This is a genomic window from Stenotrophomonas sp. PI_27 (assembly GCF_027854495.1).
GTDB lineage: Bacteria > Pseudomonadota > Gammaproteobacteria > Xanthomonadales > Xanthomonadaceae > Stenotrophomonas > Stenotrophomonas pavanii.
This window is the reverse complement of the sequence record NZ_JAJNOF010000011.1, coordinates 1-115343: the sequence shown is the minus strand read 5'-3', so window position 1 is coordinate 115343 and position 115343 is coordinate 1. Positions and strand designations below refer to the sequence as shown.

The 115343-nt window shown below is 67.0% G+C and carries 91 protein-coding genes (1 of these 91 running past the window's edge); 37 read left to right on the top strand and 54 right to left on the bottom strand.

Annotated elements, in window-relative coordinates:
• The 5 genes from wecB to LRM18_RS14875 form a co-directional block, all read right to left on the bottom strand.
• A protein-coding gene (gene wecB / locus LRM18_RS14895) for a UDP-N-acetylglucosamine 2-epimerase (non-hydrolyzing) (protein WP_064237632.1) crosses the window boundary here: on the bottom strand, nt 1-679 show its 5' portion. It extends 506 nt beyond the left edge of the window; 679 of the gene's 1185 nt are visible here — the first part of the coding sequence; it begins with the start codon at nt 677-679; its stop codon lies off the left edge, out of view.
• Between the two features lie 266 nt (nt 680-945).
• Nucleotides 946-1980 (bottom strand): fimbrial protein, encoded by a 1035-nt coding sequence (locus tag LRM18_RS14890; protein ID WP_057493413.1) that lies wholly within the window; start codon nt 1978-1980, stop codon nt 946-948.
• Nucleotides 1971-4535: a fimbria/pilus outer membrane usher protein gene (locus LRM18_RS14885; RefSeq protein WP_053462136.1), complete on the bottom strand. Its 2565-nt coding sequence runs from the start codon at nt 4533-4535 to the stop codon at nt 1971-1973. Before LRM18_RS14885 ends, LRM18_RS14890 begins: the two co-directional genes overlap by 10 nt.
• Before the next feature lie 92 nt (nt 4536-4627).
• Entirely contained in the window at nt 4628-5356 is a 729-nt protein-coding gene (locus LRM18_RS14880; protein WP_049468303.1) for a molecular chaperone, read from the bottom strand.
• Nucleotides 5357-5441: 85 nt separating this feature from the next.
• Nucleotides 5442-5981: a fimbrial protein gene (locus LRM18_RS14875; protein WP_005415238.1), complete on the bottom strand. Its 540-nt coding sequence runs from the start codon at nt 5979-5981 to the stop codon at nt 5442-5444.
• Nucleotides 5982-6440: 459 nt separating this feature from the next.
• Between LRM18_RS14875 and LRM18_RS14870 the strand changes: the two genes are divergently transcribed.
• On the top strand, nt 6441-6806 hold the full coding sequence (locus LRM18_RS14870; protein ID WP_049468305.1) for a hypothetical protein: 366 nt from the start codon (nt 6441-6443) through the stop codon (nt 6804-6806).
• A gap of 22 nt (nt 6807-6828) precedes the next feature.
• Here the strand turns inward: LRM18_RS14870 and pncB are convergent, their stop codons facing one another.
• The 17 genes from pncB to purL all read right to left on the bottom strand — a co-directional run bounded on the left by pncB (nt 6829) and on the right by purL (nt 34590).
• Nucleotides 6829-8010, bottom strand: coding sequence for a nicotinate phosphoribosyltransferase (gene pncB / locus LRM18_RS14865; protein WP_053462135.1), 1182 nt, complete (start codon nt 8008-8010; stop codon nt 6829-6831).
• 106 nt (nt 8011-8116) lie between these two features.
• A complete protein-coding gene (locus LRM18_RS14860; protein WP_270954904.1) occupies nt 8117-8956 on the bottom strand; it encodes a glycosyltransferase family 2 protein in 840 nt (279 codons plus the stop codon).
• Nucleotides 8957-8967: 11 nt separating this feature from the next.
• Nucleotides 8968-9804 carry a glycosyltransferase gene (locus LRM18_RS14855; protein ID WP_270954903.1) on the bottom strand — a complete coding sequence of 279 codons (837 nt, stop codon included), beginning with the start codon at nt 9802-9804 and terminating at the stop codon, nt 8968-8970.
• Between the two features lie 84 nt (nt 9805-9888).
• Nucleotides 9889-12093 carry a type II secretion system secretin GspD gene (gene gspD / locus LRM18_RS14850; protein ID WP_164688270.1) on the bottom strand — a complete coding sequence of 735 codons (2205 nt, stop codon included), beginning with the start codon at nt 12091-12093 and terminating at the stop codon, nt 9889-9891.
• A 9-nt stretch (nt 12094-12102) separates the two neighbouring features.
• A complete protein-coding gene (locus tag LRM18_RS14845; protein WP_057493409.1) occupies nt 12103-12900 on the bottom strand; it encodes a hypothetical protein in 798 nt (265 codons plus the stop codon).
• On the bottom strand, nt 12890-13597 hold the full coding sequence (gspM, locus tag LRM18_RS14840) for a type II secretion system protein GspM (protein ID WP_270954922.1): 708 nt from the start codon (nt 13595-13597) through the stop codon (nt 12890-12892). The genes LRM18_RS14845 and gspM overlap by 11 nt, the downstream gene beginning before the upstream one ends.
• Nucleotides 13578-14723, bottom strand: coding sequence for a PilN domain-containing protein (locus LRM18_RS14835; RefSeq protein ID WP_049464292.1), 1146 nt, complete (start codon nt 14721-14723; stop codon nt 13578-13580). Before LRM18_RS14835 ends, gspM begins: the two co-directional genes overlap by 20 nt.
• The gene (locus LRM18_RS14830) at nt 14720-15583 is read right to left on the bottom strand and encodes a general secretion pathway protein GspK (protein ID WP_064237626.1); all 864 of its coding nucleotides are present in this window, start codon (nt 15581-15583) and stop codon (nt 14720-14722) included. The genes LRM18_RS14835 and LRM18_RS14830 overlap by 4 nt, the downstream gene beginning before the upstream one ends.
• Nucleotides 15580-16212, bottom strand: coding sequence for a type II secretion system protein J (locus LRM18_RS14825; RefSeq protein ID WP_270954902.1), 633 nt, complete (start codon nt 16210-16212; stop codon nt 15580-15582). The genes LRM18_RS14830 and LRM18_RS14825 overlap by 4 nt, the downstream gene beginning before the upstream one ends.
• A complete protein-coding gene (locus tag LRM18_RS14820; RefSeq protein ID WP_270954901.1) occupies nt 16209-16628 on the bottom strand; it encodes a prepilin-type N-terminal cleavage/methylation domain-containing protein in 420 nt (139 codons plus the stop codon). Before LRM18_RS14820 ends, LRM18_RS14825 begins: the two co-directional genes overlap by 4 nt.
• The gene (locus LRM18_RS14815; protein WP_049464284.1) at nt 16625-17119 is read right to left on the bottom strand and encodes a GspH/FimT family pseudopilin; all 495 of its coding nucleotides are present in this window, start codon (nt 17117-17119) and stop codon (nt 16625-16627) included. Before LRM18_RS14815 ends, LRM18_RS14820 begins: the two co-directional genes overlap by 4 nt.
• 6 nt (nt 17120-17125) lie before the next feature.
• Nucleotides 17126-17569: a type II secretion system major pseudopilin GspG gene (gene gspG / locus LRM18_RS14810; protein WP_049464282.1), complete on the bottom strand. Its 444-nt coding sequence runs from the start codon at nt 17567-17569 to the stop codon at nt 17126-17128.
• A gap of 49 nt (nt 17570-17618) precedes the next feature.
• Complete coding sequence (locus tag LRM18_RS14805; protein ID WP_032956504.1) at nt 17619-18839, bottom strand: type II secretion system F family protein; 1221 nt, start codon at nt 18837-18839, stop codon at nt 17619-17621.
• A gap of 24 nt (nt 18840-18863) precedes the next feature.
• On the bottom strand, nt 18864-20585 hold the full coding sequence (gene gspE / locus LRM18_RS14800) for a type II secretion system ATPase GspE (RefSeq protein ID WP_049464280.1): 1722 nt from the start codon (nt 20583-20585) through the stop codon (nt 18864-18866).
• Nucleotides 20586-20721: 136 nt separating this feature from the next.
• A complete protein-coding gene (locus tag LRM18_RS14795; RefSeq protein WP_270954900.1) occupies nt 20722-22575 on the bottom strand; it encodes a S8 family peptidase in 1854 nt (617 codons plus the stop codon).
• Between the two features lie 157 nt (nt 22576-22732).
• Complete coding sequence (locus LRM18_RS14790; protein ID WP_270954899.1) at nt 22733-30265, bottom strand: ESPR-type extended signal peptide-containing protein; 7533 nt, start codon at nt 30263-30265, stop codon at nt 22733-22735.
• 440 nt (nt 30266-30705) lie between these two features.
• A complete protein-coding gene (gene purL / locus LRM18_RS14785; protein ID WP_270954898.1) occupies nt 30706-34590 on the bottom strand; it encodes a phosphoribosylformylglycinamidine synthase in 3885 nt (1294 codons plus the stop codon).
• A gap of 827 nt (nt 34591-35417) precedes the next feature.
• Between purL and LRM18_RS14780 the strand changes: the two genes are divergently transcribed.
• Nucleotides 35418-37517, top strand: coding sequence for a glycosyl hydrolase family 18 protein (locus LRM18_RS14780; RefSeq protein WP_270954897.1), 2100 nt, complete (start codon nt 35418-35420; stop codon nt 37515-37517).
• Between the two features lie 55 nt (nt 37518-37572).
• On the opposite strand, the gene LRM18_RS14775 is transcribed toward LRM18_RS14780, so the two are convergent.
• Both LRM18_RS14775 and xerD read right to left on the bottom strand, forming a co-directional pair.
• Nucleotides 37573-38355: a thioredoxin fold domain-containing protein gene (locus tag LRM18_RS14775; protein ID WP_057494134.1), complete on the bottom strand. Its 783-nt coding sequence runs from the start codon at nt 38353-38355 to the stop codon at nt 37573-37575.
• A 100-nt stretch (nt 38356-38455) separates the two neighbouring features.
• Nucleotides 38456-39433 carry a site-specific tyrosine recombinase XerD gene (xerD, locus tag LRM18_RS14770; protein ID WP_049465125.1) on the bottom strand — a complete coding sequence of 326 codons (978 nt, stop codon included), beginning with the start codon at nt 39431-39433 and terminating at the stop codon, nt 38456-38458.
• A 56-nt stretch (nt 39434-39489) separates the two neighbouring features.
• Between xerD and LRM18_RS14765 the strand changes: the two genes are divergently transcribed.
• Entirely contained in the window at nt 39490-39981 is a 492-nt protein-coding gene (locus LRM18_RS14765) for an RDD family protein (protein WP_064237617.1), read from the top strand.
• Between the two features lie 54 nt (nt 39982-40035).
• Here the strand turns inward: LRM18_RS14765 and lptG are convergent, their stop codons facing one another.
• The gene (gene lptG / locus LRM18_RS14760; protein WP_074725545.1) at nt 40036-41142 is read right to left on the bottom strand and encodes an LPS export ABC transporter permease LptG; all 1107 of its coding nucleotides are present in this window, start codon (nt 41140-41142) and stop codon (nt 40036-40038) included.
• Nucleotides 41139-42221, bottom strand: a complete 1083-nt coding sequence (lptF, locus tag LRM18_RS14755; protein WP_049465119.1) for an LPS export ABC transporter permease LptF — start codon at nt 42219-42221, stop codon at nt 41139-41141. Before lptF ends, lptG begins: the two co-directional genes overlap by 4 nt.
• Nucleotides 42222-42325: 104 nt before the next feature.
• Between lptF and LRM18_RS14750 the strand changes: the two genes are divergently transcribed.
• The 4 genes from LRM18_RS14750 to LRM18_RS14735 all read left to right on the top strand — a co-directional run bounded on the left by LRM18_RS14750 (nt 42326) and on the right by LRM18_RS14735 (nt 48159).
• Nucleotides 42326-43804, top strand: coding sequence for a leucyl aminopeptidase (locus LRM18_RS14750; protein ID WP_099486242.1), 1479 nt, complete (start codon nt 42326-42328; stop codon nt 43802-43804).
• 82 nt (nt 43805-43886) lie between these two features.
• Nucleotides 43887-44312: a DNA polymerase III subunit chi gene (locus LRM18_RS14745; RefSeq protein ID WP_049418512.1), complete on the top strand. Its 426-nt coding sequence runs from the start codon at nt 43887-43889 to the stop codon at nt 44310-44312.
• A 72-nt stretch (nt 44313-44384) separates the two neighbouring features.
• Complete coding sequence (locus LRM18_RS14740) at nt 44385-47213, top strand: valine--tRNA ligase (protein WP_049465114.1); 2829 nt, start codon at nt 44385-44387, stop codon at nt 47211-47213.
• 124 nt (nt 47214-47337) lie between these two features.
• Nucleotides 47338-48159: an EamA family transporter gene (locus tag LRM18_RS14735; protein WP_053506479.1), complete on the top strand. Its 822-nt coding sequence runs from the start codon at nt 47338-47340 to the stop codon at nt 48157-48159.
• Between the two features lie 45 nt (nt 48160-48204).
• Here the strand turns inward: LRM18_RS14735 and rimI are convergent, their stop codons facing one another.
• From rimI to pssA, 3 genes are read right to left on the bottom strand one after another with little or no spacing between them, the layout of a single operon-like run.
• A complete protein-coding gene (gene rimI, locus LRM18_RS14730; RefSeq protein ID WP_053462112.1) occupies nt 48205-48702 on the bottom strand; it encodes a ribosomal protein S18-alanine N-acetyltransferase in 498 nt (165 codons plus the stop codon).
• Nucleotides 48699-49202 (bottom strand): hypothetical protein, encoded by a 504-nt coding sequence (locus LRM18_RS14725; protein WP_057494127.1) that lies wholly within the window; start codon nt 49200-49202, stop codon nt 48699-48701. Before LRM18_RS14725 ends, rimI begins: the two co-directional genes overlap by 4 nt.
• Nucleotides 49199-49975 carry a CDP-diacylglycerol--serine O-phosphatidyltransferase gene (pssA, locus tag LRM18_RS14720; protein WP_049465105.1) on the bottom strand — a complete coding sequence of 259 codons (777 nt, stop codon included), beginning with the start codon at nt 49973-49975 and terminating at the stop codon, nt 49199-49201. Before pssA ends, LRM18_RS14725 begins: the two co-directional genes overlap by 4 nt.
• 80 nt (nt 49976-50055) lie before the next feature.
• Here pssA and LRM18_RS14715 point away from each other — a divergent pair, with 80 nt between their 5' ends.
• From LRM18_RS14715 to LRM18_RS14705, 3 genes are all read left to right on the top strand, one after another.
• On the top strand, nt 50056-50430 hold the full coding sequence (locus LRM18_RS14715) for a DUF4124 domain-containing protein (RefSeq protein ID WP_064239604.1): 375 nt from the start codon (nt 50056-50058) through the stop codon (nt 50428-50430).
• A 515-nt stretch (nt 50431-50945) separates the two neighbouring features.
• A complete protein-coding gene (locus LRM18_RS14710; protein ID WP_057494126.1) occupies nt 50946-52649 on the top strand; it encodes a proline--tRNA ligase in 1704 nt (567 codons plus the stop codon).
• A gap of 222 nt (nt 52650-52871) precedes the next feature.
• Nucleotides 52872-53255 carry an H-NS histone family protein gene (locus LRM18_RS14705; RefSeq protein WP_010480700.1) on the top strand — a complete coding sequence of 128 codons (384 nt, stop codon included), beginning with the start codon at nt 52872-52874 and terminating at the stop codon, nt 53253-53255.
• Nucleotides 53256-53346: 91 nt separating this feature from the next.
• Here LRM18_RS14705 and LRM18_RS14700 read toward each other — a convergent pair whose 3' ends face one another.
• The gene (locus tag LRM18_RS14700; protein WP_046428410.1) at nt 53347-54606 is read right to left on the bottom strand and encodes a threonine/serine exporter family protein; all 1260 of its coding nucleotides are present in this window, start codon (nt 54604-54606) and stop codon (nt 53347-53349) included.
• A gap of 92 nt (nt 54607-54698) precedes the next feature.
• Here LRM18_RS14700 and LRM18_RS14695 point away from each other — a divergent pair, with 92 nt between their 5' ends.
• Genes LRM18_RS14695 through LRM18_RS14680 form a run of 4 tightly spaced genes read left to right on the top strand, consistent with a single transcriptional unit; the run spans nt 54699 to nt 58217 of the window.
• A complete protein-coding gene (locus tag LRM18_RS14695) occupies nt 54699-55820 on the top strand; it encodes an ABC transporter permease (protein ID WP_049465308.1) in 1122 nt (373 codons plus the stop codon).
• Nucleotide 55821: 1 nt separating this feature from the next.
• A complete protein-coding gene (locus tag LRM18_RS14690; protein WP_270954896.1) occupies nt 55822-56649 on the top strand; it encodes an ABC transporter ATP-binding protein in 828 nt (275 codons plus the stop codon).
• A gap of 3 nt (nt 56650-56652) precedes the next feature.
• Complete coding sequence (locus LRM18_RS14685) at nt 56653-57579, top strand: MlaD family protein (protein ID WP_049465312.1); 927 nt, start codon at nt 56653-56655, stop codon at nt 57577-57579.
• A complete protein-coding gene (locus tag LRM18_RS14680) occupies nt 57576-58217 on the top strand; it encodes an ABC-type transport auxiliary lipoprotein family protein (protein WP_270954895.1) in 642 nt (213 codons plus the stop codon). The genes LRM18_RS14685 and LRM18_RS14680 overlap by 4 nt, the downstream gene beginning before the upstream one ends.
• Nucleotides 58218-58274: 57 nt before the next feature.
• Here the strand turns inward: LRM18_RS14680 and LRM18_RS14675 are convergent, their stop codons facing one another.
• Nucleotides 58275-58862, bottom strand: a complete 588-nt coding sequence (locus LRM18_RS14675) for an alpha-ketoglutarate-dependent dioxygenase AlkB (RefSeq protein WP_270954921.1) — start codon at nt 58860-58862, stop codon at nt 58275-58277.
• A gap of 128 nt (nt 58863-58990) precedes the next feature.
• Between LRM18_RS14675 and LRM18_RS14670 the strand changes: the two genes are divergently transcribed.
• Nucleotides 58991-61039, top strand: coding sequence for a glycoside hydrolase family 99-like domain-containing protein (locus tag LRM18_RS14670; RefSeq protein WP_270954894.1), 2049 nt, complete (start codon nt 58991-58993; stop codon nt 61037-61039).
• 40 nt (nt 61040-61079) lie between these two features.
• Here the strand turns inward: LRM18_RS14670 and LRM18_RS14665 are convergent, their stop codons facing one another.
• Nucleotides 61080-61712 (bottom strand): CoA transferase subunit B, encoded by a 633-nt coding sequence (locus tag LRM18_RS14665; RefSeq protein WP_049465320.1) that lies wholly within the window; start codon nt 61710-61712, stop codon nt 61080-61082.
• Between the two features lies 1 nt (nt 61713).
• Entirely contained in the window at nt 61714-62448 is a 735-nt protein-coding gene (locus tag LRM18_RS14660) for a CoA transferase subunit A (protein ID WP_150827508.1), read from the bottom strand.
• A 140-nt stretch (nt 62449-62588) separates the two neighbouring features.
• Here LRM18_RS14660 and LRM18_RS14655 point away from each other — a divergent pair, with 140 nt between their 5' ends.
• Together LRM18_RS14655 and LRM18_RS14650 are read left to right on the top strand one after the other, a co-directional pair.
• On the top strand, nt 62589-63935 hold the full coding sequence (locus tag LRM18_RS14655) for a phosphomannomutase/phosphoglucomutase (RefSeq protein ID WP_065179128.1): 1347 nt from the start codon (nt 62589-62591) through the stop codon (nt 63933-63935).
• A gap of 11 nt (nt 63936-63946) precedes the next feature.
• Entirely contained in the window at nt 63947-65350 is a 1404-nt protein-coding gene (locus LRM18_RS14650; protein WP_065179127.1) for a mannose-1-phosphate guanylyltransferase/mannose-6-phosphate isomerase, read from the top strand.
• A gap of 103 nt (nt 65351-65453) precedes the next feature.
• On the opposite strand, the gene rfbD is transcribed toward LRM18_RS14650, so the two are convergent.
• The 4 genes from rfbD to rfbB are packed head-to-tail and all read right to left on the bottom strand — an operon-like array spanning nt 65454 to nt 68855.
• On the bottom strand, nt 65454-66347 hold the full coding sequence (rfbD, locus tag LRM18_RS14645) for a dTDP-4-dehydrorhamnose reductase (protein WP_270954893.1): 894 nt from the start codon (nt 66345-66347) through the stop codon (nt 65454-65456).
• Nucleotides 66344-66901 carry a dTDP-4-dehydrorhamnose 3,5-epimerase gene (rfbC, locus tag LRM18_RS14640; protein ID WP_004141806.1) on the bottom strand — a complete coding sequence of 186 codons (558 nt, stop codon included), beginning with the start codon at nt 66899-66901 and terminating at the stop codon, nt 66344-66346. The genes rfbD and rfbC overlap by 4 nt, the downstream gene beginning before the upstream one ends.
• Nucleotides 66898-67785: a glucose-1-phosphate thymidylyltransferase RfbA gene (gene rfbA, locus LRM18_RS14635; protein ID WP_074725536.1), complete on the bottom strand. Its 888-nt coding sequence runs from the start codon at nt 67783-67785 to the stop codon at nt 66898-66900. The genes rfbC and rfbA overlap by 4 nt, the downstream gene beginning before the upstream one ends.
• A 14-nt stretch (nt 67786-67799) precedes the next feature.
• The gene (gene rfbB, locus LRM18_RS14630) at nt 67800-68855 is read right to left on the bottom strand and encodes a dTDP-glucose 4,6-dehydratase (protein ID WP_074725535.1); all 1056 of its coding nucleotides are present in this window, start codon (nt 68853-68855) and stop codon (nt 67800-67802) included.
• 263 nt (nt 68856-69118) lie between these two features.
• Between rfbB and LRM18_RS14625 the strand changes: the two genes are divergently transcribed.
• The 4 genes from LRM18_RS14625 to LRM18_RS14610 all read left to right on the top strand — a co-directional run bounded on the left by LRM18_RS14625 (nt 69119) and on the right by LRM18_RS14610 (nt 73404).
• The gene (locus LRM18_RS14625; RefSeq protein WP_270954892.1) at nt 69119-69865 is read left to right on the top strand and encodes an electron transfer flavoprotein subunit beta/FixA family protein; all 747 of its coding nucleotides are present in this window, start codon (nt 69119-69121) and stop codon (nt 69863-69865) included.
• The gene (locus LRM18_RS14620; RefSeq protein WP_103281995.1) at nt 69865-70803 is read left to right on the top strand and encodes an electron transfer flavoprotein subunit alpha/FixB family protein; all 939 of its coding nucleotides are present in this window, start codon (nt 69865-69867) and stop codon (nt 70801-70803) included. Before LRM18_RS14625 ends, LRM18_RS14620 begins: the two co-directional genes overlap by 1 nt.
• A gap of 58 nt (nt 70804-70861) precedes the next feature.
• The gene (locus tag LRM18_RS14615; protein ID WP_074725533.1) at nt 70862-71251 is read left to right on the top strand and encodes a GtrA family protein; all 390 of its coding nucleotides are present in this window, start codon (nt 70862-70864) and stop codon (nt 71249-71251) included.
• Nucleotides 71252-71631: 380 nt separating this feature from the next.
• A complete protein-coding gene (locus LRM18_RS14610) occupies nt 71632-73404 on the top strand; it encodes an LTA synthase family protein (protein WP_258026984.1) in 1773 nt (590 codons plus the stop codon).
• Between the two features lie 41 nt (nt 73405-73445).
• On the opposite strand, the gene LRM18_RS14605 is transcribed toward LRM18_RS14610, so the two are convergent.
• Nucleotides 73446-74309: a phytanoyl-CoA dioxygenase family protein gene (locus LRM18_RS14605; protein ID WP_244152964.1), complete on the bottom strand. Its 864-nt coding sequence runs from the start codon at nt 74307-74309 to the stop codon at nt 73446-73448.
• 340 nt (nt 74310-74649) lie between these two features.
• On the opposite strand from LRM18_RS14605, the gene LRM18_RS14600 reads away from it, so the two are divergent.
• From LRM18_RS14600 to LRM18_RS14555, 10 genes are all read left to right on the top strand, one after another.
• Nucleotides 74650-75585: a lysylphosphatidylglycerol synthase transmembrane domain-containing protein gene (locus LRM18_RS14600; protein WP_270954891.1), complete on the top strand. Its 936-nt coding sequence runs from the start codon at nt 74650-74652 to the stop codon at nt 75583-75585.
• A 58-nt stretch (nt 75586-75643) separates the two neighbouring features.
• On the top strand, nt 75644-77041 hold the full coding sequence (locus tag LRM18_RS14595) for a UbiA family prenyltransferase (protein WP_074725639.1): 1398 nt from the start codon (nt 75644-75646) through the stop codon (nt 77039-77041).
• A complete protein-coding gene (locus LRM18_RS14590; RefSeq protein ID WP_270954890.1) occupies nt 77038-78351 on the top strand; it encodes an FAD-binding oxidoreductase in 1314 nt (437 codons plus the stop codon). Before LRM18_RS14595 ends, LRM18_RS14590 begins: the two co-directional genes overlap by 4 nt.
• Before the next feature lie 2 nt (nt 78352-78353).
• Nucleotides 78354-79085, top strand: coding sequence for an SDR family oxidoreductase (locus LRM18_RS14585; protein ID WP_197639815.1), 732 nt, complete (start codon nt 78354-78356; stop codon nt 79083-79085).
• A gap of 27 nt (nt 79086-79112) precedes the next feature.
• A complete protein-coding gene (locus tag LRM18_RS14580) occupies nt 79113-79784 on the top strand; it encodes a class I SAM-dependent methyltransferase (RefSeq protein WP_074725530.1) in 672 nt (223 codons plus the stop codon).
• 29 nt (nt 79785-79813) lie between these two features.
• Nucleotides 79814-80758: an NAD-dependent epimerase/dehydratase family protein gene (locus tag LRM18_RS14575; protein WP_197639825.1), complete on the top strand. Its 945-nt coding sequence runs from the start codon at nt 79814-79816 to the stop codon at nt 80756-80758.
• Between the two features lie 29 nt (nt 80759-80787).
• Nucleotides 80788-82080: an NAD(P)/FAD-dependent oxidoreductase gene (locus LRM18_RS14570; protein WP_270954889.1), complete on the top strand. Its 1293-nt coding sequence runs from the start codon at nt 80788-80790 to the stop codon at nt 82078-82080.
• Nucleotides 82081-82265: 185 nt separating this feature from the next.
• On the top strand, nt 82266-83981 hold the full coding sequence (locus LRM18_RS14565) for a hypothetical protein (protein WP_270954888.1): 1716 nt from the start codon (nt 82266-82268) through the stop codon (nt 83979-83981).
• A gap of 46 nt (nt 83982-84027) precedes the next feature.
• Nucleotides 84028-84423: a GtrA family protein gene (locus LRM18_RS14560; RefSeq protein ID WP_270954887.1), complete on the top strand. Its 396-nt coding sequence runs from the start codon at nt 84028-84030 to the stop codon at nt 84421-84423.
• A 77-nt stretch (nt 84424-84500) separates the two neighbouring features.
• Complete coding sequence (locus LRM18_RS14555; protein ID WP_270954886.1) at nt 84501-86156, top strand: hypothetical protein; 1656 nt, start codon at nt 84501-84503, stop codon at nt 86154-86156.
• A gap of 44 nt (nt 86157-86200) precedes the next feature.
• Here LRM18_RS14555 and LRM18_RS14550 read toward each other — a convergent pair whose 3' ends face one another.
• From LRM18_RS14550 to LRM18_RS14495, 12 genes are all read right to left on the bottom strand, one after another.
• On the bottom strand, nt 86201-87202 hold the full coding sequence (locus LRM18_RS14550) for a glycosyltransferase family 2 protein (RefSeq protein ID WP_270954885.1): 1002 nt from the start codon (nt 87200-87202) through the stop codon (nt 86201-86203).
• 34 nt (nt 87203-87236) lie between these two features.
• Nucleotides 87237-89534: a hypothetical protein gene (locus tag LRM18_RS14545; protein WP_270954884.1), complete on the bottom strand. Its 2298-nt coding sequence runs from the start codon at nt 89532-89534 to the stop codon at nt 87237-87239.
• Between the two features lie 22 nt (nt 89535-89556).
• Nucleotides 89557-90666: a hypothetical protein gene (locus LRM18_RS14540; protein WP_336297085.1), complete on the bottom strand. Its 1110-nt coding sequence runs from the start codon at nt 90664-90666 to the stop codon at nt 89557-89559.
• Nucleotides 90667-90806: 140 nt separating this feature from the next.
• Nucleotides 90807-92375, bottom strand: coding sequence for a glycosyltransferase family 2 protein (locus LRM18_RS14535; RefSeq protein WP_336297084.1), 1569 nt, complete (start codon nt 92373-92375; stop codon nt 90807-90809).
• Between the two features lie 319 nt (nt 92376-92694).
• Nucleotides 92695-94005, bottom strand: a complete 1311-nt coding sequence (locus LRM18_RS14530) for a methyltransferase domain-containing protein (RefSeq protein WP_270954883.1) — start codon at nt 94003-94005, stop codon at nt 92695-92697.
• On the bottom strand, nt 93986-95218 hold the full coding sequence (locus LRM18_RS14525; protein WP_074725522.1) for an ABC transporter ATP-binding protein: 1233 nt from the start codon (nt 95216-95218) through the stop codon (nt 93986-93988). The genes LRM18_RS14530 and LRM18_RS14525 overlap by 20 nt, the downstream gene beginning before the upstream one ends.
• Nucleotides 95215-95997, bottom strand: coding sequence for an ABC transporter permease (locus LRM18_RS14520; protein ID WP_074725521.1), 783 nt, complete (start codon nt 95995-95997; stop codon nt 95215-95217). The genes LRM18_RS14525 and LRM18_RS14520 overlap by 4 nt, the downstream gene beginning before the upstream one ends.
• 3 nt (nt 95998-96000) lie before the next feature.
• Nucleotides 96001-97185 (bottom strand): cystathionine gamma-synthase, encoded by a 1185-nt coding sequence (locus LRM18_RS14515; protein WP_270954882.1) that lies wholly within the window; start codon nt 97183-97185, stop codon nt 96001-96003.
• Between the two features lie 123 nt (nt 97186-97308).
• Nucleotides 97309-98679, bottom strand: a complete 1371-nt coding sequence (locus LRM18_RS14510; RefSeq protein ID WP_270954881.1) for a pyridoxal-phosphate dependent enzyme — start codon at nt 98677-98679, stop codon at nt 97309-97311.
• A gap of 301 nt (nt 98680-98980) precedes the next feature.
• The gene (locus tag LRM18_RS14505; protein ID WP_005407964.1) at nt 98981-99217 is read right to left on the bottom strand and encodes a YdcH family protein; all 237 of its coding nucleotides are present in this window, start codon (nt 99215-99217) and stop codon (nt 98981-98983) included.
• Nucleotides 99218-99541: 324 nt separating this feature from the next.
• Nucleotides 99542-100426: an OmpA family protein gene (locus tag LRM18_RS14500; protein ID WP_083348140.1), complete on the bottom strand. Its 885-nt coding sequence runs from the start codon at nt 100424-100426 to the stop codon at nt 99542-99544.
• Nucleotides 100423-100788, bottom strand: a complete 366-nt coding sequence (locus LRM18_RS14495; protein ID WP_019660954.1) for a DUF4398 domain-containing protein — start codon at nt 100786-100788, stop codon at nt 100423-100425. Before LRM18_RS14495 ends, LRM18_RS14500 begins: the two co-directional genes overlap by 4 nt.
• A 121-nt stretch (nt 100789-100909) precedes the next feature.
• Here LRM18_RS14495 and LRM18_RS14490 point away from each other — a divergent pair, with 121 nt between their 5' ends.
• The 3 genes from LRM18_RS14490 (at nt 100910) to LRM18_RS14480 (ending at nt 104892) form a co-directional block, all read left to right on the top strand.
• Nucleotides 100910-102037, top strand: a complete 1128-nt coding sequence (locus LRM18_RS14490; protein WP_049416904.1) for a PilT/PilU family type 4a pilus ATPase — start codon at nt 100910-100912, stop codon at nt 102035-102037.
• Nucleotides 102038-102167: 130 nt separating this feature from the next.
• The gene (locus tag LRM18_RS14485; RefSeq protein WP_270954880.1) at nt 102168-103451 is read left to right on the top strand and encodes a putative DNA modification/repair radical SAM protein; all 1284 of its coding nucleotides are present in this window, start codon (nt 102168-102170) and stop codon (nt 103449-103451) included.
• On the top strand, nt 103432-104892 hold the full coding sequence (locus LRM18_RS14480) for a UdgX family uracil-DNA binding protein (protein WP_154329987.1): 1461 nt from the start codon (nt 103432-103434) through the stop codon (nt 104890-104892). Before LRM18_RS14485 ends, LRM18_RS14480 begins: the two co-directional genes overlap by 20 nt.
• Nucleotides 104893-104936: 44 nt before the next feature.
• On the opposite strand, the gene maiA is transcribed toward LRM18_RS14480, so the two are convergent.
• Both maiA and LRM18_RS14470 read right to left on the bottom strand, forming a co-directional pair.
• The gene (gene maiA / locus LRM18_RS14475) at nt 104937-105605 is read right to left on the bottom strand and encodes a maleylacetoacetate isomerase (RefSeq protein WP_270954879.1); all 669 of its coding nucleotides are present in this window, start codon (nt 105603-105605) and stop codon (nt 104937-104939) included.
• A 14-nt stretch (nt 105606-105619) separates the two neighbouring features.
• Nucleotides 105620-106609 carry a fumarylacetoacetate hydrolase family protein gene (locus tag LRM18_RS14470; protein ID WP_270954878.1) on the bottom strand — a complete coding sequence of 330 codons (990 nt, stop codon included), beginning with the start codon at nt 106607-106609 and terminating at the stop codon, nt 105620-105622.
• Between the two features lie 654 nt (nt 106610-107263).
• Here LRM18_RS14470 and LRM18_RS14465 point away from each other — a divergent pair.
• Nucleotides 107264-108682 (top strand): DEAD/DEAH box helicase, encoded by a 1419-nt coding sequence (locus tag LRM18_RS14465; RefSeq protein ID WP_270954877.1) that lies wholly within the window; start codon nt 107264-107266, stop codon nt 108680-108682.
• Nucleotides 108683-108879: 197 nt separating this feature from the next.
• Here the strand turns inward: LRM18_RS14465 and LRM18_RS14460 are convergent, their stop codons facing one another.
• The gene (locus LRM18_RS14460) at nt 108880-111474 is read right to left on the bottom strand and encodes a M14 family zinc carboxypeptidase (protein ID WP_270954876.1); all 2595 of its coding nucleotides are present in this window, start codon (nt 111472-111474) and stop codon (nt 108880-108882) included.
• 73 nt (nt 111475-111547) lie between these two features.
• Nucleotides 111548-114187, bottom strand: coding sequence for a TonB-dependent receptor (locus tag LRM18_RS14455; RefSeq protein WP_057494088.1), 2640 nt, complete (start codon nt 114185-114187; stop codon nt 111548-111550).
• Between the two features lie 191 nt (nt 114188-114378).
• Between LRM18_RS14455 and queD the strand changes: the two genes are divergently transcribed.
• Nucleotides 114379-114741, top strand: coding sequence for a 6-carboxytetrahydropterin synthase QueD (queD, locus tag LRM18_RS14450; RefSeq protein WP_270954875.1), 363 nt, complete (start codon nt 114379-114381; stop codon nt 114739-114741).
• Nucleotides 114742-114858: 117 nt separating this feature from the next.
• Nucleotides 114859-115206: a phasin family protein gene (locus LRM18_RS14445; RefSeq protein ID WP_270954874.1), complete on the top strand. Its 348-nt coding sequence runs from the start codon at nt 114859-114861 to the stop codon at nt 115204-115206.
• Nucleotides 115207-115343: the final 137 nt, after the last annotated feature.

Genomic DNA, 115343 nt, shown 5'->3' with positions numbered 1-115343 from the left:
CACGGCAGATGTCCTCGAAGCCCTGGCCGAAGCTCTCGCGGCGATGGCCGGTGACCAGCAGCAGGCGGCGCCCGGGGTCGAGCATGTGGAAGGGTTCGTCGGCCCGGGCACGCAGTGCCGGATCAGCATCCAGGCGCTGCACGGTCTGCTGCAGGGCATCGATGACGGTGTTGCCGGTGACCAGGACCTGCCCACCCAGGTGTTCACGGGCCAGGTTGGCACGCGAGCCCGGGGTGGGCGCATACAGCTGCTGGGCGACCACATCGATCACCCGCCGGTTCATCTCCTCCGGCCAGGGCCGGTGGATGTCGCCGGTGCGCAGGCCGGCCTCGACATGGCCGATCGGGATGCGGTGGTGGAACGCGGCCAGGGCGGCGGTCATCGCCGTGGTGGTATCGCCGTGCACCAGCACGTAGTCGGGGCGGACCTGCGTGTAGAGCGCATCGAGCCGCTCGAGCAGCCGGGCGCACAGGCCATTGAGGGTCTGGTTGGGCACCATGACGTCGAGGTCATGGTCGGCGGTGATCTCGAACAGCGACATCACCTGGTCGAGCATCGCGCGGTGCTGGCCGGTGATGCAGACCACCGATTCGATGTCCGCGGCCTGGGCCAGGGCGCGCACCAGCGGCCCCATCTTGATTGCTTCCGGTCGGGTGCCGAACACCGACAGGACCTTCACCGGGGTGCTCCGGAAGGACGGTGCTGGAGAATGCCAGGAGCTGTAGCCACGTCTGGATCCTTTCGGCGTTACCGTCCAATGCCCGCAGGCAGGAGACGGTCACCTCATGAGGAAACTCCAAAATCGCGACGTACATCACATTCGATTGATGGTACGTGCGTCGTGGCACTGATCTTCATCGTTGGAAGATCAAGACGCAGTCAACGCCGCCCGTGAGCCGGGCGACGTTGCGGTGGAACGCAGCAAGGGCAGCCGCCGGGGCGGCCTTACTCGTACTGGATGGTGAACGTGGCCTGGCCGTTTGCGACACCAGCACCGACCGTGCCAGCCTGGGTCTGCACGTAGCGCGCGCGCAGCGGCAGCGCCATGACGCTGGTCCCCGGCGCCGTGGTGCCGACGTTGATGGTCTGGCCGAAGCGCACTTCGCGCTCGGTGGTGCCATCGCGCTGGACCATCTGGATGCCGATGCGGGTCGCGCTGTTGGCAGCCGCGCTGAGCTTCAGCACGCCCGGCATGTTCGAGCTGTCCTGGTCGGCATCGAGGCGGATGCCGATCTTGCTCTGGTAGGCGGCGACATTGCTGCCCTGGCAGTTCAGCCGGATCTCGAAATCGCGGTCGACGGCCCTGGAACCGACACCGGTGAAGGTGGTGTTGGGCACGCTGCCGAAGTCGACGGCGATGTTGCGGCTGCCGGCCTGCACTTCGCAGGTCGGGCTGACCACGGTGGTGCCCGAGCCCTTGAAGGTGGAGGTCAGCACCGGGCGACCGGCGCCATCACCGTCGAAGTAATACGTGGTGAAGCGACCGTTCGGTGCGATCACGCCCGAGCCGGTCTGTGCCGCTGTCTTGATCAGCTGGATGCGGAACGTGCCTCCCACCAGCGAGATGGTGCTGTTGCTGGCGAAGTTGATGGTGTGCGGATAGTAGGTCTGGATCGCGCCGGAGTCGCGGTACAGGCGGATGCCCACGCCCGCCACATCGGTTTCATAGACGTTCGAGAACCCGGCCACCGGACGCTTCTGCGCGGCATTGACGTACTCACCGATCGAACGCCCGCCGGACCAGTCGCAGCGCGCCACGCTGTTCTGCTGGTTGATCGGCTCGCTGATCTCCTTGATCACGCCGCCGACCGGCGTGCTGGGCAGGATCACGATCTGCCCCATGTCCATGGTTACGTCCTGGGCCACGAACCAGCTGTTCTGGATGCGGCACGATGCACTGGCCTGCTGCGCCAGCAGCACGCCCCCCATCACGGTCAAGGCGGCCAGCAGCGTGCGGCCACGGGAAGAGATCATCGGCATGCTGCCTCCAGCGGGATGAAGCCGGTCTTGGACGCATCGGCGCCCGCCGGAACCTGGTAATCGATGGTGCAGCGCTGCTCGGCACCGGCGCCCCACTCCACCAGCAGGCGGCCCTGGTTCTTTTCACTGCGCACGTACAGGCGACCGCCCTGGCTGACCATGCCCACCGGCTGGCCCTGCTCGTCCTTGACCTGCGCACCGAACGGCATGCTGCGGCCATCCGGGTTGCGTACCTGGATCAGCAGCGCGTTGCCCTTGCGGGTATCGAAGCGCAGGTAGCTGATGGCGCCGGCAAACGGTGCGATCGACTGGCTGGTGCTTTCCAGTTCGACGTCGTGGGCCATGCCCTGCGGGTCGAGGGTGACGGTGTTGAGGCGGTACGGCGACACGTACGGCACCACCGCATAGCCGCGGCCATCGACGCGCAGGCCCGGGGCATTGCTGACGATCGCATCGCGCGCGCCCGGTGCTTCGACCAGCACCATGGTGTCGCCCCGCTGCGGGGTGAAGGTGAAGCCACCCGGATGCACGACCACGCTGCCGTTGGCACCGACCGACGCCTGGCGGAAATCACGCGAGTGGCTGTAGGTGGCGTTCAACGCGGAGTAGCGGCTGCGGTACTCGGCATTGCCGACCGCGGTGGTGCCACCCTCGCGGGAATCGGACAGGGCCACGCCGTAGCTGAAGTTGTTGTCGACGCCGGCCGAACCGGTGATGCCGACGCGGCTGTTGTCGTAGCCACCACGATCGCGCATGCCCAGATCGGCGCTGAACGACACCGGGTGGGTACCCCGGCCCAGCGGCACGCTCATCGACAGCAGGTACTGGGTATCGGAACGGCCGAGCACGCCCTCTTCGGTGCGCAGCGCCGAGAAGCCGTAGTTCACCGAACGCCAGGCGTTGTTGTAGCCCACCTGGTACTGCTTGGAGGTGCCGGAACGGTCGTAGAAGTCACGCACCGAACCGGTCACGTACAGCGCACCACCACGGCGGCCGAGCGGCTGGTTCAGGGTGACCTGGAACTGGCTGCGCTGGCGGCCACGGGTGGTCGGATCGATGCCGCGCGCGTCCGAATCACGGCCATACAGGGCGTCCTGCAGGCTGTAGAAGCCTTCGGTCGAGTACCGGTAGGCGGCCAGGGTCAGGTTGGTGCCGGTCTCGCCGATCATGTTGCTGTAGCTCAGCCGCACGCTGGCGCCGGTGTGGCTGCCGTAGTGGTCGAACGAGGTACGCGCATGGGTGACGTCGGCAGCGAACGCGCCGACCCGGGTCGACAGGCCGACACCGTACAGCAGCGACAGGTAGCCATCGCTCAGCGCGCTGCCGCCGTACAGGGTCAGCTGGTTGCCGATGCCGCGCTGGTAGGTGCCCTGCACCAGCCACGGCTCGTCGGCCAGCAGCTTGTTGCGCACCTGGCCGGCGGTCAGCGAGTAGCGCGACACGCCCTCACGCAGCATCTGCGGCACCGAGCCGAACGGCACCTTGAATTCGCGGCGGCGGCCATCGGCCTCGATCACGCTCACTTCCAGGTCGCCGCCGTAGCCGGTCGGGTACAGGTCGTCGATGACGAAGCTGCCCGGCGAGACGGTGGAGGAGTAGATCAGCTGCTGGTTCTGGCGCACTTCGATGCGCGCATTGGTCTCGGCGATGCCGCGCACCACCGGCGCGTAGCCGCGCAGCGAATCGGGCAGCATGCGGTCGTCGCTGGCCAGGCTGGCACCGCGGTAGCCGATCGAGTCGAACAGCTCGCCCGTGGTGTAGGCCTCACCGATGGTGAGCATGCCGCGCACCTGCGGGATGCCGCGCTGTGCGTAGGTGGCGATGCTCTGCCAATGGCGGCCGTCACCCTCGGACCAGGTCAGGTTGGAATCGTGGCGGAACTGCCAGCCGCCCAGGTTCAGGCCGGCATTGAGGCCGAGATAGGCACTGCGGTTGCGCTGGCCACCTTCGACGCGGCTGTTGCTGTCGATGGCATTGAAGCTGTAGCCGACGAAGCCGGCATTGATGCCGCGGTCCCACAGCGCCGGGTTGACGTAGCCGCGCGCCTCACGGCGCAGGAACACCTGCGGAATGCTGAGGTCGTAGCGCAGGTTGCCGCTGTCATAGACACCGTAGGCGTTGGCCATGCGCTGCTGCACCGGCACGCAGCTGGTGGTGTCGGTCGGCAGCGTCGGGTCCTGCTGCAGCAGCACGGCCTCGCTGTCCACGCCCATTTCTTCCAGCATCGGCAGCGGCAGGCACGCGTCCACGCGCCCCTGTGCATCGGCCTTGAACTGAAGGTCGCGGCGGCCCTGCCAGGCGCCGTTGACGTAGACATCGACGCGGTAATTGCCGGCCACCATCGGGTTGCCGTTGCTGAAGGCGGCCAGGTCGACCTGCTTGGCCTGGCCGGACAGGAAGCTGGAATTGAACTGGGCCGATTCCGGTGCACGCGCAGTGGCCGCACCGCTCTGCGCCATCAGCGCCTGTTCGCCGAGATTGGCCGGTGCCGCCAACGCCCATCCTGGGCAGGCCGCGCCAACAACCAACAGGCAAAGCGCCTGATGGATCGACAATGTCAATCTGTTTCCGATCACACTGACATTCCTTCAATTCGCCGCACGGCGGCGGTGGCGGGATGCGCAGGCCCATGGCCGGCGCGGCGCGTTCAGCCCCCGGTGCTGTCGAGGCGGACGGTGTGCTCGACCCGGCCGCCGTAATCATTGATGGTGATGAAGCGCACCTGCTGCGTGCCCGCCGGTGCGGCGAACTCCAGGCTCTGCTTCGGCGCGACCATCGCGCCCTTGTCCTCGACCGCCTTTTCACTGCTGCCGGTCACGGCATGGACTTCGGCCAGGGTGACGTGGAAGGGGCTCGGGTTGTCCACCCGCAGGCGGTCGCCGGCGCGGGTCCAGCGCAGCGCTGCCGGTGCGTCGTTGGCGACGCCCTTCAGCCCCTGCGGACGGTAGAAAAGCTTCAGTCGCGAACGGAACGCGACCTGCAGGTAATTCTGGTCGCCGCTGTCGGCGTTGTCCGGCGACGGCGGTACGTCCAGCACGTTGAGCCAGAACACGGTCTCGCGATCGGTCGGCAGCTGCGCGCCGGAGAAGATCAGGCGCAGCGCCTGGCTGCGGCCCGGTTCGACGCGCGCGATCGGCGGCGTCAGCACGAACGGGGCATCACTGGTGTCGGCGGTCTGGTTGGCGTCGCCACTGTCGATCCAGGCCTGGACCAGTGCGGGCGAGTCGCCCACGTTGTCCACCTGCACGGTGACTTCGCGCGCCTGCGCCGGGTAGATCACCCGCGTGCCATTGACCACCACGCCGGCCAGTGCGTTCTGGCAGAAGGGCAGCGTGAACGCTGCCAGCAGCAGCGCCCGGGGAAAGAGTGCTTTCATCGGAAGTACTACGCTCGAGGGGTGTGGCCAGGGGCCGCGGAACACCGGCCGGCGCGAACGCCGGCCAGTGCGGGCACGACTGCGATCAGTTGTAGATGATCGTGTACTTGACGCTGCTGGTGACGTCGCCCGGGGTGGCGGCGGCAGTGGCGTAGTACTCAGCGTAGTAGTTCAGGTCGGCCGAGCCGTCGGTGCCGACGGTGACCCACTGCGAGTTGGTCTGGGCCAGGCCAGCGCCAGCAGCCTTGATCGGCAGGAACTGGTTGTTCGAGCCCAGCAGCTGCAGCTGCACGTTGGTGGCGGCGTTGGCCGACGCCTGGTTGACCAGACGGCCGCTGTTGAAGTCAACGGTCGAACCCGGCTCGAAGTAGGTGGCGACGTTGCCGGCGCTGCACTTGGTCAGGTTGATGGCGAACGGGGTACGGCCCGCAACGGCACCGGCGGTGGCCAGGGTGTTCTTGGACACGGTCGGCAGGGTCACGGCGAAGTCCTTGCCGCCCGGGGTCGAGATGGTGCAGGTCTTGTCGGTCACCTTGCCATTGAAGGTGATGGTGCCGTCGGCGGCGTTGGCGGCCAGCGGAGCGGCGGCCAGCATCAGAGCGGCAATGAGGTTGATCTTGTGCATTCGCTTTTACCTAACCCTACTGAAGAGATGAGAAGTAGAGGAGGAAGCAAGGAGCACTGCCGGGCTAACAAGACCCATCCTTGCGTCTCACCTGTGGCCGGACTCGGACGTACCTCTCCCTGAATCCGTGACGCAAGTATATGCGCAACTGTGATGAAAGTCTCACTATTTTTCTGAACGACGATTTATTGACGCTCCAAATGTGACGTGATAGGCGAAATCGCGTCCCTGGGCGCGCGGGAGAATTGACGCAGCCATGGGCGGGGCACAAGCGACCGTAAATGACGCAATGGCTGACGCGTTCGGCATGCGCGAAAACAGGCTTTTTTCAGGCGGAAATCGCTTTGTTTGATGCGCATCACTCTTTCTTGGTGATGGCCCTAGCAGATTCGGAATCGTCCTATTAAAGGCTGATCGAACCTGTCGCTAACTAGGACACACCGAACCAGAGAACGTGTCATGAGGAACTCCATTCTGCTGTGCGTGGCCCTGATGTCCGTCAGTGCGCTGGCCCAGGCCAGCAGTGGCAGCATCCGTTTCAGCGGCCGCATCGCCGAGCCGGGCTGCACGACGAACCTGTCCCAGGGTGAGCTGAGCCTGGCCGCGTGCCCGCCATCGGCCAAGGGCTCGACGGTGGCCGTGACGGCGCTGGCCGATGGCCAGGCCGCGACGCTGCGCGATGGCAAGCGCCAGGGCCAGAAGCTGTCGGTGTCGGCCAGCGCGATGCGCGCCGGCGATATCGCCTTCTCCGAACGTTACAGCGTGCAGGCCGCCAAGCAGCAGCCGCTGCAGGGCGCCTACCTGGTGGTGGTCGACTACCTGTAAGCGCCGTTGAGGGCCGGCGGCGTTACGCCGGCTGAGGCAGCTCGAAGACCTGGCGCAGGTAGGCCAGGTAACCCGGGTCGTCGCACATGCTCTTGCCCGGCGAATCGCTGAGCTTGGCCACCGGCTGGCCATTGCAGCGGACCATCTTGATGACGATGTTGAGCGGCGTCGGCCCCAGATCATTGGTCAGGTGCGTGCCGACGCCGAACGCGACCTGGCAGCGCCCGCGGAAGTAATCGTACAGGCGCATCACCTTGGCAATGTCCAGCCCGTCGCTGAACACCAGCACCTTGCTGCGCGGATCAACCCGGCGCTGCTGGAAGTGCGCCAGCATGCGGTCGCCCCAGTCGAACGGATCGCCGGAGTCGTGGCGCACGCCGTCGAACAGCTTGCAGAAATACATGTCGAAATCGCGCAGGAACGCGTCCAGGCCCACCACGTCGGACAGCGCGATGCCGAGGTCGCCACGGTATTCGCGCGCCCACGATTCCAGCGCCGCCACCTGCGAATCCCGCAGGCGCGGGCCCAGTGCCTGGAATGCCTGCAGGTACTCGTGCGCCATGGTGCCGTGCGGGGTCATGCCGTACAGGCGGGCGAAGTGCACGTTGCTGGTGCCGACCAGCTGCGGGCCGAGGGCGTCGCGCAGCAGCGGCAGCAGGCGGGCATGCCAGTCACGCGAGTAGCGGCGGCGGCTGCCATAGTCGGCAATGCGGCACTGCTCGAAGCCGGGGGTATCGCGCAGCAGCGCGGCCTTGGCCTGCAGGCGGCGCTCACCTTCGGCGAAGTCGGCCGTGGTGGTGTTGCGGAACCACACTTCGTTGATGATCGCCAGCAGCGGCACTTCGAACAGGATGGTGTGCAGCCACGGGCCGGTGATGTCCAGCTCGATCTCGCCAGGCACGGCCGTCGACGCGCGCAGCTGGATGTACTTGCGGTCCAGATGGAACAGGCCGAGGAAATCGGCGAAGTCCGGCTTCACGAAGCGCAGGCCGCGCATGTAGTCCAGTTCCGCGTCGCTGAAACGCAGGCTGCACAGGTGGTCGATTTCTTCGTCGATCTGGTCGATGTAACGGGCCAGGTCGATGCCGGGGGTGCGGCACTTGAACCGGTACTGCACCTGGGCGCCGGGGTGCTGGTGGAGCACCGCCTGCATCATGGTGAACTTGTACAGATCGGTGTCGAGCAGGGACTGGATGATAGGCATGGGGCGGATTATGCGCCCGGCGGAGTGAACCGTGGGCGCGCCCGCCTTCCGTAGGGCCGAGCCACGCTCGGCTGGAGCGTTGCCTGAGCCGCGCGTGGGCCCGGTGCTACAGCGACCTGCGCAGCAGGCGCGGCACCAGCATCAGCGCGTGTGCCCAGATCGCGGCCCACACCGCAGCCCGCACCGGCAGCGAACGCTGCCCGGCTTCGAACTTCTGGAAATAGCGCCACAGCCCCCTGTGCTTGTGCCACTCCACGAAGAACGGCCGCGAGCGGCTGGAGACACCGCGCACATGGGTAACCTGCAGATCATTGGCGACGGCCACCACCGCACCGGCCTGGCGCGCGCGCCGGCACAGGTCCAGGTCCTCGGCATGCAGCCGGTAGCCCGCGTCCCAGCCGCCGATACGGTCGAACAGCGCGCGCGGCATCATCAACAGCGCGCCGGACAGTGCCGGCACCCGCTGCAGTGCCTGGTGCGGGTCGCGCGCCACCGCCAGCTTCGAGCCCTTGCCGGGCGAGCGCAGCATCATCAGGAAATCCGGATCGCGGCGACGCACCGCCTCGTCGGCATGACCCTGCTCGTCCACCTGTTCGACGCCCAGCAGGCAGTCACCCAGCGCTTCGGCCCGGCGGCGCAGCTCGGCCAGCGTGCCCGGCTCGACCATCAGGTCCGGGTTGATGAAGGCCAGCCACGGGCTGTGCGAGTCGGCCACGCCCTGGTTGTTGGCGGCGGCGAAGCCGGGATTGTCCGGGTTGCCGACGAAGCGTACGCGCGCATCGTGGCTGGCATGGCGCTGCACGATGTCCAGGGTGCCGTCCAGCGAACCATTGTCGATCACCCGGATCTCGGCCACCTCCTCTGCCTGGCGCAGCCGCGAGAGGCAGGCATCGATGGTGCTGCCACTCTGGTAGGTGACGACGATGGCGGCAATGGCTGCATTCAAACGGGGAACTCCTACGCGGACGGAACGAACAGGTCGCCCTGTTCCCGCGGCATTATCGCCTGCCGCATGCGCTGCTGCAGGTCGGCACGCAGCCCGTGCAGCGGATCATGCATCAGGAAGTCGGCCAGGCGCGGCACCCAGGCCGGCCAGCGCGCCGCCAGCGCTTCCAGATCACCGTCGCGGCTGACCGCCTCCCCTGCCCGGGTGACGAAGGCGGTCTCGCACAACACATTGCGCCACCCCAGGCCAGCCATGCGCAGGCTGAGATCGACCAGCGCGGCATTCCAGCCCGCATAGCTCTCCACGTCCAGGCCACCGGCACGACGGCGCGCGTTGCCGCGCACCAGCACCGCATGGGTGACTGCAGAAGGCAGTTCCGGATGCAGCGTCGGCAGCGCGGCGCAGGTCTGCGCGAGCACCGCGGGGTCATGGGGTTCGGGATTGATCTCGCCCAGCCGTGGCCAGGCCGCAGTCTCGCCGGCGTTGCACCAGGGCGTCGCGGTGGCAATGGAGGCATCGCGGGCGAAGGCGTCCTGCAGCTGCTGCAGCCATCCCGGCGCGGGCACGCTGTCCGGTGCGAGCACGGCCACGTCCAGGCCATCGCAGGCGCGCAGCATTTCGTCCAGATGGGCAACTTCGCCCAGTGGCCGCGCGCGCCGGGTGTATTCGGCCTGCAACGGCGTATGTGCCAACCAGTGTTCGACCACAGCCTGCGCACGCGGCCCGGTCTGCGCGTCATCGGCCAGCCAGACCGCGGTGCCCGGCGCCGTGCCGGCATCCAGCGCGGCCAAGCAGCGGTCGAGCGCGGCATCGTCCACGCACAGCGGCAACAACACGATCGCCCCCATCCCGCCTCCGTGGTTGTCGGTGGCCACAGCGTAGCACCGGGCGGGTATCGGCCGGGTTGCACCCGCCGCCCGGCCGTAACCTCCTTATTTCTTCGCGCGCGGCGCGTTCAGCGGCTCCATCGCACGGAAGCGCTTGCTGTACTCGTCGGTCAGGTTGCGCGACTCCTGGTTGTTGCGGACGATGGTCGGCGTCAGCAGCACGATCACCTCCGAACGACGGCTGGTGCGCGTCTTCTGCCCGAACAGCGCACCGACCACCGGAATCCTGCTCAGGCCCGGAATGCCGCTGCTGCCATCGGTGGCCGAGTCGGTGATCAGGCCCGCCAGCATGATGGTGTCGCCACTCTGCACCGCTGCTTCGGTGGACAGCTTCTTGGTCGAGATGCGCGGGTTGCAGTTGCGCTCGGTGGGGTTGCAGCTGTCGGGCACGTCCGAGGCGCTGCTGACTTCCTGCACGATGTCCAGGAACACGGTGCCGTCGCGGGTCACGCGCGGGCGCACCTTGAGGATCACACCGGTGTCGATGTACTGCACCGAGCTGTAGGTGCTGGTGCCCACGCCGGTGTTCACCGTGGTGGTGTTGATCGGCACCTTGTCGCCCACGTTGAGCGTGGCCTCGGCGTTGTTGCGCACGAACACCGACGGCGTCTGCAGCAGGCGCAGGTCGGTCACCTTGTCCAGCGCACTGACCACCGCGGCCGCGTTGTGGCCGGTGAAGGCCCAGCCGACGCCGTCGTTGCCGGTGACGCCGCCGGCGAAGGTGTTCCACGAGCCACCTGCAGCCGGCGGCAGGGTCAGGCCCGCCAGGGCTCCGGTGAGCGCGCGACCGGCCACGGCATTGTCGAAGAACCAGTTCACGCCGTACTTCAGGTCGCCGGTCAGCGCGACTTCGGCCACCTGCGCCTCGATGTGCACCTGCAGCGGCATCACGTCCAGCTTCTCGATCACCTCGCGGATCGAGCGCCAGGCCTGCGGGCTGGACCGCACCAGCAGGGTGTTGGTTTCTTCCACCGCCGATACGCCGACGCGGTCGCCTTCCACTTCCAGGCTGACGCTGACGTTGCCGGGCTGGCGCTGCGGCAGGTTCAGGCTGCCATTGCCGCTGCCGCCGCTGCCACTGGTACCGCCCAGCGTCGAGCCCAGGGTGCTGCTTGTGGTATCCATGCCACGATCGCCGTCACTGCCCAGCTGCGACGGGATCGCCCCCGGCGCGAGCGAGGCCGGGCTGGAACCGCCCCGGTTGCCACTGCTGGCAAAGGCCTCGCTGAGGCGCTCGGCCAGGTCGCGCGCCTTGATGTAACGCAGTTCGTAGGAGAACAGGCGGGCACTGCCGCCGGCGGTGTCGATGCGGTCCAGCCACTGCTGGATCTGGTCCAGGTAGCGCACCTGCGGGGTGATCACCAGCACGGCGTTGGCGTTCTCCAGCGGCAGGAAGCGGAACATGCCGGCGCTGGGCGTCTTGCTCTCCTCGCCGAACACTTTCTCCAGGTCGGCAGCGACCTGCTCGGCCTTGCCCGACTGGATCGGGAACACGCCCACCGACATGCCCGACAGCCAGTCGACATCGAAGATCTCGACGGTGCGCAGGTAATTTTCCAGCTCGGCGCGGGTACCGCCGAGGGTGATCACGTTGCGCCCGCTGTCGACGTTGACGATGGCGTTGGGGCGCGCATACGGCTCCAGCACCTTCTTCATCTCGGTGGCGGAAATGAACTGCAGCGGGACCACGCGGACCTCGAAGCCGCGCGCGCTGGCGGCCGGCGCGGTGCTCGGTGCCACCGTGCCGGCCAGGGCCTGGTCGGCGGCGACGATGTTGTAGCGCCCGCCGCTGTAGACCATGCGCGCGTTGTTCCAGCCCAGCACCATCTCCAGCAGGTTCAGCGCCTGCGCCGGCGAGACCGGCTTGGGCGTGGCCAGGGTGACCGTGCCCTGCACGCCCGGTGCGATCACGTAGTTCTGGCCCAGCATGTCGCCGAGGATGGCCTTGACCACCGCATGCAGCGATTCGCCTTCGAAGTTGAAGGTGGCCTCGCCGGTGCTGGCGCCATGCAGCGCCGGCGCCGGCGCGCGCGCGGCCTCACGGTTGATCATCGTGCCGGTGCCACGGCGGATCACCGCCTGCGGCGCGCCCTGGCTCTCGCGGGCGGCATCGGCGACGCCATCGGCCGCCTGGCCGGCGCCGGCGCTGGGCGACAGGTTGCCGTTGCGCTGCACGTGCGGCGCGGACACCGTACTGCAGCCGACCAGCAGCGCGAGGGCAAAGGACCAGGGAAGAAAACGCAGGTTCATGCATTCACTCTATCGGTTGGTGCCATCGCCCGGGGGCGGCGACGGTTGTTGCTGCTGTTGCTGCAGCTGGCGACGGCGGGCCTGGATGCGTTCGCGGATGGCCTGCATCTGCGCTTCGCTGGGCCCGTTGGTGTTGGCCGGTGGCGTGTTCGTGGGTGCGGCCGGCGCGGCGGCGGCAGCGGCGTTGCCGGTACCGCGCTGTGCACTGACCCCCGGTGCAGCGACCGGCGCTGCGGGGGGCTGCACCGGTGGCGGTGCCCCGCTGCCCGGCGCTGGCGGCACCGCGCCATTGGCACCCCGCAGCACGGTCGGCGGCTCTCCGCCCTGGCCGTTGAATACCGCCAGTTCAAGGACCTGGTTGCCACCGGGGCCGATCACGGTCGCCTGCCGCGGCTGCAGCGCCACCAGCTGCCAGCCGTCCACGGCGTCGCCGTTGAGGCGCAGCCGCAGCGAGCGGTTCTGCTCGGTGGTGAAGGTGGCCATGCCGAAGTCGCCGGTCAACAGCACGCCGGTCAGGCGCAGCGCGGCACTGGCCGCAGGTTCGCTGCCACCCAGCAGGTACGGGCGCGGCCTGCGGTCTTCGGCGAACAGCGGGCGCTCGCCGATCGCGCTGTAGCTGTCGGCGCTGGCCATGCGCTCGGCCGCCAGCGGCGGCAATGACGGCAGCGCAGGCGCGGCGTCGGCATCACCGCCGGCACCGGGCAGATGGCTGCCCAGCCCGAAGCCGGTGGCCAGCCAGACGGCGGCGGCCCAACCGGCCAATGCCAGCAGGAAGCCGGTGCGCAGGCTGATCTGTTCACGTTTCATCGGCCACCTCCTGCCCTTCGGACGGGGCGGCCGGCGGCGGCGCAGGGGTCGCCTCGGCCGATGAAGGCAGCACTGCGGGCGCTGCGGCAGGCGTTGTCGCCGCGCCGTCGGCGGCGGCGCCCGGTAGCAGGTAGCCGGCCAGCTCGAACGACACGTCCAGGCCCAGCCCCGATTCATTCGGCGATTGCTGGAAACGCTGCGCGATCAGGTTGAGGTTGTCGACGAACAGGCGTGGGCTGCCGGTTTCAAGGCTGTGCAGCACGGTGGCCAGTTCGGCTACGCCGCAGCGCAGCCGCACCTGCATCGCGACACGCACGAACTCGGCATCGCGGCGGTTGTCGGCCAGCGGCGTGCGGTTACTGATGGTGCAGCTGCGGTTGCCCGGGCTGGCCATCGCCACGGCATCCTGCAGGCGGGCACCCAGCGCGGCGGCAGCGGCTTCGGCCGTGGCTTCGCGCAGGAAGCCCGGCCGCTGCTGCAATGCCTCGCGGGTGGCACGCAGGCGCTGTTCGATCTGCGGCCGCTGCTGCAGCTGCGCCTGCACGCGCGCCTCGCGCTCGCGCAGCGCGGCGACATCGGCATCGATCGCACGCAGCGGCTGTGTGAACCATGGGTGCACCAGCAACAGATACGCCACGCCGAGCACGGCCAGCAGCAGTGCCAGCGCCAGCCAGCGGTCACGGCGTGCGCTTGGCATCGGCATCGGCCGCCTCCGGGCTCGGTGCCGCGGCCGGCAAGGGCTGCAGCTCGGCGGTCATGGTGAAGCGGTCACGGCCACTGGCGGCGCCATCGGCCTGCAGCACCCCGGTCAGGTTGACCTTGCGCCACTGCGGTGCATCCTGCAGCAGCTGCACCAGCTGCGATGCCTCGCGGCTCAGGCCGATCAGCTGCAGGTTGTTGTTCTCGATCGCCAGCTTTTCCAGATAGGTGCCTTCCGGCAGGCGCCGGGTCAGTTCATTCCAGATTTCCACGGTACCGGCGCGCTGGCTGCGCTGTTTCTCCAGGAACGCGGCACCATCGATCAGCGCCTGCAGCTGCGCGCGTTCGCTGGCCACGCCACGCGCACTGCGCGCGCTGCGCTCGACCTGCTCACGCAGCGCGTCGGCGGCAGCCCGGCGGTTGTCCAGCAGCTGCACTGCTGCCAGCACCAGCATCACCGCTGCCGCCACCGCCAGCAGCAGGTTCCAGCGCCGCATCGGGTCCGGACGCACCTGGCGCTGCGCGGGCGGCAGCAGGTTCACCTGCAGCACGTTGCCCTGCACATCGATGGCATCGACACCGGCCAGTGCGTCGGCCCACGGGCCCACCCCACTGCGCCATGCGTCCAGCTGCCGCAACGGCCATGCCACCAGTTCGACCTGCAACTGGCCTTCGCCGGCCGCGCCCAGTTCACGCACGTCATAGCTGACCTGGGACGCTTCGAACGGCGTCTGCCGGTCGATCTCGAAACCGACCACCGCGCGCAGGCGATCGGCCGCAGCGGCGGGCAGGCGCAGGGTACGCCGCAGGACGTCCGTCGCCGGCAGCAGCCACACCCGCGGCAGAGTACGCAGGCGGGGCTCCAGCACGCGGTCCAGGTCCGCCGGCGACAGCGGCCACGGCAGGCGCGCCACCGCTTCGCGGCGCTCACCGGCCTCGCGCCAGACCTGCAGCTCGCCCCCCTGCTGCTGCAACAGCAGGCGTGCCTGACCCCAGCCCAGCGCCCATTGCCAGCGCACCGGCACCCAGGCCAGCAGCGACTGACGCCACCAGCGCAGGAAACGGCCCGCGCCCGGGCCGATCCGGCCCTGCACCTGCCGCAGACTGTCCTGCCACGCCGTCATCTTGCTGTCATTCCCTGCTCCCAGCGAAGCACTGTGTAAGTCCGCCCGGGAACCCCGCCCGAGCCACTGCGTACCACTGCCTGCACCACCGACCTGCGTCCACTGCTGTCGATGGCACCGGACTCGATACTATAGGTGCCGCTGCTGCTGGCAAGCGTTGTCGTACCGCCAGCGGAATCTGCATCACGCTCCTGCTGTGCGCGCTGCGCCATCACACTGTCCGCATCCAGGCCCAGCGCGGTCAGCACCGGTGCGCTGGCGAACTGCGGATCCGGGCGTGCCTGGCGGCTGTACAGGGTCAGGTGCGGCAGCATCGCCCGGTACAGCGGGCCGCGCATGCCCAGTACCCGCTGCAGCTCGCCCAGGGTCTCGAAGCGCTTGTTGCGGGGACCGTAGGGCAATCCGGCTGCGGCGTAGTCCTGCGCTTCGGCGCCCCCTCCCGGCTGCAGCAGGCTGTCCTCGTCGCGCCAGTCGATGATCGCCCCGGCCAGCTGCCGGGCCTGTGCATCGTCTTCGCCCAGCGCCTTGAGGAAGGCGGTCAGCAGCGCCGCATCGGCCAGATTCAGGTTGATCTTGCCGTTCTCGTCCAGCACCTTGATCTCGATGCTGGCGTCGTCGAACTGCCAGCGGTAGGTACGGCCATCGGCACGCCAGGGCGCGCGTTGCGGATCGGCCGACAGCCGCAGCAGGGCATATTCAAGGCCGGCGCGCGCACGTTCCTGCCCGCGTGCATCGTCATCCAGCACGCGCTGCTGCAGGTGCTCGACCCGTGCGCTCAGCGCGAATGCACCGACCAGCGCCGTCATCAACGCGATCAGCCACAGCACCAGCACCAGTGCCGCCCCGCCCTGCCGGCTCATCGTGCGCCTCCACTGCCACCGGCACGCAGCGCCACCACCAGCGGCGGCCACGGCGCGCCGCGGTTCGGCTCGATCTGGATTTCCACCAGCATCGGCAGGCGGCGGGTGTCGTCCCAGCGCGGCAGCCAGTCGGTGACCTGCCCGGTGCTGGCATCGATGCCGCGGTAGCGCAGCTGCACCGACTTCAGGTTCTCCACCAGCACCTCCGGCGGGCGCGGCGGATTCTCGGCGATGCGCTCGCCTTGCTGCAGCAGCACCAGGTCCAGCAACAGGCGCTGTTGGCCACCGCGTCCGTCCACCTGCAGCGCGTGCAGGTAGGGTCCGCCACGGCCGAGGTAGCCCGGCAGGTCGGCGGCGAACAACATGCGCTGCTCTTCGCCCTGGAAGAAGACCGGTTCGCGGGTGGGGTCCGGGGCCTCCAGCGGGGTGCGCAGTGCACCCGCCAGCTGCCTGCGCAGCAACGACTCGACCGCGCGCATGCGTTCGCTCTCGGCGGCGATCTGCTCGCCGCGCTGGCTGACCGCCATCGCCGAGCGCACGCTGGCAAAGGCCAATGCCAGGCCGCCAGCCAGCAGCACCGTCGCCAGCATCACTTCGACCAGGGTGAAGCCCGCGGCGCGCTGCTTCATCGCGCGTTCTCCAGGTCGGGCGGCAACAGGCGCAGGCTGCGCCAGTGCAGTTGTTCGCGCTCGCTGTCGCCCCAGCGCACCTGCAGCTGCAGCTCGGCCAGCCATGGGGTCCCCGGTGACGTGGCCTGCACGACGTTGCCGGCGCGTGGTTCGACCCACGGCTGGACCTGCAGCTCCCAGTGATAGCGCCCCTGTTCCCAGTCACCCTGCTGGCTGCCCACCTGCAACGGCGAGTCGACGCCGGCCTGGGCCAGCAGTGACTGTGCATGCAGCACCGCGCGCGTGCGCAGTTCGGCGTCACGCACCTGTTTCGCGCCACCGGACAGGCTGCCCAACAGCAGGGTCAGCGCCAGGCCCAGCAGGGCGAAGGCGATGATCACTTCCAGCAGGGTGAAGCCACGCGCGCGCCGCTTCATGGCGCCCGCCAGGGCCCGGAGCGGACCTCGCCGGTGAGCCAGCCGACGTCGATGCGCCACTCGGCGCCGTCGCGCTGCAACCGGATGCGGCCACCGCTGGAGCCGCCATCGGGATGGAACTCGATCACGCCCTGCCCCGGTGCAGTGGCCAGCTGCGCGGCGCCTTCGAACTGCACCTGCAGTTGTGCCGGCACCTCGCCCTGGCGCTGGTTGGCTCCCTCCCAGCGCCGCCGCGCCGGCTCGATCACGAAGCGCTGCGGCTCACCACGGGAAATCGCCTGCGCGCGCACCATGCGCAGCTGGTTGGCGATGTCCTTCCCGGCGCCGCGCAGCTGCATGCCGGCGAACCCTCGTGACAGGCCGGCAGCGGTGATCAGGCCGATCGCCGCGATCAGCGCGATCACCAGCAGCATCTCCAGCAGCGACAGGCCCGCCGCGCGCCTGCCGGGCAGGCGCGGGTGCGGCACCCGGCGCGGCAGGAAAGGCGTCATGCGCGGTTACGGCTGATAGCGGATATCTGCGTCGACGCTGCTGCCACCGGCCTTGCCATCCTTGCCCAGGCTGACCAGCTCGTACGGCTGGCCTTCGCCGGGTGCGCGGTATTCCAGCGCGTGGCCCCACGGATCATTCAGGTCGGCCGGCTTGGCGTACGGGCCGAGCCAGCCGCCGACGCCGGCCGGCGCGGTCACCAGGTCATTGAGCGTGCCCGGCAGCTTGCCGGTGTCGATCTGGTAGTTGTCGATCTTGGAGGCGACGGTCTGCACCTGCGCCTTGGCGATGTTGGCCTTGCCACGGTCGGCACCGCCCAGCACGCGGCTGGCGACCAGGGTCAGCACCGCGCCGATCAGCACGATGACGATGATGATCTCCAGCAGGCTCATGCCCGACTGGTTGCGCGCGGCGGCGAAGGAAAGGCGGATCGGTCGGCGACTGGCAATCATGGACGGTCCTTTCAGTTGCGGAGTGTCAGGGTTGCGGAGCGTGCCATCGTCAACCGATGGCATTGGTCAGGTCGTACAGCGGCACCAGCACGGCCACGATCACCGCACCGACCACCGAGGCCAGCACCAGGGTGATCGCCGGCACCATCGCCGCCAGCATGCGGTCGATGCGCCGGGCGCTGTCCTGTTCGAAGGTATCGGCGGCTTTCAGCAGCATGGTATCGAGCGCGCCGGATTCCTCGCCGACCTGGATCATCTGCAGCGCCAGGCGCGGGAACCGCTTGCCGCGCGACAGCGCCAGCGACAGGCCGGCACCGTTCTTCACTTCATCGGCGGCGGTTTCGACGTCGGCGGCCAGCGCACGGTTGCCCAGCACGTTGCGCGCGATGCCCAGTGCCCCCAGCAGCGGCACGCCATTGCGCAGCAGTGTGCCCAGCGTGCGCGCCAGCCGGGCGGTTTCCAGCTCGCCGATGAGTCGGCCGATGCCACGCCGCTGCAGCAGCCAGCCATCCAGCGCCAGACGGAACGCCGGTTGCCGCGCCTTGCGCTCGAAGAACAGCACCAGCACGCCGGGCACCACCAGCAGCAGCACCCACCAATCACGCACGAACAGGCCCAGCTGCAGTACCGCGTTGGTGAACCACGGCAGCGCCACGTCCAGGCTTTCGTACATCTGCGCGAACTGCGGCACCACGTAGCCGAGCAGGAACAACAGCGCGCCACCGACCACCACCAGCAGGATCGCCGGATAGACCAGTGCGTTGATGACCTTGCCCTGCAGCGCACGGCTGCGCTCGAGGTAGTCGGCCAGGCGCTGCAGGGTTTCATGCAGGCTGCCACCGGCCTCGCCGGCACGCACCATGTTCACGTACAGGCGCGAGAACAGCCCATGCTGGCGTTCCAGCGCGGTGGACAGGGGCGCACCGCCGCGCACCACGTCGCGGATGTCGGTGATCGCGCGGCGTGACCGTTCGTCCTCGGGCAAGCCCAGCAGGATCGACAGCGCGCGATCCAGCGGCTGGCCGGCACCGAGCAGGGTCGCCAACTGCTGGGTGAACTGCAGCAATGCAGCACCCTGCAGCGGGCGCTGCTGCAGCAGGTTGCGCCAGCTGCTGCCGCCGATCGCGCCGGCGTCGGCCAGCTGCGTCTCCATCGGCAGGTGGCCCTGGTCCTGCAGGCGCGCGATCAGCTCGGCCTCGCTGGCCGCTTCCATCTGCCCGTCGAAGACCTCGCCATGCGGGTTGAGCGCCTTGTAGCGATAGTTCGGCATGTCAGCCCCGGCGTCCTGCGCGCATCAGCTTTCCTCGGTCACGCGCAGCACTTCCTCGATGGTGGTCTGCCCGCTCAGCGCCTTGGACAGGCCATCCTCGTACATCGTGCGCATGCCGGCCTCGCGGGCGATGCGTTCGATCTCGCCCATGCCATCGCGACGCATCACCGCACGCCGCAGCGCATCGTTCATCACCAGGAATTCCATGATGGTGGTACGCCCCAGATAGCCGGTCGGCGCCAGCGCAGACGGCTTGGGGCGGTACAGATGGATCGGCCCTTGCGGCTGCAGGCGGCGCAGTTCGAACCGTTCGATCTCCTCCGGCGAGGCTGCGTAGCGCTCGGCGTGGGTCGGCTCCAGCCGGCGTACCAGGCGCTGGGCCAGGATGCCGTTGATGGTGGAGGTGAGCAGGTAGTCTTCCACGCCCATGTCGAGCAGCCGGGTGATACCGCCGGCCGCATTGTTGGTGTGCAAGGTGGACAGCACCAGGTGGCCGGTCAGTGCCGACTGGATTGCAATGCGCGCGGTTTCCAGGTCACGCATTTCACCGATCATGATGATGTCCGGATCCTGGCGGACGATGCTGCGCAGCGCATTGGCGAAGTCCAGGCCGATCTGCGGCTTGGCCTGGATCTGGTTGATGCCCTCGATCTGGTACTCGACCGGGTCTTCGACCGTGATGATCTTGACGTCGGCGGTGTTGAGCTGGCTCAGCGCGGTGTACAGCGTGGTGGTCTTGCCCGAACCGGTCGGGCCGGTCACCAGCAGGATGCCATGCGGCTGTTCCAGCACTTTGCGGAACTGCGGCAGGAAGGCGTCGGTGAAACCCAGCCGATGGAAATCGAACACCACTGTCTCGCGGTCGAGCAGTCGCATCACCACGCTTTCGCCGTGCGCGGTCGGCACGGTGCTCACGCGCAGGTCCAGTTCCTTGCCCTGCACGCGCAGCATGATGCGGCCGTCCTGCGGCAGGCGCCGTTCGGCGATGTTGAGCCGGGCCATGATCTTGATGCGGCTGATCACCGCGGCAGTGAGGTTGGCCGGCGGGCTTTCGCCCTCCACCAGCACGCCATCGACGCGGTAGCGGACCTTCAGCCGGCTCTCGAACGGTTCGACATGGATGTCCGAGGCGCGCAGCTCCACCGCACGCTGGATCACCAGGTTGACCAGGCGGATCACCGGCGCTTCCGACGCAAGATCGCGCAGGTGCTCGATATCGTCGACGGCACCGCCCTCGCCATCGGCGGTTTCCACGATCGCCCCCATCGCGCTGCGCCCCTGGCCAAACCAGCGCTCGACCAGATCATCGATCTCCGCGCGCATGCCCAGCACCGGCGTCACCGGGATCCCCAGCGCCAGCTGCACGGCCTGCTGCGGATAGGCGTCATGGGCATCGGCCAGCCACAGCCGCACCCCGTGTTCATCCAGTTCCAGCGGGCACACGTGGAACTGCTTGAGGAAACGCAGCGACAGCGGCAGCCCCTCGGCCAGCGCCTGCGGCGGCGCTTCAGGCACCTGCTTGCCCTCCAGCAGCGGCAGGCCCAGCACTTCGGCGCTGGCCAGCGCCTGGTCGCGTTCAGACACCAGGCCCAGCCGCACCAGCAGGCCCAGCAGGCTGCCGCCGGCCTCGGCATGCAGCGGCCGCGCGCGCGCCAGGTCGCCTTCCTTGAGCCGGCCGCGTGCCAGCAGCGCATCGAGAATGCGGCCTTCGGCGTCGTCGGTAACGGGTGCAGCGAGCGCGTTCACATGACTCTCCTGTCAATCGGCCCGACTTTAGCAGTTAAGCCGTGATTTCCGCTGCCCCGCGGCCACCTTTCGTAAAAAGACGAAGCCCGTCACACAGGGTGACGGGCGTCGGCCGTTCAACTACGACAACGGGTGCTTACTGCGTGGCGAGAATGCTCACGCCGTTGTATGCCGCTTCGCCCACCACCTTGATGTAGTAGGTGCCCGCGACCGGCTTGTTCACCCGCACCGTTTCGGACGTGCCAGGGCGGGTCGACTTGGCGTCGTTGTCGCTGGCACTCGGTTCGCGTCCCTGGGCGATGTAGACCGAGACGTTGCCGGTACCGCCATAGGTGATCACGCTGAGCTGCTCGCCGGCGGCCGCCTCGAAGCTGTACAGGCGGCTGCTGCCGGCCGCACCGTTCAGGCCCCCCACGGCGGCCTTGTTGGTCAGCGGCGTCGCCACCGGCCCGCAGTTCTCGGTGCACGGCTCTTCCAGCGCCTTGGCCAGCGCCGCCTTGGCATCAACGATGCCGGTACCGATCGGGGTGGCAGCCGGGATGCTGACCGGGAAGGGACGCGCGGTCTCCTTCAGCAGCGTGCGCATCGCCGCCGGGGCCAGCGGATCCTTGCCCTTGGCGATCAGCGCGCTCTGCACCAGCGCAGCGACCGCTGCCACGTGCGGCGACGCCATCGACGTGCCGCCCATGCCCATGTAGCTGTAGCTGCCCGACTGCGGGGTCGTGGCCGCATCCGAACCGGACTGCCAGATGTAGCCGCCCGGGTTGCCGTCCACGCTGCCACCGCCGCCGGGGCCGGACAGGTCCACGCGCGTGCCGTAGTTGGAGTAGTAGGTGATGCCGCCGGTGATACGGGTGGCGCCGACGGTCACCACGCCATCGCAGCTGGCCGGACGGTACTTGGATGCGTTGTCGGTCTCGTTGCCGGCGGCCACCACCACGGTGGTGCCGCGCGAGATCGCGCCGTTGATCGCGTCCTGGTAGGTCCCGTCACAGCTGCCGCTGCCGCCGAGGCTCATGTTGATGATCTCGGCCGGGTTGGCATTGGCGGGCACGCCCGCCACGGTGCCGCCGGACGCCCAGGTGATGGCGTCGGCGATATCGGAGAGGTAGCCACCGCACTTGCCGAGCACGCGGACCGGCAGCACCTTGGCCTTGTGCGCGACGCCGGCCATGCCGACGCCGTTGTTGGTCTGCTCGGCCACGGTACCGGCCACATGGGTACCGTGCCAGGAACTGTCCTCGGCGACGGAGCCGGTGTAGCACTCGTTGTCGTTCTCGACCCAGTCGCCATAGTCCTGCGCGCCCGGCACGCGATCGTTGGTGGCACGACGCGACGTCTCGGCATCGCTGATGAAGTCGTAGCCTTCCAGCAGGTTGCCGACCAGGTCCGGGTGCTGCGGCAGGATGCCAGTGTCGAGCACGGCCACCACCACGCCCTCGCCCTGCGATACATCCCACGCGGACGGTGCGTTGATGCCACCGGTGGCGTTGTGCAGGTGCCACTGGTACTGCTGGTAGTACGGATCGTTCGGTGCCAGCGCCGGCTGCACGTCACCGGCACGCAGCTCGGTGCGGCGCAGCTTCACGTCGGCTTCGGCGTACTGCACGGCCGGGTCGGCCTTCAGTTCCTTCAGCACGCGCTGCAGTTCCGCAGGCGCCAGGCGCCCCTGCAGGCGGATCAGGTCGGCACCGACGCCGAGCCTGCGCACGACCTGCGGGCCAAGCGTGCTGGCGCGGGCGGTGCCACCGGACAGGCTGGCGCGGGTCAGCGCGGACTGCACGGTGGACAGCTTGGCCGAACGGTCGCCCGCCGCAGCGGTGCCGGCACGGTACTTGACGATGATGCGCTCGGCGCCCGGCTCGGCGGTGCTGGCCTGGCGCACCGGTTCACGGGTCGGCAACCCGGCGGCGTGGACGGCACCCACCGCGGTCATCGACAGCACGGCGGCGGCAAGCACATTGATGCGAAGGTTCTGCTTCTTGATCACGTCGAATTCCTCTTCTGGGTCATGGATCGAACCAACACTGCGGCCATCATTCCTTGACGACTCCCGGCCGGCCCAGCCGGGATTGCCGTGACCTCCCCCCAGGCCCTCGTTGCAGGTGATGCGCCGGCGTGGGTGGCCGCCGGCGCGATGGACGGGCTTACCAGCCGAAGCCGGCGCCCACGCCGACCGAGCTGTCATCGCTGCTGAAGGCGCCGCCGAAGGTGACCGTGGCGCGATCGCTGATCGCGCGCTGGTAACCCAGTGACAACGCCGATTCGCCGCCCTGGAAACCGATGCCGACGCCGACCCGGTTCTGGGTGCGGATGCCGGCGGCACTGGTGGCCATGTTGAGCATCGCCGCGCTCATCGCGCCCTGGCGGTCGATGCGGCGGTCCATGTGGCGCAGGCGTCCATCGATTTCGCCCTTGAACACATCGAAGCTGTCGGCGACGGCCTGCACGCGACTGTCGGTGTAGCTGTTCGCCGTGGCCACGCCACGATCCAGCTGGCCCTTGTTGACGGCGTCGGTGGCGGTGGTGCCGGCGGCGACGTTGGTGACCTGGCGTTCGTTGCCTTCGCTGCCGACCGAGACGGTGTTGGCACGGTCGGCGACCGAGCCCTGGCCCAGCGCCACGGCATTTGCGGCCGTGGCGTTCGCCCCCTGGCCAATGGCCGTGGACGACGCGCCGCTGGCGACGGCCCCCTCGCCCATGGCCACCGCGTTGGCGCCGGTCGCCGGGGTTCCGACCGGAATCCCGGCGCCCGCTGCGGCCACGGTCGGCGTGCCCTGCACGCGCGCGCTGCCAGCGGTCGACGCGGCCGGTGCGGCATCGGCTGCCGCGGCGGCATCCCCCAGGTTGGCCGAACCGTCATCCAGCGACGCACTCATTGCGCGCAGGCTGGCCGTGCCGGCGCGGGTGCCACCGGCGGTGCGGCGGTCGATCTCGCTCACCTTGCGGTCCAACGCACCCAGCGCATCGCCGACGTTGCTGTAGGTAGCGCCCTGGATCACATAGTTCGGTGCCACGAACACGCCTTGCATGCCGACGCTGGCGCCACCGCCGAGGAAGCTGGCGGCGTCACTGAGCGACTGGAACAACTGCCCGCCATTGATCGCCTGGCGGCTGCCGGCGGCAATGCTGCCGGCGCCGACATTGTCGATGGTGGTGCCCTGGATGCCGGACAGGGTCAGGCGCTCACGGCTGGCATCGTCATAGCCGACCGCACTGGCCGCCGTGGTCTCGACCGTGGCGATGCGCGCGTCGAAATCACCGACCCGGGTTTCCACGGCGCCGACGCGCTGGTTGGTGACATTGAGCTGGGAACCGGTGACCGCATCGGTACTGCCGGCCGCGATGCGGCCGTCGGCCACGTTGACGATGCGCCGCGTGGCCGGACCGGCGGTGCCGTTGCCACCGCCGACCGAGACCACATTGGCCTCCAGCGCACGCGAACCGGCACCCAATGCCACCGAGTTGTTGCCGCTGGCGCCGCTGTTGGCGCCCAGTGCCAGTGCCGCGTTGCCGATGGCTGTGGCGCCGCTGCCCAGCGCATTGCTGCGGCTGCCACTGGCGTTGGCGTTACCGCCGATGGCCACGGCATCGGTGCCGGTGGCACTGGCGGTACCCGAACCATTGGCCTTGAAGCGTTGGCCGACCGCATCGGCGGTGGCGGCCACTGCATCCAGCTGGCCCTTGTTCACCGCATCGGTGGCCTGCGTACCGGCCGCGACATTGGTCAGCTGGCGGTTGATCGCGCTGTGGGTCACGCCGGCAGCATCGACCCACTCCTGCGCGGCACCCACCGACACCGTGTTGGCGCGGTCGGCCAGCGAGCCCGCACCCAACGCGACGCTGTTGCCGGCGTCCTTGGTGGTCCAGGTGTTGCTGCCGAGCACCGTCGCGTTGCTGGCCTGCGCGTAGCTGTTGTAGCCGACCACGGTGGCGCCGTCTTCGGTGGCCCACGCCTCGCTGCCGATGGCGGTGGTGAACCGGCCAGCGCTGACGCTGGCGGCATCCTGTCCGGCCAGTGCATTGAAGCCGACCGCCACGCCGTTCAATCCGGTCGCGGCGTTGTTGCCCAGAGCGGTGCCGTACTCGCCCGCCTTGGCCTGCACGCCGAAGCCGGCGCCGGCGATCTCCGCGATGGTGCCCTGGCCCACCGCCGTGGACACGTCGGCGGCCTGCGCGGCACTGCCGATCGCGGTGCCGAAGAAACCGGCGCTGGCGCCTGCACCAAACGCCGTGGCGCGCCAGCCACTGGCCTGTGCGAAGTTGCCGACCGCCGTGGTTTCGCGACCATCGGCGATCGCGCCGTAGCCCACTGCGGTGGCCGCCAGGCCGGCGGCCTCGGCCATGCCGCCGACAGCGGTTGCCCCGATGCCCTGCGACTGCGACTGCGCGCCGATCGCAATGCTGGCGGCGCCGCCGCTGCTGCTCTGTGCACCCAGCGCGACGGCACCGCCTGCGGTGCTGCTGGCACCGCTGCCGATCGCCACACCCTGCTCGGCCGTGGCCAGCGCGTCGACGCCGACCGCGGTGGCATTGGCCGCGACCACCGTTGCGCCGCTGCCCACTGCGGTGGCGCCGTTGCCAATCGCATTGGCCGCGTTGCCAGCGGCGAGCGCATCGTCGCCCTCCACCCGTGCTCCGGCTTCGCCATCGGCGTTGCCGCTGGCCTGGAACTGCCGGCCGGTCCTGTCGGCAACGCTGGCAACCGCGTCCAGCTGGCCCTTGTTCACCGCGTCGGTGGCCTCGGTGCCCGCCGCCACGTGCGTCACCTGGCGCTCGCCGCCGGCGGTGCCCACGGCCACAGTATTGTCGCGCTCGGCCTTGGAGCCGGCGCCCAGCGCCACGCTGTTCAACCCACTGGCGGTGGCACTGGCGCCCAGTGCCGTGGCATCTGCCGCATCCGCCCACGAATTCCAGCCGATCGCGGTGGCGTAATCTTCGGTCGCCCAGGCGCCGGCACCGAAGGCCGCCGCGCCGGTGCCGCTGGCGCGCGACGGGATCAGGCCGAAGAAGGTGCTGCCACCGATGGCCACGCTCTCGGCGCCACTGGCTTCGCTGGACTGGCCGACCGCAACGGCACCACTACCGGCCGCCGCGGCACCGAAGCCGACCGCCGTGGTGTTGGCGCCACTGGCGGCCGAACCGTAGCCCAGCGCGGTGCCGAGGCGACCGCTGGCTTCGGCATAGCCACCGACGGCGGTGGTGCCATCGGCGGAGGCGGCACTGCGGAAACCACTGGCCAGTGCCTGCGTGCCGCTGGCATTGGATTCGGTGCCGGTTGCGGTGCTGTACGCACCGCTGGCCTGGGCCCGCGCGCCCACGGCACTGGCCCCCAGCTCGCTGGCGCTGGCGCCGGTGCCGAGCGCGAGGCTGTCCTCGCCGGTGGCCTGTGCGGTGCTGCCCAGCGCCGCAGCGTTGTTGCCGGTGGCCAGCGCGTCGACGCCGACGGCGGTGGCGTTGGCCGCCAGTGCATTGGCACCGCTACCGAGCGCGGTGGCACCGTTGCCGATCGCGTTGGCCGCATCACCGGCCGCCAGCGCGTTGTCGCCCTCGACCAGTGCGCCGGTTTCACCGTCGGCGTTGCCACTGGCCTGGAATTGCCTGCTGGTCTTTTCCGCTGCGGCGGCGACGGCATCAAGCTGGTTCTTGTTGACCGCATCGGTGCCCTGCGTGCCAGCGGCCACGTTGGTGATCTGGCGGGTATTGCCACCACCGCCGACCGACACGGTGTTGTCACGGTCGGCGATCGAGTCGGCGCCCAGCGCCACGCTGTTGGCCGCGCGCGATTCGGCGGCGTTGCCCAGCGCGGTGCTGTTGATGCCAGCCGACCAGGCGCCGCCACCCACAGCGGTGGAGTAGTTGCCCGATGCTTCGGTGGCCAGCACGCCGAACAGCGATCCGCCGACGGCGACGCTGTTGGTGCCGGTCGCCAGGCTGCCCTGGCCGGTGGCCGTGCTGTAGGCACCCGAGGCTTCGGCGTCGCCGCCCAGCGCCACGCTGTTGGAACCGGAGGCATTGGCGAAGTTGCCGAAGGCAGTGGCGTTGAACGCCGAGGCCTGCGCGTAGCCACCGATGGCGGTGCTGTAGCCGCCGGTCGCTTCGGCGCCGATGCCGAACGCAGCCGACGCAGTGCCGCTGGCGACGCTTTCGCTGCCGACCGCAGTGGCGCCGCTGCCACTGGCGTTGCTGAAGTAGCCCACCGCCACGGCTTCCTCGCCGGAAGCTTCGGACAGCACGCCATTGGCGGTGCTGCCGGCGCCGCTGGCGATGCTGGCGGCGCCGAACGCCGCACTCTGCTCGCCGCTGGCCTCGCTCTCCGCACCCTGTGCGGTGGCGTACTCGCCGGTCGCCTGCGCGTTGGCGCCGACGGCACTGGCGTTCGCGGCACTGGCCAGGGCGTTGAAGCCCAGTGCCTGCGCGTTGTTGGCCAGCGCGTTGGCACCGCTGCCGAGCGCGGTGGCACCGTTGCCGATGGCATTGGCCGCATCACCGGCCGCCAGCGCGTTGTCACCGTCCACCAGGGCACCGGCCACCTCGTCGCCGTTGCCGCTGGCCTGGAAGAAGCGGCTGGTGGTGGTGGCGGTGGTCGCAACCGCGTCGAGCTGTGCCTTGTTCACCGCGTCGGTGGCCTGGGTACCGGCAGCGACGTTGGTCAGCTGGCGCTCGTTGCCGGCGCTGCCGACCGAAACGCTGCGGGCGCGGTTGGCAACCGAGCCGGCGCCCAGCGCGACGGCGTTGCTGGCACTGGCGTTGCTGCCGGCGCCGAGCGCGATCGCGCTTTCACCACCGGCGACCGTGTTGGTGCCGATGGCGATGCTGTTGACGCTGTTGCCGAGCGCCTGGAAGCCCAGCGCCACACTGTTGTCGCCATAGCCGAAGGCGCCCCGGCCGACCGCCGTGGCGCTGGCACCGTTGGCCCAGCTGTTGTAACCGATGGACGTTGCGCCGCTGCCACTGGCCCACGCCGCATTGCCGAACGCAGAGGCATTGGTGGCCGTGGCCCACGCACCGGAACCGAAGGCACTGGCGCCACTGGCCGTGGCCCAGCTGTAGCCACCGACGGCGGTGCTGTCGTCACTGCTGGCGAAGGCACTGTCGCCAACCGCAACCGCGTAGCCGCCGGTTGCACGCGACGTGCCGCCAGCAGCGAAGCTGTTGTCCCCGCTGGCCTTGGCCGCATTGCCGAACGCGCTGCTGGCGGCACCGGTGGCCTGTGCGCCGCTGCCCACTGCGGTGGCGTTGGCGACGGCGGTGGTGCCCACCTGCTGCGCCGTGCCGTCGGCACCGATGATCGGCTGGTTGTACTCGTCGTAGGCCTGGCCGAGGCCACCGATGGCAACACCGCCGTTGCCGGTGGCGTTGCTGTTGCGACCCACCGCCACGGCGTCGTCACCAATGGCCGAAGCGGCGGCGCCATGTGCAACCGCGCCGGCGCCGATCGCATTGCTCGACGAACCGGCCGCCACCGCGCCTTCGCCCTCGGCGAGCGCACCGGCATCACTGCCCGCTTCCGGCTGGGCCTGGAAGAAGCGCGCGGTGTTGTCCGCGGTACTGGCCACGGCGTCCAGCTGCGCCTTGTTCACTGCGTCGGTGGCTTCGCTGCCCGCGGCCACGCTGGTGATCTGCCGTTCGTTGCCGGCACTGCCCACGGCCACGCTGTTGGCGCGCACCGCTTCGGAATTCGCGCCAAGCGCGACGCTGTTGGCGCCACGCGCGGTGGCGTAGTACCCGACGGCCGTGCTCTGTGCGCCGCTGGCCCAGGTCTGCGCGCCGAGTGCGCTGGCATTCTCACCCGGGGCGTAAGCGAAGTAGCCGACGGCGGTGGATTCCGCGCCGGAGGCTTCGGTCAGGCTGCCGTTGGCCACCGCGCGGTCACCGCTTGCGATGGCACCGGCGCCGACGGCCGTCGCCGCTTCGCCGCTGGCCTGGGTCTGCACGAAGAAACCCAGGCCCGGAATCAGGTCGGCCGGGCCACCGATGGCCACGCTGCTGGTGCCGGTGGCGTTGCTCTGCGTACCCAACGCAGTGGAGTAATCACCGATGGCATTGGCGACCGCACCGAACGCGGAGGCCTGGGCACCGGCGGCATAGGCACCGACGCCGTAGGACGACGACGCAAAGCCGCTGGCTTCGGCACTGGCGCCGACTGCGGTGCCACCGACACCGGCGCTGGTGGCGCCGGTTTCGACCGGCACGCCACCACTGGTGATCAGCGGATTGCCATCGGCATCCACCGCAGCACCACCGACAGCGACGCTGCCCGGGCCGTTCGCCTGCGCGTTGTTGCCGAACGCGGCGCTGTTCTGACCTGAGGCCAGTGCGTTGTTGCCCACCGCAGTCGCGTTCTGTGCGACGGCATTGGCGCCCGCGCCCACAGCGGTGGCGCCGTTGCCGATCGCGTTGGCCGCCTCGCCGGCCGCCAGTGCCTCGTCGCCTTCGGCCAGCGCGCCCGCATCGCTGTTGCGGCTGCCCGTGGCCTGGAAGTGCCTGGCGGTGGCATCGGCGACGGCGGCCACGTCCTTCAACTGGCCGACATTGACCGCATCGGTGTCTTCGGTACCGGCCGCGACGCTGGTGAGCTGGCGGGTCAGGCCGTACTCGGCCGCACCGACGGACACCGTATCGACGCGGTCGGCCAGCGAGCCGGCACCCAGCGCCACGCTGCCGGTGGCGACCGCCGCCGAATTGGAGCCCAGCGCGGTGCTGTACTCACCCACGGCGGTGCTGAACGCACCCACCGCGATCGATGCTTCATTGGCGGCAGTGGCGCCACGGCCCAGAGCGGTACTGCCCGGGCCCATCGCCACGGCACCGCCACCGACGGCAGTGGCGCCGTCGGCGCTTGCTTCGGACAAGGCACCCAGTGCGGTAGCCGCGCCGTTCTCGCTGGCGGCATAGGCGCTGGCGCCCACGGCGGTGTCACCGAGGCCGAACGCGGCCGCGCTCTGCCCGACCACCACGCTGGCGTCGCCGATGGCCAGGGCGCCCTGGCCGAATGCGCTGGCGCCCAGGCCGGCGGCAATGGCCTGGGTGCCGATGGCAGTCGTGGCGTTGGCCAACGCCTGTGCACCGGCACCGGCGGCCACCGCGCCCTGCCCGTCGATCTTCGCTGCGTCGCTGTCATCACCGGCGCCATCGGCCTTGAAGTAGCGCTCGCCATCGGCGGCCACGTCCGCCAGCGCCGCCTGCGTGGCGCGCGCCTGCGCATCCAGCTGCGCCTTGTTCACCGCATCGGTGGCCTGGGTGCCGGCGGCCACATTGGTGATCTGCCGTTCCTTGCCGGCATCGCCGACGGACACGGTGTTGGCGCGCGCGGCCTTGGAACCGGCGCCCAGCGCCACGCTGTTGGCCGCGCTCGCGCTGCTGTTGCCGCCGATCGCCACCGCGTTGCTGCCCTTGGCGCTGGCCGTGCCTTCAACCAGGCACTTTTCCAGCAGCTTGCCACTGAACGCCACGCAGGTAGCGCTGCCGCCGATCTGCACCGACTGCGCAACGGCGGCACTGCTCATGCCCAATCCCAATACCAGCCCCAGTGCCACGGCCAGCGCGGCTGGCGTTGCCTGCGTCGTGTCGCGGCGCTGGTCGACCACACCACCGCTGCTGTCGGAAGAGGCCAGTTCCGAGGCCACGACCAACTGACCCAATGCTTTGTTCCAGACCTTGCGATAAATCCGATTCATCGGTACGGCTCCTGATTGGACTGGTTTTGGGCAAAGCAACGCCACCGCCGGGCCGTGCGGCCCAACGTCCCCCCTGGGGGCGTCTATTCGCGTGATTTACTGCGGGTATTGCCGAACGGCGCGCAGCGACAGAAACCCGAGCGCGTGCGCCAAGCGGTTACTGCGAAATGAATGATTCTGAAACGGGCTTCAAGTGTTAACGGCAACTTTGGAGAACGTCAAGACTTTGACACGACAAATCCTATTGCCGTGAAGCAGTTCACTATTTCACGGGTTTATAAAAGGATTTCGTTATGCAGACGTGACGAACGGCTGGCGCATGAAAATCGATGTAACTAGCGGGCGCGACTGGAGTTTCACACGCGCAAAGAAAAACCCGCTGGCAATGCAGCGGGTTTTTCCATACGCGATGGCATTGCGCCCTGCGCGGAATGATGCGATCAGCCGCACCACACCCGTGCGTTGCGGAACATGCGCATCCACGGCGAATCCCCCTGCCATTCGGCGGGCGCCCAGCTCAGGTTGAGCGCGCGCGGGGTGCGCTCCGGGTGCGGCATCATGATGGTGACGCGACCGTCGCTGCTGGTGAGGCCGGTGATGCCGTCCGGCGAACCGTTCGGATTCAGCGGATACTGGCTGGCAACGTTGCCATGGCCATCGATGTAGCGCAGCGAGACGCGGGCCGCGGCCTGGTCGACGGCCGTGTCGAACACTGCCTGGCCTTCACCATGCGCCACCGCCACCGGCAGGCGCGAGCCGGCCATGCCACGCAGCAGGATCGACGGCGACTCCACCACTTCCAGCAGCGCGGTACGGGCTTCGAACTGCTCGCTGGCATTGCGGCGGAACTGCGGCCAGTGCTCGGCACCCGGAATGATGCCCTTGAGCTGGCTCATCATCTGGCAGCCGTTGCACACGCCCAGCGCGAAGCTGTCTTCGCGCGCGAAGAACGCGGCGAAGGCATCACGCAGCGCACTGCGCTCCAGGATCGAGGTGGCCCAGCCACGGCCCGCACCGAGTACATCGCCATAGCTGAAGCCACCACAGGCGACCAGGCCGGTGAACTCCTGCAGCGCCACGCGGCCTTCGATCAGGTCGCTCATGTGCACGTCGAAGGCACGGAAGCCGGCACGTTCGAAGGCGTTGGCCATTTCAATCTGGCCGTTGACGCCCTGCTCGCGCAGCACCGCCACGCGCGGACGCGCACCGGTGCTGATGAACGGTGCTGCGACATCTTCGTTGAGATCAAAGCTGAGCTTCGGCTTCAGGCCCGGTGCGTTGAAGGCACGTGCCACCTCGCGCTCGGCATCGGCATTGGCCGGATTGTCGCGGCGCTTCTGCATCGCGTGAGTGACCGACCACCAGGCGTCGAACAGCGCTTCCCAGCGCCATTCGGCCAGGTTGCCACCGCCCAGCGACACACGCACCACCGGTGCGGTGGTCGGTTTGGCGATGCGCTGTGCGCATTCGGTCAGTGCATGGCGCTCGACCAGGTCAGCGAACGCGGCGCGGTCTTCGCGGGCGATCTGCACCACCGCACCCAGTTCCTCGTTGAACAGGCTGCGGAACGGATCATCGCCCCACGCATCGAGGGTGATGTCCAGGCCCATCCGCGAGGTGAAGGCCATTTCGCACAGCGCGGCGAAGGCACCACCGTCGCTGCGGTCGTGGTAGGCCAGCAGCAGGCCGGCCTGGCGCGCATCGCGGATCAGCTCGAAGAAACCACGCAGGCGCTGCGGGTCGTCCAGGTCAGGGGCGGCACCGGCGAAGGCCGGCAGGTCGCCATGGTCGGCATGCACCTGGGCCAGGATCGAACCGCCCAGGCGCTGCTTGCCGGCCCCCAGGCCAATCAGCCACAGCTCGCTTTCCACGTCGCGGTCGAGCAGCGGGGTCAGCTGCTGGCGCACATCGGCCACCGGCGCGAACGCCGAGATCACCAGCGACACCGGCGACACGCTCTTGTGCGCTTCGCCCTGGTCGTGCCACTGCGCCTGCATCGACAGCGAGTCCTTGCCCACCGGGATGCTGATGTCCAGCTGCGGGCACAGTTCCATGCCCACCGCCTTCACCGCGTCGTACAGCAGCGCGTCTTCGCCCGGGTGGCCGGCCGCGGCCATCCAGTTCGCCGACAGCTTGATCTCATCCAGCGCATCGACCGGGGCCGCGCACAGGTTGGTCAGCGCTTCGCCCACCGCCATGCGTGCCGAAGCCGCCGCATCGAGCAGGGCCAGCGGGGTGCGCTCGCCGATCGACATCGCCTCACCGGCCACGCCGTCGAAGTCGGCCAGGGTGATCGCCACATCGGCCACCGGCAGCTGCCACGGGCCGACCATCTGTTCGCGCGCGGTCAGGCCGCCGACGCTGCGGTCACCGATGGTGACCAGGAAGTTCTTCGAGGCCACGGTCGGGTGCGCCAGCACGCGCAGGCCGGCCTCATGCAGGTCCAGGCCGCCGGTCTTCAGCGCCGGCCAGCGCGGTGCCGGCGGATGCGCGGTGTCGCGATGCATCTTCGGCGGCTTGCCGAACAGCACGTCCATCGGCAGGTCGATCGGTGCATCGGCCGGGGTGTGGCCCGGCACGGCGCCGTAGGCCACCACCAGATGCTCTTCAGCGGTGGCCACGCCGACGGCCGCGAAGGGGCAGCGTTCGCGGGCGCACAGCGCGGCGAACTCGGCCAGGCGTTCCTGGGCCACGCCCAGCACGTAGCGTTCCTGCGACTCGTTGCACCACAGCTGCATCGGCGACAGCGACGGATCATCGGTGGGCACCTTGCCCAGGTCGATGACACCGCCGACGTTCGAGTCGTGCAGCAGTTCGGGGATGGCGTTGGACAGGCCACCGGCGCCGACGTCGTGGAAGAACTTGATCGGGTTGTTGGCGCCCATCGCCACGCAGCGGTCGATGACCTCCTGGCAGCGACGCTCCATTTCCGGGTTGTCGCGCTGCACGCTGGCGAAGTCCAGGTCCTCGGCGCTTTCACCGGAGGCCACCGAACTGGCGGCACCGCCGCCCAGGCCGATCAGCATCGCCGGCCCGCCGAGCACGATGACCGCATCACCGGCCTGCAGCGGGATCTTGTCGACCTGGACGCGGTCGATCGCGCCGAGGCCACCGGCCAGCATGATCGGCTTGTCGTACGCGCGCACCAGATCGGCGCCTTCGGGCAATTCGAAGCTACGGAAGTAGCCGAGCAGGTTGGGGCGGCCGAACTCGTTGTTGAACGCGGCGCCGCCGAGCGGGCCCTCGGTCATGATTTCCAGCGCCGGCGCCATGCGCGGGTTCAGCGCGCGCGGCGCTTCCCACGGCTGCGGCAGCTCGGGGATGCGCAGGTGCGAGACCGAGAAGCCGGTCAGGCCCGCCTTCGGCTTGCCGCCACGGCCGGTCGCGCCCTCGTCGCGGATCTCGCCACCGGCACCGGTCGAGGCACCGGGGAACGGCGCGATCGCGGTCGGATGGTTGTGCGTTTCCACCTTGATCTGGAAGGCGCTGGGTACCTGCGGCTCGCGGCGGTATTCGCCACTGGCCGGATCGGGACGGTAGCGCGAGGCCGGATGGCCTTCGATCACCGCAGCGTTGTCGCTGTACGCGCTGAGCGTGTGCTGCGGGGTCTGCTGGTGGGTGTTCTTGATCATCCGGAACAGCGAGCGGTCCTGTTCCTGGCCGTCGATGGTCCAGCTGGCGTTGAAGATCTTGTGCCGGCAGTGCTCGGAATTGGCCTGCGCGAACATCATCAGTTCCACGTCCGACGGCGACCGGCCCAGCGCGGTGAAGCGTTCACGCAGGTAGTCGATCTCGTCCTGGGCCATGGCCAGGCCGAGGCGCTGGTTGGCGGCCTCCAGCTGGTCCACCGGCACGCGTTCCAGCTCACCCCGCGCCGGCGCGGAGAACAGCGCCTGGCCCTGCTCGACCGTTTCCAGCACCGACTGCGTCATCGGGTCGTGCAGCGCCTTGGCCAGCGCCTGCTGGGCGGCGGCATCGGCGGGCCAGCCCTGCACGTCGATGCGCAGGCCGCGCTCGACCCGGCTCACTGGCTGGCCGGCACCGCGCACCAGTTCGGTGGCCTTGCTCGACCACGGTGACAGCGTGCCCAGGCGCGGCACCACGATGCGGCTGACCGCGCCGTCGGCCACGGCCTCGCCCTGCGGCGCTGCTTCGAGGATGCGGCACAGGGTGGCCAGGTCGGGGGCGGCACTGCCTTCGGGCTGCACGAAGTAGACGTGCCAGGCACCGCTGATGCGCAGGGAGGGAGCGATGGACTGCAGGCGGGATTCAAGACGTTCGCGGCGGAACGGCGACAGGGCGGGCGCGCCCTCGAGGACCATCATGTCCGGGGAACCGTAGTTGGGAAACGGGCCCGACATTGTACCGGAAGCAGGGGGATGGCTTTGGCCGGGCGGCGCCCGGCACCCGCCGAGGCCAGGGCAACAGCAACAGCAACAGCAGCTGCCAAAGCAAAAGCAGGATTTCCGTGGGATGGCGGGGTGGGTCCGGTGGCGGGGGACGCCGTAAACCCATCCCTGGGGGCTTGGCCGCGGCATCCATGCCGCGGACACCCCCGCCACCGGACCCACCCCGCCTTCGACAGATTTCCGCGAGCTGCGGTAGATCCACGCCATGCGTGGATGCTCCCCGGTAGTGCCGGCCGCTGGCCGGCAACCAGGAAATGTCAGAAATCAGGCATTGAAGAGCGCAGCGACCGGCTTTTGCTTTGATTTTTTGTTCTGTCTTTCGTGGCTGGCCGCGCAGGAACCTGTCCGTGGCCGGGCGGGTGGGCTGCGCAGGGGCGTGAGCCGCATGGATGCGGCGACCGAGCTTACATGGACGTACTTGCAGCGCCCCCTGCGCAGCCCACCCGCCCGGCCAATCCCCAGAAATCCGCTGTTCGCGGCAAGCCCCAGCCACGAGGGGGCTCCGCCGATGGCCGCCGACTGCGCGCCAGCGCCGCTTTCCGCCCAAATCGCCGAACCATGCGCTTGCTCACGGATTGACCACGCAATTGATGACAACGTTGTCCCCACCTGGTGCCGGACTCTCTCCCCGGCCTCCCAGGTGCCTCCGTCCGGCCCCTCCGTCGCCTTCCCGGGCGACGCCCGGACCTGCGTCACGCGCGGCGCCATCGGGGCCCGCGCGCCCTTTGATCGGAGACTCACCCATGTACGACCCGATTGTGCGCAGTGCCGAACGTTCGACCCGAAGCTGTCGTCCCCGCCACCTGGCCTGGCTGCTTGCCCTGGCCGCCGGTACCGCCGCCCTGCCCGGCCTGGCGCAGGCCGCCAGCTGTGCCGGGGTGGCGCAGTGGGACCAGGCCAAGATCTACCGGGCCGGCGACACCCTGCAGAAAGGAGGCGTCCTCTATCGGGCGAACCAGGACATCTGGAACGCGCCGCCGGACCATCCGGCCGGTGCGCCCTACTACACCAACCTCGGCGCCTGCGATGGCGGCGGCGTCAACCAGCCGCCGGTGGTCAGCCTGACCTCGCCGGCCAACGGTGCCACCTTCAGTGCCGGCGGCACGGTCAACGTGACCGCCACCGCCAGTGATCCGGACGGCAGCGTCGCCAAGGTCGAGTTCTTCCGCGATGGCAGCACGCTCGGCGTGGCCACCAGTGCGCCGTATGCGGCCAGCTGGGCCAATGCCAGTGCCGGCAGCCACACCCTGCGCGCGGTCGCCACCGACAACAACAACGCCACCGCCAGCACCGCGACGATCACCATCACCGTCAACGCCGCCGGTGGCGACACCACCGCACCGAGCGTGCCGGGCGGGCTGGCGGTCGGCACCCGTACCGCCAACAGCGTCGCCCTCAGCTGGAGCCCGTCCACCGACAACACCGGCGGCAGTGGCCTGGCCGGCTATGACGTGTACCGCAACGGCAGCCTGGTCGGTTCACCGTCCAGTGCCAGCTATGTGGATGGCGGGCTGACTGCATCCACCACCTACCGCTACCGCGTACGGGCCCGCGACAACGCCGGCAATGCCTCGGCACAAGGCACCGAGATCAGCGCCACCACGCTGGCCGGTGACGGCGGCACCACCGGCAAGCGGGTCATCGGCTACTTCACCCAGTGGGGCATCTATGGCCGCAACTACCGGGTCAAGAACATCGACAGCAGCGGCTCGGCCGCGCGCCTGACCCACATCAACTACGCGTTCGGCAACGTGCGCAACAACCGCTGCGAAGTGGGCATCACCCAGCCGTCGGATCCGAACAGTGGTGCCGGTGGCGATGCCTTCGCCGACTACACCAAGGCCTTCAGTGCCGCCGAGAGCGTCAGCGGCAGTGCCGATACCTGGGACCAGCCGCTGCGTGGCAACTGGAACCAGCTCAAGCAGCTCAAGGCCAAGTATCCGAACCTGAAGGTACTGATCTCGCTGGGTGGCTGGACCTGGTCGCGCGGCTTCTCCAGCGCGGCGCGTCCGGAAAACCGCCAGGCGTTCGTCGCCTCGTGCATCGACGCCTACATCAAGGGCAACCTGCCGGTGACCGACGGTGCCGGTGGTGCCGGTGCCGCACTGGGCGTGTTCGACGGCATCGACATCGACTGGGAATACCCGGTGGCCTGCGGCATCGAATGCGGCAAGCCGGAAGACAACGCCAACTTCACCGCGCTGATGGCCGAGTTCCGTCGCCAGCTTGATGCAGTGCGTCCGGGCCTGTTGCTGACGGTGGCGGTGGGTGCGGGCATCGACAAGATCCGCGTCACCGATCCGGCCGCGTACCACCCGTACCTGGACTACATCAACGTGATGACCTACGACTTCCACGGCGCGTGGGATGCGAAGACCAATCACCAGTCGGCGCTGTTCGATTCGCCCAATGATCCGTCCACCGGCGACCAGAAGCTGTACAACAGCAACGACGCCATCGAGGCCTTCATCAGCCGTGGCGTGCCCGCCGCCAAGCTCAACCTGGGCATCGGCTACTACGGGCGTGGCTGGACCGGTGTGGCCAATGCCAACAACGGCCTGTACCAGACCGCGAGCGGTGCCGCCCCGGGTACCTACGAGGCCGGCATCGAGGACTGGAAGGTGCTGAAGAACCTGGCGTGGCCGGGCTACACCGACAACACCGCCGGCGCCACCTGGATCTACAACGGCAGCACGTTGTGGAGCTTCGACACCCCGGCCAACATCACCCGCAAGATGGGTTACGTGAAGACCCAGGGCCTGGGCGGTGCATTCGTCTGGGAGTTCAGCGGTGACGATGCGCAGGGCACGCTGACCAAGGCGGTCAGTGATGGCCTGAAGTAAGAAAAAAGCCGGGGATGCGATACACGCATCCCCGGCCTCCTGCCTGCAGCGCCGATCAGCGCTTGGCCGACAGCTTTTCCAGCGCCGCACGCAGCTGTGCCGGCGGCAGGTAACCGCCCAGCTGGGTGCCATCCGGCGCGAAGATCGCCGGCGTGCCATTCACGCCCAGCTGCTGGCCCAGCGCGTACTGCATCGCCACCGGGTTGGTGCAGTTCTTGGCCGGCACGCTGCCGCCGCGCTTGGCGTTGGTCAGGGCCTGGCGACGATCCGCTGCGCACCAGACCGAAATCATGTCGGTGTAGTCCTTGCTGCCCAGCCCCATGCGCGGGAACGCCAGGTACTCGACGGTGATGCCGTTGCGGTTGAGCTCGGCGATGTCCTGGTGCAGCTTGCGGCAGTATCCGCACTCGATGTCGGTAAACACGCTGATGGTGTATTTCGCGTTCGGCGCGGCGAATACGATGCGATCACCGTGGTTGGCCTTGGCCAGCAGGCCGCGACGGTAGCCGAGCAGGCCTTCGCTGTTGGCCGGGCCCTTGGCGCGGGTGTCGTAGGGCTGCGACTGGAACAGGTAGCGGCCATCATCGGACACATACAGCAGCTGGCCGGACACCACCACCTCGCGGAAGCCCGGGAACGGCGCGGCACCGATGTAATCGACCTGGAAGCCCGGGTTGAGCGCGGTCAACGCGGCACGGACCGCCTGGTCGGCCGAAGCGTTCGCGGCCGGGCTGGCCTTGGCCGCAGCGGTGGGCGCCTTGGCGGCCGGCGGGGCCGGCTGGGCGCAGGCGGTCAGGCTGAGCGCACCGAACACGGCGGCGATGGCAAATCGGAGCATGGAACGATCCGCAGCAGAAGAAGATCCCGGATTCTGACACAGCCGCCGGCAGCGGGCCGCGCTGCCACGGACGGGCCCGGGCAGCGATTCAGGCCCGCGCTCAGCCGCGTGGATGATGGCGGGCATGCAGCTTCTGCAGGTGTTCGCGCGCCACCAGGGTGTAGATCTGGGTGGTGGATAGCGAGCTGTGCCCGAGCAGCATCTGCAGCGCGCGCAGGTCGGCACCCCGGTTGAGCAGATGGGTGGCGAAGCTGTGCCGCAGCCCATGCGGACTGATCCGTGCCGGGTCGATGCCAGCCACCTGCGCGTGGCGCTTGACCAGGTGCCAGAATGCCTGCCGGGTCAGCGCCTGCAGGGTCGGCTCGATGAACAACGGGGTCTGCCCATCGGGCAGGGCCTGCACCTTGCCCTTGCCGACCAGCTGCGGGCGCGACTGCTGCAGGTAACGCTCCAGCCAGTGCTGCGATTCCTCGCCCAACGGCACCAGCCGTTCCTTGCTGCCCTTGCCGGTGACCCGCAGCACGCCCTGGCGCAGGTTGACCGCGGTGGCCGGCAGCAGCACCAGCTCGCTGACGCGCAGGCCGGCGGCGTACATCAGCTCCAGCATGGCGCGGTCGCGCAGCCCCAGCGGGCTGTCGATGTCCGGCGCCGCCAGCAGCGCATCGATCTGGCTTTCGGCCAGCGCCTTGGGCAGCAAGCGTGGCAGCTTGGGCGGATCCAGCAGCGCGCTGGGATCCTCGCTGCGTTCGCCACGGCGCACGCCATCGGCGAAGAAGGCCCGCAGCGCCGACAACAACCGCGCATTGCTGCGCGGCGACCAGCCATGGCGGGTGCGCCAGGCCAGGTAATCGAACAGCCCCGGGCGTTCGATGCCGGCCAGGCCACCGTCACGTCCATCCATCCAGCGCGCCAGGCCTTCCAGATCGCGGCGGTAGCTGTCGAGGGTGGCGCGGGCCAGGCCGTTCTCGGCCCAGATCGCATCGAGGAAGCGCTGGATGCGTGCGCTGTCGTCGGCGCGCAGTTCGGGCAGTTGCTGGACCAGCTGGCGGCGTTCGGCGGGGGTGGAAACAAGGGCCATGCGTGCAGGATACGAGGGCCACTGCGGGCACGGCCAGCTTTGCGTATGCTCGGCGCATGTCCCGCCCCGCCACCGACACGGCCCCTGCAGCCGCCAGCGAACTGCCCCGCCCGCGCGCACTGCTGCCGTGGCGCCTGCTGGCAATGGTCTACGACGCGTTGCCGGTGCTGGCGCTGTGGATGCTGGCCGGCACGTTGTTCACCCTGGCCTACACCTTCAGCGGCCACGCGCAGCGCGAGAACATCGCGCCCTTCAGTGCCTGGCAGTGGCTGCTGTGGGCGACCTGCTGGGTCATCACCGGCTGGTACGCCACTGCCAGCTGGCGTCGCGGCGGGCAGACGCTGGGCATGCGCCCGTGGCGGCTGAAAGTGCAATCGCGCGATGGCACGCCGTTGCGGCGCGGCCAGCTATGGCGGCGCTTCGCCATTGGTACGCTGTCACTGCTGCTGGGCGGGCTGGGATTCTGGTGGGCGTGGGTCGACCGCGAACGCCTGACCTGGCACGACCGCGCCAGCGGCACCCGCCTGGTGCGCATGCCCAAGCGGTGATGCGTCACCCTTCAATCCGATCCTCCGCAGCGCTCGGCGCTACACCAACGAGGGTCAGCCCGACTTGCGCCGGAACAACAGTCCGGACACGGCCAGCATGACGATCGGCGGCAGCGCATAGGCAATGCGGTAATCGAACTTCAGTGCGCCGGCCATGCGACCGAAGAACAGCTGCAGCAGCCAGAAGCCCAGCGCGAACAGAATGCCCAGGAACAGGCGCTTGCCCATGCCGCCACTGCGCAGCGACCCGAACGCGAACGGCACCGCCGCCAGGCACAGCGCCAGCACGTTCACCGGGTAGAACCAGCGGCTCCAGTACACATCCTCGAAATCACGCGCATCCAGCCCGTTGCGCTGGCGGTAGGCGATGCTGGTGCTCAGCTCGGCCACGCTGAGATTGCGCGGCTTGGCGATGCCGGTGGCCAGCGCCGCCGCATCCAGCTTCGAGTTCCACGGCTCACGCGCCACTTCCTGGCGGGTGGCCGAGCGCTCGCCGAAGGTATCGCGGCGCACACCGGTCAGCACCCAGCCGTCCTTGTCATGCTCGGCCGTGGCCGCATGGGTCAGCGAGGCGATGTTGCCGTCTTCGGCGATCCGGTACAGGCGCACGTCGCGCAGGATCAGCCGCGTTCCCTTGTCACCCACCAGCTGCTCTTCGCCGCTCTGGGCGTTGAGGAAGGTGTCGCCTTCGCGCGCCCACAGCCCCGAGTACCGGGTGGTGGAGATGTCACGGCCCCACTTGGCGCTGGACTTCAGTGCGTCGGCGCGGTCCTGGCCCCACGGGCCCAGCGTCTCGGCGCTGAGCACCATCACCGCGGTCAGCAGCGACAGCGCGATCGCCACCGACACGCTCAGGCGCTTGCGCGACAGGCCCAGCGCACGCAGGGCGGTCAGCTCCGAGGTCGCCGCCAGCTGGCCCAGGCCCATCAGTGCACCGATCACCGCGGCGGTCGGGAACATCGTGTAGGCGCGGCGCGGCACCGTGTACAGCACCCAGGCAGCGGCATGGCCCAGCGTATAGCCGTTCTTGCCGATGTCCTTGAACTCGCCGGAGAAGGCCATCACCACGTCCAGGCCGACCAGCACCGCCCAGGTCAGCAGCACCGTGGTGAACACCGAGCGACCCAGGTAGAGGTCGAAACGCATCGGGCGCAGCCTCATGCGCGGGCTCCCTTCGGGCGGCCCAGGCGGCCATCACGTACATACATCCAGATCGCCAGCGCCAGCAGCGGCACCGTCAACCACCACAGGCCAAGCGCGGCCGGAATCTTGCCGTTGGCGATCCAGCCACTGCCGATGAACATCAGGTTGGTACCCACCATGTAGGCCATCAGGGCCAGCATCATGCGGCCATAACGCTGCTGGCGCGGCGAACTGCGGCCCAGCGGCACGGTCAGCAGGGCGAAGGCCAGCGCGATCAGCGGCGGTGCCAGGCGGCGGTGCAGCTGCGCCTGCGCCTGCGGGCGCGCATCGCCGATCAGCTGCAGGGTCGGCATCAGTTCCGGGTCGTCCTCGGTGCGGGTCTGCGCGCCGTCGGGCAGGGCCACGTCGTTGCGGGCAAAGGTCGCCAGCCGGTAATCGAGCGCCCCGGCCACCGGCCCCTCCACTTGGTGGCCATCATCCAGCTCCAGGAAACGCTGGCGGGTGCCCTCGAAGTACATGCGGCCGCTGTTGGCCGACACCACTTCCAGGCGGTCGTCCTTCTGCCGCTGCAGGAACACCTTGCCCAGCTGGGTGCCGTCGGGCGAGATCGAGGACAGGTAGACCACGCCGCCGTTGGGCAGCGGCGTGAAACGGCCCGGCTCCAGGCCGGCCATCAGCACGCTGCGGTTGGCCTCGATGATCATCTGCTCGGCCACCCGGCCGGCCCACGGGCCCAGCCACAGCGAGCAGGCGCCGACCAGCAGCACCACCGGCACCACCAGCATCAGCAGCGGCCGCAGCAGCCGCTTGGGGCCCACCCCGATCGCGGTGATGACCGCCATCTCCGAGTCGCGGTACAGGCGGGCAATGGCCAGCAGCAGGCCCAGCATCAGCGCCAGCGGCAGGATCAGCGGCAGGTAGGCGATGAACTGCAGGCCCAGCTGCGAGAACAGCAGCTTGGCCGGCAGGCGCCCGTCGGCGATGTTGCCGAGGATGTCCACCAGCACGCCGCCCACGCTGACCACCAGCAGGACGATCAGGGTAGCCAGGAAACTCTGGACGAAATCGCCCAGCAGGTATCGGTCGAGCTTCAGCATGGGGCGGTGGTTTAAACTCTGGGGTTCGTTCGCGGTGCCGCCCAGTCTACTGTCTGGGCGTAAACGGCCTGCGATTGTACGGACTCGCCAATGGAATCTGCTCAATGGCCCTCGAATTCACCCTGAACCACGTTGCTCCGGCCGCCGCCACCGTTGATTGCCTGGTGGTCGGCGCGTATGCCGACCATACCCTGACCCCGGCCGCGCAGGCCCTGGACGCCGCCAGCGGTGGCCGCCTGGCCGCCCTGGCCCAGCGTGGCGACCTGTCCGGCAAGACCGGCGCGACCACCCTGCTGCACGACCTGCCGGGCGTGACCGCGCCGCGCGTGCTGGTGGTCGGCCTGGGCGACGCCGCCCGCTTCGGCGTGCCGCAGTACCTGAAGGCCGTGGGCGACGCGGTGCGCGCGCTGAAGGCCGGTGCCGCCCGCAGCGCGCTGTTCACCCTGTCCGAAGTGGCCGTGAAGGACCGCGATGCGGCCTGGGCGATCCGCCAGGCGGTGATCGCCGCCGATCACGCCGCGTATCGCTACACCGCTACCCTGGGCAAGAAGAAGGCCGACGATGCCGGCCTGGCCCAGCTCGCCATTGCCGGTGACGACGCCCAGGCGCTGGCCCAGGGCCAGGCGATCGCTGCCGGTGTCGAGTTCGCCCGCGAACTGGGCAACCTGCCGCCGAACTACTGCACCCCGGCCTACCTGGCCGAGGTCGGCGTGAAGTTCGCCGACGAGCACGACGGTGCCGAAGCCGAGATCCTCGACGAGCACCAGATGGAAGCGCTGGGCATGGGCTCGCTGCTGGCGGTGGCCCGTGGTTCGGCCAACCGCCCGCGCCTGGTCGTGCTGAAGTGGAACAATGGCGGCGACGCCAAGCCCTATGTGCTGGTCGGCAAGGGCATCACCTTCGATACCGGTGGCGTCAACCTGAAGACCCAGGGCGGCATCGAAGAGATGAAGTACGACATGTGCGGTGGCGCCAACGTCATCGGCACCTTCGTCGCGGCGGTCAAGGCCAAGCTGCCGCTGAACCTGGTGGTGGTGGTGCCGGCGGTGGAAAACGCCATCGACGGCAACGCCTACCGTCCGTCCGACGTGATCACCTCGATGTCGGGCAAGACCATCGAAGTCGGCAACACCGACGCCGAAGGCCGCCTGATCCTGTGCGACGCACTGACCTACGCGCAGCGCTTCGAACCGGCCGCGCTGGTCGACGTCGCCACCCTGACTGGTGCCTGCATGGTCGCCCTGGGCCACCAGACCGCCGGCCTGATGAGCAAGCACGACGACCTGGCCAGCGAGCTGCTGGCCGCCGGCGAGCAGGTGTTCGACCGCGCCTGGCGCCTGCCGCTGTGGGACGAGTACCAGCCGATGCTGGATTCGACCTTCGCCGACGTCTACAACATCGGCGGCCGCTGGGCCGGCGCGATCACCGCCGGCTGCTTCCTGTCGCGCTTCACCGAAGGCCAGCGCTGGGCCCACCTGGACATCGCCGGCGTGGCCAGCGATGAAGGCAAGCGCGGCATGGCCACCGGCCGCCCGGTCGGCCTGCTGAGCCAGTGGCTGCTGGACCAGGTCGCCCGCGCCTGATGCCGTACCCGACCCTGGCCGGCAGACGCCGGCCGGGGCCTCGCCCGGCACTGCCGGGCCCCTGCCTGACCCGGACCCTGCCATGCCCCGCGCCGACTTCTACCTGATCGCCAAGCCCCGCTTCCTGACCGAGCCCCTGCGCCTGGTCTGCGAACTGGCGCGCAAGGCCAACGACGCCGGGCTGTTCACCCTGGTACTGGCCCGCGACCAGGCCCAGGCCGAGGAGCTGGACGAGCTGCTGTGGGCCTTCGACAACGATGCCTACATCCCGCACCAGATTGCCGGGGAAGACATGGACGAGGAAGAAGCCCTGGTGCTGATCGCCGTGCCCGGCACCGAGGCACCGGCGCGTCCGCTGGTGATCAACCTGCGCGACGCGCCCTGGCTGGGCCAGTGCGAGCGCGTGCTGGAAGTGGTTCCGGCCGATCCGGAAGCGCGCGAACCGCTGCGCGAGCGCTGGCGCCAGTACAAGGCGGCCGGTTACGACCTGAACAAGCACGACATGTAAGCGCGCCCCGGCCCCCTTGATGGGCCGCCGCCGCGCCCTGATCCTTCAACGATTACCTCCTGGTTCCCCCGCATGACCCAACTCGCCTCCAGCTACGACCCGACGTCCTTCGAGACCGACCTCTACGAGGCCTGGGAGAAGGCCGGCCACTTCAAGCCGTCCGGCACGGGCGAGCCGTACACCATCCTGCTGCCGCCGCCGAACGTGACCGGCACGCTGCACATGGGCCACGCGTTCCAGCAGACCCTGATGGATGCGCTGGTGCGCTACCACCGCATGCGCGGCTACGACACACTGTGGCAGGTCGGTACCGACCACGCCGGCATCGCCACCGAGATGGTGGTCAGCCGCAACCTGGCGCTGGAAGGCAAGGGCGAGACCCGCGACTCGCTGGGCCGCGAAGGCTTCATCGGCAAGGTCTGGGAGTGGAAGCAGCAGTCCGGCGACACCATCGAGCGCCAGATGCGTCGCCTCGGCACCTCCGCCGACTGGTCGCGCAGCACTTTCACCATGGACCCGCAGCCGTCGGCGGCGGTCAACGAAGCGTTCGTGCGCTGGTACGAGCAGGGCCTGATCTACCGCGGCCAGCGCCTGGTCAACTGGGACCCGGTGCTGAAGACCGCCATTTCCGACCTGGAGGTGGAGAGCGCCGAGGAAGATGGCTTCCTGTGGTCGATCGCCTACACGCTCGATGAAGGCCTGAGCTACGAGCACGTCGAGCGCGATGCCGACGGCGTGGAAACCCTGCGCGAGACCCGCGACTACCTGGTGGTCGCCACCACCCGCCCGGAAACCCTGCTGGGCGATACCGCGGTGATGGTGCACCCGGAAGACGCGCGCTACGCGCACCTGATCGGCAAGAGCGTGGTGCTGCCGCTGACCGGCCGCCGCGTGCCGGTGATCGCCGACGAGTACGTGGACCGCGCGTTCGGCACCGGCGTGGTCAAGGTCACCCCGGCCCATGATTTCAATGACTATGAAGTCGGCGTGCGCCACAGCCTGCCGATGATCAACCTGTTCACCCCGGTGGCGGCGCTGAACGAGAACGCGCCGGAACGCTTCCGGGGCCTGGACCGTTATGACGCGCGCAAGGCCGTGCTGGCCGAACTGGAAGACCTGGGCATCCTGGTCGAAACCAAGGCGCACAAGCTGCAGGTGCCGCGCGGCGACCGTACCGGCCAGGTGATCGAGCCGTACCTGACCGACCAGTGGTTCGTGAAGATGGACGAGCTGGCCAGGCGTGGCCTGGAACTGGTCGAGGACGGAAGCATTGCCTTCGTGCCGCCGAACTGGATCAACACCTACCGCCACTGGATGAACAACATCCAGGACTGGTGCATCAGCCGCCAGCTGTGGTGGGGCCATCGCATTCCGGCGTGGTTCGACGCCGCTACCGGCACCTGCTACGTCGGCCGCAGCGAAGAGGAAGTGCGGGCAAAGCACAACCTGGGCAGCGAGGTGGTGCTGAACCAGGAAAGCGACGTGCTGGAGACCTGGTTCTCCTCGCAGCTGTGGCCGTTCTCCACCCTGGGCTGGCCCAACGAACAGGCCATGGCCGAGCGCGGCTTCGACCGCTACCTGCCGTCGTCGGTGCTGATCACCGGCTTCGACATCATCTTCTTCTGGGTGGCGCGCATGATCATGGCCACCGACAACCTGGTCGGGAAGATCCCGTTCAAGGACGTCTACTTCACCGGCCTGATCCGCGACGGCCAAGGCCAGAAGATGTCCAAGAGCAAGGGCAACGTACTCGACCCGCTGGACATCATCGACGGCATCAGCATCGACGACCTGGTCGCCAAGCGCACCGGCGGCCTGATGCAGCCGAAGATGGTGGAGAAGATCGAGAAGGCCACCCGCAGGGAATTCCCGGACGGCATTGCAGCCCACGGCGCCGATGCGCTGCGCTTCACCATCGCCGCGCTGGCCACCCACGGCCGCGACATCAAGTTCGACATGAACCGCGCCGAGGGCTACAAGAACTTCTGCAACAAGCTGTGGAACGCCAGCCGCTTCGCGCTGATGAACACCGAAGGTGCTGCGTTCACCGGCGTGCCGAAGCCGCGCACCGATGCCGAGCGCTGGATCCTCGCGCGCCTGGCCGCCACCACCGCCGAGGCACAGGGCCATTTCGCCGCCTATCGTTTCGATCTGCTGGCGCAGTGCCTGTACGAATTCGCCTGGAACGCGTTCTGCGACTGGTTCCTGGAACTGAGCAAGCCGGCGCTGAACGGCGCCGACGCCGCCGATGCCGAGAGCACCCGCCACACCCTGCTGTACGTGCTGGAAGCGCTGCTGCGCCTGCTGCACCCGCTGACGCCGTTCATCACCGAACAGCTGTGGCAGCAGCTGGCGCCGCGCCTGGGCCTGGCCGAAACCACACTGTCGTTGCGCCCGTACCCCACCGCCGCCGAGTTCGAGGGCGATTTCGCCCAGGCCGAGGCCGACGTGGAATGGCTGAAGGCGGTGATCAGTGCGGTGCGTCGCGTGCGCAGCGAACTGAACGTCGCGCCGTCCAGGCAGGTGCCGCTGCGCCTGCAGGCCGGCCTGGCGCAGGACCGCGTGCGCATCGAGCGCTTCAGCGCCTCGCTGTCGTTCCTGCTGAAACTGGACAGCATCCAGTGGCTGGCCGAGAGCGAAAGCGCGCCGCCGGCCGCCGCCGCGATCGTGGGCGAGCTGAAGCTGCTGGTACCGCTGGAAGGCTTGGTCGATCTTGATGCCGAGCGTGCGCGCCTGGACAAGGAGATCAAGCGCGTGGAAGGCGAACAGGAAAAGAGCGAGACCAAGCTGGCCAGGTTCACCGACAAGGTGCCGCCGGCGGTGGTCGAGCAGGAACGCGTGCGCCTGGTCGACTGGAACACCCAGCTGGCCGGCCTGCGCGAGCAGCGCGCGAAGCTGTAACCGCCGCAGGGAAATGCCGGGCACTGCCCGGCGTTTCCTTCTGTAGAGTCGGGCGGTGCTCGACGCATGACAGCAGTCGAGCATGGCTCGACTCTGCATTTCTCTCGCATGGCATCATCACCGGATGCCGATTTCCATCTTCCTGCTGGTCCTCGCTGCCGCGGCGCTGCATGCCAGCTGGAACGCGATCGTCAAACGCGGGCCGGACAAGTTCCTCGGCACGGTGCTGGTCACCGGAAGCGCAGCGCTGCTGTCCGCCGCTGCGCTGCCCCTGCTGCCGTTCCCGGCCGCGCACAGCTGGCCGTGGCTGGGCGCGTCGGTGCTGTTGCAGGTGACCTATTACGGACTGGTCGCACGCTGTTACCAGCAGGTCGACATGAGCCTGGCCTATCCGCTGATGCGTGGCTGCGCGCCGATCCTGGTCGCACTGGCGGGCACGCTGCTGGGTGAGACGCTGCCGGCGGCAGCCTGGCTGGGGGTGGTGCTGGTAAGCACCGGCATCCTGTGCATGGCGCTGGGTGCACGGGGCGGCCAGCTGCGACTGCCGCTGCTGACCGCAGCGATGATCGCCACCTACACGCTGGTCGACGCGCACGGCGCACGCCAGTCCGGCAACGCGCTCAGCTACACGTTGTGGTTGTTCCTGCTGTCGGGCATCCCGCTGCCGCTGTGGGCGGTGTACACGCGCGGCAGCGCGGTGCTGCACTATGCACGGCAGCATTGGCCGCTGGGGCTGGCCGGCGGCGTCGGCACCACCGCCTCCTATGCGATGGCGCTGTGGGCCATGACGCAGGTGCCGGTGGCGATGGTCTCGGCGCTGCGCGAATCCTCGATCCTGTTCGCGCTGCTGATCTCGGTGTTCCTGCTGCGCGAGCGGATACCCCGCGCGCGCTGGCTGGCAGCGGTGCTCATCGTCGGCGGTGTGCTGGCGTTGCGCCTGGCGTGAGCGACGCATCGGTGGTGCCGGCCGCTGGCCGGCAACCCCTCCCCTTTACAGCGGCGGCATCGCCTGCAGGTCGCCGTCGACCAGCTCGATGGCCATCACCACCGCATCCTCGCGGCCCTGTGCAGCCGGGTAGTAGCGCGGGCGGCGGCCGATCTCGTTGAAGCCTTCGCTGTGGTACAGCGCCAGTGCCGGCGTATTGGATGGGCGCACTTCCAGGAACACGCGCTGTGCGCCGCGATCGGCGGCCAGCCGCACCAGCGCGCGCAGCAGCTGGCGGCCCAGCCCGCGCGACTGCGCCAGCGGATCGATGCAGATGTTCAGCACGTGCGCTTCATCGGCGGCGATGCTGAGCACGCCATAGCCGACCAGCAGGCCATCGCGCTCCATCGCCAGGCCGGGATAGCCGGCGCGCAGGCAGTCGATGAAGATGCCGCGGGTCCAGGGGAAGGGATAGCCCCGCAGCTCGATCGCCATCACGGCATTGAGGTCGCTCTCGCGCAGCGCGCGCAGGCTGACCGGACCGGGCCGGGTCACCGCGCTCATGGCGTTCCCCGCTTGCGCAGGGCTCGCAGCTGCGGCCACAGCGCACGCTTGGCCGCCGGATCGCGGCGCAGCTGGTCCAGCGGCCAGCTGTCCATCAGCGCCTGCGTGGCCGGGTCATTCGGGTTGCAGCCGGACGCGCGCAGCAGCGCGATCTGCAGACGGTCCGGCAGGCGCACCACCGGTTCCCGCGCGGTGCCGCTGGGCAACGGTCGCTCAGCGGCCGGCACGGTGTCCGGCGCCCTGACCGGCGTTTCGCGGCGCGGCGGTGCCGGGCGTTGCTGGCCGGTGGCGGGCGCCGGCCTGGCCGGCAGTGCGCGCGCCGCCTCCAGCGGCGGCACCGGGTGTGGCGGGGCAACGCTGGCCTCGGCTTCGGCCACGCTCAACTGCAGCGCGGCGTCCAGCTCGGCCGCAAGCTGGCCGTCGTGATAGACGGTGTAGCCCATGGCCTGCAGCCAGGCCTGCTGGGCCGGGGACCACAGCACGGGCAGGTCCTGGCTCACGCCGCCTCGGTTTTCTTGCGCAGGCGCTGCACGGCCCACATCACCGGGCCGGACAAGGCGTACAGGATGCCGACCGCGAACAGCACGCGCGGCAGGTCGATGACCGCAATGGCGATGGCCACCGGCACCAGTGCCAGCACCAGGAACGGCACGCGGTCCGAACGGGTGCCCTTGGCACCGCCGCCCTTGAAGCTCCAGAAGCGGATGCGGCTGACCATCAGCAGCGCAGCGATGATCGTCACCGCCAGCGCCACATAGCGCAGCTGGTTGCCGTCCCAGCCCAGGTTGCCATCGGCAAAGGCCCAGACGAAGGACATCATCAGGCCCGCTGCGGCCGGGCTGGCCAGGCCGACGAACCAGCGTTTGTCGACCACCGCCACCTGGGTATTGAAGCGGGCCAGGCGCAGTGCCGCGCAGGCCGCATACAGGAAGGCCACGGCCCAGCCGACGCGGCCGAGCAGCGGATCGTCGAACTTCAGCCACGACAGCGACCAGTGGTACATCACCAGCGCCGGGGCCATGCCGAAGCTGACCAGGTCGGCCAGCGAGTCGTACTGCACGCCGAATTCGCTGCTGGTGCCGGTCAGGCGCGCCACGCGCCCGTCCAGGCCATCCATCACCGCCGCCACGAACACGGCGATGCTGGCGTTGACGAAATCCCCATTGGCCGCGGCGATGATCGCGTAGAAGCCGGCGAACAGGCCGGCGGTGGTGAACAGGTTGGGCAGCAGGTAAATCGTGCGCGAGCGCGGCGGCGGTGTGATCGGGTCCATGGAATCCAGTTTAATCGACTTGCCAGCGGTCGGCGCCAATGCTGCAATCGATGTTCTGCGCCCATTCCGTGGAGTCTGCCATGCGTGCCCTGTCCTGCCTTGGATGCCTGCTGCTGTTGGTCAGTGCCAACGCCGTGGCCGGTCCCGTCTACAAATGGAAGGACGCCCGGGGCGTGACCCAGTACTCGGAGACCCCGCCGGCGGGCCGGAAGTACGAGACCCGCGAGCAGGCGCGCACCCCGCAGGCCGCAGCCAGCAGCGAGGCCCCGGCCGCGCCGGTCCCCGAGCAGTGCAGCACGGCCCGGGCCAACCTGGCCCTGCTGGACGGCGGTGGCCAGGTGATGCAGGACACCGATGGCGATGGCAAGGCCGATACCCCGTTGACCCCGGAGCAGCACACCGCGCAGAGGGGATTGGCGGAGGCGGCCATCAAGGCTTACTGCCCAGCACAGTGAGGGTATCGGCAGGGCTTGCAGCCCTGCGCCCGCAGAGGCAACAGCAAGGGCAACAGCCGGCTCTGGGCTTTCTGTGGGTTGGGCGGGGCGGTGTGGGATTGCGGGGACGCCGTAAACCCGTCCATGGGGGCTTGGCCGCGGCATCCATGCCGCGGACACCCCGCAATCCGACACCGCCCCGCCTTCGACAGTTTCCCGGTGACGGTGGTAGATCCACGCCATGCGTGGATGAAATCTGTCGGATCTCGAATTGAATCCGGGGTCAGATCCGTTTTCCTGGGGAAAACGGATCTGACCCCGGGAGCCATTCCGACAGCTCGCAGGAAACTGTCTAAGGCGGGGTGGGTCCGGTTGGGGGGCATGAGCCGCATAACCCGCTGTTGCTTCGGCTGTTGCTTCTGAGGTTGCCGGCCAGCGGCCGGCACTACCGCGGGTGCAGGGCGCAGCCCTGCCGATACCCCTCCCCCCGGCCGGGCTGGCAGAATAGAGGTCTCTGCCGTTATCCGAAGCCGACGATGCGCCTCTCCCAGTTCCACCTGCACACCACCAAGGAAACCCCCAGCGACGCCGAGCTGACCAGCCATCGGCTGATGCTGCGCGCGGGCATGATCCGCAAGCTGGCATCGGGCCTGTACACCTGGTCGCCGCTGGGCCTGCGCGTGCTGCGCAAGGTCGAGCGCATCGTTCGCGAGGAAATGGACCGGGCCGGTGCGGTGGAATTCCAGATCCCGACCATCCAGCCGAAGGAGCTGTGGGAGCAGACCGGCCGCTGGCAGAAGTTCGGCCCGCAGCTGCTGAAGATCAAGGACCGCAAGGACCAGGTGTTCTGCTACAGCCCGACCGCCGAAGAAGCCGCCTGCGACTTCGCGCGCAGCGAGCTGTCCAGCTACAAGCAGCTTCCGGTGAATTTCTACCAGGTACAGACCAAGTTCCGCGACGAGATCCGCCCGCGCTTCGGCGTGATGCGCTCGCGCGAATTCCTGATGAAGGACGCCTATTCGTTCCACCTGCACGATGAGTGCCTGGTGCGCGAATACGAGAACATGAAGTCGGCCTACAGCCGCATCTTCACCCGCCTCGGCCTGGACTTCCGCATGGTGCAGGCAGACTCCGGCGCGATCGGCGGCGATGCCTCGCAGGAGTTCCACGTGATCGCCGATTCGGGCGAGGACGCGCTGGTGTTCTCCACCGGCTCGGACTACGCGGCCAACATGGAAGCGGCGATCGCCGCCGATCCGGCACCGCGTGCCGCCGCCACCGAAGCGATGCGCAAGGTGGATACCCCCACCCAGAAGACCTGCGAGGACGTCGCCGCCCTGCTCGGCATCGACCTGCAGCGCACGGTGAAGTCGGTGGCGCTGATCGCCGGCGAAGGCGAGGCCCAGCAGTTCGTGCTGGTGCTGGTGCGTGGCGACCACGAAGTCAACGAGATCAAGCTGGCCAAGGTCGCCGGCCTGGACGAGCAGCGGTTCGCCAGCGAAGCGGAGATCGCCGATTACCTGGGCAGCGTGCCGGGCTTCCTCGGCCCGGTCGCCCCGGCCAAGGCCATCCGTGTGGTCGCCGATCGCGAAGTGGCGGCGATGTCCGACTTCGTCGTTGGCGCCAACGAGGCCGGTTTCCACCTGGCCGGCGTCAACTGGGGCCGCGACCTGCCGGAGCCGGAAGTGGCCGACATCCGCAACGTGCGTGCCGGCGATCGCGCCGTGGACGGCGGTGAACTGAAGATCGCCCGCGGCATCGAGGTCGGCCATGTGTTCCAGCTCGGCCGCAAGTACGCCGAGGCGCTGGACGCCACCGTGCTGGACGAGAACGGCAAGGCAGCGGTGATGGCGATGGGCTGCTACGGCATCGGCATCTCGCGGGTTGTGGCTGCCGCGATCGAACAGAACCATGACGAGGCCGGCATCATCTGGCCGGACGCGATGGCGCCGTGGCAGGTGGTGGTGTGCGTGATCAATCCGAAGGGCGACGCCGCCGTGGCCGATGCCGCGGCCAGCCTGCTGCAGGAACTGCGCGACGCCGGCCTGGACGCCGCGCTTGACGACCGTGGCCTGCGTCCCGGCGCGATGTTCGCCGATATGGAACTGATCGGCATTCCGCATCGCGTGGTGGTCAGCGAACGTGGCCTGGCCGCCGGCACCTACGAATACCGCTCGCGCCGCGCCAGCGAAGCGGAAAGCCTGGACAAGGCCTCCCTGCTGCAGCGCCTGCAGGGCTGATCGGCAAAAAGACCGGGGCCTGCCCCGGTCTTTTTTTTCTGCCGCGGCCTTCCCCGATATTGCAGCGGACATAATCCGGTCAAAATCACCCCGACGGCGTCTGCATGCCGCCACGCCATGACCCGCCTGCATTTGTGCTGTGATTAATTCATCTCTATTCTGTCCGCCGACGCCATGGACTGGCTTGTCCCGTCCACACATTAGTTTCCGGAGTAACCGTAAATGAGCATTGACCTGACCGGCCTGTCAGCACGCGAGCTGGGCGCCCTGATCCGTACCGCCAAGAAGCAGCAGACCATCGTCGCCAAGCGCCGGCCGATCACCAAGGTCCGGGCCCAGCTGACCAAGCTGGCCAAGACCGAGGGTTACACCATCGAAGAACTGTTCGGCAGCGCCCCGGCCACGCGTGCCCGCAAGGCCGCCCCGGCCGCCAAGGCGCCCTCGAAGACCGCCGGCCGCAAGCTGGGCAAGGTGGCACCGAAGTACCGCAACCCGGCCAATCCGAAGGAAACCTGGACCGGCCGTGGCAAGCAGCCGCGCTGGATGGCTGAACTGACCGCCAAGGGCAACAAGAAGCCGGAGGATTTCCTGATCAAGAAGGCCTGAGGCCGGATCGGGATGCGATGAAAAACGCCGGCGGACGCCGGCGTTTTTCATTCTCCGGTGTGTGGACCGAGGTCCACACCCACCGACATCATCACAGGGTTTTGCGCGCCGGCATCAGCAGATTGCCGAACAGCAGGCCGGCGACCAGCGCCATCACCACGTTGAGCACGGTGAGGAACACGCTCTGGCCGGCGCCGACATCCTGTTGCTGGACCAGGGTCAGCACACCGCGCAGGCTGGTGCTGCCGGGCACCATCATGATGATGCCGGGCAGGCGGATGATCGCGCCCGGACGCCCGACCAGGCGACCGAACAGATTGCCGCCGGCAGTCAGCAGCATCGCCGACAGGAAGATGCCGGCCGGCGCGCCCCAGGCGTGGCCACCGAACTTGGAGATCGCATAGCCGGCCACCGAGGCGGCGATCACCCACGGGTAATCGCGGCGGTTGGCCTTGAACAGCATCGCGAACGCAAAGGCCGCGGTCAGCAGCGAACCCCACTCCACCCACGGTCCCTGCGGTCGCGCCGCCCGTATCACCGGGTCCAGTCCGAGCACGTCGGCCAGGGTCACCGCGATCATCGCGCCGACGCTGAGCTTCATGATGGTGGTCAGCGCGCCGGCAAAGCGCGCGGTGCCCGATACCCAGTGCTGGCTGGCCAGTTCGTTGACCGCATTGGTCAGCGACATGCCGGGCAGCAGCACCACCAGCGAGGCGATGATCACCGTATTGAGGTTGAGCGCGCCGATGAAGGACGCCACCAGGGTGGCAACCATGCCGGCCAGCAGCGCGGCCAGCGCCTCGGCGGCTTCGCGGGTGGCCGGGCGGCGGTCGGTGACCATGCCGAGCAGGCCGATCATCAGGCCGATGACACCGGCGGTGGCGATGTCCAGCCACGGCAGCTTCCACATGCCGGCCACGCCAGCCGCGCCCAGGGTGAACGACAGGATCGTGCGCAGCTTGCCGCGCCGGCCCGGATCCTTGTCCAGCTGCCGCAGCGCGGTGTGGCCCTGGGCGATGCTCATCCGCCCGTTGGACACTTCTTCGGCGATATGGTCGGCAACGCTGAGCTTGTGCAGGTCGTTTTCACCGGGCGCTAGGCGGATCACGCGGGTGATGTCACTGGAGCCGATGGCCTGCGCCGGGTCGCTGAAGCTGAGGATGATACCGGTGGGATTCGACCACGGTTCACAATCCAGATCGAGCTGGCGGGCCAGTGCCACCACCGCCGTCTCCAGGCGCTGGGCCGTGGTGCCATAGCTGTGCAGGCGCCCGGCGATCTCGGAAACGAAGGCCACGCGCTGCGCGTAGGTGGCCTGGGGCGTGGGGATCGTGTGAGCATCTGCGGACATGCGCCGTAGTATTACCTAGGCAGGGGCTTACCGGAGAAATTCATCCGAGTTCGACGCGATGCCCAGGACAGAACGGTTATGCTGCGACCCGAATGGCCCACGTCACCCCGAACCTCGCCCCCCAGCTCGAACAGGATGCCCATGACCCGGGCCTGATCCACCTGTCCGGCACCTGGACCTTGAAGACCGCGCTGGCCGCGGCCGAGGTCCTGCACGGCGTTCCCGACAAGCTGACCGGCATCGATGCCACCGGCATCGAGCAGCTGGATTCGGCCGGCGTGCTGCAGGTGCTGCGCGTGGCCCATCGCGCCGATCTCCACGAAGACGCGCTGCAGTTCCGCCCGGACCACCAGGCGCTGGTATGCACCATCGAGGAAGTGGCCGATGACCGGCCCAGGGCCAAGCGCGATTTCGGCGTGCTGGCGGCACTGGAGCGGCTGGGTGTCAGCGTCCACGCCACTGGCCACAACATCAAGGCCCTGTGCAGTTTCCTCGGCGAGAACCTGGTCAAGGCGGCCCGGCTGGTCAAGGAACCCCGCCGCTTCCGGCTGACCGCCACCGTGCATCAGATGGAACAGGTGGGGCTGGATGCGGTGCCGCTGGTGGCGTTGCTGTCCTACCTGGTGGGCGCGGTGATCGCGTTCCTCGGTTCGACCATCCTGCGCGACTTCGGCGCCGAGATCTACGTGGTCGAGCTGGTCAACATCGCCTTCCTGCGCGAGTTCGCCGTACTGCTGACCGCGATCGTGCTGGCCGGCCGTACCGCCAGTGCGTTCACCGCGCAGATCGGCGCGATGAAGGCACGCGAGGAGATCGATGCGATGCGCACGCTGGGCCTGGACCCGGTCGACCTGCTGGTGCTGCCGCGACTGCTGGCGCTGCTGGTCACCCTGCCCTTGCTGACCTTCATCGCGATGATCGCGGGCCTGGCCGGCGGCATCACCGTCGGTGCGTTCGACCTCGACATCCCGCCGCAGATGTACATCGCGCGCATGCACGAGACGATGGAAGTGCGGCACCTGCTGGTGGGGTTGTCGAAGGCGCCGGTGTTCGCGCTGGTGATCGGCCTGATCGGCTGCCTGGAGGGCCTGAAGGTCGAGGGTACCGCGCAGTCGGTCGGCGAGCGCACCACCTCCAGTGTGGTGCAGACGATCTCGCTGGTGATCATCATCGACGCCTTCGCGGCGTTGTGGTTCATGCACATGGACTGGTGACATGAGCACCTCCTCTTCCCCTGAAACGCTCGACATGCGCGATGGCGACGGCCACGCGCTGGCCATCCGCGTGCGCGGCCTGGTCAACCGCTTCGGCAGCCAGACCGTGCACGAAGACCTTGACCTGGACGTGCGCCGTGGCGAGATCCTGGGCGTGGTCGGTGGCTCCGGTACCGGCAAGTCGGTGTTGATGCGCTCGATCCTGGGCCTGCGCACGCCCGACAAGGGCCAGATCGAAGTGCTGGGCCGCGACGCGCGTGCCGACGACGCCGAGAGCCGCCTGCACATCGAACGCAACACCGGCGTGCTGTTCCAGGACGGCGCCCTGTTCTCCTCGCTGACCGTGGGCGAGAACGTGCAGGTGCCGCTGAAGGAACACCACCGCGAGCTGCCCGAGCGCTGGCACTACGAACTGGCGCTGCTGAAGGTGAAGCTGGCCGGCCTGCCCGCCGATGCGATCAACAAGCTGCCCTCGCAGCTGTCCGGCGGCATGCGCAAGCGCGCCGGCCTGGCGCGGGCGCTGGCGCTGGATCCGCCGCTGCTGTTCCTAGACGAACCCACCGCCGGCCTCGACCCGATCGGCGCGGCCGCCTTCGACCGCCTGATCAAGACCCTGCAGGAAGCGCTGGGGCTGACCGTGTTCCTGATCACCCACGACCTGGACACGCTGTACGCCATCTGCGATCGCGTCGCCGTGCTGGCCGACCGCAGGGTGGTGGCCAATGCGCCGCTGCCGGACATCGAGAAACTGGATCATCCGTGGATCCAGGAATACTTCCACGGACCCCGCGCGCGCGCCGCGCGGGGCGAACAGATCGAGAGTGCCTGAGCCATGGAAACCAAAGCCAACTACGTGCTGATCGGCGCGTTCACCCTGATCACCGGCCTGGCCCTGCTGGCCTTCGGCCTGTGGGCGGCCAAATACTCCTCCGACCGCACCTGGCAGGAGTACCGCGTGGTCTTCCGCGAAGCGGTGACCGGCCTGTCGGTGGGCAGCCCGGTGCAGTACAACGGCATCGCGGTGGGCTCGATCACCGAACTGAACCTGGTGCCCGACGACCCGCGCCAGGTGGTCGCGCGCATCCGCCTGAACTCCAACACGCCGGTCAAGACCGATACCCGCGCCAAGCTGGCGATCACCAGCCTGACCGGCCCGTCGATCATCCAGCTCAGCGGCGGCACGCCGCAGTCGCCGGCGCTGACCACGGTCAACAAGGATCCGGCACCGATCATCCCGACCACGCCCTCGGCGCTGCAGAACATCACCGATGTGGCCAACCGCATCGTCGAGCGCATGGACCAGATCCTCAGCGACCGCAACGTGGCCTCGATCAACGCGACGCTGGCCAACCTGGAGACGATCAGCGGCGGCCTGGCCGACCGCGACCAGGGCACGCAGGCGCTGCTGCTCAGCGCGCGCGATGCCGCCCGCAGCCTGGACACCACGCTGAAGACCACCAACGGCACCATCGAGCGCCTGGACAAGAACCTGGTGCAGCAGCTGCCCGGCATCATCGACAAGCTCGACGCGACCCTGGCCAAGCTCGACTCGGCCGCCGGCAACGCCGATTCGATCCTTGGCGAGAACCGCGCCGCGATCAACAGCTTCGCCAACGATGGCCTCGGCCAGCTGGGCCCGACGCTGACCGAACTGCGCGGCCTGATCCGCGACCTGCGCCGGGTCAGCGACCGCCTCGAGAACAACCCCGCGCGCTACCTGCTGGGCCGCGACGCACCGAAGGAGTTCGAACCCCAATGAGCACGCCCCCCCTTCCGCGCCTGCTGCTGGCCGCTTCGATGGCCGGCCTGCTGGGCGGCTGCTCCATCCTCGGCAGCAGCGAGAAAACCGCAGTGACGCTGTACTCGCCGTCCGTGCAGGTCAAGGCGGACCCGGCGTGGCCGCAGGCCAGCTGGCAGCTGGTGCTGGCCAAGCCCAGCGCCGCGCGCCTGGTCGACAGCCCGCGCATCAACGTGCGGCCGACGCCCTCGCAGCTGGAGATCTACAAGGGCGCCAGCTGGGCGCAGCCGGCCACCGACATGATCGAGGACACGCTGCTGCGTGGCTTTGAAGACTCCGGCCGCATCCGCGGCGTGGCGCGCAGCACCGCCGGCATCCGTGCCGACTACAAGCTGTCCACCGACGTGCGCCGCTTCGAATCGGATTACCAGGGCCAGGCCACGCCGACCGTGGTGATCGAAGTCAACGCCAAGCTGATCCACGTCGCCGACCAGCGCGTGGTGGCCGACCGCACCTTCCGCCAGGCGCAGCCGGTCGGCAGCACCGACGTACCGGCGGTGACCGCGGCGTTCGAGCGCGGCCTGCAGCAGCTGGCACAGGATGTGGTGGGCTGGACGCTGGTGAGCGGGCAGGCCGACGCCACGGCGGCCAAGCGCTGACGCATCGCAGGGGTCAGAGCCCTTCCCCGACGGGAAAGGGATCTGACCCCTTCTTCGTCACCGCGGCGTAATCCAGCGGAAGGTCAGGTTAATCCGCTCGCCCCGCACCCGCGCCATCTTCGGCAGCGCGTGCTGGTAGAAGCGCTGGGTCTGCCCGGCCATCAGCAGCAGGTCACCGTGGCCCAGCACGAATTCCGCCTTGCGCGCCGTATCGTCGCGTCGGCGCAGCAGGAAACGGCGCGCGGCGCCCAGGCTCAGCGACGCGATCACCGGGGCCGGTCCCAGCTCCGGCTCGTCATCGCTGTGCCAGCCCATGGAGTCCCCCCCGCTGCGATATCGGTTCAGCAGCACGCTGTTGAAGCGGCCGTGGCCTTCGGCCTGCAGGCGCTCGCGCACGGCCTGCAACACGGGCGGCCAGGGGTGCGGCACGAACTCGGCACCGGAATAGCGGTAGCGGGCCTGCGGATCGCCGATCCAGCAGCTCAGCCGCGGCGAATCCACCCAGTGGCCGAACATCCGGATGCGGTGGACCTCCCACGGCACGTCGGCCAGCAGCGCCCCCATGAGCCGGTCGGCGTCGGCTGCGGCCAGCCAGCCCGGCAGGTGCTGGACGTCGGCGTCGGGCAGGTCGTGGGGGAACAGCATGGCCACACGCTAGCACGCCGGCGTTCGCCGGCGTTTGCCGTCGTGGCCGCCAACACTGAAAATGAGCCCATGACCGTTGCCCAGATGCCGATACCCTGCGATTGCCTGACTGGTTGGGGCTACGCCCGATGAGCCTGCGCCAGTCGTTGTTCCCGTTGCTGCGCGCGGTATTCCGGGTCTTGCCGCTGTCGCAGGCGCAGCGCGACCGCCTGCGTACCCGCTGGCTGGCCCGGCACGGCGACTGGGTGCCACCGCCGCCGAAGGGACGGCAGGACGCGGGTAGGCCGCGGGCCAGCGCGCAGCTCCGCTGGCGCGCGGACGAGGCCGCGATCGGCCACCGCCCGCACCAGAAGGGCGCGCTGCCGGAGCCGATGCCCGCCACGCTGGTCGCGTTCTACCTGCCGCAATTCCACACCTTCCCCGAAAATGACGCCTGGTGGGGCAAGGGCTTCACCGAATGGCGCAACGTCACCCGTGCGCTACCGCAGTTCGAAGGCCACATCCAACCGCGGCTTCCGGCTGATCTGGGTTTCTATGACCTGCGCAACCCGCAGGTGATGCGCGACCAGGCGCAGCTTGCCGCCGAGTACGGCATCGGCGCGTTCTGCTTCTATTACTACTGGTTCAGCGGCCGCACGTTGATGGAGGACCCGCTGCGGCAATGGCTGGCCGATGACAGCATCGACCTGCCGTTCTGCCTGTGCTGGGCCAATGAAAACTGGGCGCGACGCTGGGACGGCCGCGACGACGATATCCTGATCGGCCAGCAGCACAGCGCTGAGGACGATCTGGCCTTCATCGCACATGTCGCGCCCTACCTGCGCGACCGCCGTGCATTGAAGGTCGAGGGGCGGCCGATGCTGCTGGTCTATCGCCCGAACCTGCTGCCCGACGCCCGTGCGACTGCCGAGCGCTGGCGCCGCTGGTGCCGCGACAACGGCGTGGGCGAAATCCATCTGGCCTACGTCCAGGGCTTCGAGCGCCCCGATCCACGCGACATCGGCTTTGACGCTGCGGTCGAGTTTCCGCCGAACATGAGCAATCCCTCTTCGCTGTCGGCACAGCAGTGGCTGCTCAATCCCGATTTCAATGGCGATGTCCGCGATTGGCGCGAATTGGCCGGCGAAATCGCCGCCCGTGCCCTGCCCGATTATCCGCTCTATCCCGGGGTCAACCCCGGTTGGGACAACGAGGCCCGACGTTCCGGTCGCGGCCGCGTGTACCTGCACGCCTCACCACGTGGTTACCGTGACTGGTTGCGCACCACGATCCATGAACGCCTCTCCGCAGCACCGCAGGCGCAGCGACTGGTGTTCATAAACGCTTGGAACGAGTGGGCTGAAGGTGCCGTGCTGGAACCGGATGCCCGCCTCGGCCATGCCTGGCTGCAGGCCACCCGTGATGCGTTGTTGCCGGCGCCGGCGCCGCGCCCCGCACCGGCAGTGCATCTCCACGCCTGGTATCTGGAGACGCTGCCGGAAGTGCTGCGAGCTCTGCGCGAGGCAACACTGGACTGGGCAATCGTAGTGACCACCCCGGCTGCGCAGATCGATCAGGTTCGGCAGGCCCTGGCGACACATGGGCTTGAGGGTGAGGTGGTGGCCGTGGACAACCACGGTCGCGACATCCTGCCGTTCCTGGAGGTCGCCGAACGGCTGCTGCAGGCCGGGCACGAAGTGGTGCTTAAGCTGCATACGAAACGCTCAACCCATCGCGCAGATGGCGACCAATGGCGGCAGGAACTACTGCAACGGCTGGTACAGGGCGGGCGTGCCGCACGCATCCTTGCCGCCTTCGAGGCCGACCCTGGGCTGGGCATGGTGGTGGCCGAAGGGCATCTGCTGCCCGTCGCTGATTTCGTGGGCGGCAATGGTCTCGCATTGGCTCGACTGCAGGCGCGGCTTGGGTTGGAAGTACCCGTGGACACCAGTCGGTTTGGCGCCGGCAGCATGGGCTGGTGGCGGCTGCAGGCCCTGCGTCCATTGTTGGACGCGCATCTGTATCGCAGCGCTTTCGACATCGAGCAGGGCCAGATCGATGGAACGCTGGCCCACGCCATTGAACGTGTACTGGGTGCCTGCTGCGAACACGCTGGACTGCGCGTCGCGACAGCCGCAGCCTGCCTCGGCGAGGCCGATGCCAGCAGCGACGAGTACGCCTACGCCCGACGCGGCTGACATTGAAGGGGGCACAACGCGGCCCCCTTGCCCGTATCGATCAGCCGCGCTGGAATGCGACGCCGGTCTTTTCCTTCAGCTCGTCATCACTGACACCCGGCGCGGCCTCCACCAGCAGCAGGCCCTTGTCAGTCACGTCGAACACCGCCAGGTCGGTGATGATGCGGTCGACCACGCCCACGCCGGTCAGCGGCAGCGTGCATTCGGCCAGGATCTTGTGCTCGCCGTTCTTGGCGGTGTGCTCCATCAGCACCACCACGCGCTGCACGCCGGCCACCAGGTCCATCGCGCCGCCCATGCCCTTGACCATCTTGCCGGGCACCATCCAGTTGGCCAGGTCGCCCTTGTCGGTGACCTGCATGGCGCCGAGGATGGCCAGGTTGACGTGGCCACCGCGGATCATCGCGAAGCTGTCGTGGCTGCCGAAGTAGCTGGCGCCCGCACGTGCGGTGACGGTCTGCTTGCCGGCGTTGATCAGGTCGGCGTCGACCTCGGCGTCGGTCGGGAACGGGCCAATGCCGAGCAGGCCGTTCTCCGACTGCAGCCATACATCCACGCCGTCGGGAATATGGTTGGCGACCAGCGTCGGCAGGCCGATGCCCAGGTTCACGTAGGCACCATCGGTCAGCTCGCGCGCCGCGCGTGCGGCCATTTCATCTCGGGTCCACGCCATGTCAGTTGCCCTCCGCGCGGATGGTGCGCTGTTCGATTCGCTTCTCTGGATGCGCGTTGTGCACGATGCGGTGCACGTAGATGCCCGGCAGGTGCACCTGGTCCGGATCAATCGCACCGACCGGCACCACCTCCTCCACCTCCACGATGCAGACCTTGCCGGCCATCGCGCAGGCCGGGTTGAAGTTGCGCGCGGTCTTGCGGAACACCAGGTTGCCAGCCTCGTCGGCCTTCCAGGCCTTGACCAGTGCCACGTCGGCGCGCAGCGCGGTTTCCATCACGTAGTGCTTGCCGTCGAACTCGCGGGTCTCCTTGCCCTCGGCCACCACCGTGCCGTAGCCGGTGGCAGTGAAGAACGCCGGAATACCTGCGCCACCGGCACGCAGGCGCTCGGCCAGGGTGCCCTGCGGGTTGAACTCCAGCTCCAGCTCACCGGCCAGGAACTGCCGTTCGAACTCCTTGTTCTCGCCCACGTAGGACGAAATCATCTTCTTGATCTGCCGCGTTTCCAGCAGCTGGCCCAGGCCGAAGCCATCGACGCCGGCATTGTTGGAGATCACGGTCAGGCCCTTGACGCCGCTGTCGCGCAGCGCAGCGATCAGCGCCTCGGGAATGCCACACAGGCCAAAGCCACCCACGGCCAGGGTCTGGCCATCGGCGACCACCCCCTGCAGGGCCTCCGCCGCGCTGGCGTAGCGCTTGCCGCGCTTTCCGCCGGTCGTTGCCGGATTGCTCATCTACGCCCTCACTTCGTTGATGTAATCACACCATTCTAGGCCAGCGCAGCAGGCGGTCACGTGGCGTTGCGGCATGGAAACGCTTCCCATACAAGACAGGTACTACAATCGCGTGCTGAGCCACCCAAGGATCCCGATCAATGCCCCTGCCCGCCTTCAAGGCCTATGACATCCGCGGCCGCGTGCCGGAAGAACTGAACGAAGATCTGGCCCGCCGCATCGGCGTGGCGCTGGCGGCGCAGCTTGCGCCGGGCCCGGTGGTACTGGGCCATGACGTGCGCCTGACCAGCCCCGCGCTGCAGGATGCACTGGCCGCGGGCCTGCGCGGTACCGGGCGCGAGGTGATCGATATCGGCCTGTGCGGCACGGAAGAAGTCTATTTCCAGACCGACCACCTGGGCGCGGCCGGCGGCGTGATGGTCACCGCCAGCCACAACCCGATGGACTACAACGGCATGAAGCTGGTCAAGGAGAACGCACGGCCGATCAGCTCCGATACTGGCCTGTTCGCGATTTCCGATGCGGTTGCCGCCGATACGTCCGCGGCGCAACCGCCGCGTGCCGCGCAGAGCGCCCAGCACGACAAGAGCGCGTACATCCAGCACCTGCTGAGCTATGTCGACGCCGGCAAGCTGCGACCGCTGAAGCTGGTGGTCAACGCCGGCAACGGCGGTGCCGGTGCCATCGTCGATCTGCTGGCACCACACCTGCCGTTCGAGTTCATCCGCATCTGCCACGAGCCGGACGGCCGTTTCCCCAACGGCATTCCCAACCCGCTGCTGCCGGAGAACCGCGCCGCCACCGCCGACGCCGTGCGCGAACACGGTGCCGATTTCGGCATTGCCTGGGACGGTGACTTCGACCGTTGCTTCTTCTTCGACCACACCGGCCGCTTCATCGAGGGCTACTACCTGGTCGGCCTGCTGGCCAAGGCAATCCTGGCGCGCAACCCCGGCGGCAAGGTCGTGCACGACCCGCGCCTGGTCTGGAACACCGTGGACATGGTCGAACAGGCTGGCGGCGTACCGGTGCAGTGCAAGAGCGGCCACGCCTTCATCAAGGAAAAGATGCGCGCCGAAGACGCGGTGTACGGCGGCGAGATGAGCGCCCACCACTATTTCCGCGAGTTCGCCTATGCCGACTCGGGCATGATCCCGTGGCTGCTGATCGCCCAGCTGGTCTCTGAAAGCGGGCGCTCGCTGGCCGACTGGGTGGAAGACCGCATGGCGGCCTATCCGTGCAGCGGCGAAATCAATTTCAAGGTCAGCGATGCCAAGGCGGCCGTCGCACGCGTGATGGAGCACTTCGCGGCGCAGTCGCCCACGCTGGACCACACCGACGGCATCAGTGCCGACTTCGGCGACTGGCGCTTCAACCTGCGCAGCTCCAACACCGAGCCACTGCTGCGCCTGAATGTTGAAGCCCGTGGTGATGCCGCGCTGATGCAGGCGCGCACCGACGACATCTCCCGCCTGATCCAGCAGTAACCGAGGAACGCATGAGCAGCATCCAGCCCGTCATCCTGTCCGGTGGATCCGGTACCCGCCTGTGGCCGCTGTCGCGCGAGGCGTACCCGAAGCAGTTCCTGCCGCTGGCGGGTGAACTGACGATGCTGCAGGCCACCTGGAAGCGCGTGGCGCCGATCGCCGCGCGCGGACCGCTGGTGATCGCCAACGAAGAGCATCGCTTCGTCGCCGCCGAGCAGCTGCAGCAGGTTGGCGCCGAGCCGGCCGCGATCATCCTCGAGCCGGTCGGCCGCAATACGGCCCCGGCGATCGCGGTGGCCGCGCTGGAGGCCACCCGCGACGGTGCCGACGCCCTGCTGCTGGTGCTGCCCTCCGATCACGTGATCACCAACGAGACTGCGTTCCGCAGCGCCGTGCAGGCGGCGGCCGGCGCTGCCGAGGCCGGCAAGCTGGTGACCTTCGGCATCGTGCCGACCGGGCCGGAAACCGGCTACGGCTACATCAAGGCCGCCGATGGCCAGGGACTGCGTGCGGTCGAGCGCTTCGTCGAGAAGCCGGACCTGGATACCGCCACCGGCTACGTCAGCAGCGGCCAGTACTACTGGAACAGCGGCATGTTCCTGTTCAAGGCCTCGCGCTACCTGCAGGAGCTGGAACGCTTCCAGCCCGCCATGCTGGCCGGCAGCCGCCAGGCCTGGCAGCAGGCGCGCCGAGATGCCGACTTCACCCGCCTGGACAAGGACGCCTTCACTGCCGTTCCGTCCGATTCGATCGACTACGCGGTGATGGAGAAGACCGCCGATGCGGTGGTGATTCCACTGGATGCGGGCTGGAACGATGTCGGTTCGTGGACTGCGCTGCGCGATGTCTCGCAGCAGGACGGCGATGGCAATGCCCACCAAGGCGACGTGATCGCCATCGACTGCCGCAATACCTATGCCTACGGCCAGCGCCTGGTAGCCATGGTCGGCCTCGATGACGTGATCGTGGTCGAGACCGACGATGCGGTGCTGGTGGGCAAGGCCGACCGCATGCAGGAGGTCAAGACCGTGGTGGCACAGCTCAAGGCCGAAGGCCGCAGCGAGGCCACCTGGCACCGCAAGGTCTATCGCCCGTGGGGCGCCTACGATTCGATCGACAACGGCGAGCGCTTCCAGGTCAAGCGGATCACGGTCAAGCCCGGCGGCACGCTGAGCCTGCAGATGCACCACCATCGCGCCGAGCACTGGATCGTGGTCAGCGGCACCGCCGAGGTGACCCGTGGCGATGAAGTGATCCTGCTCAGCGAGAACCAGAGCACCTACATTCCGCTGGGCGTGACCCACCGCCTGCGCAACCCGGGCAAACTGCCGCTGGAACTGATCGAAGTGCAGTCCGGCAGCTACCTCGGCGAGGATGACATCGTGCGCTTCGAGGATACCTACGGGCGCAGCTGAGGTTTGCCCGGGGTCGGAACCCGTTGCTGCGCAGCGGGCTCTGACCCGTTCCTGATCGGCCCGGCCGCGCAGCGTCGCCGGGCACGGCCCGGCGCTACGGCCATCATGCCAGCTCCGCCATCACCCGCTTCAGGCCATCCTGCCACGTCGGCAGCACGATGCCGAAATCCTGCTGCAGCTTGCGGTTGTCCAGCACCGACCAGGCCGGGCGCTTGGCCGGGGTCGGATACTCGGAACTGGGAATCGCCTCGACCGTCGGCACCTTGGCCAACACGCCGCTGGCCAATGCCTCGGCGAAGATCGCTTCGGCGAACCCATGCCAGCTGGTCTGGCCGCTGGCGGTCAGGTGCCAGGTCCCGGACAGCTGCTCCGGATGCTGCAGCGCCTGCAAGGTGACATCAGCGATCAGCGCGGCCGGCGTTGGCGTGCCGATCTGGTCGGCCACCACCCGCAACGCATCGCGCTCGGCCCCGACGCGCAGCATGGTGCGCAGGAAGTTCGCGCCGTGCGAGGCATACACCCACGCCGTGCGGAAGATCAGATGGCGGCCACCGGCCGCACGCACCGCGTCTTCGCCATCGCGCTTGCTGGTGCCATATACGCCCAGCGGAGCGGTCGGCTCGTCCTCGCGGTAGGGTGCGCTGCCCTGGCCATCGAACACGTAGTCGGTGGAGTAATGCACGAACGGCACGCCGTGCGCCGCACACCAGCGCGCGATCACGCCCGGTGCCTGCGCGTTGGCGGCGAACGCAGCGTCCGCATCCTGTTCGGCACGATCCACCGCCGTGTAGGCCGCGGCATTGACCACCACCGACGGCTGCACGCGATCCAGCAGGGCCGGCAGGCTGTCGGGCTGGCCGAAGTCGGCCGTTTCGCACGCACTGCCGTCCGGCAGCTGGCCGCTGCGGGTGGTCGCAACCACCTTGCCCAGCGGCACCAGCGCGCGCAGCAGCTCCTGGCCAACCTGGCCGTTGCCACCCAACACCAGCACGGTCATGGCACGTAGACCGGCAGGCGGTCTTCAGCAATGTCCTTCAGGAACGGCGCGTTCTCGTCCTTGGCCGACAAGGTCGGGGCACTGACCGGCCAGTCAACAGCGATGTCGGCATCGTTCCAGCGTACGCCGGCATCAAAGTCCTTGAGGTACACCTCAGTGCACAGATAGCTGAACACCGCACGCTCGGACAGCACGGCGAAACCGTGGGCGAAGCCCTCTGGAATCCAGAACTGCTTCTTGTTCTCCGCGCTCAGCACCACCGCTTCCCACTGGCCGAAGGTCGGCGAGCCGCGACGGATGTCGACGGCCACATCGTACACCTCGCCTTCGAGCACGCTGACCAGCTTGCCCTGCGGGCGCGGCCACTGGTAATGCAGGCCGCGCAGCACGCCCTGCGCGGACGTCGACACGTTGCTCTGCACGAAGCGATCCGGCAGGCCCAGCGCGGCAAAGCGCTCGGCATTCCAGGTCTCGAAGAAATAGCCGCGCGCATCGCCGAACACGGCCGGCTCGATCACCACGCAGCCGGGCAACTTGGTTTCAATCACTTTCACGGTACGACTCCACGCAGGGCGAGCTTGTGCAGATACTGGCCGTAGCCATTCTTGATCAGCGGTGCAGCCAGTGCTTCCAGTTGTTCGGCAGTGATCCAGCCCTGGCCGAACGCGATTTCCTCCGGACAGCAGACCTGCAGGCCCTGGCGGGTCTGGATGGTCTCGATGAAGTTGGACGCTTCCAGCAGCGACTGATGGGTGCCGGTATCGAGCCAGGCATAACCACGGCCGAGCGCTTCCAGGTGCAGGTGGCCCTCACGCAGGTAGCGCTGGTTCAGATCGGTGATTTCCAGCTCGCCACGCGGCGAAGGCTTGAGCTCGGCCGCATGGTCGCTGGCATTGCCATCGTAGAAATACAGGCCGGTGACCGCATAGTTCGAACGCGGATTCTCCGGCTTCTCGACCAGGTCGATGACCTTGCCGTCCTTGTCGAACTCGGCCACGCCGTAGCGTTCCGGGTCGTTGACCCAGTAACCGAACACGGTCGCGCCCTGCTCGCGCTGGTCAGCGTTGCGCAGCACCTCGCGCAGGCCATGGCCGTGGAAGATGTTGTCGCCCAGCACCAGGCAGCTCGGCTTGCCGGCGACGAAATCACGGCCGATCAGGTAGGCCTGGGCCAGGCCATCGGGGCTCGGCTGCACCGCGTACTGGATGTCCATGCCCCACTGCGAGCCGTCGCCCAGCAGCTGCTGGAACAGCGCCTGCTCGTGCGGGGTGTTGATGATCAGCACCTCGCGGATGCCCGCCAGCATCAACACGCTGAGCGGGTAATAGATCATCGGCTTGTCGTACACCGGCAGCAGCTGCTTGCTGACGCCCTTGGTGATCGGATACAGCCGGGTGCCGGACCCACCGGCGAGGATGATGCCTTTACGCTGCGTCATGTCGTCTCCAGGGTTCAGGCCGCAGTGCCGATGCGCTGCAGACGGTAGCTGCCGTCCAGCACGCCGTTGACCCAGTCCTGGTTGTCCAGGTACCAGTCGACGGTGAAGGCGATGCCCTGCTCGAAGGTGTAGGCCGGCTCCCAGCCCAGATCGTTCTTCAGCTTGGACGCATCGATCGCATAGCGACGGTCGTGGCCGGGGCGGTCAGTGACATAGGTGATCTGGCTGCTGCGCGGCTGGCCATCCGCACGCGGGCGGCGCTGATCCAGCAGTGCGCAGATGGCCTGCACCACTTCGATGTTCTGCTTTTCCGAATTGCCACCGACGTTGTAGGTCTCGCCGACCTGGCCCTTGGCCAGCACGGTGCGGATCGCTTCGCAGTGGTCGGACACGAACAGCCAGTCGCGCACCTGCTTGCCATCGCCGTACACCGGCAGCGGCTCGCCGGCCAGCGCCTTGGCGATCACCAGCGGAATGAGCTTCTCCGGGAAGTGGTACGGGCCGTAGTTGTTGGAGCAGTTGGTGGTCAGCACCGGCAACCCGTAGGTGTGGTGGAACGCACGCACCAGGTGGTCCGAAGCGGCCTTTGACGCCGAATAGGGGGAATTCGGGGCGTACGGCGTGGTTTCGCTGAACTTGCCGGTCTCGCCCAGGGTGCCGTACACCTCGTCGGTCGACACGTGCAGGAAGCGGAAGGCCGCGCCCTGCTCGGCCGGCAGCGCCTTCCAGTAATCACGCACGGCTTCCAGCAGGCCCAGAGTGCCCACCACATTGGTCTGGATGAAGGCACCCGGGCCATCGATGGAGCGATCGACGTGGCTCTCGGCGGCGAAATTCAGCACTGCGTCCGGCTGGTGCTCGGCCAGCAGGCGGGCCACCAGGGCGCTGTCGCCGATGTCACCCTGCACGAACACGTGGTTCGGGTTGCCGTCCAGGCTGGACAGGGTCTTCAGGTTGCCGGCGTAGGTCAGCGCGTCGAGGTTGATGACCTTGACGCCGCGTGCGACGGCCTCGAGAACGAAGTTACCGCCAATGAATCCGGCACCGCCGGTGACAAGCCATGTGGGCACTACCTGTTCTCCTGATCTAAATTCATCCAAGGGGGCGCTACCAAGCACCCAGCACAGCAGCACAGGATACATGTGGTTCGTCTTCACGACTGCCTGCGTGACGTGAACGACGCACCCGATCAACACGAGCCATACTGCACCGCAGCATAACCATACGCATTCGCATGGTTCCCTCAAGCCAGCTAGAATCGGGATCCCACCCCCGAACCGGTTGCTGTGCGAGGACCGGACGTTCTCCCCGTTATTGAAGGACCCCGTACCAGATGAAAATCCTCGTCGCGTACAAGCGCGTGGTGGACTACAACGTCCGCATTCAGGTCAAGCCGGACGGTTCCGGCGTGGTCACCGACGGCGTCAAGCTGTCCCCCAATCCCTTCGATGAAATCGCCCTGGAAGAAGCCCTGCGCCTGCGCGACAAGGGCATCGCCAGCGAGGTCGTGGTCGCCACCATCGCCCCGGCCGACGCCCAGGCGCACCTGCGCAATGGCCTGGCCATGGGCGCCAACCGTGCCGTCCATGTGGTCACCGACCAGGCCATCCAGCCGCTGACCGCCGCCCGCACCCTGCTCAAGCTGCTCGAGAAGGAACAGCCGGACCTGGTGATCCTCGGCAAGCAGGCCATCGACGACGACGCCAACCAGACCGGCCAGATGCTGGCCACGCTGTGGGGCCGTCCGCAGGCGACCTTCGCCAGCAAGCTCGAGATCGCAGACGGCAAGGCCACGGTGACCCGTGAAGTCGACGCCGGCCTGGAAACGCTGGAAGTGGACCTGCCGGCCGTGGTCACCACCGACCTGCGCCTGAACGAGCCGCGCTTCATCAAGCTGCCGGACATCATGAAGGCCAAGGCCAAGCCGCTGGAGACCCTGCAGCTGGCCGACCTCGGCGTTGAAGCTGCCGACACCTTCAAGACCACCCAGTACGCCGCACCGTCCAAGCGCAGCAAGGGTGTGATGGTCAAGGACGCGGCCGAACTGGTGGCCGCACTCAAGCAGAAGGGGCTGCTGTAATGAGCAAGATTCTCGTCATCGCCGAACACCACGACGGCAAGCTCAACGCCGCCACCGCCAAGACTGTCAGCGCCGCCGCCGCCATCAGCGGTGCCAGCATCGATGTCGTGGTGCTGGCCGCCGATCCGGCCGCCGTCGCCGCCGAGGCCGCAAAGATCAGTGGCGTCGCCAAGGTCCTGACCGTGGCCAACGCCGCCAACGCGCAGGCCATCGCCCAGGTGCTGGCGCCGCAGATCGCGCAGCTGGCCAAGGGCTACACCCACGTTTTCGGCCCATCGACCACTTTCGGCAAGGACCTGATGCCGTGCGTGGCCGCGCTGCTGGGCGTCAACCAGGTCTCCGACCTGATGACCGTTGAAGGCAGCCATACCTTCAAGCGCCCGATCTACGCCGGCAACGCGATCATCACCGTTGAAGTCCCGGCCGATCAGATCGTGGTCGCCACCGTGCGTGCCGCCTCGTGGCCGGAAGCCGCCCAAGGCGGCAGCGCCGCCATCGAAGCGGCCAGCGTCGATGCTGCCCTGCCGACCCACACCCGCTTCGTCGGCCTCGCCGCGGGTGCCAGCGACCGCCCGGACCTGCAGAGCGCCAAGCGCGTGGTCTCCGGTGGCCGTGGCGTCGGTTCGGAAGAGAACTTCAAGGTGATCTTCCAGCTGGCCGACAAGCTCGGTGCCGCCGTGGGTGCCTCGCGTGCTGCGGTCGATGCCGGCTACGTGCCCAGCGACCTGCAGGTCGGCCAGACCGGCAAGATCATCGCCCCGGAGCTGTATGTGGCGGTGGGCATCAGCGGTGCGATCCAGCATCTGACCGGCATCAAGGACGCCGGTACGATCGTGGCGATCAACAAGGATCCGGATTCGCCGATCTTTGAAATTGCCGATATCGGCCTGGTGGGGGATCTGTTTGCGATCCTGCCGGAGCTGGAGAAGGCGCTCTGACATTGGATTGGCTGCCGGCCGGGTGTCCTCGGACGCCCCGGCCCATGCTGGAAAGTGCATGAGACAGAGATTCCTACGCTTCCTGATTTCTGGCGGCTCCGCAGCCGCTGTGGAGTACACCGCGTTTTTCTTGCTGCAAGCCACCTTGGGCCCCTCCTGGCTGCTGACCAATCAATCACTCAGTTTTGCGTGTGGTTTTGTGGTCAGCTTCCTGCTGAATCGTCACTGGGTTTTCCACAGTGAAGGAAAGGCTGGGCAGGAGCTCCTCAAGTACGGAATCGTCGCCGGCATCAATCTTGCCGCTGGCAATCTGGCGATGCTGTTGATGGTAGGAAGCGCAGGGATGTATCCGCTCATCGCCAAGTTCCTTGTGATGGGAATGATCGCCGCCTGGAATTACCTGGTATTTTCCCGGCTGGTATTCAGCGATAGCGCTGCGCAGCGGTGAAAGCACAAGCAAGTGAAGTGTCGCGGGCGACCTCATAGCTTCAGTAGCGAACCAGAAGAGCAGCTCGCTCTGTAGACATGAACCGACATCAATTGGTGTCGGTTTTTTTTTGCAAAGAAGGCAGTCGGTCGCATTTTCCTAGACCAATCGCCACGATCAGCAAACTTCCTGCCCATGTGGAGTGGGACGCGTGCCGCCGTGTATCAGTCCACTACGCAATGCGATGTTTCGACACGCAGTCATAAATGTGACAGCGCAGTGAATAGGCCTTATGATCCACGCCGCCAAGCAGTGCCGACCATTCAAGTCCGGCACCTCGCGCACTCCCGTTTCCGAAAGGCACCCAGGAAGAAATCCCTGGAGAGTCTTCCATTTGGCTGATGAGCATTAGTATTTTGAACATGTGGCGGCGCCTTCCGGCCTGGGGAACCTGCGTTGCTGGATTACTGACCGGCTTATTGTTGTTGCGGATGGGCCGCTATTACGCGCATGCCGATCTCCTGTACCTGAGCATCAGTTTCCTGCTGGAGCTGATACTGCTCGATCTGGTTACTCGCTTCGCGCTTGGCGTCGGCAACCGGTGGCTGCGGATCTTGGCCCTGTTCATTCCCGCAGCAGCGGGCTTCGTCTACGTGGCCCAACTCTATTCGGCATGGCTGTCCGGGGGACTCATTCCACCCATTGCCTTTGCCAATCAGGAAGTGGTTGGACTGATCGCCTTCAACGGCGTGTACGCCATGCTGGGCGCCTATCTGCTCGCCTTCATCGCATTCGCCGTTGTCCACAGCGTGGACGCGCCCCGCTTCAGCCCGCGCACTTCATTGGCATCGCTGGCAATAGCCGCGACTGTCTATGCCGGCATGATTCACGCTCAGCCCCTGGCTCGCGGGATCGTCATTGCGCGTGGCGAGGCACCGATCTCGTCGTTCCTGCGTGCCTACTCCACCTTCAACAGCATGAGCGGTCGAGCCCAGCTCTCTGCAGCGGAGCTGCTTGAAGCGCGTGCCGAGTTCTCGCGAAGGAAGGTCTATCAGCAGGGATTCCCGACCAGGATGACCTCCAGCCTGCCGGCCAAGCCGAACGTCATTGTGATCTTCACCGAGGGCATGTCTGCGCGCTGGATGGATACCTACGACAGTGCACATGCCGGCGTGACGCCCAACCTGGACCGCTTGGCCGGGGGCTCACTGGTGGTCACCAACTACTACAACCATACGGCTGCTACGTTCCGTGGCCTACGCGGGCAGTTGACCTCCGGACACCAGGAAGTCGATGGCTACAACGAAGAAGGCACGGGCATCGGGCAGCGCGACGTTTCAGCCGACATCACCGCCGTCTCCCGGGCGAGCATCGCAGACATACTTCGTGCGCAGGGCTACAGCAGCATGTTCTTCCTGTCGCAGCAGGAGTACATCAACAAGATGATCGACACTCTGGGCTTCGACCGCGTACTGGGTCGCGACTATCTGTATGACGTCCACGTCCGTGGGAACACGCACGGTGCACGCCCAAAGTATCTTTCTGACGTCCAGTTGTTCGACAGCATGCTCTCCGAGCTGGAAGCGCAGCCAGCAGACAAGCCGTTCTTTGCGGCCGCGTACAACTTCCAGACCCATGCATTCCTGGATGGAAGCAACACATACGGCAAGGGCGACAACATCGTCCTGAACCGCTTCCATACCTACGACCGCGACATCGGTCACTTCATCGATCGATTCATGGCCAGCCGCCTGCACGAGAACACCCTGCTGGTGATCACCGCGGATCATTCCACTTTCCCCGGGCCGAATGCCGTCGCCGCGGACCCCCGTGTCCCGGGCTACTTCGTCGACAGGATTCCCCTGCTGATCTACTGGAAGGGGGTGGAACACCAAACGATCGACGCTGGCGGCAAGAATTCGCTGGATCTGGCGCCTTCGTTGCTCAGCCTGCTGAACGTGAAGAACGCTCACAACCTGTTCCTGGGTTGCACGCTCTTCGAACAATGCGCGCTAGACAGAGTGTCCAACATTGGCGTCGAGTACATCCTGACCGATGCCAACAGCTCGTACTCGGAGTACTACGTCCCCCCGGAACAGAAAGCATATTACGAGCAGTCAAGAGAAACGATCGAACGCTACAAAGCGATGGATCTGATCATCGATACCCGATGACCGGCAATCTGGAGCACCTTTGGGTGCTCCAGATGCAAGGATCAGTTGTTCGGGGCGAACATCGGCCGCTCCAGCTGGAGCATCGATCGCCCCGCCGTCATCGGCACCCTGCGGATCTCCTTCGGCGCGAAGGGCACGGCACCGAAATACTCTTCAATGCCATACATGGTCTCCTGCTCCGGTGCGCAGTGGAACACCATGCTCTTGCGCGTCTTGCCCGGCGAACGGATGGGCGTACCACCATGCGGCAGCTCAGGGTGCCAGATGAAGCAGTCACCCTTCTTGATCAGGGCGATGTGCTGCGGAATGCCACGGCGGTTGACTTCTTCCGCCACCCGTCCAATGTAGCGATTGAACGCATCGCCAAGCTCTGGGGGGGTCGCGCCAGTAGCCTGGATCGGCTCGATCTCGATCTTGTGCCCCCCGGGGAAATACTGCAGCGGACCAGCATCTGCATGCACATCCTCAAGAGCGAACCAGATCCCCGCGAACATGTTGTTCGGTCGAGTGTGGAAGAAAGGTGTATCCCGATGGATGGCCTGCTCGCTGGACTGCTCGAAGAAGAGCGACGTCGCCACGAATGCGCGATCAGAGAAGAACGTATCAAGTGTCTCCATCACCAGCGGCTTGCTGATGGCCAGCTGAGCCGCCTCGCTGACAAGATGCATGTTGGTAAGGCGCGAATGCCTGCCGGTCTGCATGACGAACTGGTCAGCCTCCTCCCTGTGCTCGTCAACGTACGCATTGAATGCATCGCAGATTCGATCGCACTCCTCTGCGGTCAGTACACCCGGCAGGTGCACGAACCCCTGCTCATGCAGATTGGCAGCGGCCGAAGCCGCCGTGTGCAGCACCGGTTTACTGCCCTTGCTGTGCGAACCCAAGACGAAATCCAACAGGCCCATTGCTTATTCCTTGTAATGACACGGCCCCCTTTCCGGGAAGCCCGCTCGGGGTTCCGAAGCCGCCGCCAAGCGTGCAGCACCTAACCCCCCCCCTGTCCGGCAATCACCATGCTCTGGCATGGGACCTAGACCGCCGGCTGCGTGGGGAGGGTACCACGGCAGCCGCTAAGGCGCCGAGATGCCTCGCTGATGAAGGCATGAAGAAGTTAAAAGCCACAAACAATGCCGCTAGAATGCTGGCTCGAACCCCTACCAGCCTGGGCGGAGCCCATCCAACGTGCGCCTGCCTTCCCCCAACGAGGGCCTTCCGCCGCCCGGTCCGCCTAAATGGCGGGGCGCCTTGGCGCTTTCCATCGTGACGGCGGGCTACTTGGCCGTACTGATCTATGTGGACCGGGACGCCCATGCGCTCGAACGACTGACCGCCCTGGCCGCGCCGTTGCTGGTCTGTTCGGCACTGGTGCTGGCCAGCTTTGCACTGCGCTATCAGCGATGGCATGGCGCACTTCAACGACAGGGTCACCCTGTCGATCATTGGCGCGGCCTGCGTGCCTACCTTGCCGGTTTCGCGTTCACAGCTTCCCCCGGCAAAGCAGGCGAACTGCTGCGCATCCGCTACTTCGCGGCTATGGGCGTACCGTCGCGTACCGTACTTGCGACGTTCATCCACGAGCGGGGCCAGGATCTGCTGATCCTCACGCTACTGGGCATGAGCGCAGCCGCTCTGGTACCAGCACTGGGCGCGGTGCTGGGCCTGGTTCTGACGCTGTTGATCCTGCTGCTGCTGACCAGCTGCAGCGCCTGGTTGCAGACTCGTCTGTTGCGGCTGATCCGCTTGGTGCCCGTCACCCCCTTCAGACGCCTTGCCTCCTTCCTGTTCGATGGTCTGATCGCAGCTGGACCATTGTGGAGGCCAGCTGCCGCGCTGCCGGGCATGGCCTGGGGAACGATCGCTTGGCTCCTCAGTGCCCTGGCATTCGCCACACTCTGCTCTGCCGTCGGCCTGCAACTGGCGTGGCACCAAGCGCTGGGGATCTATCCGATCGCAATGCTGGCGGGCGCGGTGTCATTTGTTCCTGGTGGCGTCGGCACAACCGAAGCAGCCATTGTCCTGATGCTCGCTGCCACCGGCGCGTCGCTGGACGCGGCCCTGGCGGTAGCGGTCGGCATTCGGTTGACCAGCCTCTGGCTGGCGGTGGCCGTGGGCTTGCTGGCCATGACGAATCTCGAACTGCAAGCGACCCAAGCCCCTTCCTCCCCCTCCCGCCCGCATTGACCCGCCATGCACCTACTGCACACCGGAGCGCAGAATTTTGGCTATTGAACACCGTGCCCTGTGCGTCGACCTGGATGGCACCCTGCTCCGTTCAGACGTCCTCTACGAATCGCTGCTGGCCCTGCTGGCCCATAATCCCCTGTACCTGTTCCTGGTGCCGTTCTGGCTGCTACGGGGAAAGGCCTACGTAAAGCGCCAGCTGGCCTCGCGCGTGCACCTGCCCGCCGAAACCCTGCCCTATGACGAGCGGGTACTGGAAATCCTGCGGACCACCTCTCAGCGCCCACGCGTGCTGTGCACGGCCTCCGACCGGCTGCTGGTACAGCCCATTGCCGACCACCTTGAGCTGTTTGAAGAGGTGATGGCGAGCGATGGCCAGACCAACCTGTCCGGCAGCAACAAGGGCCAGGCACTGGCAGCGCGCTTTGGCGAACGAGGCTTCGATTACATGGGAAACGGCACGGTCGACCTGAAGGTATGGGCCCATGCCGGCGGTGCGATCGTGGTCAACAACGGGGCCGGGCTGGCCAAGGCCGCGGCCAAGCAGACCGAAGTGCTCGGCCACCTTCCGTCGCAGAACGGCGGCCTGATCACGTGGATCAAGGCGCTGCGCGTCTACCAGTGGCTGAAGAACCTGCTGGTGCTGGTACCACTGCTGACAGCGCATCGCTTTCTCGATCTCACTTCGATCATCGATGCGGGCGTGGCCTTCCTGGCCTTCGGCCTGTGCGCATCCGGCGTGTACCTACTCAATGACCTGCTCGACCTGACCCCGGATCGGATGCACCCGCGCAAGCGCAAGCGCCCATTTGCCGCGGGCACATTGCCGCTGCTGCATGGCCTGATGGTGGCACCGCTGATCACACTGGCAGGCTTCGCCCTGGCACTGACCTGCAGCCCGGCTTTTGCAGGCGTGCTGCTGTGCTACTACGTGATGACCCTGAGCTACTCGCTCAAGCTCAAGCGCATTGTAATGATCGACGTGGTGATGTTGGCGGCGCTTTACACCGTACGCATCATCGGCGGCGCGGTGGCGATCAACTCCGAGCTATCGTTCTGGCTGCTGGCGTTCTCGATGTTCGTGTTCCTCAGCCTTGCCATGCTCAAGCGCTACACCGAACTGGCCTCGGCATTGGCCAACGGCAAGGAAATGGCGATCGGCCGAGGCTACTCGGTGGCCGACCTGCCACTGGTGCAATCGCTGGGTGCCGCCGCCGGCTACATCGGCGTCGCAGTCTTCGCGCTGTACATCAACAGCCCGGAAAGCCTGGAGTTGTATACCAGTCCCAAGCTGCTATGGCTGTTGTGTCCGATCCTGCTGTACTGGATCAGCCGCATGTGGATCGTCTCCCACCGTGGCGACATGCATGACGATCCGATTGTATTCGCGGCCATGGATCGTGGCAGCCAGATCGTCATCGGCCTATGCGTACTGATCGTGCTGATCGCCATATGAGTGGAACGCTCGGCCAATCCTGGGGGCGTTACCCGCGGGTCGAACAGCGGATCGCTCCGATGCTCGACCGTCGGTCCCTCCTGCCGCTGCCACCGGAAGGCGGTACGGTGCTGCCCCATGGCAATGGCCGCAGCTACGGCGACAGCTGCCTGAATCCTGGCGCCACGCTGCTGACAAGCCGCGCCCTGGACCGCTTCATCGACTTCGACCCTGCCACGGGCATCGTGCGCTGCGAAGCCGGGGCAACCCTGGCCGATATCCTGGATATCGCGCTGCCGCGTGGCTGGTTCCTGCCGGTCACGCCGGGTACCCGCTATGCAACCGTGGGCGGTGCGATCGGTAACGATGTGCACGGCAAGAACCACCACCGTGCCGGCACCTTCGGCCACCATGTGCGCCGCCTGGAACTGCTGCGCAGTGATGGTCTTCGCCAGCAACTCAGCCCGGCTGACGACAGCGGCCTGTTCGGGGCCACCGTGGGGGGGCTGGGCCTGACCGGCTTCATCACCTGGGCCGAACTGCAGCTGCGGCGGGTTCCTGGCCCCTGGATCGAAACCGAATCGATCCGCTTCGGCTATCTCGCTGAGTTCTTCGAGCTTTCGCGTGACTCTGCCGAAGGGTTTGAATATACGGTGGCTTGGATCGACTGCCTGGCCAAGGGCGCAAACCTCGGCCGCGGCCATTTTCTTCGTGGTGACCATGCCCCTGGAGATGCGCAGGCGGCGACGCCCAGTTCGGCCCCTCGCCGCAGCATGCCCATCGTACCTCCGGTATCGCTGGTCAATCCGCTCACCCTGCGTCCGTTCAACACCTTGTACTACTGGCGCCAGCCAGCTCGCCGGGCCCGCCACGTATCGCACTATCAGAGCTATTTTTATCCACTGGACGGCATCAACCACTGGAACCGCATGTATGGCCCGCGCGGCTTTCTGCAGCACCAGTGCGTACTGCCACCCGAGGTCGCACACGATGCCACCGCCGCCCTGCTGGCGGAGATTGCGCGCAGCGGTCGCGGCTCGTTCCTGGCGGTGCTGAAAGAGTTTGGCGACCGTCCTTCGCCGGGGCTGCTGTCGTTCCCGCGTCCAGGTACCACCCTGGCCCTGGATTTCCCCAACGATGGGCCGGAACTGCTGAAAATGCTCGACCGGCTTGATCGCATCGTGAGCGAGGCGGGCGGCGCGGTGTATCCGGCCAAGGACGCACGTATGTCCGGCGCCTTGTTCCGCCAGGCCTACCCGGCCTGGGAAGCCTTCTCCCGCTTCATCGACCCTCGATTCTCATCCGGCTTCTGGCGCCGGGTGATGGAGTAACCATGCAGAAGATCCTGATCATCGGCGCGACATCGGCCATCGCCGAATCGGTTGCACGCCTGTACGCCGCACGTGCCGCCGCGCTTTACCTGGTGGGCCGCAGTGCCGGCAAGCTGGACGCCATTGCCGCCGACCTGCGCGTACGTGGTGCCCAGCACGTGCATACCGGCGTACTGGACGTGAACGACCTGTCCGCACACGGCATGCTGCTGGACAATGCCTGGTCGGCTCTGGGCGGCGTGGATACAGTGCTGATCGCCCACGGCACGCTGCCTGACCAGGCCGCCTGCGATGCATCGGTCGAGCTGTCGCTGCAGGAATTCGCCACCAACGGCACCTCGACCATCGCGCTTTCCGCCGCGCTGGCGCAGCGCCTGCAGTCCGGGGCCAGCCTGGCGGTCATCTCCTCTGTGGCCGGTGACCGCGGGCGGGCAAGCAACTACCTGTACGGAAGCGCCAAGGCGGCCGTCACCGCCTACCTGAGCGGGCTTGGCCAACGCCTGCGTCCGACCGGCGTCAACGTACTGGTGATCAAGCCTGGCTTCGTCGATACACCCATGACCGCCGCCTTCAAGAAGGGGGCGCTGTGGGCAACACCAGACAAGGTCGCCGCCGGTATCCTCAAGGCCATCGGCAAGCGTAGGGCCGTGGCGTACCTGCCGGGTTTCTGGTGGGCGATCATGATGGTCATCAAGAACATTCCCGAAGCCGTGTTCCGTCGCCTTTCCCTCTGACCTGCACCACGAACCAGGACGACTCGTATGCCGGATATCGATCACGATCTTGATGTGTTGTATCAGCACAGGTTCCCTGCAGAAGAACTCGCCAACAAGAATCGTATCTGGCAAGTGCTTTGCAGCGAGTACTTCAGCAAGTTCGTCAGCGCCAGCGACACTGTTGTCGACATCGGCGCAGGGTACTGCGAGTTCATCAACAACATTCCTGCAGCCGGCAAGATTGCGGTCGACCTGAATCCTGATGTTCGGCGCTTCGCGGCAGACGGCGTGCGCATCATCAACGAGTCCTGCACGGCGGTAGCCTCGATACCCGATGCCAGTGTCGATGCAGTGTTCATGAGCAACTTCCTGGAGCATCTGCCCAGCAAGGATCTGGTGCTGCAAACGCTGCGCGAAAGCGCGCGCATGCTGAAGCCGGGTGGCCGTGCGATCATCCTGCAGCCGAACATCCGCTACCTGTACGACGAATACTGGGACTACTTCGACCACCACACTGCCCTAAGCGACCGCAGCCTGGTTGAGGGCGTTCTGATGGCCAAACTCGAGCCTCGCGTTGTCATTCCCAGATTCCTGCCCTACACCACCAAGAGCCGCCTGCCGCAGGCGCCATGGCTGGTGTCGCTGTATCTGAAAATCCCCCTGGCGTGGTACATCCTGGGCAAACAGGCGCTGGTTGTGGCTTACAAGCCGCGCTGACCTTATTCCATTCGCAGTCGAGCTGGTCCATGGCAAACAAGAACGACAAGATCGTCATTACCGGCGCAGCCGGCCTGGTGGGGCAGAACCTCATCGTGGAGATGAAGCAGCAGGGCTACACCCGACTGGTGGCGATCGACAAGCATGCGCACAATCTGGACATCCTGCGCCAACTGCACCCGGAGGTCGAGACGGTACTGGCCGATCTGGCCGAACCCGGCGCTTGGGCCGAACGGTTCTCCGGCGCTCGCCTGGTTGTGCAGTTGCACGCACAGATCACGGGAAAGACCACCGACCTGTTCGTACGCAACAACCTGACCGCGACAGGCCATGTGCTGGCCGCGTGCAAGGCGGCCTCTGTACCCTTCATGGTGCACATCAGCTCTTCAGTGGTGAATTCGGTGGCCAAGGATGACTACACCGACACCAAGCGCGAGCAGGAACAAATGGTCGTGGGCAGCGGACAGCGCCATTGTGTGCTGCGCCCCACCCTGATGTTCGGCTGGTTTGATCCCAAACACCTGGGCTGGCTGTCGCGCTTCATGGCGCGCACCCCCGTGTTCCCCATCCCGGGCGACGGCAGGTTCATGCGCCAGCCGCTTTACGAACGCGACTTCTGCCGCTGCATCGCCAGGTGCATCGAGACCGAACCCGAAGGTGAGGTATTCGACATCGTGGGCGACACCCGCGTGGACTACGTGGACATCATCCGCACCATCAAGCGGGTCAAGAAGCTGCATACGGTGATCGTGCACATCCCGATCGGCTTCTTCGGCTTCCTGCTGAAGGCCTACAGCCTGTTCAGCAGCAAGCCGCCCTTCACCGCCGACCAGCTGAAGGCACTCAGTGCCGGCGACGACTTCAAGGGCGTCGATACCGAAGCAGTCTTTGGGGTAAAGCAGACGCCATTTGAGGAGGCGATCCGCGAAAGCTATACCGACCCGCGCTACAGCCACATCGTGCTGCAGCGCTGAACAACCAGAACAGACGGAACCCAATTCTAATGAGCACTTTCGCCATCATCGGTAGTGGTCCGATGGGCCTGATGGCAGCCCTTGAGCTGCTGAAGAAAGGTCACCAGGTTGATGTGTACGAGCGTGATGACCGTATCGGCGGGATGTCGGCCGACTTCGATTTCGACGGCCTGCGCATCGAGCGCTACTACCATTTCATTTGCAAGACCGACTATCCGCTGTTCAAGCTGTTGGACGAGATGCAGCTGTCTGATCGTCTGCATTGGACGGATACCAAGATGGGTTATTACTACCAGGGCAAGCTGCACAAGTGGGGCACGCCGTTCGCCCTGCTAGGCTTCCCGCATCTGGGTCTGATCGACAAGGTGCGCTACGCCCTGCACGTGATGTACACCAAGGGCATCCAGGATTGGACAGCTCTGGACAAGGAGAACGCACGCGACTGGATCACCCGCTGGATCGGCCCGAATGCCTACAAGGTGATGTGGGAAAGGGCATTCGCACTGAAGTTCTTCGAGTACCAGAACGATCTTTCAGCCTCCTGGATCGGCACGCGCATCAAGCGCGTGGCGCTGTCGCGTCGCAATCTGTTCAACGAGAGCATGGGTTACCTGCAAGGCGGCTCGGCCGTGCTGCTCGACAGGATGGCCAAGGAAGTCGTTCGCCTCGGCGGGCGCATCCTGCTTTCCCAGCCGATCCAGGAAGTCACCTCTGCCGGGGGGAAGGTCACCGGCATCCGCACGCCCGACGGTCATCAGCCCTATGAAACCGTGGTTTCCACCGCCCCCATCCAGTACGTGCCCGATATGGTTCCCGGCCTTCCGAAGGCATTCGCCGACCAGGTCGGCGCCATTGAGAACATTCCGGTAGCCTGCGTGATCCTGAAGCTGTCGCAGCCGGTCAGCGAGAATTTCTGGATGAACATCAGCGATGATCGCATCGCCATTCCCGGCCTGATCGAGTACAGCAACCTCAATCCTGGCGAGGGCCCCGGCGAGCACATTGTCTACGCGCCCTACTACATGCCCAAGACCCATCCGAAGTGGCAATGGAGCAATCAGCAGTTGATCGACGAAGTGATCAGCTATCTGCCCATGATCAACCCGGCCTTCGAGCCGGACTGGATCAAAGCCACCCATTGCCACCGCTACGAGTACGCGCAAACCATCTGCCCGCCCGGGTTCCAGGACGTGCTGCCCCCAATGAAGACGCCACTGCAAGGCTTCTTCATGGCCGATACGGCGTACTACTATCCGGAAGATCGTTCGATCAACGAGAGCATCGCAGTGGGGGCGGCGCTGGCAGACCTCGCCAGCCGCTGAACCACTCCCCCTTGTCCGCCAGGCAGCTCTCAACGATGCCAAACTCATCAATCCTCAGGCACCTGCACCCTGGGAACAGTTCGTTCCTCCGCCTGGTCCTGCTGCTGGGTGCGGTGGTCGTGGCGATATTGGGCCTCAGCGACCGCGAGTATCAAGGCCGCGTCAGCGGTGGATGCTCGCAGGCGATGTCGCCTTTCCTGAAGCAGGCAACGTCGTCCAGCCCACGAGCGATTTCCTTCTGCGACCTGCAGAACGCCGATACGGCAGAATTGGTCGTCGAACCCATCCCCGCCGGCACCCCGTCAGTGTCGATCGAAATCGCCGGCTATGGTGATACGCCAGGCATCAGCGCGGTCCTCTCCGGGCCTGACGGAGTGGAGGTACCGGTTCCGCTGCCGCGCGCGGGGGACCGCTGGGTCCGCTGGATAATCGAAGTGCCACCTGCCTTGCAGGCGCAGGAGAGTCGCCTGATCGTGCGCGACCAGACCCAGGAAGGCTTCGGCTGGATTGGCGTGGGCATCGTCTCCGGCTACGGTGGATGGGTGCCGGTCAGCATCGCGCTGCTGCTGGTTGCGGTGCTGTATCCCTGGCTGGGCCGCATCGATCACGGCAACACGCTCTCCGGCCCCCCGCGCCACCGACGTCAACGCCTCTGGGTTGGTGCATTCGTTGCAGCGGCAACATTGCTGGCACTCGTGCTGCGCCGTCCGTCGCAATGGCGCAACCCCTACGTCTGGGTGGAAGATGGCAAGGACCTGCTGCCGGATTTCCTGCATTATGGATGGAGCACGCTGGTCCATCCGGTGGCCGGTTACATCCTGCTACCCAACAAACTGATCAACGCGATCTCGGTGACGTTGTCGTTCCGCTGGTTGCCGGAAATCAGCCTGGCACTGGCGGCAGCGATGACGATGGCGGTCATGGTCACGCTGGCTCTGGCCCCGACGCGCCTGCGCGCTCCCTGGGCATGTGCGCTGGCGGTCCTTGCGGTTCCCACTGATGCGGAGGTCTTCTCCACGTCGGCCTATGCATTGTGGTGGGGCGGTTTCCTGGTGCTGATTCCGTTGTTCTGGGACGAGCAGCGTTCTCCCGGGCTTCGCTGGCGGCTGCCCATGCTGCTGCTCGGTGCGCTGTCTTCGCCGCTCATCGTGATGATGGTGCCGCTGTACGGCGTGCGTGCTCTTCTGCTGCGCCGGCGCGGTGAGTGGTACCTGCTGGCCGTCGCCGCCCTGTTCGGCGCGATGCAGGCACTGCTCGTGGTGCTGAACCCGGTCGCTTCCCAGGAGCACCGCTCACTCCCCGGCATCTCGGCGCTGCTGGAGCGCTTCGTCGGTCATTTCCTGTTCTGGCGCCCCGACCTGGCCCAGCCCGCACTCGTTGCGGGCATCGGCGTGGCGCTTTCGATCGTCATCCTGGCTGCTGCGTGGGCCCAGCGACGTGAACGCAACTGGGTTCTGCCTGCGCTCATCGCCTGCTTCTTGCTGTCGGTCGCCGCTGCCGCAGCTCGGGTGCCGGTCGATCCGCTCGACCCCTTCAGCGGCGGACCCCGCTACTTCTTCTATCCTTATGTGTTCCTTGCCTGGATCCTGATCCATCTGATTGGCGGGGCCCGGGGCCCGGCACGGGTGATGCTGGTGCTGCTGCTGCTGGCCCCCCTGCATCAGACGCTACAGTACGGATTCCGCACGCACACCACGCTGGACTGGCGGGTAGAGGTTCAGCGCTGCACAGCCGGGCACTCGCTTGCCGGCCCAGCCGTGCATTGGACTGGACGGCTGGAGAACCTCTGGCACGCCCCGCTCACGGCAGAGCAATGCCGTCAGCTGGTCAGCCGCAGTCTGTTCGACAACCGTCTCGGCCCGCAGGATCTGCCGTCGTCCCCAGCCTCCTCCACACAGTAACCAGAAGTCTCCAGATGATCGTTTTCAACCTCCGCCGCTGGCAGTCATGATCAAGCGCCGCTTCATTCTCTTCATTGTCGCCAGTGGTCTGGCCGCGATCGCGAACTTCGGCTCGCGCATCGCCTTGAGCCATGTCATGTCATATGTGCCTGCGATCGTCCTGGCATATCTCATTGGCATGGCCACCGCCTTCCTGCTCAATCGGGCCTATGTCTTCAAGGACGCGAACAAGCCGCTGGCCGCGCAGGTGATGTGGTTCATCGCAGTGAACGCACTGGCCTTGCTGCAGACCCTTGTCGTCAGCCTGCTGTTCAGTCATTACGTCTTCCCATGGATGGGCCTGACCTTCCATCCTGAAACGCTCGCACACGCGTTGGGCGTCATTGCGCCGGCGGTGGTGAGCTACTTCGGGCACAAGCATTTCACCTTCAGGAAATCCTAGGCATGCCGACCCTCCCTCCTGCCTCGCCTGCTTCTCTGGGACCCGCAGGCCCACGTTCACTGCTGCGACAGCCGGCCATGCTCCTGGGCCTGGCCCTCGCACTGTTGTATGCCGTGCTGGCAGTTCTTGCCGGCAAGCATGGTTACAGCCCGGTTCCGTTCTGGGACATGTGGGACGGCACGCTCGGCTTCTATCTGCGCCAGCAGAGCGACCTTTCGGCCTGGTGGGCCCAGCACAACGAACATCGCATCATTCTGGCCAGGCTTCTGTTCTTCATCGACCTGAAGTACTTCGGCGGTCATGCAGTGTTCCTGCTGATCGTCAACTACGCCCTGGCGCTCATCACCTTCGGACTGCTGGCCTGGTGCGCCCTGCGCATCCTTCCCACGGCCACCTCCGCAATGCGCATCGTCGCCGCGGTGATCCTGAGCCTGGCCTTGCTGTGGACCCAGGAGAACAACTTGACCTGGGGCTTCCAGAGCCAGTTCTTCCTGGCTCAGCTGCTGCCGCTTGCCAGCCTGTTGCTGCTATGGCGCTCCAGCGTGGCCCCACGCTGCCGCAATGCCTGGTTCGGTGCCGCCCTGCTGCTGGCAGTAGTGGCCGCCGGCAGCATGGCCAACGGCGTCCTGGCCACCTGGCTGCTGCTGGCCGGCTGTATTCTCGGCCGACAGGGCACCAAGCGCATTGCCCTGGTGGCGGTGGTCGCCCTGGGGGTCACGGCCCTGTACTTCCATGGTTACGTGTCCCCGGGCACCCATGGTTCGCTGTCCAACACCCTTCGCGATTCGCCGCGCGGCGTGATGTGGTTCCTCTTTGCCTATCTGGGGAGCCCTTTTGCGCACCTCGCCGGTGACGACAAGCCCAACCTCTACGTCGCCGTCGGCTGCGGCGCGATTGTCACCGTCCTGGCTCTCTACCTGGCAGGCACCACGCTGCTTCGCAAGCACCGCGGCGTCGATCTGGAACTGGCACTTTCATTGTTCGTGGGCTACCTGGGCACATCGGCATTTGCGGTAGCCGGCAGCCGCATTGTGTTCGGCCTGGACAGTGCTGTGGCCAGCCGCTACACCACACCAGCGCTGTTGGTGATTGCCTGCGTGATGATCCTGGGGGTCGCCCGCCTGTGCCGTCGTTTTTCCTGGGCCCGCGGCCAGGCGGCCGCCGTACTGCTGGTCATCCCGCTGGTGTTCCTGCCGCTGCAGTGGAACGCGGTCAAGCACAATCCCCTGGCCGATTTCGAGAAGACCACGGCAGCCATGGCGCTGGAAATGGGCGCACGCGATGACGAACAGATTCTCTGGACCTATCCGGACAGTCCGCGTGCGCTGGAAATCGCACGTGATGCGTCCACCCAGGACTTGTCGATTTTTGCCAGTACGTGGTTGAAGGGTGCGCGCGAGAGCATGGGCCAACACTACGGGCCGGCACCTGCCCAAGGCTGTGGCGTGGTGCCGCCCGTTACCCGGGCATTGCCCGGATCGGGAGGCTGGTCACGCCTCCAGGGCGGGCTGGTCGATACCTATCTCGGCGAGGGTCTGGGTGCGCTCTACCTGCTGGATGCACAGGGCACGATCATCGGCCGCGGTATTCTCGCCGCCCCCGAGCGCCAGCAGGGCTCGGACAAGGTCGGCTCGCCGTTCAAGCTGTATGTGCGCGATGACACCCTGCATGCGGGCCCGATGAAGGTGGTCGTCCCCGGCATCTGCAGCGGGGACTTCAACTACAGCCCCTGAACTGACGCGTCCCGCCTGGCTGCGTGCCAGGCGGGAGGCGCCCATCAACGACGCAGGCGTGCCAGCGCGCGATGCAGCGGCGTATTGGGCTGGTTGGCGATGTCATAGCTGAGGAATGCCAGCAGGAACTGCAGGCCGCTGACGATGGCAATCGAGGGCAGCACCACCGTGCCTACGGGCGCGGAGACACCCTCATTGGCGGCAACAATCCAGTTCCAGCCGCCGTACAGTACGCCGCCACCGAGCAGCGCCAGCGCCGCGATCAATTCCAGTGAAGCGATGCTGAGGTCACGCAGGTAGTACCGGTAGGCGATGCGCTTGCAGAAGTTGCGGGCATGCTTGAGCGCGAACTCGCCGAGTACCTGACTGATCTTCAAATTGCTCACTTCGTCGCCATAGCGTGCATCCATCGGGACATCCTGCACCACGGCCTGCATGGCATTGAGCCTGAACAGGAGATCGGTTTCAAAGAAGTAACGCGTACTGATCGCCTCCATCGGCAACCGCTGTGCAACAGCGGCGTGGATGGCGGTGTAGCCGTTGGTCGGATCGAACAACCGCCAATATCCACTGGATGCTTTGGCCAGGAAGGAAAGCCCCAGGTTGCCGACACGCCTCAGCATCGGCATACGGCTGATGTGCGAAAGATCCCAGAAGCGGTTTCCCTTGGTGTAGTCAGCCTCGCCGCTGAGGATCGGCGCCACAAACAGGGGCAGCAGCGCCGGATCCATCTGGCCATCCCCATCGATCTTCACGATCACGTCCATGCCATCGGCAACGGCCTGCCGGTAGCCGGTCATGGTGGCGCCTCCCACCCCCTGGTTGACTTCGTGGTAGAGCACGCGCACCCGCGGGTCGGTATTGTTCGCCTCGATGTAACGCCCGGACTGTTCCGGACATGCATCATCCACGCAATAGATGGCAGTGACTTCCGGGCCGATGGCGGCGATCACGTCCAGGATATGCCGGATGACCTTGTAGCTGGGAACCACGACTGCGATCGCCTGTGACCGAGCGTGCTGTGTGATGTCCGTCTGTCCGAGCATTGCCCTCTCCAATTCGTTGTAGTCCATCACCGCCTCACGGATCCAACCGGTAGAACACCAGCCCGTCCGGGCCCACGGCGACCGGCTCTTCGCTGGCGCCCAGTTGCCGGTAACCGGTCAGACAGTACTGCCCATCCATGACGCGCGCATCACTCTGTCCCGGCAAGCGGTGTGCCAGCAGGTGGGTGACTCCGGCTCGACGGAGCATCGCACGGGTCTGCTCCGCCTGCGAACGGCAGAACATTGAACGCAGGTCCCTGGCGAAGTAGCCGTAGCCCGAACCCAGCCTGACGTTGAACAGGTAATCACGCTGGGCGAACGGCAGATAGGGAGTGACATACATCGACGGCAGCACCCAGTCCTCGCGTCCGTTAAGCACGATCGCATAGGCAGGCGCCAACACGACCGCGTCGTCTGGCAGTTGGCTCTCCGCGCGCCGGAACGCACGCACGTCCGCCTCGGTGATCGGGAACGTCCAGCCCTGATCGGCCGGGGTTACTCCCTTGATATCCACCAGGACGAAGGCTGCAACCAGCACCACCGCCACGCCACCCACAAGCACGTTTACCGGCACGCGAACCCAGCGCCGCGCTGGCAACCCCGGGCAGCGCCACTGCAGCAGCGCATCTGCAGTCATCACCAGCGTCGCCAGCAGCAGGGACCAGTGCAGGAGCACCGCGTACATGCTCAGCAGGCCGATGTAGCGCTGCGTGTACGTACTCAGCAGGCTGGCTTCAAGCGTTTCGTGCCCCAATGCAAGCGTGGTGATGTTCGACACGCGAAGCGCCACGGCCACGGCAATGATCAACGCGATCTGGGCAGCCAGCAGCAGCGAGAATGCGCGGCGGCGCCGGATCGCTTCAGGCGCGATGGTCAGCATGGCCACCGCAAGCACGGAGGTGATCGCAATCAGCAGGCGCGTCATCGGCAACAGCCGCTGCCCCATCAGCTGCTGCGACTCGGGCAGATACTGCATGCCGAAACCGGGTTGGGGGCCATACCACAGCTCCCAGCGCAGTACCTGCACGATGTGCTCGCGGAACGCATCAGAGGTGCGGCTGAGTTCGGCCGGGGTGGCCAGCATGTGCAGGCCCAGTGTCTGTTCCACGAACCGGCGTACTGGCGGCAGCGCTTCCGCCAGCAGTTGCAGGTAGTAGGGATCGGTGACCAGCAAGAGGCCGCCGAGCAGGCCGCCGCCGACCATGCCCAGCAGCGGCACGGCGACCTTGCCGCGCATCGCATGAGCACGCCACCACAACGGGGTCATCAGCACCAGCCAGGCCGGCACGCTGAAACTGACAAAGGCAATCGCCAGCGACGGGTTGAGCTTGGCCGCCATGGCACCGGCCAGCGGCAGGCTCAGCCAGGCCAGCAACCACGAACGAAGCGAACGGACAGGCTCGAGCCAGGCGAGCATCGCGCACAGGACCGGCAACAACAGGGTCGAGAAGGCCGCCAACCGCCCGGTGCTGTTGAGATCGTCCATCGGGTACAGGAACATCGTGCCACGCAGGATGGCGTAGCCGAGAACCACCGCAAGCAGGGCCGACCACATGCCCTGCGCAGGATGGGACAGCGCCCGCCCACGCATCCACAGGAAGATCACTTCCACGAATGCGAACACGGCCAGTGTCGCCTGCAGCACCGGCTGGATCTTCAGGAACGGGCCAATGTGCGCACCCAGCCCCGGCCAGGCCCACAGTGCTGCGAACAAGTGCAGCATTTTCGGGTACTTTTCCAGCCAATCTGTATGACCTGCAGTCAGCTTCGGATAGCCCGCATTGAACAGATCGAGGGCGAATGCAATGTGCTGATGCGTATCCAGGCCCAGGGCACCGGCGCGCAGGGAGTAGTGTGTCGCCGCCTTGAGCAGCACCAGCGCAGCCAACAGAGCGAGCAGCAGCCATGCCGGGCCGCCGAGGCGGTGCGCCTGGCTTGCCTCCGGCGCGCACGGCTTCCGCCGTATGACGGTGACGGAAGCTGCGACCACGGCCAGGCACATCAGGGAAAGACCAAGAGGCAGGCCCAATAACCGCCCCCAAACCCAGGTCAACGGTGCCAGCAGCAGCCAGAGCACCACCAAGCCTGTCTGGCCGAGCAACACCCGCACGAAGATCGCCGGCGACTGCAACACTGCATCCAGCCGGAACATCCGGGCGACCAGCTCGCCCAGCCCCGCCATGCCGGCAAAACCGGCGGCAAGCAGCAGCAGGAACTGCGCCTGCGCACCACTGTGCACAAACGGCACGGCGAGCAGGACCAGGATCACGACCGGCCACAGGTAGGCACGTAGGGTCTGGCCGCGCACCGGCCACACAGGGGCATCATTCACAATCAAGATTCCATCTTCAACCTCACGCCTCAAGGCGCAAGGCGTCCATTACATCTTCGGCGATCCTGTCGAAGCTTCCCGCGCGCAGGAGCGGATGTTCAAGGCCTGCAATCAAACCCGGCATCATCTGCCTCCGCTCGCATGCATCGACCTGGGCGATCAATGCCGCACAGATCGCCTCCGGAGTCATCGATTCCAGCGAGACGATGTTCTCTGTCGTCTCGTCCAGGCGCTTGTTGTCATAGCGATTGGTGACCACGCCCATCCCGAACGCGGCCATCTCCAGCGGTGGATAGCTGGGATGTGGCGACACCATCAAGGACAGTCCCAAGGCCGAAGTGGACAAGAGCTCAGCGTAGGCATCGATGTTCAACTTGCCCAGGGCCTTCAGACTGAACGGTCCCAGATCCAGGTCGGACTGCAGTTCACCGGGCGCGGCGACCTCCCACTGTGCTGCACGTGCGTCCTTCCATCCCCACAGGCGCAATCCTTCACAGATCAACTCGAACGCATTTCGCGGCGTACCAGGGCGCGCATAGACCACGATGCGGCGATCGCGCGCAGCCGGCGCATTGCGGACCTGTTGCAGGGCCGGGCGAAGGCCGTCATGCAGCACCGGCTCGAACACCGAGCGCTGCGCGTAGCGCAGATCGTGCTGTTCAAAGAAGTCGGCAAGCAGGCCCGTATTGAAAATTCCGATGTCACGATCGCAGCGGTAGGTACTCAAAGCCAATGCGTACTGGCTGGACCATGCATAGAACCCTGGCTCGAAGTCCTGGATGAGATAGATCATCGGGCGATCAATGCCCCCGTTTTCGCCCTGCCAATGCGACATCCGTTGTGCTGCATACGCTGTCCACCAGGCGGTGGCCACCCAGATGTCCTCACCGGCCACCGGCAGGGTCTTCTGGTAGCGATCGCTGAACGGCACGATCTGCCGCATGGCCGTGGAGGTCTGGTTCGCAGGCACCAGTACGTGGTCGGAGAAGCGCGAAAGCGCTTCCTCATCCGGTGAGCTGTCGACCAGCACGATCCGAGATGCGGGGAAATGCCGGCACAGCTCACGGTAGATCAGCACGGCCGTATGGATGCCGCCGAAGTAGTGCTGCTTGTTGATCGACGGCAGCACCAGATTCAGCCGCTTGCCCTGCCAGTCATCATGCCGGGGCGTGCACGGGGTGATCTCGGCAACGTGGGTGTTGGGCGTGGGCACACCGGGAGCGCTTGCGTCCAGGCGTGCGGCAATGCGCCGCAACAGGTGACCCAGGCGGCTCATTGCATGCTCCCGCGCAGGCGCGGTGAAGACGCCATGTAATCCAGATTCGGGCTGAAGAACGGATCGCCTTCTTCGCGATACGGCGAGTACGCTTCGGCCGAGCGCACGAAGTCACTTTCCGGAATCGCACGCGGATCGCGCGTCTTGGATTCGTGGTGGATCATCACCGAACGTGCGACGTACACAGTGGCCAAGCCACGCGCATGCGCGCGCAGGCACAGCTCCACATCGCTGCCGCACACAATGAAGGTCTCATCGAACCCGCCCAGCGACTCGAACGTGTCACGCGCCACCACCATGCACGCGCCCGTCACGGCCAGCACCTGGCGCTGCAACACCGGTGACACGAACAGATTCTGGTTGTGCACGGGCGCCTCGCCCTTGAAGACGTGGTCGGCCCAGCCACCCATGCCGATCACCACGCCGGCATGCTGGATGGTGCGATCGCCGTACAACAGCAATGGACCGCACACGCCAACGTCTGGCCGCAGCGCGTTCTCGGCGAGCCGCTGCAGCCACTGTCCATCAATGATCTCGGTATCGTTGTTGAGGAAGACCAGCACCTCGCCACGCGCTTCGCGGGCAGCCAGGTTGTTCAGTGCCGACCAATTGAACGGTACGTCTGCGCGGATCACCCGGAAGCTGTCACGGCGGGACATCGCTTCCAGCCATTGCAGGGTCTCAGCCTGGGTTGAACCATTGTCGACAACGATGATCTCGAAGGCGCGGTAGTCCGTCTTCGCGTACAGCGATTCCACACAGGTACGCAACAGGTCCAGGCCGTCACGGGTGGGAATGATGATGCTGGCCAAGGGCCCCTTGTCCGCGTATGGGTAGCGCACGTCGTAGCAGAACAACTGCTCGCCATCGTCCACCTGCGCTCCCGGGTGGGTGGCCTGCACATGCTGCTGCAGCGCGCGGCGACCTGCATGGTGTGCGTAGGGCTTGGAGCCGGCATTGGCTGCGGTGGAACCGGCGTGAGCGCGCCAGTGATAAAGCACCTTGGGCACGTGCGCGATGGCGGCGCCAGCCGCCGCACAGCGAAGCACCAGGTCGTAATCCTGAGAGCCATCGCAGTCGCTGCGCAGCCCACCGAGCTGGTGAATCAGCGCGGCGTCAAAGCTCACCAGATGCCCCAGATACATCTGCGACAGGAACAGGTCCAGATTCCAGTCAGGCTTGAAATACGGATGCCGGAGGCGACCGTCTTCGCCGAGCACGTCGTGGTCGGTGTACACGACACCGGCCGAAGTGGCCTGGTGGCAGGCAACCACCGCAGCCAGTGCATCCGGCTCCAGAAGGTCATCATGGTCGAGGAACGTGATCCAGCGCCCCTTGGCCAGCGCCACCGCAGCGTTGGTCGTGGCAGCGATGCCCTGCCGTTCACTTGAGCGCGATACACGCAGGTTCGGCAATCGCAGCGCCAGCTCGTCCAGCACGCGCGCAACGTGAGGTTGATCAGACGCGTCGTCGTGGATGCACAGCTCCCAGTTGCGATAGGTTTGTGCTTCGACGCTGGCCACAGCCTCACGGAGGAACACCTCGGGCGTGTTGCAGACAGGCATCACGACGCTGATCAGGCCGACATCGGCCGGTGCTGGCGCTTGCGCCTGCTGGCGTAGCCACTCGGCGTAGATGTCCGGCGGCGTAACCGCCGCTGCGACAGCATGTGAGCCATTGGCATAGGCAAGGATCGATCGGACCAGATGCCTGGGCCCCTTGCGGGCGGCACGCGTGAGCGCGGAAATGATGGTGCCGGCAGGAATGCCCTGCCCCTTTGCGCGACGAATGCTCCAGTAGATTCCGCGAATCAGATTACCCAGTTTGGACATCAGGCATTACCTCGTTGATTCAGCACGGTCACGTCCTTGTCGGCCCGTCGTTTCACAGGACACCCCAACCCAGCAGCACTCCCGCCACAAAACCGCCTACACCCAGTCCGATCATGGCGATCTTCCACTTCTGGCGCGAACGCATGTAGTCGGCCGCACGCTGTTGCAGCCTCTGCTCCAGCTGCCGCTCGACGTCGAGCGCCTGGGCACGGGCGGCTTCAGATGCGTCTATGAGCCCATCAATGCGTTCCTGGGCCTTCTGCAGCGACTGCTGCGCATCGGCCACACTCGCTTCAAGCGCCTGCTCCTGCGCCTGCCACACAGCCTGGCGCTGCTGCCAGTCCCGCTCGGCCTGCTGCCAGTCCAGCTGCGCCTGCTGCCACTGGTCGCGCTGCTGCAGCCAATCAGCATCGGCCTCGTCCTTGCCCTGCTGCAACCGCTGCGCATAGGCTGCGGTGGCACCCCACTCGCGCTTGGCCACAGCAAGATCGGCGATGTAGGCATCCAGCAGCCGTGCCGTGGATTCCCATTCCTTTTCGGAATTGGCGGTACGCGTCGCCAGCTCACGCAGGCCGCCGGCGAGACCGCTCAGCAGTGCAGTCGCTTCCGCATCGAGGTCGGCACGGAACGGCGGGTTTGCCTGCAAGCGCGCTGCATCGCTGGGCAGGCGCACCGCCACGCAGTATTCGCGATAAGGCTGGTCGCTGTGATCGCCGGCGAACACCCGGCTGTTGTAGAGCCGGTCAGCGGCGCTGACCAGCGGCTCCAGCTCGGGGAATTTCACCTTGATGAAATGCGCACCCATCAGGCTCGACCACAACGTTGCATTGCCCTGACCGAAGCGCAGCACCGTCATGCCGGCGCCTTCAAACGCGGCCACGATCTCGGCGGTGTCGACCAGGCCGAATTCCTTGTGCTCCTGCAGCCAGACGTAGTCCTCGCCGAACAGCTCGTGCCAACGACCATTCGCATCGACTTCAGCGTCGCGCACCCACGGCTGGTCCGGCGGGAAGCCGACGATGACCGCACGGCTGGCGACACGCGCCATCTCGGCCGCGGCCTTGGCACGCAGGGGCGCGGGAATATGCTCGAGCACATCCAGCGATACGACGGCGTCGAAGCCCTGCTCGGGGAACGGCAGCGCGGTGGCGTCAGCCACCACGAAGTCCTTCTCGTCCCCTTCCGCATGCAGGTCGGTGTACAGGAACGTTGCCTGGGGCAGGAACTGCCCGAGCAGACGCTGACGGTTGGCCCCTACTTCCAGCACCCGCGGCGCGGGCAGATCCAGCGCCTGCAGCAGATGCGTCGCCGCACCGTAGCGCTGGTAATGGTCAAAGGGAATTTCAAGCAGCGTCGGGGTCATGGACCTTCCACTCATGCGGGATATAGACCACGCCCTCACTGAAGTAGGGCGCAGCCACGGTGAAGACACTGGCTTCGGACAGATAATCCAGGCAGACCAGGCCCTTGTCGGTGAACAGTCCCACATCAACGCGGTAGCTGCCGGTCAGCAGGGTCATCGACGGGATGCAGTAGCTGACGCGGTGCGACCCTCGTGAGGTGGGAATCACCACCCGCTCAAGATAGGTGTTGGGGCCAAAGATATGCAGGCCGTCCATGCCCTTGATCGCTACGCCGAGCAGCAGGCCATCGACCACCTCATCGCCGACGGTGTAACTGATGTCCACTGTCAGCGGCTCGAACGGGGCCAGCATATCGGTGCTCAGCGCAACCGTTTCAAGATGCGCGGGGATGCTGCCCGGGGCGGGTGCCTGGCGCACTTCGGCATCCTGCGTCACAGCCAGGTCCTTGCCCAGTTCGTAGTCGCGGAAACGGTCAGCCACGAAGCTGGCTTCGCCGTGCAGCTTGACCTTGCCACCTTCCAGCCACAGCGCGGTCTGGCAGAAGCGCTTGACCTGCTCGAGCGAATGCGACACGAACAGAATGGTGGCGCCGCGTGCACGAATCTGTTCGATGCGCGAAAGGCATTTCATCTGGAAGCGGATGTCACCCACCGACAGTGCTTCGTCGATGATCAGCACATCCGGTTCGGTGTGGATGGCCACCGAGAACGCCAAGCGCACGTACATGCCGCTGGAATAGGTCTTGACCGGCCGGTCGAAGAAATCACCGATATCGGCAAAGTCAATGATCGACTGCAGCTTGTCGTCCACTTCCTTGCGGCTCAGGCCCAGCAACGACGCACTCAGGTACACGTTGTCGCGGCCGGAGAAATCCGGATTGAAACCGGCCCCCAGTTCGAGCAGCGCGGCAAAGCGCCCGCGGATGCTGACCGTGCCGGACGTCGGGCGTACCGTGCCACACAGGATCTGCAGAAGGGTCGATTTGCCGGCGCCGTTGCGACCGATGATGCCGACCGTCTCGCCCTTCGGCACGACCAGGTTGATGCCATCCAACGCTCTGAAAGTGCGGCTGGCACGGTCACCCGAAGGCTTGAGCAGCGACAGCAGGCGGTCGCGCGGGTTGGCGTAGACCGGATAGTCCTTGGTCACGCCCAGCACTTCGATGGCCGCGTCGGGCGTGGCCTGCAACGTGGTGGTCTGCGGGTTGTTCATAGGACGTCCGAGAAGCCGCGCGAGAGGCGACGGAAGAGTGCGTAGGCCAGCATCGCCGCCACCACGGAAAGCAGGAAGTGCGGCAGCAGTACTGCCAGATCAGGGGCCGAGTTCTGGACCGTCACCGCGCGCAGCTGTTCGATAGGCGTGACCAGGGGGTTGAAGTACACCAAGCCTCTTGCCGCCTCGGGCATCGCATGCGCCGGGAAGAAGATCGGGCTGAGGAACAACAGGACGCTGCTGAGGATGCCGACAAACTGGCCGATGTCGCGCAGGTAGACGCCCAGCGCCGACAGCGACCAGGCAATTGCAAGCAGCATCGGGGTCATTTCCAGCAGGATCAGCGGCGAGGCCAGCGCCCATACCGACGGCAGCCCCGACTGCCAGGTCTGCGCGACCAGCAGGATGGTCAGGCCGATGCCGGCGGTGGTCAGCGCTGCGGCCACCTTTACCATCGACAGCACCGGCAACGGGAAGACCACCTTCTTCACGAAGTTGGGCTGCCCGGCGATGATACCCGGTGCGGTGATCAGCACTTCCGACAGCAGCGTAAACGGTACCAGTCCTGCAAACAGCATCAGCGCGAAGTCGCCGGTGGATTCGGCACCCGCCCATCGCGCTTTGAACACGCCACTGAACACCAGCGTGTACACGCATAGCATCAGCAACGGTTGCAGGACCAGCCAGAGGACACCCAACGTGGTGGTGCGGTACCGTGCTGCCAACTCACGCCCAAGCAACTGGCGGAACAGGAACAGGAGATTGGCATGCTTCTGCATGGATCAGCAGTTCCCTGCCGACAGTGCGCGTTCCAGATCCACCTGCAGATCCCCCAGCTCCTCCACACCCACGCTCAGCCGCACCAGCGCATCGCTGATCCCCAGCTGCTCCCGGCGCGCGACCGGGATCGAGGCATGCGTCATCACCGCCGGATGGTTGACCAGGCTTTCCACGCCGCCCAGCGACTCGGCCAGGGTGAACAGTTCGGTCTTCTCGCAGAAGCGCTTGGCCGCCTCGAACCCGCCCTTCAGCACGATCGAGACGATGCCACCGAAGCCGGCCATCTGCTTGCCGGCCAGCTCATGCTGCGGGTGCGAGGGCAGGCCCGGGTAGATCACTTTTTCCACCGCCGGGTGCTTTTCCAGCCACTGTGCCAGCGCCAGCGCGTTGGCGCAGTGTGCCTTCATCCGTAGCGGCAGGGTCTTCAGGCCGCGCAGGGCCAGGAAGCTGTCGAACGGTCCCTGCACGCCACCCACCGAGTTCTGCAGGAACGCCATCTGCTCGGCCAGGTCGGCATCGTCGCCGACCACGACCATGCCGCCAACCATGTCCGAGTGACCGTTGAGGTACTTGGTGGCCGAATGCAGGACCAGGTCCGCGCCCAGCTCCAGCGGGCGCTGCAGCATCGGCGAGGCAAAGGTGTTGTCGACCACCACGATCAGGCCGTGGCGCTTGGCGATGGCGGCCACCGCAGCGATGTCGACGATCTTCAGCATCGGGTTGGTCGGGGTCTCGATCCACACCATCTTCGTCTTCGGCGTGATGGCGGCTTCAAATGCCGCCAGATCGGTCAGGTCGACGAAGCTGAAGTCCAGCCCGGCGGTGCGGCGGCGCACGCGCTCGAACAGGCGGAAGCTGCCGCCGTAGATATCGTCCATCGCCACCACGTGGCTGCCGGCGTCCAGCAGCTCGATCACGGTCGAGCTGGCCGCCATGCCGGAAGCAAAGGCGAAGCCGCGGGTACCGCCTTCCAGCGAGGCCACGCAGCGCTCATAGGCGAAGCGGGTCGGGTTGTGGGTACGCGAGTACTCGAAGCCCTGGTGCTCGCCCGGGCTGGACTGGGCATAGGTCGAGGTGGCGTAGATCGGCGGCATCACCGCACCGGTGCTGGGATCGGGCGACTGGCCACCGTGGATGGCCAACGTGGCCAGGGCCAGCGCGCGGTCGGGCGAAGAGGAGTTGGACATGTCGTTTCCTGAATGGCGCCGACGTGCGGCGCCGTCAAAGGATCGGGAGTCTATCAGCGCAGCCTTAACAAGCTTTGACGCAAATAAACCGGAATTCAGTGGCGATCTGCAGCGATCCGCGGCTTACTGCACGCGACGGCGCAGATAGTTCAGCAGGTCGATGCGGGTGATCAGGCCGAGGAAGGCGTCACCGTCCATCACGATCGCCACCTGGCCGCGGTCGAACACCGGCAGCAGGGCCTCGATCGGCGACTTCACGTCCAGCCGGTCCAGCTTGCTGACCATCGCGGTGGCCACGGTGTCGCGGAAGCGCGCTTCATCGCCATAGACATGCAGCAGCACGTCGCTTTCGTCGACGATGCCGACCAGCTGGTCACCGTCCATCACCGGCAGCTGCGACACGTCGTACAGCTTCATGCGCTGGTAGGCGGTGGTCAGCAGGTCGTTCGGGCCGATCACCACGGTGTCGCGCTGGCCGTACGGGCGCAGGATCAGGTCGCGCAGGTCGCCGTGCTGCGGGCGCTGCAGGAAGCCGTTGTCCAGCATCCAGTAGTCGTTGTACATCTTCGACAGATACTTGTTGCCGGTATCGCAGACCAGCACCAGCACCCTCTTCGGGGTGGTCTGCTCCTTGCAGTACTTCAGTGCCGCGGCCAGCAGGGTGCCGGTGGACGAACCGCCGAGGATGCCTTCCTTGCCCAGCAGCTCGCGCGCGGTATGGAAGCTCTCGGCATCGCTGATCGCATAAGCCTTCTTGACGCGGCTGAAGTCGGAAATCGACGGCAGGAAGTCCTCGCCGATGCCTTCCACCAGCCAGCTGCCCGACTTGTCGTTGAGCACGCCATCGTTGATGTATTCGGCCAGGATCGAGCCGACCGGATCGGCCAGCACCAGCTCGGTCTTCGGCGACAGCCTGGCGAACGCGCGCGACAGGCCGGTCATGGTGCCGGAGCTGCCGCAGCCGAACACGATGGCGTCGAGGTCGCCGCCCATCTGCTCGAGGATCTCCGGGCCGGTGCCGAACTCATGCGCGGCCGGGTTGTCCGGGTTGCCGAACTGGTTGATGAAGTAGGCGCCCGGGGTCTGCTCGGCGATGGTCTTGGCCAGGTCCTGGTAGTACTCCGGGTGGCCCTTGGCGACGTCCGAACGGGTCAGGCGCACTTCGGCGCCCATCGCCTTCAGGTTGAAGATCTTTTCCCGGCTCATCTTGTCGGGAACAACCAGGATGAGCTTGTAGCCCTTCTGCTGGGCCACCAGTGCCAGGCCCAGGCCGGTGTTGCCGGCGGTGCCCTCGACCAGGGTTGCGCCCGGCTTCAGGTCACCCCGCTGCTCCGCCGCCTCGATCATCGACAGGCCGATGCGATCCTTGATCGATCCGCCCGGATTGGCGCTCTCCAGCTTCAGGTAGAGCTCGCAGACACCGGTGTCCAGGCGCTGGGCCTTGACGATCGGGGTCTGGCCGATGAGTTCGAGGACGGAAGAATGGATGGGCATTCGGAGGACTTTCGATTCGCGCCACGCAGGGCCGGACCGATGATTATCCGACGGATGGCGCTGAATGTCAGGTCGGCGCGGAGATGCCGCCCGCCGGCCCCGTAAAGGGATGCGGGCGGCCCCGGATCGACGAGGAGACCGGTACCGCCCGCATCGGTGAGTGGTGCCTGGAGACCAAGGCACCACCGCCTGTGGTGCCTTGGCGCGGCCGCCTCATCGGCGGTGCCGCGATGCCGGGGCAGAAGCGCCCGGCGGGGCCATCGATGGCCGGGTCACGCCATTCCGGGCGCGACGGAGTGCGTCAAAGCGTGGGGGACGTCGTTGGGAGCGGTGTTTCGTACATTCGCAGAAGACGTTGCTTGGCCAGCAGCTTCTCACGCTTCATGCGACCCAGGGTGACATCATCGATCGGGAGTACACCCAACTCCGCGTCCATGCACTTCTTGTTCAACTTGCGGTGCTGGTCATGGAGTGCCCTGAACTCCGGATCACGCGCGCGACGGGCGTCGATCTCGCTCTGGGGCTGATCTTCAAACATGATGGACCTCCTTCGACAGATACACGAACGCCCCGGCCGCAAGGCACGGGGCGTTGTTCATGGAGGAGTGCCGGTCGATGGCCACCTGGACGCCTGCAACGACCTGCGGCACTGGCCTGCGCACGTCGATCTGCTGCGGTTCGCGCCCTGCTTGCATCGGCCCGGCCCTCCCATCGTCCGGTCCGCGGCATTGCGTCCCGGACGATTGACCCTACGCCTGCTCAGGGCGGGGTACAAGACCCCTGCGACAAAAAGACCGAACCCCGCCGGGGCGGGGTTCAGGCTGAATGCTCATTGCAACGAAAAACAAACAATATCAATGCATTACGGCGCGATGATGACCTCGGCCGAGCGCGCCCGGGTGGACGCAGCCTTCTTGCCGCTGACCTGGATGCGGTTACTGGCGACACCGGCCGCGACCAGGGCGTCGCGCAACGCTTCGGCACGCTTCTGGCCCACGCCGTTGGCACTGTCGTAGGCCTCGATGCGCAGGCGGCCCTTCTTGCCGATGTTCAGGTACTCGGCGAGCGCCTTGGCCTGGTTGCGGGCGCCGCCAGACAGGCTGGACGCACCTGCAGCGAACGCGTCGCCCCCAAAGGTGAAGACCTCACCGCGCGCATCGAACTTCGAACCCGGCAGCTTCTGGCCCGACACCAGCTCGGCCTCCTCGCGGGCCAGCCTGGCGGCGTTCTGCTGGGCGGCGCTGAGGCGTTGCTGCTGCTTGCCGGCCACGCTGGTCAGGGCGTTTTCGGCGTCCTGGCGGGCCAGGGTTTCGGCCTCGGCGGCCTGGCGCAGGCGTTCGGCTTCCTCGGCCTGCATCTGCGCCTGCATGCGCAGCTGTTCGGCCTCCTGGCGGGCACGGGCGGCGTCGCGGCGGCTGGCCTCGATCAGCAGGTCGCTGCGGGTGCGCTCCAGGCGGTCGACCTCGCGCGCGGCCAGCGCAGTGCGCACCGCGGTCTCGGCAATCTCCACCCGGCGCTCGGCCAGGTAGGTGGCCAGCTCCTGGTCACGGCGCTTGGCCTTGTCCAGGGTCGCGATGGCCTGCTGCGCCTGCATGCGCTCGAAGGCGCCCAGCTCAGCGGTATCCGGGTTGGCCTGGATGGCCATCAGGCGCTGGCTCAGCTGCGCCACCATCGGGTTGTCGGCGGCCACGGCCAGGGTCGGCAGCGCCAGCAGCGCGGCCAGGGTTGCGGCGGTCATCGGCTTCACCGGCGATCCTCCCCGGTCGACAGCTGGCGTTGCAGCTGGTTGACCTCGTTGCGGCGCAGCTGAAGCTGCGCGCTGACAGTGGCTTCCTCGCTGCGGACGCGGGCCAGGTCGGCATCGGCGGCGGCGCGCAGGGCCATTGCCGGCGCATTCTTGCGCTCGCGGCGGTCGCCTGCGGCGCGCTGGGCCTGCTCCAGCCCCTGCCGGGCCAGCCCGATCAGGTCCGGGGCGTACTGGTCGGCATCGGCCTGGGTGGCCTTGTCGACCGCCTGCCGGGCCTGCGCCAGTTCCAGGGCAGCGTCCTGCGCCCAGGCGGGGGCAGACAGTGCGAATGCAAACGCCATCACATACAGGCCATGGCGCATTCGTGCGAAGCTAAGTCGTTTCATTGGGGAGGCCGTACCGGTTGTCGGTTCGCGGCCATTGTCGTCAAGCCGACACCGTGCTGGCAACGGGCGTCGGCCGTTTCGTTGGGGAAAATTCGCAATGGATATCGGCTACTTCCTGAAGCTGATGACCGAAAAGAACGCTTCGGACATGTTTTTGACCACCGGGGCACCGGTCTACATCAAGATCGAGGGGAAGCTCTATCCGCTGGGCAACACCGGCCTGCCGCCAGGCATGGTGAAGAAGATTGCCTACTCGCTGATGGACGAGGGCCAGGTGCCGCAGTTCGAGCGAGAGCTCGAGCTCAACATGGCCATCGCCCTGCCCGACGCCGGGCGCTTCCGCGTCAACGTGTTCAAGCAGCGGGGCGAGGTCGGCATGGTCATCCGCGCCATCCGCAGCCGGATCCCGAGCATCGAGGAGCTGAACCTTCCGCAGGTGCTGAAGGACGTCATCATGACCCCGCGCGGGCTGGTGCTGGTGGTGGGGTCCACCGGCTCCGGCAAGTCCACCTCGCTGGCGTCGATGATCGACCACCGCAACAGCACCACCACCGGTCACATCCTCACCATCGAGGACCCGATCGAGTACCTGCACAAGCACAAGATGTCGATCGTCAACCAGCGCGAGGTCGGCCTGGACACCCATGCCTTCCACAACGCGCTGAAGAACGCGATGCGCGAAGCGCCGGACGTGATCCTGATCGGCGAGATCCTGGATGCGGAAACGATGGAGGCGGCGATCGCCTTCGCCGAGACCGGCCACCTGTGCCTGGCGACCCTGCACTCCAACAACGCCGACCAGACCATCGAGCGCATCCTCAACTTCTTCCCGGAAAGCGCGCACAAGAACGTGCTGATGAACCTGGCGCTGAACCTGCGCGCAGTGATCAGCCAGCGCCTGGTGAAGAACAAGGAGGGCCGACGCCTGCCGGCCACCGAGGTGCTGATCAACACGCCGATGATCCGCGACCTGCTGCGCCGCGGCCAGGTGCACGAAATCAAGGCCGCGATGGAAGCCTCGCTGGAAGAAGGCATGGAGAGCTTCGACCAGTGCCTGTTCCGGCTGGCCAAGGCCGGCACCATCGAGCAGGAGGAAGCGCTGCGCGCGGCCGACTCGCGCGATGGCCTGGCCCTGAAGTTCCGCCTGTCCGAAGGCAGCAGCGGCGAGCACGACCCGTACGCGGACTTCTCGGCAGGCGCACCCAGCATCACCCACGGCTTCTGATCCCACGAAAAAGGGGACGGAGGGGATTAAGTCGTTTGTGCACTTGCGACTTAATCCCCTCCGTCCCCTTTTTCTGAAGAATTCAGGGGCGGTCTCATCCAATGAGACCCGTCATCCGTAGGTTTCCTCAATGGAAACCATCCGCAAGCTGGCCATTCTGGCCGATGCCGCCAAGTACGATGCCTCCTGCGCCTCCAGCGGCTCGGGCAAGCGCGATTCGCGCGCCAGTGGCGGTATCGGCAGCACCGAGGGCATGGGCATCTGCCACAGCTACACGCCCGATGGCCGCTGCGTGTCGTTGCTGAAGATCCTGCTGACCAACTTCTGCATTTACGACTGCGCCTATTGCGTGAACCGGGTCTCCAGCAACGTGGCCCGCGCGCGTTTCAGCGTGGACGAGGTGGTCACGCTCACCCTGGACTTCTACAAGCGCAACTACATCGAGGGCCTGTTCCTGTCCAGCGGCATCATCCGCAATGCGGACTACACCATGGAACAGATGGTGGAAGTGGCCCGGCAGCTGCGCGAAGAACACCGCTACGCCGGCTACATCCATCTCAAGACCATTCCCGAGGCCTCGCCGGAACTGCTGGCCAGCGCCGGGCGCTATGCCGACCGCCTGTCCATCAACGTGGAACTGCCCACCGAAGCCGGCCTGAGCGCCTTGGCGCCGGAGAAGACGGTGCATTCGATCCGAGGCGCGATGGGCGAACTGCGCTGGCGCATCGACGAAGCCAAGGAAGCTCGCAAGGCCCCTGCGGCGGTGGCACCGACGGCCAGCCGCAGCGCTCGCCCGCGCCCTCCCCGTTTCGCACCGGCCGGGCAGAGCACCCAGATGATCGTCGGCGCGGACGGGGCAAACGACCAGCAGATCCTGGCCAACGCCGACAGCCTGTACGGCAACTACCGCATGCGCCGGGTCTACTACTCCGCGTTCAGCCCGATTCCGGACGCCAGCCGGCAGCTGCCACTGCAGCCGCCACCGCTGCAGCGCGAACATCGCCTCTACCAGGCTGACTGGCTGCTGCGCTTCTACGGCTACGGCGTGGATGAGATTACCGATACCACCCAGGACGGCATGCTCGACCTGGATATCGACCCCAAGATGGCCTGGGCGATCCGCCATCCCGAGCGCTTTCCGGTCGATCTGAACCGGGCACCAAAGGAAATGCTGCTGCGCGTGCCAGGCCTTGGCGTGCGCAACGTCAAGCGCGTGCTGATGGCACGCCGCCACGGGCGGCTGCGCGTGGCCGACATCGCGCGCCTGAAAGCACCGATGAGCAAGCTGCTGCCGTTCGTGCTGCTGGCCGACCATCACCCGCGCAAAGCACTGGACGATCCGGCGGCGCTGCGCGCGCAGCTGGCCCCGCCTCCGCGCCAAGGTTCGCTGTTCGATGCCCCGTCTGCATCCTGACGCGCAGCGCTGGTCGCTGCGGGTGGATCCGCCGTGGTCGCTGCAGGCCTGGCGCGATGCTGCGCGCGAAGCGTTGCTGCGCGGCGTGGCCCCGCCTCAACTGGACTGGCTGGAAGGGAGCGACACCTCGCTGCTGGATGCGCCGGCCGTGCAGCAGGCGCCGATGCTTGCCGATGCCGGAGCACCCAACGTTCCACGTGACTTCCTGGAACTGGCGGCCACCTGCCTGTGCCATCGCGATCCCCAGCGCCTGGCCTTGCTGTATCGCCTGCTGTGGCGCATCGCCCATGGCGAGCGATCAGTGCTGAGCAACCCCGCCGACGCCGATGTCCTGCGCGCGACGGCCCTTGCCCAGGCCGTCCGCCGTGACACGCACAAGATGAAGGCATTCGTGCGCTTCCGCGAGGTGCCTGGCCAGCCTGATGCGTTCATCGCCTGGTTCGAGCCACAGCACCACATCGTCGACCGGGTCGCGCCGTTCTTCGCGCGCCGTTTCACCGGCATGCGCTGGGCCATCCTCACTCCTTCGCGCAGCGTCGCCTGGGATGGGCAGGCGCTCGCCTTCGGCCCTGGTGCACGGCGCGAGGATGCCCCGGCCGAGGATGCACGCGAGTCGCTGTGGCAGACCTACTACGCCAGCATCTTCAATCCGGCGCGACTCAACACACGGATGATGATGCAGGAGATGCCGGCCAAGTACTGGCGCCATCTGCCGGAAGCACAGTTGCTGCCACGCCTGGTGCGCGATGCGGCCGACCGCGTGCAGGAGATGCATGACCGGCCGGCGCAGGCGCCGCAACGCAGGATTCCCCCACGTGCGAACGCTGCGGCGCCGGCAACCGATGCCAGCAGTCTGGACAATCTGCGCGCACAGGCCAGCGCCTGCCGCCAGTGCCCGTTGTGGGAGCAGGCCACGCAGACCGTATTCGGGCAGGGGCCGGCAGGGGCCGAGGTGATGCTGGTCGGAGAACAACCCGGCGACACCGAGGATCTGCGCGGGCAGCCGTTCGCAGGACCCGCCGGCCAGGTGCTGGACCGCGCACTGGCGGAGCTGGGAATCGATCGCGCCCGGCTGTACCTCACCAACGCGGTGAAGCACTTCCACCATGAGCGGCGCGGCAAGGTGCGGCTGCACAAGCGACCGGAAAGCCGCCACATCCAGGCCTGCCGGCCCTGGCTGATGGGGGAGATCGCGCGTGTGCGGCCCAGGGTGATCGTGTGCCTGGGCGCGACAGCGGCAGCCTCGGTATTCGGTCGTGACTTCGACCTCTCGCGCGACCGCGGACGCTGGCACACCCTCGAAGACGGCACGCGCGGCTACGCCACCGTGCACCCGGCGTGGGTGTTGCGGCAGGCCGACGATGCGCGCCGCGAGGACGCCTACCGGGTGTTCCGCGATGACCTGGCCCGTTTGCGGCAGAAAGGGGACGGAGGGGATTAAGTCGTAAGTGCATATACGACTTAATCCCCTCCGTCCCCTTTTTTTCAGGCGGCGTCGAGCTGGTGTTCCGGGCGCGCGCGGTCGAATGCGTCCAGCGCTTGGCAGGCCGCTTCGATGCGGCGCAGGGTCGGGTACGGTGCCAGGTCCAGGCCGAAGCGGTGGGCGTTGTACAGCTGCGGCAACAGGCAGATGTCGGCCAGGCCAGGGCGGTCGCCATGACAGAAGGCGCCGGTGTCACGGCTGTTGGCCAACAGCGCTTCCATCGCCGCAAAGCCCTCGGCGATCCAGTGCAGCGTCCACTGCGTGCGTGCATCGGCCGGCAGCTGCAGACTACGTTCCAGGTACTGCATCACCCGCAGGTTGTTGATGGGGTGGATGTCGCAGGCCACCACCTGGGCCAGCGCCCGCACCCGCGCGCGGCCGGCGGCGTCGGCCGGCAGCAGCGGTACCTGCGGAAAGCGCTCGTCCAGGTATTCGAGGATCGCCAGCGACTGGGTCAGCACATGCCCGTCATGCAGCAGGGTCGGCACCTGCTGCTGCGGGTTGAGCGCCCGATAGGCATCCCGGTGCTGCTCGCCACCGTCGCGCACCAGATGCACCGGCCGGGCCTCCCAGGCCAGGCCCTTCAGCTCCAGGCCGATGCGCACGCGGTAGGCGGCGCTGGATCGCCAGTAGGTGTACAGCACGATGCCGTCGTCGACCGGGATCTCCATCGCCGCCTCCATGCTCAGGGCCTGGCCACCTGTTCGATGCGCTGCTCGATCGCACCGAAGATGCTGTTGCCCGCGGCATCGAGCATCTCGATGCGGACCACGTCGCCGAAGGACATGAACGGCGTGCTCGGCTTGCCATCGCGCAGGGTCTCCACCACGCGCTGCTCGGCGAAGCACGAGGCGCCCTTGCTGGTGTCCTCGTTGGCGATGGTGCCGGAGCCGACGATGGTGCCGGCGCCTAGCGGACGGGTCTTGGCCGCATGCGAAACCAGCTGGGCGAAATTGAACTGCATGTCCACGCCCGCTTCCGGCGCACCGAACCACTGGCCGTTGATGTGGGTCAGCAGCGGGAGGTGCACCTTGCTGTCCTGCCACGCAGCGCCCAGCTCGTCAGGGGTGACGAACACCGGCGACAGCGCCGAGCGCGGCTTGGACTGCAGGAAGCCGAAGCCCTTGGCCAGCTCGCCCGGGATCAGGTTGCGCAGCGAGACATCGTTGACCAGGCCGATCAACTGGATGTGGCCGGCGGCCTGTTCCGGGGTCGCCGCCATCGGCACGTCGTCGGTGATCACCACGATCTCCGCTTCCAGGTCGATACCGTAGTCCTCGCTGACCACCTTGACCGCGTCACGCGGGCCGTAGAAGCCGGCGCTGGTGGCCTGGTACATCAGCGGATCGGTGTAGAAGCTCTCCGGCACCTCGGCGCCACGGGCACGGCGCACACGCTCGACGTGCGGCAGGTAGGCGCTGCCGTCGACGAATTCATAAGCGCGCGGCATCGGCGCAGCCAGCGCCTGCGGATCAAGGTCGAACACGCCATCGGCGTCACCGGCGTTGAGCGATTCGTACAGGGCGTTCAGGCGCGGCGCGATGTGGCTCCAGTCCTCCAAAGCCTGCTGCAGGGTGGCGGTAATGCCGGTGGCGCGCACGCCGTGGCGCAGGTCGCGCGAGACAACGATCAGGGTGCCGTCGCGGCCGCCTTCCTTCAAGGAACCAAGCTTCATGGTGGGTGTCCGGAGTCGTGGGCAAACAAGTTTCAAGTGTAATCAAATCTGCGGCGGCGCCAAGCTGCAGCGCGGCATCGGCCCACCCTACCGCAGGTGGGGGTTCGGCAGAGCTTGCAGCCCTGCACCTGCTTCAAGCCAAGGCAACGGCCGATGCAACAGCAACAGCGGACATTCCGCGGAATGGCGAGGCACTGTGGGTTTGCGGGGACGCCGTAAACCCATCCGTGGGGGCTTGGTCGCGGCATCCATGCTGCTCACACCCCGCAAACCCCCAGCACCCCGCCTACCCACAGGGACCCGGCTTTTGACGTTGCTCTGGCCTTGGCTCCGGCCTCTGCAGGCGCAGGGCGCAGCCCTGCAGAGACCCCCTACCTGAACAGGCCTTTTTGCGTGAAGTCTCAAACATCGTTTAGACTTGCAGGGTCTGCAGCGGCCGTCCGTTTCCCTCCGGGACCGCCGGCGACCAGGGTCCGCCCTCTTCGCCCGCCCCCACTCCGACGCCGTTCGTCACGCATTCCAGCCTGCGCTTCGTGCCGGCTGCACCCAATTCTCGCAGCGCGGTTCACGGGAACGCTCCGAGTCAGCCGATCAGTTTGATCTGCCCCCGCCTGTCCGTTCGGTCAGGCGTTTCTTGTACCTGGAGCAATCTCAATGTCTTTTGAATCGCTGGGCCTGGCGCCCTTCCTGCTGCGTGCGCTTGCCGAGCAGGGCTACGAAAACCCGACCCCGATCCAGCAGCAGGCGATCCCGCTGGTGCTGGCCGGTCGCGACCTGCTGGCCGGCGCACAGACCGGCACCGGCAAGACCGCCGCTTTCGGCCTGCCGCTGCTGCAGCACCTGGGCACCGCCTCGCAGGAAGTGCGCAGCGGCCCGCGCAAGCCGCGCGCGCTGATCCTGGCCCCGACCCGCGAACTGGCCACCCAGGTGCATGACAGCCTGCGCGGCTACAGCAAGTACCTGCGCATCCCCAGCGCCTGCATCTATGGCGGCGTCGGCATGGGCAACCAGCTGGACATCCTGCGCCGTGGCGTGGACCTGCTGGTGGCCTGCCCGGGCCGCCTGATCGACCACCTGGAGCGTCGCAGCGTCGACCTGTCCGGCATCGAACTGCTGGTGCTGGACGAAGCCGACCGCATGCTCGACATGGGCTTCCTCCCGTCGATCAAGCGCATCCTGGCCAAGCTGCCGAAGCAGAACCGCCAGACCCTGCTGTTCTCGGCCACCTTCGAGGACAACATCCGCCAGCTGGCGCTGGAGTTCATGCGCAACCCGGAGCAGATCCAGGTAACGCCGAAGAACACCGTGGCCGAAACCATCACCCACCGCGTGCATCCGGTCGATGCCGGCCGCAAGCGCGACCTGCTGCTGCACCTGCTGGCGCAGGACAGCCGCGAGCAGACCCTGGTGTTCGCCCGCACCAAGCACGGCAGTGACAAGCTGGCCACCTTCCTGGAAAAGTCGGGCATCAAGACGGCGGCCATCCACGGCAACAAGAGCCAGGGCCAGCGCCTGCGTGCGCTGGGCGACTTCAAGGCCGGCCGCGTGACGGTGCTGGTGGCGACCGACATCGCCGCGCGTGGCATCGACATCAACGAGCTGCCGAAGGTGATCAACTTCGACCTGCCGATGGTGGCCGAGGACTACGTGCACCGCATCGGCCGTACCGGCCGCAATGGCGCGACCGGCCAGGCGATCTCGCTGGTGGCGCAGGATGAGGTGAAGCTGCTGCGCGCGATCGTGCGCCTGCTGGGCCGCGACATGGATATCCGCGATGTGCCGGGCTTCGAGCTGCAGACGCCGATCCGCTGGGGCAACAGTGCACCGGGCAAGGCCGAGCACGATACCGGCGAGCGTGCACCGCGCAAGAGCCACGCACGCCGTCCGCACGGCGATGCGCCGCGCCATGCACATGCCGGGCCGAAGAAGGCCGGTGGCGGCCGTCGCGAAGGCGGTGGCAACGGCCAGCAGCGTGCGGGCGCAGGCGCCGGTCAGGGCCAGCGCCGGGGCGGTGGTGGTAACGGTGGCGGCCGTGGCCGCAGCCAGGGTGGCGGCGGCGGTCGCGCCGGCTGATCCCGGCTGACAGGGAGGGTGCTTCCCGCTGCGCGGGGGCTATCAAGGGACGGCGCTGACGCGCCGTCCTTTTTTTTGCCGGCTACCGTGGGCGAAAGCACGCGGATGGTTTGGCTTGGGGCGGCGCAGGGCAGTGGGTGCAAAACACGCGCAGCCCGCCCGGCCTCCCCACACGTGTCAACAAGGCGCGCAGCCCCTCAACCCCGCGCCTTGCTCGGATTCACCAGATTCCCGAAGAAGATCGCGTTGATCAGCAGGCGATCCGTGCCATGCCAGTACTTGCGATGCGCCGGGTCATCGGCAAACAGCACCACGTTGCCCTGCCCCTGCGCCGATACCAGCAACCACGCACTGCCTGCCACGCGCGTGCGGTTGCGCTCGGACAGATAGCCGTTCACCCGTGGAGGCGTGTCGATGCGCACCACCGTCGAGAACGGATTCGTACTCGGCTGCAACGTCACCGTGTTTTCCTTGTTGACCGCCAGTTGCCGGCGCGGCACGCCGAACGCCAGCGGATGGCTGGTATCCACATCGGCGCTGAGGATGTTGCCGCTGACCCGTTCGATCGCGGCGATGTCACGCTGGTCACCGAAGGCGCGGCGGCTTGCATCAGCCGCGTCTTCTTCCTTGCCAAGCGTCTCGCCATCGGCCAGCTTCTGCTCGATCGCCCACTTCGAGGCATTGCCGTAGGTCACCAGTGAACCACCGGCCTGGACCCAGCGCTTCAGGGCAGCCACCGCCGTGGCATCGATGCCTGTGTAGGTGCCACCGGACAGCACGATCGTGGTGTAGCGATCCAGCGGCACCTTGCCCAGCTGCTGGGGGTCCAGCTTGCTGGCCGGCAGACGCAGCTGCTGGTCGAGCAGGAACCACGCCGATCCGATCTCGGTGGCGGCCACGCCCTCGCCCATCACCAGCGCGACCGCAGGCTTGCGCAACGCTTTCACGCCGTCACTGCCGAGGTCGATGCCCTCGCGGCTGCGCCCGCTGGACAATGCATGCACCTGCACGCCGGCAGCGCGCGCGGCGGAGGTCACCGCCTCGAGCAACGCCGCGCCCTGCAGTGCCTGTCCGGCCACCGGAATCACCAGGCTGCCGGCGGCGAAGCTGACGTCTCCCTGCGCGGTCGCGGTGGTGAACGGCTGGAACGCGGCGCGTGCGTTCACCCCCTTGTCCTGCAATGCGGCCAGCACGCGCCCGGCGTTGTAGTCGCGCCAGTCGATCGCATAGGCGAATCCGGCCTGGCCACCCAGCACCGCGCCCTGCTCCGCCGGCAGCGCGGTCACGCGTGCGCCACCGTCGACGCGGCTGCGACTGCCGGCGAAGGCCACGCCGTAGGCCGGTGCGATTGCATAGCTGGTGCTGCCGTAGAACACATCCCCCTTGATCGGCGGCGTCTCGGCAAAGATCGAATGCACCAGGCGGAACTGCGCCTGTTGGACCGGCACCACGTAGGCGCTGCCGGCCTCAAAGCGCTGGTCATCGACAGTGACGGCACGATCCAGCGCGCGCACGTCGATGCGATGCAGCAACAACAGTTCCAGCAGGCGGCGGGTCAGGGCCGGATCATGCGCATCACCGAACACGAAGCTCTTCACCGGCTGCTGTGCGGCCTGCTTCAGCGCGCTCTGGAAGAACTGCTTCTGCAGGTCGAACAGGCCGCTGCGCTCGGCCACCGCGCCGCGCACGGTGCCCAGCCCGGTGGCGACCTGGTTGCGGATGGTGAACGGGAAGGTCAGCAAGCCGTTCACCGATTCCTGCACGCGGCCACGCGAGCTGGCCTGTTCGACGGTCACGCCGACGGCGCCATGGAAGTCCGGATAGGTAGAGCCGTACACCGGCGAGAAGTTGTCGAAGTTCTCGCCGGTGTAGTACAGCGAACCCAGCGCATCCAATGCCTGCGCATGGTACCTGGCCAGGGTCTTGTTGAATTCATACGAGGCCGCCGGGATCAGCGGGCTGTGCATGCTCTTCGGCGAGGGCTCGAAATAGTAGGTGCTGTCCTTGCCCATCTCGTGGAAGTCGATCTGCACGTTCGGGTACCACTGGTGGAACACCTCCACCTTCGGCCGCGAGTCCTGCTGGGTCAGCGCCAGCCAGTCGCGGTTGAGATCGGTGAAGTAGTGGTTGGTGCGGCCCTGCGGGAACGGCTCGACGTGCTCCTTGTCAGCCGGGTCGGCAGAGGCTGGATCGGAGGCCCAGGCGTTGTGCCAGTTGGCGGCGCGATCGCGGCCATCCGGATTCTGTGCCGGGTCGAACAGCACCACCGCCTGCTGCAGCCACTGCTGGGTTTCGGCACTGCGGTTGGCCACCAGGTAGTACGCCGTCAGCATCGCCGCCTCGGCACTGGAGGTCTCGTTGCCATGCACGCTGTAACCCAGCCACACCACCACCGGGCTGTCCCCTGCAGCGCTGCGCGGCTGCGCCGGGTCGGCCAGGGTCGCGTGCTGCTGGCGCAGCTGTTCCAGGCGTGCGTGGTTGCTGGCGGCGGTCACCGTGGCGATCAGCAACGGACGGCCTTCATAGCTGCGGCCGATCTCGCGCACGCTGATCTTGTCCGAGCGCTTGGCCAGTTCCTGGAAGTACGCCACCAGCTGGTCGTGCCGGGTGTAGCGGCTGCCGATCGGATAGCCGAGGAACTGCTCCGGCGTGGGAATGGCCGCATCAAATGCCGCTGCCTCGGTGGCCTGCGGGAAGAAGTAGGCGCTCTGTGCCTGCGCCGGCGGTGGCGAGGACAGTGCGGTGGCGGCGGCGATCAGCAACGGAAGAACGGCACGACGATGCAAGGACACGGTGACTCCCCAGGACACAACGGCAGGCGGTCGCGCGGCCGGCTCCCTGAAGAGACCGGCCGCGGCGGATGGATCAGAAGCGGTAATCGAAGCCCAGCGTGAAGTAGCGGCCGCGCAGGTCGTACTGGCTGAAGTCGTAGGGCGCGCGGATGCCCGGGAACGAGGCGTCGTACGGCGGCGTCTTGTCGGCCAGGTTCTGCACCTTGGCGTACAGCGTCAGCTTGTCGATGCCGGTGTAGCCCAGGTACAGGTCGTACTGGCTGTAGCTGCCGACGCGCTGCTGCACGGCCTTGGCGGCGGTGCTGGCCTCCTGCCGGTAGCTGCTGGTGTAGTACCAGGTCACCGCGGCGTTGAAGTCGCCGTACTTCCAGTCCAGCGTGGTGGTGGCCTTGTCCTTGGGCAGCGTTGCGCCGAGGTTGCTGCCGGCGTAGTCGACCAGCGGGCCGCCGACCACGGTCGGGCGACGGTAGTCGCGCACGTGCGTGTAGGCCGAGGACACGGTGAAGTCGCCGAGTGCAGCGGTCGGGATGCGCTGGCGCAGCTCGACGTCGATGCCCGAGGTCTTCAGTTCGCTCAGGTTCTGGTAGCGGTTGTAGACCGCCTGCAGCTTGCCGCGCTCGTCGCGCTGCACGGCGCCGGCCACGTTGTCGTTGACCAGGGTCTGGGTGTTGTTGGTGCCGACCAGGTTGTCCAGCTGGATCCGGTAGTAGTCCACGCTGAGGTTGGTGTTGGCCCACGGCGACAGCACCACGCCGAAGTTCACGCTCTTGGTTCGCTCCGGCTTCAGTGCGTTGTTGCCGACGGTGAAGAAGGTCGGGCTCTGGCGCGAGCCCGGCACGTCGGGATCACGCGGATCGACCACGCTGCCATAGGCGATGCTGGTGCTGTTGGAGTTCTCCGACAGCGACGGCGCGCGGAAGCCCTTCGACGCCGAGGCGCGCACCAGCAGGACATCCAGCGGCTGCCAGCGCAGGCCGATCTTCGGCGAGAACGCATCGCCGAAATCGTCGTAGTGGTCGGCGCGCGCGGCGGCCGACAGCTCCAGCGTCGAGGCCAGCGGCACATTCACTTCGGCGTAGGCGGCAGTGACCTGGCGCTGGCCATGCACCTCGGCGATGGCCGGGCGCACCTGCAGGCCGGCATCGATCTGCCACGGGTTGTTGGAATCGAGCTTCTCGCGGCGCCATTCGGCACCGGCCGCGAAGCCGATCTCACCCGCCCAGGTGTGGCCCAGGCTGCCGGAGATCTTCGCGTCGACGCCCTGCAGTTTGGATTCGGCCGGGCGCAGCGTGGCGATATTGATCGAATCACGCACCGACTGCGGCGTGGCCGCCGGGTTCAACAGGTTGTAGCTGCCCGTGGCCAGCGCATCGGCCAGCGCCCAGCGATTGGCGAAGCCGCCGGACACGCTCTCTCGCTCGCTGCTGCGTGCACCGAACGCGGCCACTTCCCAGTCCCAGTTCGCGGCGGTGCCGCGCAGGCCGAACACACCGCGGTAGGCCGTGGAGCGGTTGGTCTTGATGGTGCCACCGAGGTCGAAGAAGGTGTATTCGATCGGAATCGCGCGGCCGTACGGGTTGTACGGGTTGTTGGCCGGCAGCAGCGACGACACCGGCTCGGCCAGGCCGCTGTTGGCGTTCAACGCGAAGCGGCCGCTTTCCAGGGTAAAGAACGGGCTGCTGCCGAACCAGGCGGCGCTCTTGATCTGGCTGTACAGCACTTCGCCAAAGGCCTCGACGTTGTCGTTCAGGCGGAAGGTGCCGTTGGCATAGGCCTGGTAGCGCTTGGTCGAGGGAATCAGCGTGGTGAACGGCGCCTGGTTGAAGCCGCAGGTATCACCGGACAGGCCATCGATCGGCGCGCTGGCAACGCGGGTGGTGCCGGCCGGGCAGTTGCCGTTGGCATCGAGCATCGGCACCGACACGCCGTTGACCAGGTAGCGCGCGCCCTTGGCCGACCAGCCGTTCCAGCGGCCACCGGGCTTGTCGGTGTAGATGCCGCTCTTGGTCAGATTGCGTTCGTCCTGGTCCAGGCGCTCGCGGTTGTAGCCCTGCAGGCTGAAGAGGATGTTGTAGCCATCGGTGTCGAGATCACCGAGGCCACCGACGAACTTCAGGTTCTGCTCGTGCAGGCCGCCCTGGTCGGCACCGCCGAAGCTGCCGCCGATCTCGGCGCCTTCGAAGTTCTGCCGGGTGATGATGTTGACCACGCCGGCCACGGCGTCGGAACCGTACACCGCGGAGGCGCCGTCCTTGAGCACTTCGATGCGCTCGACCGCGACCAGCGGCAGCGCGTTGAGATCGACGAAGGTGTCGGACAGGCCACCGGCCGGGAAACCATAGTTGGCCAGGCGACGGCCGTTGAGCAGCACCAGCGTGTTCTTCTGCGACAGGCCACGCAGGCCGATGCCGGCCGAGCCGGACGCCCAGCCGTTGTTGGTGGTTTCGTTGGCAGCGTTGCCGGTGTTGGCCGAGATCGAGCGCAGCACGTCGGCCACGGTGGCCTTGCCGGTCTGTTCCAGCTGCTGGCGGCCGATCACCTGCACCGGGTTGGAGGCCTCGGTATCGGTGCGCTTGATGTTGGAACCGGTGACGCGCACGGCGGCCAGGGTATTGGCGTCGCCAACGGCGTCGGCGGAGGTTTCGGCGGCGGCGGACAAAGGCGCGGCCAGAGCGACGGCCAGGGCCGCCACGAGCAGGGTGTGCTTGGGCATGACGATGTGGGGGAGGTGGTAAGGGCGACGAAGTTCCGCAGTAGTCCATGCCTGGCCGGGTCCGGCCAATAACATCTCTTCATACGGATATAAGAGAAACTATCATCTCTTCATCCGGATGAAAAGAATTTATTCATGAAAGACCGGGGCACACCCGGGCTGCCCGGCAGCCCGCGGCGTACAATCGCGCCATGGAAATCTTCAAAGTCTTCATGCTCGAGGCGGCGCACCGCCTCCCCAACGTGCCGCCGGGGCACAAGTGCGCGCGCCTGCACGGACACTCGTTCCGGGTGGAACTGAAGGTCGAGGGCGAACCCGGTACGCAGACCGGCTGGATCATGGACTTCGGCGACGTGAAGGCGGCTTTCCAGCCGATCTACGACCGCCTGGACCATCACTACCTCAACGACATCCCCGGCCTGGAGAACCCGACCAGCGAGAACCTGGCGGTGTGGATCTGGAACGAACTGAAACCCAGCCTGCCGGCGCTGAGCGAGATCACCGTGCACGAAACCTGCACGTCCGGCTGCCGCTACCGCGGGCCCACCCGCTGATCAACCCACTGATCTGAAAGGGTTTTCAAAGGCGCCTCGGGCGCCTTTGTAATTTTTGTTGCATTGCCGCATCAACGGCGTATGCTGCATTGCATCAAGCCACTCCCTGATGCCCCCATGGCCGCCGCCTTCAGCGATCGCTTCAGTGATGCCACCCGCCAACTCGCCGCCGCCGCAACGCGGGCGAACCGGTTGGCGTTGGAGAACGCAGAAAGCGTGTTCGGCGTGCAGCTGAAGGTGATGGAGCGCAACCTGACCGCGACCGGCGGCTGGCTCGGCGAACTGGCCCGCAGCGAGGATGCGGCCGGGACGCTCTCCAGGGGTGCACAGCTGTGGCAGGACAACCTGCAGCGACTGGGGCAGGCACAGCAGGACGTGGTCGGTCTCGGCCTGCAGGCCAGCAAGGCCTGGTCCGAACTGGTGCAGGGCTACAACGAATCAACGGCGGACGCGAACAACCACTGACGCGACGCAACGCTCATTGCGTGGGTCCCTCCCCCCACGCAATCCGGACCCGGCAGATCCCTCCCTCTGCCGGGTCTTTTTTTGCCTGGCGTCCGGATTCCGGAGTGCGTCTTCGTCCGATGTCTCTGCGAACTGAG

What these genes read in the sequence shown, in the direction of transcription:
- LRM18_RS14890 (WP_057493413.1), bottom strand. Translation starts at nt 1,980, where the DNA reads ATGCCGATGATCTCTTCCCGTGGCCGCACGCTGCTGGCCGCCTTGACC.
- LRM18_RS14880 (WP_049468303.1), bottom strand. Translation starts at nt 5,356, where the DNA reads ATGAAAGCACTCTTTCCCCGGGCGCTGCTGCTGGCAGCGTTCACGCTG.
- LRM18_RS14875 (WP_005415238.1), bottom strand. Translation starts at nt 5,981, where the DNA reads ATGCACAAGATCAACCTCATTGCCGCTCTGATGCTGGCCGCCGCTCCG.
- LRM18_RS14870 (WP_049468305.1), top strand. Translation starts at nt 6,441, where the DNA reads ATGAGGAACTCCATTCTGCTGTGCGTGGCCCTGATGTCCGTCAGTGCG.
- pncB (WP_053462135.1), bottom strand. Translation starts at nt 8,010, where the DNA reads ATGCCTATCATCCAGTCCCTGCTCGACACCGATCTGTACAAGTTCACC.
- LRM18_RS14855 (WP_270954903.1), bottom strand. Translation starts at nt 9,804, where the DNA reads ATGGGGGCGATCGTGTTGTTGCCGCTGTGCGTGGACGATGCCGCGCTC.
- gspD (WP_164688270.1), bottom strand. Translation starts at nt 12,093, where the DNA reads ATGAACCTGCGTTTTCTTCCCTGGTCCTTTGCCCTCGCGCTGCTGGTC.
- LRM18_RS14845 (WP_057493409.1), bottom strand. Translation starts at nt 12,900, where the DNA reads ATGAAACGTGAACAGATCAGCCTGCGCACCGGCTTCCTGCTGGCATTG.
- gspM (WP_270954922.1), bottom strand. Translation starts at nt 13,597, where the DNA reads ATGCCAAGCGCACGCCGTGACCGCTGGCTGGCGCTGGCACTGCTGCTG.
- LRM18_RS14835 (WP_049464292.1), bottom strand. Translation starts at nt 14,723, where the DNA reads ATGACGGCGTGGCAGGACAGTCTGCGGCAGGTGCAGGGCCGGATCGGC.
- LRM18_RS14830 (WP_064237626.1), bottom strand. Translation starts at nt 15,583, where the DNA reads ATGAGCCGGCAGGGCGGGGCGGCACTGGTGCTGGTGCTGTGGCTGATC.
- LRM18_RS14825 (WP_270954902.1), bottom strand. Translation starts at nt 16,212, where the DNA reads ATGAAGCAGCGCGCCGCGGGCTTCACCCTGGTCGAAGTGATGCTGGCG.
- LRM18_RS14820 (WP_270954901.1), bottom strand. Translation starts at nt 16,628, where the DNA reads ATGAAGCGGCGCGCGCGTGGCTTCACCCTGCTGGAAGTGATCATCGCC.
- LRM18_RS14815 (WP_049464284.1), bottom strand. Translation starts at nt 17,119, where the DNA reads ATGACGCCTTTCCTGCCGCGCCGGGTGCCGCACCCGCGCCTGCCCGGC.
- gspG (WP_049464282.1), bottom strand. Translation starts at nt 17,569, where the DNA reads ATGATTGCCAGTCGCCGACCGATCCGCCTTTCCTTCGCCGCCGCGCGC.
- LRM18_RS14805 (WP_032956504.1), bottom strand. Translation starts at nt 18,839, where the DNA reads ATGCCGAACTATCGCTACAAGGCGCTCAACCCGCATGGCGAGGTCTTC.
- LRM18_RS14790 (WP_270954899.1), bottom strand. Translation starts at nt 30,265, where the DNA reads ATGAATCGGATTTATCGCAAGGTCTGGAACAAAGCATTGGGTCAGTTG.
- purL (WP_270954898.1), bottom strand. Translation starts at nt 34,590, where the DNA reads ATGATGGTCCTCGAGGGCGCGCCCGCCCTGTCGCCGTTCCGCCGCGAA.
- LRM18_RS14780 (WP_270954897.1), top strand. Translation starts at nt 35,418, where the DNA reads ATGTACGACCCGATTGTGCGCAGTGCCGAACGTTCGACCCGAAGCTGT.
- LRM18_RS14775 (WP_057494134.1), bottom strand. Translation starts at nt 38,355, where the DNA reads ATGCTCCGATTTGCCATCGCCGCCGTGTTCGGTGCGCTCAGCCTGACC.
- xerD (WP_049465125.1), bottom strand. Translation starts at nt 39,433, where the DNA reads ATGGCCCTTGTTTCCACCCCCGCCGAACGCCGCCAGCTGGTCCAGCAA.
- LRM18_RS14765 (WP_064237617.1), top strand. Translation starts at nt 39,490, where the DNA reads ATGTCCCGCCCCGCCACCGACACGGCCCCTGCAGCCGCCAGCGAACTG.
- lptG (WP_074725545.1), bottom strand. Translation starts at nt 41,142, where the DNA reads ATGAGGCTGCGCCCGATGCGTTTCGACCTCTACCTGGGTCGCTCGGTG.
- lptF (WP_049465119.1), bottom strand. Translation starts at nt 42,221, where the DNA reads ATGCTGAAGCTCGACCGATACCTGCTGGGCGATTTCGTCCAGAGTTTC.
- LRM18_RS14750 (WP_099486242.1), top strand. Translation starts at nt 42,326, where the DNA reads ATGGCCCTCGAATTCACCCTGAACCACGTTGCTCCGGCCGCCGCCACC.
- LRM18_RS14745 (WP_049418512.1), top strand. Translation starts at nt 43,887, where the DNA reads ATGCCCCGCGCCGACTTCTACCTGATCGCCAAGCCCCGCTTCCTGACC.
- LRM18_RS14740 (WP_049465114.1), top strand. Translation starts at nt 44,385, where the DNA reads ATGACCCAACTCGCCTCCAGCTACGACCCGACGTCCTTCGAGACCGAC.
- LRM18_RS14735 (WP_053506479.1), top strand. Translation starts at nt 47,338, where the DNA reads ATGCCGATTTCCATCTTCCTGCTGGTCCTCGCTGCCGCGGCGCTGCAT.
- rimI (WP_053462112.1), bottom strand. Translation starts at nt 48,702, where the DNA reads ATGAGCGCGGTGACCCGGCCCGGTCCGGTCAGCCTGCGCGCGCTGCGC.
- pssA (WP_049465105.1), bottom strand. Translation starts at nt 49,975, where the DNA reads ATGGACCCGATCACACCGCCGCCGCGCTCGCGCACGATTTACCTGCTG.
- LRM18_RS14715 (WP_064239604.1), top strand. Translation starts at nt 50,056, where the DNA reads ATGCGTGCCCTGTCCTGCCTTGGATGCCTGCTGCTGTTGGTCAGTGCC.
- LRM18_RS14710 (WP_057494126.1), top strand. Translation starts at nt 50,946, where the DNA reads ATGCGCCTCTCCCAGTTCCACCTGCACACCACCAAGGAAACCCCCAGC.
- LRM18_RS14705 (WP_010480700.1), top strand. Translation starts at nt 52,872, where the DNA reads ATGAGCATTGACCTGACCGGCCTGTCAGCACGCGAGCTGGGCGCCCTG.
- LRM18_RS14700 (WP_046428410.1), bottom strand. Translation starts at nt 54,606, where the DNA reads ATGTCCGCAGATGCTCACACGATCCCCACGCCCCAGGCCACCTACGCG.
- LRM18_RS14695 (WP_049465308.1), top strand. Translation starts at nt 54,699, where the DNA reads ATGGCCCACGTCACCCCGAACCTCGCCCCCCAGCTCGAACAGGATGCC.
- LRM18_RS14690 (WP_270954896.1), top strand. Translation starts at nt 55,822, where the DNA reads ATGAGCACCTCCTCTTCCCCTGAAACGCTCGACATGCGCGATGGCGAC.
- LRM18_RS14685 (WP_049465312.1), top strand. Translation starts at nt 56,653, where the DNA reads ATGGAAACCAAAGCCAACTACGTGCTGATCGGCGCGTTCACCCTGATC.
- LRM18_RS14680 (WP_270954895.1), top strand. Translation starts at nt 57,576, where the DNA reads ATGAGCACGCCCCCCCTTCCGCGCCTGCTGCTGGCCGCTTCGATGGCC.
- LRM18_RS14675 (WP_270954921.1), bottom strand. Translation starts at nt 58,862, where the DNA reads ATGCTGTTCCCCCACGACCTGCCCGACGCCGACGTCCAGCACCTGCCG.
- LRM18_RS14670 (WP_270954894.1), top strand. Translation starts at nt 58,991, where the DNA reads ATGAGCCTGCGCCAGTCGTTGTTCCCGTTGCTGCGCGCGGTATTCCGG.
- LRM18_RS14665 (WP_049465320.1), bottom strand. Translation starts at nt 61,712, where the DNA reads ATGGCGTGGACCCGAGATGAAATGGCCGCACGCGCGGCGCGCGAGCTG.
- LRM18_RS14660 (WP_150827508.1), bottom strand. Translation starts at nt 62,448, where the DNA reads ATGAGCAATCCGGCAACGACCGGCGGAAAGCGCGGCAAGCGCTACGCC.
- LRM18_RS14655 (WP_065179128.1), top strand. Translation starts at nt 62,589, where the DNA reads ATGCCCCTGCCCGCCTTCAAGGCCTATGACATCCGCGGCCGCGTGCCG.
- LRM18_RS14650 (WP_065179127.1), top strand. Translation starts at nt 63,947, where the DNA reads ATGAGCAGCATCCAGCCCGTCATCCTGTCCGGTGGATCCGGTACCCGC.
- rfbD (WP_270954893.1), bottom strand. Translation starts at nt 66,347, where the DNA reads ATGACCGTGCTGGTGTTGGGTGGCAACGGCCAGGTTGGCCAGGAGCTG.
- rfbA (WP_074725536.1), bottom strand. Translation starts at nt 67,785, where the DNA reads ATGACGCAGCGTAAAGGCATCATCCTCGCCGGTGGGTCCGGCACCCGG.
- LRM18_RS14625 (WP_270954892.1), top strand. Translation starts at nt 69,119, where the DNA reads ATGAAAATCCTCGTCGCGTACAAGCGCGTGGTGGACTACAACGTCCGC.
- LRM18_RS14620 (WP_103281995.1), top strand. Translation starts at nt 69,865, where the DNA reads ATGAGCAAGATTCTCGTCATCGCCGAACACCACGACGGCAAGCTCAAC.
- LRM18_RS14615 (WP_074725533.1), top strand. Translation starts at nt 70,862, where the DNA reads ATGAGACAGAGATTCCTACGCTTCCTGATTTCTGGCGGCTCCGCAGCC.
- LRM18_RS14610 (WP_258026984.1), top strand. Translation starts at nt 71,632, where the DNA reads ATGAGCATTAGTATTTTGAACATGTGGCGGCGCCTTCCGGCCTGGGGA.
- LRM18_RS14605 (WP_244152964.1), bottom strand. Translation starts at nt 74,309, where the DNA reads ATGGGCCTGTTGGATTTCGTCTTGGGTTCGCACAGCAAGGGCAGTAAA.
- LRM18_RS14590 (WP_270954890.1), top strand. Translation starts at nt 77,038, where the DNA reads ATGAGTGGAACGCTCGGCCAATCCTGGGGGCGTTACCCGCGGGTCGAA.
- LRM18_RS14585 (WP_197639815.1), top strand. Translation starts at nt 78,354, where the DNA reads ATGCAGAAGATCCTGATCATCGGCGCGACATCGGCCATCGCCGAATCG.
- LRM18_RS14580 (WP_074725530.1), top strand. Translation starts at nt 79,113, where the DNA reads ATGCCGGATATCGATCACGATCTTGATGTGTTGTATCAGCACAGGTTC.
- LRM18_RS14575 (WP_197639825.1), top strand. Translation starts at nt 79,814, where the DNA reads ATGGCAAACAAGAACGACAAGATCGTCATTACCGGCGCAGCCGGCCTG.
- LRM18_RS14570 (WP_270954889.1), top strand. Translation starts at nt 80,788, where the DNA reads ATGAGCACTTTCGCCATCATCGGTAGTGGTCCGATGGGCCTGATGGCA.
- LRM18_RS14565 (WP_270954888.1), top strand. Translation starts at nt 82,266, where the DNA reads ATGTCGCCTTTCCTGAAGCAGGCAACGTCGTCCAGCCCACGAGCGATT.
- LRM18_RS14560 (WP_270954887.1), top strand. Translation starts at nt 84,028, where the DNA reads ATGATCAAGCGCCGCTTCATTCTCTTCATTGTCGCCAGTGGTCTGGCC.
- LRM18_RS14555 (WP_270954886.1), top strand. Translation starts at nt 84,501, where the DNA reads ATGCTCCTGGGCCTGGCCCTCGCACTGTTGTATGCCGTGCTGGCAGTT.
- LRM18_RS14550 (WP_270954885.1), bottom strand. Translation starts at nt 87,202, where the DNA reads ATGCTCGGACAGACGGACATCACACAGCACGCTCGGTCACAGGCGATC.
- LRM18_RS14535 (WP_336297084.1), bottom strand. Translation starts at nt 92,375, where the DNA reads ATGCCTGTCTGCAACACGCCCGAGGTGTTCCTCCGTGAGGCTGTGGCC.
- LRM18_RS14530 (WP_270954883.1), bottom strand. Translation starts at nt 94,005, where the DNA reads ATGACCCCGACGCTGCTTGAAATTCCCTTTGACCATTACCAGCGCTAC.
- LRM18_RS14525 (WP_074725522.1), bottom strand. Translation starts at nt 95,218, where the DNA reads ATGAACAACCCGCAGACCACCACGTTGCAGGCCACGCCCGACGCGGCC.
- LRM18_RS14520 (WP_074725521.1), bottom strand. Translation starts at nt 95,997, where the DNA reads ATGCAGAAGCATGCCAATCTCCTGTTCCTGTTCCGCCAGTTGCTTGGG.
- LRM18_RS14515 (WP_270954882.1), bottom strand. Translation starts at nt 97,185, where the DNA reads ATGTCCAACTCCTCTTCGCCCGACCGCGCGCTGGCCCTGGCCACGTTG.
- LRM18_RS14510 (WP_270954881.1), bottom strand. Translation starts at nt 98,679, where the DNA reads ATGCCCATCCATTCTTCCGTCCTCGAACTCATCGGCCAGACCCCGATC.
- LRM18_RS14505 (WP_005407964.1), bottom strand. Translation starts at nt 99,217, where the DNA reads ATGTTTGAAGATCAGCCCCAGAGCGAGATCGACGCCCGTCGCGCGCGT.
- LRM18_RS14495 (WP_019660954.1), bottom strand. Translation starts at nt 100,788, where the DNA reads ATGCGCCATGGCCTGTATGTGATGGCGTTTGCATTCGCACTGTCTGCC.
- LRM18_RS14490 (WP_049416904.1), top strand. Translation starts at nt 100,910, where the DNA reads ATGGATATCGGCTACTTCCTGAAGCTGATGACCGAAAAGAACGCTTCG.
- LRM18_RS14485 (WP_270954880.1), top strand. Translation starts at nt 102,168, where the DNA reads ATGGAAACCATCCGCAAGCTGGCCATTCTGGCCGATGCCGCCAAGTAC.
- LRM18_RS14480 (WP_154329987.1), top strand. Translation starts at nt 103,432, where the DNA reads ATGCCCCGTCTGCATCCTGACGCGCAGCGCTGGTCGCTGCGGGTGGAT.
- maiA (WP_270954879.1), bottom strand. Translation starts at nt 105,605, where the DNA reads ATGGAGATCCCGGTCGACGACGGCATCGTGCTGTACACCTACTGGCGA.
- LRM18_RS14470 (WP_270954878.1), bottom strand. Translation starts at nt 106,609, where the DNA reads ATGAAGCTTGGTTCCTTGAAGGAAGGCGGCCGCGACGGCACCCTGATC.
- LRM18_RS14465 (WP_270954877.1), top strand. Translation starts at nt 107,264, where the DNA reads ATGTCTTTTGAATCGCTGGGCCTGGCGCCCTTCCTGCTGCGTGCGCTT.
- LRM18_RS14455 (WP_057494088.1), bottom strand. Translation starts at nt 114,187, where the DNA reads ATGCCCAAGCACACCCTGCTCGTGGCGGCCCTGGCCGTCGCTCTGGCC.
- queD (WP_270954875.1), top strand. Translation starts at nt 114,379, where the DNA reads ATGGAAATCTTCAAAGTCTTCATGCTCGAGGCGGCGCACCGCCTCCCC.
- LRM18_RS14445 (WP_270954874.1), top strand. Translation starts at nt 114,859, where the DNA reads ATGGCCGCCGCCTTCAGCGATCGCTTCAGTGATGCCACCCGCCAACTC.